Here is a 115343-nt window from a genome sequence, read left to right on the forward strand (position 1 = left end):
GATACCACAGGTTGAGCTTAAGCAGATCGCTCAATTGCAAAACTGCTAGTTCCCATATTTTCTCATAGATCTAGAGCTTCGAGACCGGCCTCGAGATAATCAGGCAAGAGCGGCAGGTCTAAGAGGTAGGTAGCTATCGGAGAATTGGCTCGTTCTCTGGCTTCCGTGAAGGCCAGGTCCAGGTCGCCTGTCTCGTAATCACCCCGTCCGATCCACGCGATTGCAACCAGTTCAGTCGCTTCGTCGATGTTGAGATCCTCGATGATTTCTTTCAGTTCGGTTGCGGATGAGTCGTCATTTTCTTCTTCCGCGAGGCCGTCGTGAAGATGCGCGTTGTCCAGCGTCTCCGGATCAAGGGTAACATCCCCTTCATGCCCGTCCTCATAAGTATCTGGCAGGCTTACGGAAACGGCACGCGCTTTTTGTACAATCATACGAACGGTATCTGCAGATAGTGCTAATTCTACGGCCATGGGTCATCCCCGTTTTTTGCTGTAGCAGAACGTTACTCCTGTTCCGAATTATTCTGCAAGTGGAACTTACAGAACAGCTGTCTCCGTTCTTTATGGGCTCCCTCGCAGTATGGAGGGAAGCTGCGTTATGGGGGGCTTAAGATATAGAAAAGAAAAGGGAATTGGTTAAATGAGGGTTAGTTAGCTGCTGAAAGTTACAGTAAGTAATTCTACAGAGCAGAACCTATCAGTTTTATATGGTTAAAAAAACAATATATACCGCTACGGTAGGGGTTGTTTGTGCGCTGCACCTAAGAGTAGAATTTGATTCAAGGGCAAAACTAATAGCAAATTCTCTTAAATTTCTAGGTGCTGGCGGACCTGAGTGCTCCGTGTTGGCAGGGTGTTATTTCGCTCTGTCAGCACGGCCTTATTTGCCTTCAATCAGATCGTTTTAAGCCTGCTGAATCCCTCACTTTTCGTGAAGGTCTTTCTGAGAAAACCACCCTCGTCTTTCGGGAGTATTCTTCATGCTTTGAACGCGTAAATTTTGGAGAGCACGAAGTTGAATGTCATAGACACAAGCGTTGCCAGGATCACTGCAAGATAAGCTGAGAAACCATCGAGGAACCCGACGAGCGCGCTGTAGGTGCCATAATTGATGACTGCACCCACGCTGTTGACTGCCACAAAGCGTAGATACTCCGAGAATGGGCTTCCAGCGGATTTAAAGGTGAAGATTCGATTCCAGAACCAATTGTTGGTCATGGCAACCCAGATGGACAGCACACGGGAAATGAACGGGTCGAGCCCAACCACCTGAATAAAGAAGGCGAGGGTCAGCAGGTCTACAATAAGACCGGAGCCGCCAACCATTCCAAACCGAATAAACTGATTGCGCATGAGCCGATAGTAGAGGGTTTTCATGGTTGTCGTGGTCTTGCCCAAAGGTTTCGCCCGCATTTTTTGCTGGTCAAAGAATGCTTGGGTGCTTAGCGGGAAAGGCAAAGGAAAACAAGAGACCCAGCGTCACATGCCACCTTGATAAACTTGGAGAGCAATATTTGAAAAATTCTGCAGCATCCTGCGAAATATTAGCAGGCAAAAAACAGTGTTTAAGCTTGCCAAGTAACGGGGAGAAGCCTAGGGTCCATCCGCTAAATTTTGCGTATTTCGCAGTGTTTCCATGGAGGGCAGTATGGGCTTTATCGCAGACGCACTTTCACGTGTAAAACCTTCTGCAACAATCGCAGTGACCAACAAGGCCCGTGAACTCAAGGCTGCTGGCCGTGATGTGATTGGACTTGGGGCTGGTGAACCTGATTTTGATACACCAGACAACATCAAAGAAGCTGCAATTGCAGCAATCAACGCTGGCAAGACAAAGTACACTGCCGTTGATGGCACGCCAGAGTTGAAGCAGGCAATCAGTGCCAAGTTTCTGCGTGACAATGGTTTGACCTATGAGGTCAACCAGATTACCGTTGGAACCGGCGGTAAGCAGGTGCTGTACAACGCATTGGTTGCGACGATCAATCCAGGCGACGAAGTTCTGATCCCAACACCTTACTGGGTTTCTTACCCGGATATGGTTCTGCTGGCTGGCGGCGAGCCTGTCACCATTGATGCGGACAAGAAGACCTTCAAGATTACCCCAGAAGCGCTGGAAGCTGCGATTACGCCTAAAACAAAATGGCTGATCTTCAACTCTCCATCCAACCCGTCAGGCGCTGGCTACACGCGCGTTGAGCTGAAAGCTCTGACTGACGTGTTGCTGAAACATCCGCATGTCTGGGTGATGTCTGACGACATGTACGAGCATCTCGTCTATGACGACTTTGAATTCACCACTCCTGCACAGGTCGAGCCTAAGCTTTATGAGCGTACGCTGACTGTGAATGGTGTGTCCAAAGCGTACTCCATGACAGGTTGGCGTATTGGGTATGCTGGTGGTCCGGTAGAGCTGATCAAAGCTATGGCGAAGATCCAGTCTCAGTCTACATCCAACCCATGCTCCATTTCTCAGGCAGCTGCCGTTGAAGCGCTGAATGGAACGCAGGACTTTATTCCAGTGAACAACAAGGTCTTCAAGGACCGTCGTGATCTGGTTATTTCCATGCTCAATCAGGCATCTGGCCTTGAGTGTCCTGTTCCAGAGGGTGCGTTTTACGTGTTCCCATCCTGTGCAGCGACAATCGGTAAGACGGCTCCATCTGGTAAGGTGATTGAAACCGATCTGGATTTTGCTGGTGAGCTTTTGGAAACTGAGGGTGTTGCAGTTGTTCCGGGGTCCGCATTTGGGCTTGGTCCAAACTTCCGGGTTTCCTATGCGACCTCCACTGAGGCTTTGACCGAAGCTTGTACTCGTATTCAGCGTTTCTGCGGAAACTTGAAGTGAGTTGATGAGTTTGTAAAACAAAAAAGGCGCTGCATATCGCAGCGCCTTTTTTGTTGGTGTTTCAGCGAGAGGCTTTTAGTCTGGCAAAAGCTCTTCCAGCAAATAGCTGGTGTTGAAGAATGTGCTGCGGTTTTCTTCAACCAATGTCTGTGCATCAGCGAAGGAGAAGCGAACACCAGCCATGACAGCTGCATCCTCAAGTCTTTCGGAGCGCAGGTCTGCAAACATGGTCAAGCCATTTGCTGCCTGACTGTCTGCACGGAATTCCATGCCCATTGCGTAGATGTGGTTTTCGCGCAGATAGCGATAACCCGCGTAAAAGCGTGCGTTTTCGCTTGCGTAATAAGACGCTGTAACGCCGCCCATGAGAGCGCCGTTGTCGTCAATCATTTGAACGCCGACTAAGCCATCCAAAGACAGATTGTCGAAGTGGAGCTGAGTTTCAGCGCCCAAGTAGCCTATGGATCCAGCGCTGCCGTTGATCTGGGAGGCAGATGCTACAACGCCGAAGTAGTTATAATCCTGACGACGGAAGCCCATGCGGCCTGTCGCGGAATAAAGCCCGTAATCTTTCGTGCCGCCTGCGGATACGTCAAATTGGGACGCAAAACCGGGGCCTTGACCAAATGCGACTGTTCCCGTCGCGATGCCAAGCAGTTTGCCTTCCAGCGCGCCAAATGCGGCTGTAATGCGGGTGTTGATTGGGGCTGCTTGCGTGACTGCTGGAAGAGTTGCAATGATAATTGCACCAGTTACGCCGAGCAAAGTTGTTTTCAAATGAGAGCGCATTGCTGATTCTCCGTACTCAGTTTCTGAGCGCAGAGTTTCGTGTTTTATTTAAAACATTGTTCCTAAACGTCCCATTATGGGTCAAATCGTTAAGCTTAACATCTATGGTTAATAAAGGGTTTCCGCTCTGCCAATATTTGCAAGCTTTGGCTGAGGAATCGTTTTTGTGTCTGTAACGTATTCGTTGTGTTGCGCTTTTAGAATAGAGCGCGTGAAGCCTTCATAAAAACTTAACGTTAATACGGAGAGTTGAAAGAGCCTCTGCTTACGGATTTAAGGGGCATTTCGGTGAATCCCGTCATCACGTATTCTAACAGATATCACTATATAAAAATCCTAATCTGACTAAGCGCTCTGTTCACCGTGATTTGAGCATCTCTTTGACAGATCTCATTGTTTATATTCCCATAGCTAAGATGACTTAATGGCTGCGCACTGGAGAATAATAATGAGAAAATGCCTCGCCTTAGCTGCTGTTGCTGTATTTGGTCTCAGCACCTCTGTCTATTCAGCGGATAAACCTGCGCCTCCACCACCTCCTGTTGAAACAGGGAAGGATCGTCCGGGTGTCGAAGTTGGCCTCCTGACTTGTAATCTGGTTGCCGGGACAAACTTTATTATTGGTTCCTCCCACGAATTGTCCTGCGTGTTTAAATCCCCAAGCGGTAAGCGCATTGAAGGGTACACGGGCAGGATCAACAATTACGGCATTGATATCGGTCCGGTGACCTCCGGCACTCTGGTATGGGGTGTTCTGGCTCCGAAGGCTAACCTTAAGCCGGGCGTTCTCGCTGGCAAATATGGGGGTGTTTCAGCCGGTGTCACACTTGGTGCCGGGGTACAGGCCAATGTTCTGCTGGGTGGGTTTAACCGCTCCATCGCGTTGCAGCCGTTGAGTCTGCAAGGACAGACCGGTGCGAACATTACAGCCGGCGTAACAGGTCTGCGTCTGGATAGACTGTAACCCACGAATTATCGGGGGTATTGGGAATTCTAACCTCTTGATACCCTTGAAACCTGCCGGTTTATATTGTGCGACGGACTGTCACGGTCCAGTCCGCCTTCGTTTTGGCACTTGCATATCACAGTGGTTCCGCGCGACCATACTTATCCGGATTCAAGTATTTATCCGGAAGGCGCGTGTGATTTTGCGCCGCCCGCGGCGCAAACGCCCGTGCCTGCTTCCCAACCCAAACAGGGAGTATGGATCATGGGAGACAAGCATGTTGGAGTTTCCGGAGGCAGGGTTAGCAGCCCTCGTTCGGTTGCCATTATTGGACCTTTTGCGAGTGGCAAGACCACACTGCTAGAGGCTCTACTTGCGCGAACGGGGGCTATAGGACGACAGGGAAGTGTAGACGCGAAAAGCTCGCTGGGAGACAGCGGCGATGAAGCGCGAGAACATGGCATGAGCGTGGAAACGAACATTGCCACCTGCACCTATAAGGGCGATCACTTTACATTCATTGACTGCCCAGGGTCTGTTGAATTTCTTCATGAAGGCAATAGCGTTCTAAACGGTGTGGATATTGCCGTTGTGGTTGCTGAGCCTGATGAAAAGAAAACAGCCGCTCTCCAACTCATCTTGAAAGCGCTGGAACAACGGGGCATTCCGCGCGTTCTCTTCCTCAACAAAATCGACAAAGCGACAGGCAGTGTGCGTGCAACGCTTCAGGCTTTGCAGCCTGCATCGAGTGTACCGCTGGTTCTGCGGCAAATTCCGATCTGGAAAGACGGTGTTACCTCAGGTTTCATTGATCTGGCGCTGGAACGAGCCTTTGTTTATCAGGATGGAGAAACCAGTAAGACCATTGAAATTCCTGATGATGAGCGCGCCCGTGAGGTAGAAGCGCGGTATGCCATGATGGAAATGCTCGCAGACCATGATGACGTTTTGATGGAGCAGCTGCTGGAAGATGAAGCTCCTGAGAATGACGTTGTCTTTGATGATCTGGTGCTGGAAATGCAGCGCGGTGAAATTTGCCCGGTCTTCATTGGCAGTGCGCACAAGGGCAACGGCATTCGCCGCCTTTTGAAGTGCCTGCGCCATGAAGCGCCAGATGTGGTTGAAACGCGAAAACGTCTTGGTCTTGATGAGAAGGATGCTGTTCTTCAGGTTCTCAAAACATTCCATACGTCTCATGGCGGCAAACTTTCAGTTGCGCGTTTGTTTGGTGGACAACTGAAGGAAGGTGCCATTCTGGTGGACGCCTCCGGTGATGAATATCGCCCTTCTGGCTTGTTCCACATGCAGGGTTTGCAACCGAAGAAAGTAACTGGTGCTAAGGCTGGTGATCTGGTGGCTCTGGGTAAACTGGATGAAATCGAAACCGGTGCCACATTGGGAGTTGGTGCAAAGCCGAAGACGTCTCTGTTCAATATCGAAAGCCCGGACCCCGTGTTTTCCAGAGGCATTCAGGTTGCTGAGCGTAAGGATGAGGTGAGGCTCTCGACAGCTCTTTCCAAACTCGTAGATGAAGATCCTTCCCTGACTGTGACGCACGTGCAGAGCACGGGTGAGACTATTTTGGAAGGGCAGGGCGAGATGCACCTTCGGGTTGCTCTTGAGAAGCTAACTGGCCGCTATGGGCTTGCTGTCAGCAGCTTCGAGCCTCGTATTCCTTATAAGGAAACCATTCGCGGAACGTCGGAATTGCGCGGACGTCATAAAAAACAAAGCGGTGGTCACGGTCAGTTCGGCGACGTGGTGCTGGCTATTCAGCCAATGCCGCGCGGTGAGGGACATGTTTTCCGTGACACGATCACCGGTGGTGTGGTGCCGAAGCAGTACATTCCATCTGTTGGTGACGGCGTAAAGGAGGCGCTGGAGAAAGGGCCGCTTGGATTCCCTGTTGTTGATGTAGCTGTGACGTTGAAAGATGGGTCTTACCATTCTGTCGACAGCTCTGATCAAGCTTTCCGTATGGCTGGCATTCTGGCTATGCGTGATGGATTGAAGGAGTGTAAGCCGGTTCTTCTAGAACCTGTCGATAAGGTGACGGTGGCCTGCCCATCCGATACGACAGCCCGCATTAACGCGATTGTTTCCAGTCGCCGCGGTCAGATCCTTGGATTTGACTCACGTGATGATTGGGATGGCTGGGATGAAGTTGAGGCCATGATACCGGAAAGCGAACTGAGTGATCTCATTGTTGAGCTTCGGTCTGCGACTGCTGGTGTTGCCACTTTCTCTCGGAAATTCGACCATCTGGCTGAACTGTCTGGCAAGGCGGCGGACAAGGTGATTGAAGGCGCGTCTATGACGCCAGCGTGATCAGCTTAGCGTTGACTGCATAAATTGCAGGAGCCCGGGATTTACGTCCTGGGCTTTTTGCTAGGCAGAGCAAATGTGATCACGCGCAATATCACGTGGGGTTTACTTGAAGTTTAAGGGGTTTCGCCGCTAAGTCGTAGGTCAATACTATTAGTTTATATCGAACCCCTAAATTGCCGGGAGTAGGCAGAATGAACATTATTCATAGGCCTGAGTGGATTATTCCTGAAAGGGAAGCAACCTCTGAGGAGGTTTTCTTTAACCGCCGCAGGTTTATGAAGGGCCTTGGAGCTGTTGGTCTTGGTCTGGCAGCAGGCGGTCCGGCAATGATGAACAGTGCCTTTGCGCAGGACAGCAAAGATCCAACATTGGGTCTTTATCCAGCCAAGCAAAACGCAGAGTTCACGCTGAAGCGCGCAATTACGCCTGAAAGCGTGACGTCCGTTTATAATAACTTCTATGAGTTTGGCTCCCACAAGCGCATTTCTGGTGCTGCTCAGGCTCTGAATATTCGTCCATGGGCGATCACCATTGATGGTATGGTCGACAACCCGCAGACCATCGACTTTGATGATCTGGTCCGCAAAATGCCGCTGCAGGAACGCCTGTACCGTCATCGCTGCGTAGAAGCATGGGCAATGGCTGTGCCGTGGACCGGGTTTCCGCTGTCTGAGCTGGTGAAGTATGCAGGTCCGCAGAGCGGCGCAAAGTATGTGCGCTTTGAGACCTTCCAGGATTCTGATGTGGCCAGTGGGCAGCGTCAGTTCTGGTATCCATGGCCTTACGTTGAAGGTGTGACTATGGATGAGGCAATGAACGAAATGGCGTTTATTGCGACAGGTATCTATGGCAAGCCGCTGCTGAAGCAGTATGGCGCGCCAATTCGTCTTGTATTGCCATGGAAATATGGCTTCAAGTCCATCAAGTCGATTGTGAAAATCACGTTGACTGACCAGCGCCCTGTTGGGTTCTGGGAAACAATCGGGCCGAGTGAATATGGCTTCTGGGCTAACGTGAACCCTGACGTGCCACATGCACGTTGGTCTCAGGCGAGCGAGCGTTTGCTGGGTACGGATGAGCGCGTTCCGACGCAGCTGTACAATGGTTATGAGAAACAGGTCGCGCATCTTTATAAAAATGTAAAAGGGCAAAACCTCTACAGATAAGCCTTGAAGCGGACTTAAAGGCGTTCTTTCCAGAAAACGCCTGGTGCTTTCTTGGAGTTGTAGGTTTGTGCAAGAGCAGACAGAAAGGATAACTTTCTGTTTGTTGTGGAAAAGCTAAAAACGGTCCGGCCTCGTCAATAAATGAAGAGGCGGGCCGTTTTTTATTTTGCCGGAATGTGGAGCGTGATTTGCGTACTCAAGTGCTCCGCTCTGTCAGCCTCGCCGATTGCATGCGAAATCTCGCCATAGGCTGCGAAAAGTGCGCAGGCAACGAGAGTGTAAACTGCTTTTTTCAGGTCATTCACATCCACTACCTCAGATATTTACCAATAGGTATGATTCGATAAGTAACGGATGAATGTGGGTTTGTAATTTCATTGATTAGAGTTGGTGAAATATCATTGTTTGAAGAATTACCAGTGATATTTATAGTTAATTTATGGAAAACCTGCGGGAACTACTGAATTCCTATGTCTGCCAATTCCCTGTTTTTGACGGGTTTTCTACCTGTTGCCATGCGAAATAGCCTGGTGAATCCGCCTGTCTCTGCGTGCTTTCCAAATAGTTGATTGTTTTATCTGCTCAAAAATTAGGCGACTATAGGTCAGATGTTGTGCAGCTCTGGTTTGCCGCTTTCTGGTTCTCAAAATGAACGCGTGTTTTTGTGAAAACTAGAGAGGCTCCGGCCTTGGATGTGCGGGCGGAGGGTATGTTTGTCTCCGGTATAGGTGTGCTTCATGCATTATCTCACCTGATTAAGCGTTAAGGCCGCTAGGGCCGTTGGGCTTTGGGCAAAAAAAAACCGGACCAAAGGTCCGGTTTAGAAGTGATGAATGATAAAGCACCTAATGGGTGTAATCACCTTCCAGAGGGGAACAGCTGATCATGTGTCGATGTCACTGGGAGGAGAGGTGTGACAACAACTGATCAACAGCACGTGTATATATGCAGTGCAGCACGGTTCTAGCAATAGTGAATTTTTGCATTGCAGCTATGCATTCTGAGGGGGTCTATATTCCCGCGGTGTTTTCCTGCAGGATCTGACAACTATCGGGTAGGTAACTCTACGGAAGATATTGTCATTTTGGGATAGTCGACTTGAAAAACTAGCCCCACAGCATGACTGAAGGGCCTTGTGTCTTTCAAAGTAATTCTAGTTTTTGCAGTGCAAAACAGAAGAGCGTTTTTCTGAGTTATCCGAGTAGTTAGGGAAGGCCTCATAAGCGACTGCTTGGTTGAAGATCGTTCAGCTCTAGTGCGTCCAGCGTTCAGCGTAGGAAACGAGAAAATCTCTGAAGGCCGTAACGCGGGCCGTATTCTTCAGCTCGGATGGATAAACGAAGTAAGTGTCAAAGCTTGGCAGCTCTTCCTGTGTGACAGACATTACCTGTTTGATACCTGCACTCGGTTCCACCATGTAGTCTGGCAGAATGGCGATGCCGACACCGGTTTGTACAGCTTTCTTGATGCCGGACAGGTTGTTCACCCTCAAAGAGACATCGCGCCTTTCGCCATTGGGCAGGCCAGCCGTCGCGAGCCAGTTCATGGCACGCAGGTAATTGGCCATGTTTTCGCCAATGGTGATGAGGCGGTGATGGTCTAAATCTTCAATAGTGCTCGGGCTTCCAAACCGCTCGATGTACTTCGGGGAGGCGTAAACGTGGAAGTGCACGGTGAAGAGCTTGCGCTGGATGAGGTCTGGCTGGGTGGGCTGGCGTAGACGGATCGCAACATCGGCCTCGCGCATACCTAGATCAAGCTCATCATCCTTACAGATGATTTCCAGCTGCATTTCCGGATAAAGGTCTACAAACTCGTTGACGCGCTGTGTGAGCCATGTGGAGCCCAGGCCGACGGTGGTGGTCACCCGCAATGTGCCACTTGGCTTTTCCTTGGAGTCAGTCAGGCGAGACTGAACAGTTTCAAGTTTTAGCAGAACTTCACGGGCTGTCCGGTACAGGAGCTCGCCCTGTTCCGTTGGTATCAGCCCGCGTGCATGCCTGTGGAACAGGGGAACACCCAGCTCAGCTTCCAGCGCACTTACCTGCCGGCTTACTGCCGACTGACTCATGTTGAGTGCTTCGCCTGCGTGGGTAAAGCTTCCTGCCTGTGCAGCTGCGTGAAAAATTCGCAGCTTGTCCCAATCTAAAGAACGCCCTGGCATTCGTCTTTCCCCCTGTTCTTACAGCTGTTTATTCAGCTGCTTCGCTTGTTGTTGCTACTGCGGCAAGGTAGCGCTCTGCTTCCAAAGCTGCCATGCAGCCCATTCCGGCAGCTGTTACAGCCTGACGGTAATGTTCGTCTGTCACGTCGCCCGCAGCGTAAACACCCGGGATAGAAGTCTGAGTTGAATCAGCCTCTGTCCAGATGTAACCGGAATCTTTCATTTTCACTTGATCTTTGACAAGATCAACTGCTGGAGCATGACCAATTGCAATGAATACACCATCAGTTGGGTATTCAGAGGTTTTGCCAGTCTTACGGTTCTTCAAACGGATGCCATTTACAACAGCTGGGCTTTCAGTGCCGAGAATTTCTTCGACCTGACTGTCCCAGATGACGTTGATCTTTTCGTTCTTGAACAGGCGGTCCTGAAGGATCTTTTCGGAACGAAGGGCATCGCGGCGGTGAACCAGCGTCACTTTGCTTGCGAGGTTGGCAAGGTAGAGGGCTTCTTCAACAGCGGTGTTGCCGCCGCCGATGACGAACACTTCTTTGCCACGGTAGAAGAAACCATCACATGTTGCACATGCGGAAACGCCGCCTGCCTGATACTTTTCCTCAGATGGAAGGCCTAGCCATTTTGCCTGTGCCCCAGTTGCAATCACGAGTGCATCGGCAGTGTAGAGAGTTCCGCTGTCACCTTTGAGCTCAAAAGGGTGCTTGGAGAGGTCAGCTTCCAGAATTGTGTCGTAAACAATCTTGGTACCGACGTTCTCTGCCTGCTTGCGCATCTCTTCCACGAGCCACGGGCCCTGAATTGGATCGGCGAAGCCTGGGTAGTTTTCCACGTCGGTTGTGATGGTCAGCTGACCGCCTGCCTGCACACCGGTGACCAAAAGTGGTTCCAGCATTGCGCGGGCACCATAAATAGCGGCGGTGTAACCTGCAGGACCGGACCCTACGATCAATAGTTTGGTGTGCTTAACAGTCATTTCCCTAGAACCTCAAATTTCGTGCGCAGTTGGATAGTCTCACCGCTTTGTTAGTGGGGGTTCTATCCGTTCGCTCGCTTTTGTTCAATCGCTTTGGATATGGCATCTGCAATATCCGGTGTAGCGTCTATGGGTTCGTAAGTAGGTGCTAATATGGCGCCGGGAAAGGGATGAAGTACTCCCAAGGCCTGCATTTTTGATAAAAAGTAGTCAAACTTTTTGTGAGTACCGGTTGGACGGAAGCCGTAAATGGGTTTTCCGGTCGCGGCAGCCTCTCCCACCATGTTGGTAGAGTCTGTTGTAACTACAACAATTTCAGCGTTGGCTAGGTACTGGATGATCGGGTTTTCGCCTTCCCCGTTCCAGAACATATGCTCATCTGACTTGCCAAGATCGTGAAGTGCAGTTGCAAGGTCGCGCGGGGTCCGACGAGAGCAGGTGATCATTAATGCGTGTGTTTGCGCTAAATCCTTCAAGCCGCCCAGAAGAGAGGTAATGTCGTCTGCTGTGAATTGATGATGCTGAGAATTACCGCCAATGAGCACTGCTGCTCTTGGCTTTGATAGGGCCGCGATCTCAGGAAATGGATTCTGTCTGGCAGCTTGCAGTTTCTGCGCGGAAAATCGATGCGGTGACGTAAGTGTTGTTACGATATTTTTGCCATTTATGGCGTCATGATCCGGTGCCCAAACAATATCTGCAAATTTACTGTTAATCTTTGGATCCTTTAGGAAAACTGTAAAGGTCTTGCCCTTGGAAAGCCACTTTAAGGCGCGTAAGTAGGGCACCGCTCTGCGGCCAGAGGCTATCGCGACAGCAGGATACGGGGGGGCAAGTGGGCTTTCTGGCTTGTGCGGTGAATCTTTAGGGTCTATTGGGCCCCAAGGCATCGCAAAAGTAAAAAACTTACGGGGGGCAACTACTCGTATTTCGTAGGGCATTCCCAAGGCTTCGGCTACGCCGATGCATTGCGCTACGTCTCCGATTTTGCCATCTGTTAAAACCCACAGGTTTTGTGACATTTTGATCCCCAGCTTTCGGGAAGTGTCTGCAAAATGCAAATTGTTGATATAGTCTGTCGCCAATGAGCAATAAACTAGCATTTTGCCTAACTTCATGTTTTAGGCAGTGTTGTAAGACAGGTTAACTGTTAATCCAATAGGACAAGCAAAGGAGACGAGCTTGAAAGCGCGTCTGGATTCGATCGACTGGCAAATTTTGAAGGAGTTGCAGGGGAATGGCCGCATCACCAATGTGGAGCTGGCCCGCCGCGTAGGGATTTCTGCACCTCCATGTTTGCGCAGGGTTCGAGCCCTCGAAGAAGCTGGACTCATTCGTGGATACCGTACTCTACTCGATGAAAAGCAGCTGGGCTATGAAGTAACCGCTTTTGTTATGGTTGGTTTACATAACCAGACAGAAGCCGATCTCGTTGCGTTTGAGGCTCAGGTTAAAGAGTGGCCATTGGTTCGTGAGAGCTACATGGTATCAGGTGAAGTTGATTTCATCATGCGTTGTACTGCTAAAGATCTGGAGTCCTTCCAAAACTTTATCATCCGCGATGTTACCTCCACAAATAATGTGGACCATGTACGCACAGCACTGACCATTCGTCGCATTAAAGATGAGCCGAATGTGCCGATTGATAAGCCTGAGTAATTCTAATACCTCTCAGCACATCACTGAATATGCAAACGGCCTTCGTACTGGAAGGCCGTTTTTGTTTGTGGGGTGTATTTTGCTGATATTAGCTCAACTTGATCAGTTCCACGCTCCGACGGTGATATTAACAGTACCAGAGCTGATGTTACTGCGCGTTTTGGACGGGACCTCCGGTCCATCGTAAGGACCAATTGGGTTCTCATCCATGCTGAAGCCGTAGACTGCGTTCCTCAGGAATATCGAAGGTTTGCCGGAGAGGCGGGAGTCGGTTCCGTCAACATCGCTGTAGTGCAGGAACTTAGAATAGGAGTGACAGATTTTCCCTGCCTTGTACCACTGGGTCCAGTCATTCCACTTTTCGGTACTGAACCCGGCGTTTAGACTGGTCGTTTCCGAGGCTTCTTGTACTCCATTTTGAGCGACACCACGGCACAGTGCTTCCCAAATGCAATCTTGAAGGAGGCCAGCATCATCTGCGGGGCCAGCTGGTGTTAAACCCGCCCCGAAGGATTGTTGGAAAACATACTGGCTGCTTTGAAGGCCGGATTCTGGTTTGAAGTATTGATAGGTTCCCTGCGGGCCGGACAGGCTGAAGCCAAGTGTCCCCGCATTTGTTGTGGGGTGCGTGAGCATCTTGCAAGAGCCTTCATACAGCCGAAGTGCTGCACTTGACCCCAAATTGATGCTCAACCTGTTTCCGAGTTTGAAGAACTCGGCGAGTGTTTCATCCCAATATGTCGATAGTGGATCGTTGGTTGTACCCTGATAATTGCCTGAGCTTGAAGCCAGCCAATCATTGGGATCACAGATCGCAAAGAATTGGTCGTCAATCACTGGTGGTTGGTAGCCGCCGGGGGTGAGAGGGGCAGAATAAAGGAGGTCTTTGAATGCAAGAACTCGGATGTCGCTCTTTGCTTCGTTCCTTATAAATTTCTCAAAGGCTTTTGCAATTTGGGCGCGGGATACATCGCTGCGCACTCCATATTCCTGTAGGGGTTCATCTTGAACTGTGAACCGTAGATTTAGTCCAAAGCCGCTTACCGCGGTGAGATTGAGCTGGGCATTCAACCCAAATTCGAACACGTCAAACGGGCCGGGTGAGGCGATGCTAGGTACGTTGGCAAAGGGGTATTGGGTAAACTGAATTGGATTGTTGTTTGTGGTTGTCAGGGCGTCAGGTTCTGCCGTTGACACAACAAATAGCAGCCGATCATCTCCGTTGGTGACATCGGATAAGATGACCTGACTTACATCAGAGAGTTTTTGGAAGGGGACTGATGAGGGCGGCGTTGTTGCGCTTGGTCTGGAGAATTGCTCTGCGTCCAATACTTTGAAGGCATCAAAGGAGCCGCCGTTGATCCACCCGGCAACCCAAACGCAAGCTGATTTTTCGGAAAGTCCAGTTTCATCGAAAAGTTTAAAAGTGATAGACATGAAAACCCTCTTGAGCAAACGCCTGTAAATCGATCTGAGATGGGGAGCCAATTTGCTTGTCAGCTTGTACAGTGACGTCAGTTCATTGATTTCGTGAGTGATGTTCTCAAGGGGCCTTTGAGGGTAAATTGCTTTTCGGTGGGATCAGACATGCAAAAGGCCTCCGCGTTGGAAGGCCTTTTCTGGTCATGCTGCTCGTTCTTTGGGGGCAGAGTTAGATATTGCGGATGCTGGAGAAGAATTGAGAGATCTCCCCGGACATTGCTTCGCTCTGCTGGTTTAGCTCATTTGCGGCTGTAGCTGCTGTTGCAACAGCCTGCTCTGATTGCTGTGCTGTTGCCAGAATGTTGGTGAGTTCGTCCGTGACACCCTTGGCATTTTGTGAGGCCGACTGAATGCTTGAGGAGATTTCGTTGGTTGCCAGCCCTTGCTGCTCGACCGCATCTGCGATGGTGGTTGCTGTTGAGCTGACTTCTTCGATCTTCAGTGAAATCGCGGAGATCTCCTCCACACACCGGCGGGTTTCGCTTTGAATTGCGCTGATCTTGGATGCAATCTCATCCGTTGCCTGACCGGTTTGGCTGGCAAGGTCCTTCACCTCACTTGCTACAACCGCAAAGCCGCGACCAGCTTCGCCAGCGCGGGCCGCCTCAATGGTGGCGTTGAGTGCAAGAAGGTTGGTCTGCTCAGCGATTGCGCTGATGAGTTCGGTTACAGCGCCAATTTCGTTGGTCGCTGTTTGCAGGCCAAGAACGGTGTTGTTCGTTTGCTCTGCGTCTTTGGATACAGAGCGGGCTGTTTCCGCTGAGCGGTTGACCTGTGTGCCAATCTCGGAAACATTTGCGGACATTTCTTCAACGGCAGCTGCTCCGGATTGCACGTCAGCGGCTGTATAGTCCGCAGACTGACTTGCTGCTTCGGCTGCCAGTTTACTTTGCTGGGAGGCTTTACGCAGGGTGAGAGCGGAGTTCTCAACACGAGAGCCAGCTTTATCGACATGCTCAATACGTTGGCCGATAAGTTGCTCGAATTGGTTGATTGCGCCTTCAAGTTGGGACGTGCGTTGGTCACGTTCTTCAGTGTGATGGCGATGATAGGCTGAGACGGCCTGACCCATGTCGAACAGGGCAGCTTTTTGCATTGCGATGAGGCTGCGTGTCAGACGACGGGTAGAGAAGCGCATTTTTCTGGAAAGGACTTTGGTGAGTTCCTCCAAAATAAAGGCATAACCACCGATATACCAATCTGGCTCTAGGTCGGTGTGTACGTGGGCCCGGCCAATTTTATCAACGCGAGAGATGTAGTCCTCGTCGAAACCGCTTAGGAAAAGAGCTTTCCAGTGGTTGGACTGTGCGGATTTTAAACCATTAATTTTGCCGGAAACCTTCTTCTTCAAGTCAGGATCACGCTCGATATGGGCATAAAAATCACTTAAAATAGCCGGTAGGTGGCCCTCAATAATAGGCCAAAGACCTGAAAGTGTTGAAATGGTCTGGCTGTCGATTTTAAAGAAATCGAGCTGGCTCGTGAGACCCTGTGAATTTTTAGTGGTCGTGGCAGCAAATGTCCCGTGTATCTGTCGAGATGTTTTGCAATTACAAATATTAATACTAGGTAGATTTAGTTAGATTCAATTTTTGATATACACTCAGGCGTCTGTGGATAATCCTGGGTTGTGATTGAATTTGAGTTTTGGAGGTTAGGATATGTGCGAGTTTCCCACGGGGATTCCGATATTCCTCAGTTTGCTCGTTAACTTATTGAGAATTCGACTATCTGATATGTATTTAGTGGATAAAACATGTAGCGCACATAAGAAATGCCGCTCACGGCGGCATTTCTTGATTTCGCATATTGTTTGACGCAGAGGCATTTCAAAGATTAGTGCAGTTTGCGAGAATCTTTACCTCGTCGGATTTGCATCCTTAGCGCCCCTGCTTGAAGGCGGATTAAACGAATTCCACCTTGGTGATTTCATATCCGCGTGCTCCGCCCGGAGCAGCAACTTCAACGCTGTCTCCTACGGATTTACCGATGAGTGCGCGTGCAATCGGAGAGGAAAGCGAAATACGGCCTTGTTTCACGTCAGCTTCGATGTCGCCAACGATCATGTATTTCTTTTCCGCCTCGGTATCTTCGTCTATGAGGGAAACAGTTGCACCAAACTTAACAGTATCGCCGCTCAGCTTGGTGAGGTCGATAATCTCTGCAAGACTCTGCAGTGCTTCGAGATGCTTAATGCGGCCTTCGTTCAGGCTCTGATGTTCCTTCGCCGCGTGGTATTCAGCGTTTTCGGAAAGATCGCCGTGAGCACGGGCTTCGGAAATTGCGGCAATAATGCGCGGGCGATTTTCGGTTGTACGAAGCTTAAGCTCTTTAACGAGCATCGTATAACCTGCCGGCGTCATAGGTACCTTTTCCATGGCTCGTACACCTTTCTAAGTATGTGGTGATGTGGCCCATCACAATAAAAAAACTGACCGGGCTGAGTAAACCTCAACCCGGACTTGTAGGTTATTTATTTGAAGTAAGATTGTAGTGATCTTACTTCAAGAGTTTTCGCGCGGAACGCTTCAATGCCTTGAGCTGCTGCTATGGCTCCCGCTACAGTGGTGTAGTAGGGAACCTTATTCATCAGCGCAGCCTGACGCAGTGACCGGCTATCGGAAAGTGCCTGAGCGCCTTCAGTTGTATTGAAGACGAGTTGAACTTCCCCGTTCTTGATAGCATCAACGATATGTGGCCGCCCTTCAAGCACCTTGTTGACCTTTGAACAAGGGATGCCTTGGTTTTCCAAATATCTTTGCGTGCCTTCGGAGGATATAATGGAAAACCCTGATGCCGCAAGTTTCCGTGCCGACTCAACGATCTTTGCCTTATCCGCATCTTTTAGTGAGATGAAGACAGTTCCGCCTGATGGAATGATCGTTCCGCCACCAAGTTGAGATTTTGCGAAAGCAAAGGAGAAGTCGGTGTCCAGACCCATCACTTCACCTGTGGAGCGCATCTCAGGCCCAAGGATTGTATCAACACCGGGGAAGCGTGCGAATGGAAAGACAGCTTCTTTCACTGCAACGTGGTCGAGCTTCTTCGGTTTGAGGTTGAAGCTTGCAAGCTTTTCGCCAGCCATGATCCGAGCTGCAATCTTCGCGATTGGTTCGCCGATGGTCTTTGCCACAAACGGAACGGTTCTGGATGCACGCGGGTTGACTTCCAGCACGTAGATCTCACCCTCTTTGATGGCGAACTGAACGTTCATCAAGCCAACCACATTGAGTGCGAGAGCAAGTTTGCGTCCTTGTTCTTCCAGCTCGGCGAGCATTTCATCACTCAAAGAATAAGCCGGCAGGGAACACGCGCTGTCGCCGGAGTGGATGCCAGCTTCTTCGATGTGCTCCATGATGGCACAGATGAAGACATCTTCACCATCACACAGAGCGTCAACGTCTACCTCAATTGCGCCTTCAAGGTAGCGGTCAAACAACAGTGGGTTGGTGCCGAGCAGGGTGTTGATCTGGCCTGTTTTATCGTTCGGGTATTTGGCGCGCACATCATGCGGAACCAGCTCTGGTAGTGTGCCGAGCAGGTAGTTGTTGAGTGCTTCATCATCGCGAATGATCTGCATGGCACGGCCACCCAGAACATAGGAGGGGCGAACAACAAGTGGCAGGCCCAGGTTGCTCGCAATCATACGGCCCTGTTCCACAGAGTAGGCGATGCCGTTTTCCGGCTGCTTCAGGTTGATCCTGTGTAGCAGGCGCTGGAAACGGTCGCGGTCTTCTGCAAGGTCGATCATGTCTGGAGACGTGCCCAGAATTGGAATGCCTGCGTCGACGAGTGACTGAGCTAGCTTCAAAGGAGTCTGGCCGCCGAACTGAACGATAACGCCTTTCAGTGTGCCCTTGGAGTTTTCAAGGTGAAGGATTTCCAGCACGTCTTCGGGAGTGAGTGATTCAAAGTAGAGACGATCAGATGTGTCGTAATCGGTCGAGACTGTTTCCGGGTTACAGTTGATCATGATGGATTCATAACCAGCATCTTTCAACGCGAACGCAGCATGACAGCAGCAGTAATCGAACTCGATGCCCTGACCAATCCGGTTTGGTCCGCCGCCCAGAATGACAACCTTCTCTTTATCGCTTGGGTTTGCTTCACAAGACGGCAAGCCCGGAGTTGGTGTCTCATAGGTGGAGTACATGTACGGGGTTGGAGATGCGAATTCAGCTGCACAGGTATCAATGCGCTTGTAGACCGGTTTCACATTCAGTTCTGCACGCAGAGCTGCAACTTTATCTGCTGTGGTCTGTGTGAGAACGGCAAGGCGGTTGTCTGAGAAGCCCATAGCTTTGACCATGCGCAAGGCCTGTGCATTGTCTGGCAGGCCGTGCTCGATGATCTTTTGTTCCATCTCCACGATTTCTTTGATCTGTTCGAGGAACCATGGATCAATCTTGCAGATGTCGTGGATTTCTTTTGCAGTTGTGCCGAGGCGCATGGCTTGGGCCACGTTCAGCAAACGATCCGGGGTAGGGACAGCAAGAGATTTGCGGATAGCGGTGTAGTCTTCGCCGTGACCGATGCCGTCGACCTCGATTGGATCAAGGCCTGTCAGTCCTGTTTCCAAGCCGCGCAAGGCTTTCTGCAAGCTTTCTTTGAAGGTCCGGCCAATGGCCATGACTTCACCAACAGACTTCATTGCTGTTGTCAAAGTTGGTTCTGCACCCGGGAATTTTTCAAATGCGAAGCGAGGGATCTTTGTGACGACATAGTCGATTGTTGGTTCAAACGATGCCGGGGTCGCGCCGCCGGTGATGTCGTTTTCCAACTCATCCAGTGTGTAGCCAACAGCTAGTTTTGCCGCGATTTTAGCAATCGGGAAACCTGTTGCTTTGGAGGCCAGAGCAGAGGAGCGGGATACGCGTGGGTTCATCTCAATAACGATGAGACGACCATCAGCCGGGTTTACAGCGAACTGAACGTTGGACCCGCCGGTTTCCACGCCGATCTCGCGCAGAACAGCAATCGAGGCGTTCCGCATGATCTGGTATTCTTTGTCCGTCAGCGTCAAAGCAGGGGCGACGGTGATGGAATCGCCAGTGTGAACGCCCATCGGGTCAATGTTTTCAATGGAACAGATGATGATGCAGTTATCCGCCGTATCGCGGACCACTTCCATCTCGTATTCTTTCCAGCCGAGCAAGCTTTCGTCGATGAGGACCTGGCCGTTTGGTGAGGCATCAATACCGGAGCGAACAATCTGTTCGAATTCTTCACGGTTATAAGCGACGCCGCCGCCTGTGCCGCCGAGGGTAAACGCTGGACGAATGATCGCTGGCAGGCCGATGGTATCAATCTGGCTCATGGCTATTGCGTAGCCCGCTCCACGATCATACCCGACGATGTTACCCTCATCGTTTAGGATTGGAGGAGAAGAGGCGATTGCTGCGCGTGGGTTTTCAAGGCCGATCTTGTCCATGGCCGCGCGGAATTTCTCGCGATCCTCAGCTTTGTCGATTACCTCAGCGCGGGCGCCAATCATCTCAACGTTGTATTTTTTCAGCACGCCCAGACGATCAAGCTCCAGCGCGCAGTTCAGCGCTGTCTGTCCGCCCATGGTTGGCAGCAGAGCGTCCGGCTTTTCCTTTGCGATGATCTTCTCAACGGCGTCTGCCGTGATGGGCTCGATGTAGGTTGCGTCAGCTAGATCCGGGTCCGTCATGATGGTTGCCGGATTAGAGTTCACCAAGATTATGCGGTAGCCCTCATCTCGCAGTGCCTTACAAGCCTGAGTACCGGAGTAATCGAACTCACAGGCTTGACCAATCACGATAGGTCCAGCCCCGATGATCATGATAGATTGGATGTCATTGCGTTTAGGCATGGTGACTCACATATGCTCGCGTTTAAGCACCAGCGCGCCCGAATGGTGCTCTGGTGGATCCTTCATAGGAGTATGTCGGCTGAGCGCGTGTTATATAAAAGGTTGGAGCGTTTATAAACCCCGACGAACGCCTATTTCCGAAATAATCCGTTTTTTTTCTCAAGACTTAGGGGGAGTTTCTTCAGCTAAAGTCGTAGTCATGACGGCTTCTTGCCCATTAAAGTCAGAAATTCCTTTGCTTAAGGCATAACAAGCAAGGCGCACAGACTTCGGAATTTCAACTGGTTTACCGTCTCGGTTGCCATTTTCATAATATTGAATCATCCGTTTTTTTAGGCCGAGGTGTTCTGCTGCCTCTTTTTGTTTGTAGCCGAGTGCTTTGCGCCATGCCCGAAACTGTGATGGTTTCATGATACTAACCCGATGATTCAGATAGGAAAATGTTATTCTACAGGCTGAAACTTAACAGTCTGCCTTGGCATTATTGCATATAACGGGGAAATAAAAACGCACTTGAGGCGTTGAATTCGTTGAAAAGTAGGCATGTGAGTTTCAAGCGCAGAAATTGCCATGTCGAAGCCAAAGGAAATGGAAGAATGTCGGTGTGCAACTTTCTAGGTTTAGATGAGGGGCTGTCTTGCGGCTTTCGCTTTATGTGGCAAATTGATGACGTTTCATTCAATTGGAACTGGTGGGACCAATTTTGTGTAGTTTGCATTGATTAGCGTTTCTATCTTATGCAGTTTGTCTCCAAAATGTGCCCGATTATAGATCCTGACGGTCGTTGATCGCTCTGTACGCGAGGTAAGTTTATAGTTTTGCTGCGCGAAAAATGAACAGCCTGTTCAAAAAATGTGCAACTTACTCACTTTGGCTGACCAATCGTTATTTTCTTGAGAAAGAATAGAGCAAAAGTAGTTCTAGAGATGCCGAGTAGTTAATCGTCAAATTTGACTTTACGTCTCACTCTTAGTCATGTTGGCATATTATTGATAATATGTAATTGATGGGGTTGTAGTATATTATCCTGCTTAACGCAGAATTATATTTGGAATTTGCATGAAAATTAGAGAATAGTTTTAGTTGTATCAAAAATATAGTCTCAATATTTTCATATATTACTTATTCCGTATAAATACTTATAATATTATTGCGGAGGTCACCTAGTGTATACGTTGGCCAGTCGAAGTAAAAATTGCAATAACGGGCTATATTTTGTCAGTCTCCTTGTGTAGATTATCAATTATCCAAGGTGAATTACCATAGAATTTATTGAGGATTTTGAAGGTGAGGGTACTCAAATCATGCGGCAAAATCGTTTTGCACCTATCCTTGGATAGTGTTCGGAGCATGCTGCTATGAGGCGGGTGCCTAAAGCTGCAAAATAACTAGTAGAGAATTGAAGGGGTACAAAAGTTATTTGGGGAATTCATGGACGCCCCGGGTGGGGAGCGGAAATGATGAGCTTTTGTAACTCTTCTAAGGTTTAACATACAAACCACCGGGCAAATGGAAATGAATAGTATTCCTAGTAGGCTTGATGTCGCTGCAGATATCGCTGGACCAATTCGTGAGGATGATGGGGACGGTCAACTGCTTGCGATTTCTGAGATGTCAGAGTTGTTTAGTGTAACTCTGCGTACACTTCGCTTTTATGAGGAGAAGGGGCTTCTTAACCCTGTACGCCGTGGTGCACGTCGCTTTTACAGAAGTCGTGACGTCAGCCGTATGCGGGTTATCTTGCAAGCGAAGAAAATCGGTCTCACACTCGCTGAGGTCCGTCGCATTATCAAACTCGTAGAGGGCACCAGCCCACGCGCTGATCAGCTGACAGAGCTGCAGGACATTTGTGGAGCGCAAGAACTGCTGCTTCATGAGCAAGAGCAGGCTTTGCAGGAGCAGATCGCAGAAGTGCGCGGTGTTTCTCAAGCACTCATCACGATGCTTGAAAAAGAAGCTGCATAAATCACAAGGTTTTGTGATGCTAAACCCGGCTCCATTGGTGCCGGGTTTTTTGTTGTCTTGGTGCAGAAAAAATTGGCGCTCAAACAAAAAGCGGAGCCTGAGGCCCCGCTTTGAATTTTTCGTCTCCGCCTTGTAGTTTACTTTGCGGCAGAGGCTTTGTGGTTCTCGATCATCTCGATAAAACGAGCGAAGAGGTAATGGCTGTCTTGCGGACCCGGTGAGGCTTCCGGGTGATGCTGTACCGAGAAAACCGGCGCATCTTTGACACGCAGGCCGCAGTTGGTGCCATCGAACAGGGATACGTGAGTTTCTTCCACGTTCTCTGGCAGGCTGCCTGCGTTTACGGAGAAGCCATGGTTCATGCTGGTGATCTCAACCTTGTTGGTTGTGTAGTCATGAACTGGATGGTTTGCGCCGTGGTGGCCCTGATGCATTTTCTGCGTCGTGCCGCCAAGAGCAAGCGCTAGCATCTGGTGGCCCAGACAAATACCAAAGACAGGTAGACCTGAAGCCACAAGTGCGCGGATTGTTGGAACCGCATACTCACCCGTTGCTGCTGGATCGCCCGGTCCGTTGGACAGGAAGACACCATCCGGTTTGTGAGAGAGGATTTCCTCAGCTGAGGTGGTTGCTGGAACAACAGTCACGCGGCAACCAGCTTCAGCCAGTAGACGCAGAATGTTGCGCTTCACACCGAAGTCCATTGCAACAACATGATAGGCTGGCTGTGTTTGCTCGCCAAAGCCCTCTTGCCATGCCCATGTGGTTTCGTTCCAGTCGTAAGTCTTGGCAGTGCTGAGGCCTTTCGCCAGATCCATACCTTCCAGATCAGGAAGGTTGGCTGCTTCTGCTTTTAGGGCATCCACATCGAAATTGCCGTCCGGATCATGCGCGATGATCGCATTTTGCATGCCTTTGTCGCGAATGAAGGCCGTGAGCGCACGGGTATCAACGCCGGACAGACCAACAATATTGCAGGCCTTGAGCCATTCATCGAAGTGATTTCCGGACCGATAGTTGGAGGGAGTGGTGATGTCAGTGCGTATAATTGCACCGCGTGCACCGGTCGTTCCTTCCATATCTACAGTTTCGATATCATCTAGGTTGGTACCGACGTTGCCAATATGCGGGAAGGTGAAAGTGATGATCTGTCCTGCATAGGATGGATCTGTGAGAATCTCTTCATACCCGGTCATAGCCGTATTGAAGCAGACTTCGCCTGACGCTTTTCCAAGGGCTCCAACGCCTCGTCCTTCGATGACAGTGCCATCGGCGAGAACGAGGAGGGCGGTAGGTTTTGGCGCAGACCACGCGTCTTGAGCTTTCATCACTTGCTTTCTTGATACGGTTGATGACAATATGCGTCCATCTGAAACGCGGCCTAAGGACTTGACTTTGGCGCGTCACAGTCGCATCAAGGCCGGGACCATAGGAGAACGGTTCTCTCTGGTCAATATCACTCGTGTAGAAATAATACTGCGAGAATTACGGGAAATTAGCCTAAATCATAAGGACGAGGTCTATTTGTTTGTCTTATAGAGCCTCTTTTTGAGTTTCCGCGTCAGGGTTCCTTTAGTATGTTGCGAGACAAGATATCCAATGCGCTGAAAGCAGCGCAGGAAGACAAAAGCAAAAGACGTGCAGCCACGTTACGCTTGATTTCAGCGGCCATCATGGACCGCGATATCGCAGCGCGTGAGCAAGGCCGTGATGGTTTGAGCGATGAAGAGCTCATGACCCTTTTGCAGACCATGCTTGGTCAACGTGAACAAGAGGGCGCTCATTGCGAAGCTTGTGGCAAAATAGAACTTGCTGCACAGGAACGCGATGAAGCGGATATGATCCGCGAATTCTTGCCATCCCAGCTCTCTGAATACGAAATGAAGCTTGTTTGTCAGACAGTTGTGGAATGTGTTGAAGCTCGAGGTCTGCGCGATATGGGGCGTTGCATGGCCGAGTTGAAAGTGCGTTATCCGGGTCAGATGGACTTTGCCAAAGCCAGCTGCCTGGTGAAACAGATGTTACGCGCTCCACAATAACAAGTGGATTCTGGAGTGCTTTATGACTGCCGTGTCTTGTGAGATGCGGCTTTTCTTTTTTCTTCTGTCAAACAGAAGCTGACATCCAATAATTGGCGGATTTGCTGGCTATTGTGGCCATCCGCCGCTAGAATCCCTCAGCTCGGCTGCTTTCAGGTCAACTTGGAATTTGGACTACCATGCGTTTCGATCAGCAATTTCTTGAGGACATCCGCAATCGCGTCTCTTTGTCAGACGTGGTGGGGCGGCGTGTAACCTGGGATCGGCGTAAATCGCAACCCGGAAAAGGTGACTTTTGGGCCTGCTGTCCCTTCCACTCAGAGAAGTCCCCGAGCTTCCACGTTGATGAGCGCCGGAACCGCTACAAGTGCTTTGGCTGTGGTGAAAGTGGAGATCATTTCAAGTTTCTAATGGAAACTGAGGGCCTAAGTTTTCCAGAGGCTGTTGAAGAATTAGCTAGTTCGGCGGGAATCAGCCTGCCTGCGCCGGATCCTCAGGCGGCATTTAAGGCTGCAAAACGGAACTCCCTGACGGATATCTGTGAGATGGCGGTGCGCTATTTCCAGCAGGTGCTCCAGTCTCCAGCGGGGCGATCTGCGCAGGAGTATGTGCAGCGTCGTGGCCTGAGCGCTGAAACATTGAGTGAGTTTCAGTTCGGGTTTGCGCCTCCGGGCCGTGATAACCTCAAGACAGCACTTCTGGCCAAGGATGTTACTGAGGCTGAGTTGGTTGAGGTTGGTCTGCTCATCAAGCCAGAGGACGGTCGGCCATCTTATGACCGGTTCCGCAATCGTCTGATGATCCCGATTCATGATGAGCGGGGCAGGGCAGTGGCGTTCGGTGGGCGTACGATGGACCCTGATGGGCAACCCAAGTACCTGAACTCACCTGAAACACCGATCTTCCACAAAGGAACCATGCTGTTTAACGTCCACCGTGCTCGTAAACCTGCGTTTGATGCAGGGCAGGCGATTGTGGTGGAAGGCTATATGGATGCCATCGCCCTTTCGCAGGTTGGTATCAAAGGGACGGTTGCGAGCCTTGGGACTGCCTTTACCGAAGACCAAATTTTGCGGTTGTGGAAGTTTTCCGATGAGCCCGTGATTTGTTTTGATGGGGATGTGGCCGGTATTTCTGCTGCACACCGTGCGGTGGACCGTATTTTGCCAGCGCTGACAAGTGGTAAATCCTTCCAGTTTGCGTTTTTGCCAGACGGGCAAGATCCAGATGATGTGATTAATGCAGGCGGCGTCTCTGCCATGTATGCCGAGATTGAGCGGGCGCTTCCTCTCTCGGAGGTTGTTTGGCAGCGCGAGACCAGTCAGGCCCGGATTGATACGCCGGAACGGAAAGCCGCGCTGGAAAAGGCCGTTGAAGATCTTGTGGGGACCATCAAAGATGAGCGCATTCAAAAGCGCTACCGGATGGATTTGCGCCTCAAGCTTTCGAACTTGTTTTATGAGGAAAGTCGCCGAAATCGTGGTCCAGCGCAAAAAGGCGGCGGCGGTGGCGGTTGGCGTAACAACAAACAGGGTGGTGATGAAGACAGAGCCTCGACCGCTCGCATGGAGGCGCCTGATACGCCTGCTTATGGGGTTGAGCGAAGTTTTTGCACCATGTGTCTGATGTTCCCGGAGCTGTTTGAACGCCACTTTGAGCGGATCTCGCAGCTGACATATTCCAATGAACTTCATTCCATGTTTATGACGGCTCTTGTTCGGATTGCTACTGACCTTGCTGAGGGGACTGTGACGCAGATCTATAATAAGCTGGATGAGCGTTTCTATAAAATCCTTCAGGAAGCGATTGTCAGTTCGAGGCCAGATGAAGACAGCAGCAAGGCAAGTACGTTGCAGCGCTGGGATACGTTGACCAACCGACTTCAGATCCTCAAGGAAGACCCTCCAGAAGATTTTGTCGAACATCTGTTCCTGAACTATGCGGATATGCTTGAGCTGCGGATGCTGGAGATGGAGCTTGAGCATGAAACGCGGGCTATGGAAGAAAATCTGACTGAAGAGAGCTGGAGCCGCTTTCAGGCTCTGAAGCAGGATTTAACTCGCCGTCGGGAAGACTGCTTGCGAGATGAGCAGGAGCTGGCGGAGCGTGGAACCAAGATGAAGCTTAACAAGGCTGCCATGCGCGGTTAAAGCAGGATGCCTTAAAATCGGTTGCGCCAAACAGCCTCCCTATCCCGTTTGGGGCGGTGTCTCTCTGGATTATTGGCAGACGCTTTTTGTCGGTCGGTATTGGTGCAATTTTATGGGAATGCGCGGATGCGTCGCGCCTTTCTCTCTTGACGTAGCGGATGATATTTCGGGGGTGGGTTGTGTGCGAGAGTGCTTGTTTTTCAAAGTTATCCAGAAAAATAAGTAATGAACTGTCCAAAATCCCCTAGAATCAGATTGACCGGGCCGAATCACACTTGCGAATCACAAAAGGCGAGCTACATACACTAGGTCAGACAGCCGATGTTAGCGCCCGTAGACCATAGATGTCTTTAATGCGGCGAAATCTTAATCGGATAATCAGCGCTGTCGACGCCTGGAATGTGCCGGATACGGCCTAAAACGGTAGGGATACCGGTGTGTAGTCCTGCCCGAATGAATTTGGGTTGTCATTTCCGTGAAAACATTTTGGTGCCAAGGTTAAGTCAGGTTTAAGGGACTTTGCGTTAAACCCCAAAGTCAAATGTGATTCAAATGCCGCCTGTGTGGTCTAAGCACAGGGGTGAGTGATGGCGTAACGCGATAGTTCGCTGGTGCACGACCAGCGACTTTGGAGCAGAATATGGCGACGAAGGCGACACAAGCTGAAGATACGCAGGAACCGGCAAGCGCAGAAGGACAAGATGGTCCTCTCTTGGATTTGTCGGTCGCCGCCGTCAAAAAAATGATCAAGACCGCCAAGAAGCGCGGTTACATCACTTATGACGAATTGAATGAAGTTCTTCCACCTGACCAGGTCAGCTCCGAGCAGATTGAAGACACCATGTCGCTTCTTTCTGAAATGGGCATCAACGTTGTTGAGGCGGAAGAATCGGAAGAAAATAAAGAGGAAGAAGAAGCACCCGCAGCCGTTGATGGCGGCGATTTGGTGGTTGCTTCCTCGACTGCTGTTACAAAAACAACCACGACGCGCGAACCTACAGACCGTACCGATGATCCGGTCCGTATGTATCTGCGCGAAATGGGGACTGTTGAGCTGTTGTCTCGCGAAGGCGAGATTGCCATTGCAAAGCGTATTGAGGCTGGCCGCGAAGCCATGATCTCTGGCCTTTGCGAAAGCCCTTTGACCTTCCAGGCGATTATCATCTGGGGTGAAGAGCTGGCTGAAGGCAAAGTTCTGCTGCGTGACATCATTGACCTTGATGCAACCTATGCCGGCCCTGACGGGAAAAATGGTCCATCCGATGATGACCTTTCTGAGCAGGAAACAGCTGGTGAGGGTGAAGTTCCTGAGGCTCAGCGCCTTAAGGAAAAAGAAGAAGCTCGCAAGCGCAAGGAAGAAGAAGCCCGCAAAGGCAATGGCGCGGCGGCTCCTGCTGCTGCTCCTGCCGCTCCGGGCGAGGCAGTTGCTGGCGCGCCGGGCGAAGCTCCTGCTGAGAACGCAGATGATGATGACGACGAATACGAGGTGAACGTTTCTCTTTCCGTTATGGAAGCAGAACTGAAGCCTGTTGTTGTTGAAATCTTTGACAAGATTGCAGAGGATTACAAGAAGCTGCGCAAGCTTCAGGATCAGCTCGTTGAAAACAAGCTGGCCAGCAAGACCCTCTCTCCGTCTCAGGAGCGCCGCTACAAAAAACTCAAAGACGACATCATTGTTGAAGTGAAGAGCCTGCACCTTAATACAAACCGTATTGAGACACTGGTTCAACAGCTTTACAGCATCAACAAAATGCTGATGGGTTACGAAGGTCGCCTACTGCGTCTTGCAGACAGCAACGGTGTGAACCGTGGTGACTTCATCAAGCATTATCAGGGTAGCGAGCTTGACCCGAACTGGATCCGCAAGGTGGCAAACCTTTCTGGCCGTGGCTGGAAGAAGTTTGTAACCAACGATGGCGACATGATCCGTGAACTGCGTCAGGAAATTCAGACACTCGCGAGCGAGACCGGTCTGGAAATTACTGAATTCCGTGGACTTGTTTCCATGGTGCAGAAGGGCGAGCGCGAAGCACGTATTGCTAAGAAGGAAATGGTGGAAGCGAACCTACGTCTCGTTATCTCCATTGCCAAGAAGTACACCAACCGTGGCCTGCAGTTCCTGGATCTTATTCAGGAAGGCAACATTGGCCTCATGAAGGCGGTAGACAAGTTCGAATACCGCCGTGGTTATAAATTCTCCACCTATGCGACCTGGTGGATTCGTCAGGCGATCACAAGGTCCATCGCGGATCAGGCACGTACCATCCGTATTCCGGTACACATGATCGAGACGATCAACAAGATCGTTAGGACCTCTCGTCAGATGCTTCACGAGATTGGCCGTGAGCCAACCCCGGAAGAGCTCTCTGAAAAGCTGCAGATGCCGCTGGAGAAGGTTCGTAAGGTACTGAAGATCGCTAAGGAGCCTATCTCCCTTGAAACACCGATTGGTGACGAGGAAGATTCGCATCTGGGTGACTTCATTGAGGATAAAAACGCCATCCTGCCGATTGATGCGGCTATTCAGGCGAACCTTCGTGAGACCACCACACGCGTTCTGGCATCGCTTACACCGCGTGAAGAGCGTGTTCTGCGTATGCGTTTCGGTATTGGCATGAACACCGATCACACCCTGGAAGAGGTTGGTCAGCAGTTCTCCGTTACTCGTGAGCGTATTCGTCAGATTGAAGCGAAAGCGCTGCGTAAGCTGAAGCACCCATCCAGATCCCGCAAGCTGCGGTCATTCCTGGACAGCTAAGCTGCTGCACTAATTTGAGAATTAAAAAGCCGGTCTCTGTAAGGAGGCTGGCTTTTTTGTGTTTTTGGCTTGCACCCTTCTATCGGCATCCCGCATCAAGCGTGGGAAGACGGTTGAGGGGCCCTGCTTCCTGTTCTGCTTCATATTGGAACAAACATCGAACACGGGTGCTGTGCGGGTGAGATGCCTCATAGGTCCCGGCTCAAAGGCCGGGATGACACCGTGTGTGTTGCATTACCTAGCCTCACCGGTGTCATCCCGGGCGAAGCAACGCGCAGACCCGGGACCCAGAGCCAAGAGTAACGGTACTGGTGCTCGTAGCCCTAGATCCCGCATCAAGTGCGGGAAGACGGCTGATAGGGGGAGCGATATGCATTGCCGCTCCCCCTATCAGCGGCATGTGGGGGGATGTGCCATGCATACTCCGCTGTCACCTGCCAGAGGGACTTGCTGGATGAGGGGGATAGCAACGACAAGCGGCAAGCTCCGCATTGTCTTCGTTGTCATACATGCATAGGTTGTGACTATTGTTTTAAACGATTTCGAAGTGCGCAGGGCAGGCAATGGTGGATGTAGTTGAGTTTGATCGGGTAGCGTTTGAAGGCTGGCTGGAAAAACAGTCAAATGATGTTGTTTCTCTCATCGGCATCAGGATGGCACTTCGAACGATGTTACGATTGCGGCCGGCAGAACTGGCGGAGAAGAATGCAGAGGCATTATTCTGGAAGTGCCATCAACTTATGATTTCGGCCCAACTGGTTCTTCTTGGGAAACTCAATCGAGAAGACCCTGCTTTTCAGAACGCTTATGATGAAATCTCAGGAGATGTATCTCTTCCTTTCGTTCACAAATTAGAGCACGCAGAATCTATTGGGTTGGCAGTAAGTTGCATCGAACATTCAGTTGAAGCTGTTGTTTCCGATGAGGTAACTGATATTTTTCGAGCAGTACAAAAAATACTTGAGTTACTGTTCCAATTTCCGGATGGGTCAGCTGTTTTTACAAATGCTCTAACTGCAGATTTTGAAGTTTTTTCGCAGGGTGACCATAGCTTAACTCAGCAAATTGATTTGCCACTTTTACCAGCTGGTAAGCTGGGGCGAGACGCTTTGGCAGTTGAGTTCGAATTGGATGCAATAGCCAGTCAAGGATCATCCTATGAACGGTGGAGTGCGTGGTACAAGCAAGTTTTGGAGGGCCAGAAAACTTCCTGGAAAGAGGAACAGAAACTCTGCGACATAGTTCGTGTTCAGTATGAAAAAGAGGGTAGGTTTGATGTTAAACAGGCATTCATTCAGGTTTACTTAAAAACGGCTACACTACTGGACGATGATAAACCAACCTCTATCGATCGCCTAAATCGTAAGTCCTTCACCTCCGTGCTTGCGTTGCATTGGGATAAGCTTTTTCGCAGGGAGCAGGTTGGTGATAATAGCAGTGAAGAACAGGGAGGGCAGTCCCAAGGCTATGCAACGCTTCTTCATGCTCCTTGGGGCAAAGGTAAAACTAGCTTATGGAATTTTCTGAAAGAAGATTTGAAGCGCGGAGAGCTTTCCTACGCGGTTGATGGGACGTTCGAAAAAACCCAGAAGTGGGTGACCGTTGAATTTAATGCTTGGGATCATGAGCATCGCGAAAAGCCGTGGTGGCCTTTTCTTCAGTGTGTCTATTCCGAACTTTCAGAAGGCTATTCGGCTCAATGGAAGATGCTGAAAGATCTTAATATTTGGGACATTTGGGTCGGCTGGAAGATAAGGTATCCATGGTTCCCAGTCCTGTTTGTTTTATTCTCTGGGATAGCCTTAGCGGGCTATTATTGGGCATTTTTTGAGTTGTCAGCACAGAATTTTGGTTCTTATTTGGGCAGCATTCAAGCATTGTTACTCTCTGCTGGAGCACTCTATTTACTCGGGCGCGGCATCGCTTTTGGAACGAAGAAGATCGCCGATTTTCATGATGACCTCTCCAATAGCCAGATGGCCCATTTGGGTGAACTCTTCCGGAGTATTACTCACCCGAGAGAACAACCCATCTGCATTTTTATTGATGATCTTGATCGCTGTAATGCTGAGTATGTGGTGCAGTTTTTGGAAGGTATTCAGACGCATTTTCGGGCATCCAATGTTTTCTATGTGGTGGCGGCGGACCGGAAATGGCTGCGTTCTGCGTTTGAGCAGCATTATTCGGGTTTCAAAGCTGATCTTTCCAATAAGGGAGAGCATCCGCTAGGGCTTTTGTTTTTGGAGAAGATTTTTCAGCTCTCGGTAGGCGTACCTGATGCGTCCGATGCGGCGCTTGATGCCTATTGGAAGCATTTGCTGGACGATAAGTCTGATGGAAAAATATCTGCAGAAAGTCGTGAAGGCACAGAACCCACTGAAACTGCCGCACATGGAAACTACAATGAGGAAGGTACTAGTTTCAACAAAAAGGGCACTGATGCGCTCTCCAATCAAAGAAGGCAAACTGCTGAAGTTGTCGAACAAGTCGCTTCGGGGCGTGCTGACAAGGAAGCTAAACATTTGCTCAGTCAGCTGAGTGCTGTGCTGCCAAACAACCCGCGTAGTTTGAAGCGAATGATTAATCTTTATTCCATCTATCTCGTCAGTCGCAGCATTGTTGGGGCCGATCAGCCCAGTTTGCCAGAACTAACAATGGCGCGATGGATCATTTTTGAGCAGCGTTTTTTGGAACTATCGGAAGCCTTGTTGGAGGAACCTGCACGCGTTGTGGAGTTGGTTGGTGAGAAAGCACCGCCGGAGGATGGTGAGACAGATATTATCAGGCGCTATAGTCGAGATGGAGAGGTCAAAAACGTTCTTGGCTACGGCAAAAACATTGAGGGTCAGGTTATTCTAAGCCACATCAATCTCCTGAAGAAGTTCGGCTGAACAGAAAGATGCCGCTGGTGGTTCTGTTAAAACTCCCGCTCAATCCGAGGGAAACCTGAAAGGGTATTTTGCTGGTTTTCTGCAATATTGGGTTCCAAACTTAACGGAGTGAACCGATGGAAACGGATGATATTCGCAGGGAGTTGGAGGGTATTAAGGCATCGATACGTCGTAAGCCGGGCCGTGGTTGGGTGATTGCAGCTTCCATCCTTTCCACTCTGCTGGTCCTAGTTCTAATCGCTGGGGTTATGATGTTTATGATGATGAACCATATGCGGAGTATGGATTGGCGCGGTTATGTTCCTGACCGGCTTTTAGATCAGCCCTTTAAGCAGCCTCCACCGCCGCCACCTCCGGGGCAACCTCTTCCGCGATGATGAGGGGCTTGAGCCGGTGCACCAGCACGTGCCTTTGCTTTATGGAGGTTCTCCTGGTCGCGGAGGACTTGCATTCGTAACACATGCTATTTCATCGTCGGCATTTTGAAGGCGGCAAGGGAGGCGATTGCTGCGATCCCTGCCATGATGAGGAAGATTATTGGGCCAGTGGTTGATGCTGCTTCCAATGTGATGAGCTCTTTTGCTCCCGGCACGGAAAAACCTGTAAGCCCGGCCAGCAATCCAGCTAAGGCTGCCCCAATGGCGATGCCTGCTGACTGGAGCGGGCCGATGAAGCCTGAGGCTCTGTCTCGTTCTTCGTTCGTTTCCGCGTAGATCATTGCTTTTTTCAGGAACTGGCTGCTTATGCCAAACCCAGCGCCGTTGAACACAGCTGACAGCAGAAAGACCCACATCGAATAATTGTAGAGTGACAGAGCACCCAGCATGGCGCCCGAAATGATGCAGAGCGAGCCGATGCGGATGAGCCACTTCTGGCTGTTCTTGTTTTGCTCACGGGCTACAATCCACGCGAGGGTCGTCCACGTAAACGCGGTGATAGCCATCGCATAAGAGGCCTGTGTGACGGTGAGGCCCCAAATCGTTTGCCCCATCGCTGTGCCATAGACCACGCGTGCGGCGCTGGAGATGGACTGCAAAAACATGACCCACATACCAAGACCCAATACGCCTTTGAGAGCGAAAGCCCCACGCGGAATGAACGGGTTTGTGGTGTGCCTGTCCCATCGCACTGCAATTGTCAGCAGGATTATTCCAGCAAACAAGCACAAGGTGATTGCGAGTGTGCTGCGTAGCTCTCCCACAACTGCGATGAGAAAAACAGCAACGGCCAGCAAGCCGAGGCGTGGGAAAGCGCTCATTTTGCTCGATGCGCTGGATGCACTCTCATTGGTTCGCTTGGTAGAGGGAATAACAGTGACGGCCAGCGCCAACAGCAACAGGGACAATGGAAGGTTTGCGTAAAACACAGCGCGCCATGACCAACTCTGAGTCAGGACACCGGCTGCCATAGGGCCAATTCCGGCAGATACCGCCCAGACGCCGGACAGAAGCGCAAAGACGGAGGAGACTGCGTTTTCCGGGTACAGATCTGAAATGAGGGTATAGCAGAGAGAGACGATCATGCCTTCGCCCAGACCCTGAAGCATTCGGCCAAGCAGCAGTTCCTCCAGGCTGTCGGCATTGCCCGCTACAAAAGAGCCTAAAAGGAAGGAGAGCGCTGCGATGATAAAAAGCGGGCGCGCACCAAACTTCGCCTTGAGAGAGCCGGTGACAGTACCCGCCAATATGGAACCGATCTGAAACAGGCTGAGAACCCAGAAGGCGCGTTGTTGGCCGCCGAGATCTCGAATGATTTCTGGCATGATGGCGGAGGAGAGGAACGAGTTCATACTTGCCGACCCAACACCCAATATCATGATGAGGGAGGCAAGCCAGCGACCGTCCATTGTTAAATTTTTGAGCGGCGATACTGCCGGAGAAGGTGTTGGTGTCGATAATGTCACGAGTATCACCTATTTAGAAATATATATCTTTCTTAATTTGTGGAATTTAATAAGTAAAGTATTATCTTATTAAATTACTCATTTGCGCGTATTCCATAAATTGGCCCCGCATAAATTAGCGGATTGTTCCTTTTGTTTCGAGAGCTTAGCCTTTGAGCATCACGAGGAGGTCCTTTTTTCAGTAAATGCTAATGCTGCTTGAATGGTGTTGTTTGACGTAAACAGGTTGGCGGACCTTTGCGTTTACGCATGCACCTTTGTTGAGCTGAAAATTGGGTAGGGTTAGAGAGGACCGTTGGAATATGTGCTAACGACGTTTTGCAGTGTTGCGTGTTTTACCAGCGGGTGTGGGGCTTACACTATGAAGCGGACTGGTGAATGCGTTTAGTACTTGCCTACGGGCATAAAAGAAAACCCCGCTCGGGGCGGGGTTTTGTAAGTTTGGTTGGAGGCTTGTGTTACTGCACCAGCTCATATGTTATTGTTACGGATGACGAGAGGGTTTCTTGACCTGCTGCGATTGGGGGGGCGCTATCCATTTTCGCAGATCTCTGCATCATCATTTCCGGGTATGGGCTTGGGTTGTAACCTGCCTCGGAAATACTCAAAACTTTGCCTAGGCTCACACCTGCAGCATTTGCGTAGATTTCGGCCTTTGCCCTTGCGTCTTTGACAGCGTCTTCGCGGGCTTCATCAATATATTTTTCTGGCTCAGACACACCAAACTGGACCTGGCCAACATCGTTGGAGCCGTTCTGCACAAGCATATCCAATGTTGCACCAATCTTTGTGATGTCTTGCAGGTTGATACGGAGCCCGTTTCGTACGCGATACCCAACAATCTGCGGTGCTCTGCGCTCACCATTCTTAACGCGTATGTTGTCGTAAACAGGTGAGATATTGAAGCCAGTGGTTTGGATGTTTTTCTTGGCGATACCTGCACTTTCAACATCGTCCAGAATACCGCGCATGGTGATGGAATTCTGCTGGAGTGCTGATTTGGCATCATCACCCTGTGTGATGACACTGGAAACAAGCGTAGCCATATCTGGTGCGACGTTGACAGACCCTGATCCTGAAATTGTGATTTTGCCAGCAAGTGCTTCTGCCTTGGCATTAACACCGCTTGAAACAACAAGAGCGGCGGCGACAAGTCCGGCAATGGCCAGAGCGCTCATGCTTGGAAGACGCAATTTCTTCTGTTCGGTCTGCATAAAATTCTCCATAGTCAAAGTTGTTTTGGCTGTCACTGGATCTGTGATTTAGCAGTTCTATACTGCCTCTTGTGATCAACCGAATATCCTAGTTTGCAATTTAGGGTTACAATTGCGGCGGCTCTCGGGCGTGATCGTGTCAATTCACGGATTTGATCTTAGCGATCCAAATTTATCGGCTCGCCGACGTTGCCATCTCCTGAAAGCAAGATCGCAATTGGGCGAGAAGAGGGGAACTGTGCGCAGATAATGATGGCGAGCACCACAAGCGGCACGCACAGTACCATTCCGATGACGCCCCATAATGCGCCCCAAAAACTCAAGGAGATCATAATAACCAAGGGTGAAATGTTTAGTTGTGTGCCCATCAAGCGCGGCTCTATTAGATTGCCGAGGACGAACTGGACAGCGCCGAGGCCAAGAGTGATTGCAATGAACGGGGAAAGGCTATCGAAATATACGAGGGAAAGCAGGCTGGGGAAGATGACTGCGATAAGAGACCCAATTGTGGGAATGTAATTGAGCAGGAAGGCAATGAACCCAAACAAAGCTGCGTACGGCAAACCAGCCCAGGTTGTAATGCCGTAGGTGAGCAGTCCGGTGAGAACACTCACGCCGGTTTTTATGCCCATGTAGTGACGCATGCGGCGCCCGATCTCTTCGCGAATGGCAAATGCGAGTTGTGCACGGTCTGAATCTTCAAAAAGAGCGGCCAGTTTCCTATCAAATGTCGCAGCTTCGAAAATCATAAAGAGCACATAGATGAAGACGAGGGAGCCGGACCCTGCCAAACTGGTGAGAACCGAGGCCCCCGTACTCAGGGCGGCACTTAGAGAGAAATTGGGTAGAATATCCGAGAGCTGAAGTGGTTTTTCCATATGCAGCTGTTCTGCAAATTTGAGGAGGATCTCATCCAGCCGTCCCTGATATGTCGGTGCATCGAACGCCAGCTGTTGCAGGTTGACTGACACGATGTTGAACAGAATGCCAATCACATAGAAGATAACAATAAGGGCCATGATGATGGTGAGCGGCTTTGGCAGGTACGTGCCGATAACCGGTAGATGGCGAAGGGCGGAGGACATTGAGTTGATGATGTACCAAAGCACCAATGCGATTATCAGGGGGATGATCAGCGAACGCCCTATAAAGAGTAACCAGCCAATGATGACAAGAAGAAAGAGTGAGGCGGTGAACTTGATAAGGGGCTGACGCATGGCGTACTCCAGAGAATCTGGCCGTTGAGAGCGGTGTATGTGCCCGCATCCTCGCTTAGTATCAGGTATTTATAAAGCTTTGTGATGCCAGCATCGTTGATATGGCGGGGAAAAGGCACATCTCCAAGTTTCAACAGGAACTGTGCAAAGCTTAGCTTTAATCAATTTACTAGTTACCACATGTTGGTGTAGAACCTGTCGTTGGTAAGGGCCTGTAGCTCAACTGGTTAGAGCCGTCCGCTCATAACGGATTGGTTGGGGGTTCAAGTCCCTCCGGGCCTACCACTTCTCTATATTTATATATAAGAAACAATTAGTTGCCCCGAAAGGGTCCCACGAAAAATAAGTGCGTGGGACACTTTACCATTCCATGCCACGCAGATTGTCCATAGCAGCGCGGGCGAGATTCCATCTCTCGACACCTTCTGTGTAGATTTCAGATGTCTTAGCTTCTGAATGTCCATGGATAGTCATGATCTGGTATTGGGTGCAGCCTTCTTGTGCTAGGAGGTGTCCTGTTGCTTTGCGGATACCATGCGAGCTACGGTTTGCTAATCCAGCTACATCGCACCACTTTTTGAAACGATTACGAAGGCTTTCTGGTGAAGCAAATGGTTGTCCGTGCTCTGTTAGAAGATAGGTTTTGCCTTGGATCTTGGCTGCTCTTGTCGCCTGCAGTAGTGGGGGGAGCATTGGGATCTCTACATATGCCGAGCCCTTCTTGCGTGGTTGCCAGCCTAATCCAAGGATTCCAGATCTTTCAAATTCAAGCTCTCTTCCAAGCCAGATTGCATCGGAGATGCGGCACGCTGTGAACATAAAAAGAGTTAAACAGAGGTGTGCTGTTGTGCCGGGTGGATGTACCTGCCTGTATTTCTTCAAGTCATCAATTGTCCAAGGTGTTGCGCCTTTGGAATTCCTATTTAGCTTGCCGACCCCTACTGCTGGGTTGGACGTGCAATGACCTACCGATCCTCCCCATGTAAACATCGAGCGTAAAGCTTTGGTCATGTTGTCTGCCGCGCCCGGTGTTGCTCTCATACCATCGCGGATTTGGACAACTGCCGTTTGAGGCATATTGAGATCGTAATCTCCATAGTCACTATGAAGGCGGCTTAAGAGGTTTTCGCGTTGTTTCAATGTGGCCTGAGAGTACACGCCTTCCTTAACGTCTTGTCCAAGATTTTCAAGATAGCAGTAAATTAGCCAGCTCACAGAGCCTTTTAGGGCGCGATCTTCTAATTTCATCTCTGGCTTTATTTCAATGCCGCGCCTTGCAGCAAGGTAGTTTTCTTGGAAAGATTGATCTCCTGGGGCTACGTGTAGGACAATTCTTTTTGTTTTTTGTCTCTCAACTCTGACGCGCCACCTAGTGTTCCCTGAGGGTAGAACCTCTCGTATTAGACCGGGGTATTTGATCTTCATGCTGATTGCCTTGGCCACGGTTTAGGTGCTCCATTTTGAGGGGAGGCTTTCCCGGCGTCAACTTTGGAGAAGACCAGCCTTGTTTCGGAGCCGGTTATGACGCACTCGTGTAATGTTAGGCCGCAAGCTTTTGCTGCCTTTATTACTCGGGTCATCTCAGCTTGTGTAATGCTTGGCTTGCGGGCCATAACATCTCTCCGGACTTAAGTCGAAATTGCGATTAGGAGCTTTTCAAGCAGGTTTGATGTGCGATCACGCAGGGCATCCGGCATGTGCTCATTGACCTGCTTTGCCAGGCCACTGGGGGCATTAACTGCTATGGCGCTGAGTACCTCTGCCAAAGCTTCGGGTTTGGAGGTTAAACTGATGCCGATGTGAATGGGGTTGACCTCTGTTTCCAATCTCATGGTGTGCTCCTGTTTCTTCCGTGAAGAGTGAAGGGCAGAGGAGCTGTTACGATCCAGAGGTGGTACATATTTGCTCCGTCAACGATCTCTTCCTTGGGTGGATAAACCTCTACAGCGGTGGCTTCTGGTCCGGCGAGTTCATCCTTGATGCGTTGCATTTCAGGCCAAGATGGGCGGATTCCTGAGAGGGACGTTATTGCAAGATGACGAACACCAGTTGCGAGGGTTCGGTCGAGTACGCTGAAGACGTTGTTTATGTGAGCCTGAGCAAAATCTGCTGCCCAGCTGCGGCCTATTGAGCCCTTTTGGAATTGGATAAGCTCCCACGCTCCCCACCTTCCAACCTTTCGATTGGTTCTCTCGTGCTTCAGGACTTGCTTTTGCTCATTTCTGGAAAGGCCGGATGCGAATAAGGCATTTGTCATTATGAAGCGTCCCTTACTGCACTGGATTGGTAAGCCAGCACAATTGCGGCGGCATCCCATGCAAGGTTGATTTGCTCAGTGTTTGAAAGGTCTTCAAAAGCTTGCTCAGGGCTTGAGCGAATGAGTTGCCAGTACACTCTTGCAGCGGGTTTTAGAGCCTTTGGATCTAGCTCTTCAATGTCCAGCGACCCTTTGCCATTACAGCGTTCGCAGGAGCTAATAGATAAACCCCAGTGGTCTGTTGTGCCGTATCCGTTACAGGAGATGCATTTCATTTTTTGCTCTCCTGCTGCAAAGAACGTCCATAGAGAACTGGCTGATTACCAAACAAGCAGATTTGCCACATCCTCATAAGGTTCACACAGCAGATCAGCGGCAAGAAGACTGGGTTATAGGGCATTGCTTACCTCACGTGGTCTGGTGCGGCATGATGTGGGTTGAGAGAGGTTATTTTCCCTGCAGTGATCCTTGATTGCGCCTCGAACACATGGTTCTGAGTATTGCGTGTGGATTGCAATTGTGGGCACGGACCAGCCAAGCTTGCCTGCCAGTTCATAAAAGAGCTGCTTGCGCGCTGATATTGCTGCCGGGATGTTGCAGTGTGTTCTGAAGATTGCATCGAGCGATGTATCGTTTTGCACCTTGACCTTAAGTACAATGTCTTGTGCTTCCAGCGGCATATCAAAAAACACAGGGCACATTGCTCTCTGCTTTTCCTCCTGTTTAGGAGCGGGGAAAGCAGAGGGCAGACCTTTGGACGCAGAATAGAGTGCAGCGACATAACGCGTGGAAACACCGTAAATCTGAGCGGTCCGGTTGAGGCTCATGCCGTGGCGAACACGTGCTAAAATGGCTTGGTCAGTGGCAATCATAGTCATGCTGCGACCTCATGAGAAATGAGTTCAGGAAGATTGGCTTCGACAATTGCTTTGGCGACTGGTGGGCAAACGCTGTTGCCACATTTTGCTGTCTGCTCTGTTTTCGGAAAAGGCTTGCCGTTGTAGTCAAAGCTGATGCGGTAATCCTCTGGAAAACCTTGCGCTCTATAGAGTTCTGCCGGTGTGAGCATGCGCATGCCAATGTCTGTTATGATGTAAGGCTCACCGCCGACATCAACGCACACCAATCCGTGGCGGTCTCTGGTGGTCACGGTCCCAAGCGGCGTATCAGCAACTTGTCCAATACTGGAGCCATAGTAAGAGGTCAGGAATGCCCTCACTTCACCTGCATGGTTTCCACCAGCGGTAAGTGTCGGCATTGGCTCTGTAACTGTTTGTCCATGCCTACAGGTACCGCGCATTTTAATCAGGTGGCTGGTGACGAGGGTTTGCTGTGTTGCCCTTGCTGTGATTGTAGAAAGTGGCGCATCCGCTGCCCGTCCCACGACATCAAAATTGTGCTGAGCTAAAAAGGCAGCAACAAGCGCGTGACGATTTTCTGTCGTCACGGTGTGCACAGGTTCATTCAATAGGTGCCCGCGAACTTCTCCCACTTTTTTTGGTCCGTAGTACTTGTGCAGATACGGTGCAACAAGTGCTCTGCACCCGCCTTTTTCAGTCTTAATCGTGCTGAATGGCTTCGTAAGTGGCTCAAGGCTCCCACTATGGCTCATATTGAGAATGAACGGCTCAGGCGTATCCATCACAAATTTTTTGATACCCGCAGCGATGCGGCTCATTGTGTTATCAACCAGTGGGCGTTTGCGCTCAAAAATTGAGGGACAAGGAAGAGACCAGTCAATGCAATCCGCTGCCGTTTTCCATGGCAGAAGCTCGCCGGCTAAAACAGCCTCACTCTTTGGATCCCCATGAGTTGCATCAGGCCAGCGAATAGCTTTGCGATCGCGCCGGGCGACCATAAACAGGCGTTTGCGGATGGTTGGAGCGCCGTAATCACAAGCCTTTAGTTCACGGAATTCCGTTTTGTAGCCAAGCTTACCAAGAGCAGCTTTCCATACATCAAAATCTTCCCATCCTTTAAATTCAGGCACATTTTCAAGGATGATGATGCGGGGTCGCTTAGACCCTAACTTCTGGCTAAAATTCACCACGGACCAGGCTAGCATCCGAACCGAACTGGAGGTTGGTTTCCCACCCCGCGCTCGTGAGAAATGCCTGCAATCTGGAGAAGCCCACAGCAAACCTACTGGGCGTCCATTCGTGTAGGCCATGAGATCAACTTCCCACACACTTTCCGGCAAATGGATGGTGTCCGGGTGGTTCTGTGCGTGCATTGCGAGGGCTTTCACACAATGGTTGATCGCTATATCTGGAGAATGCCTCAAAGCCATCTCAATACCTGTTGAGGCTCCGCCGCCGCCCGCAAAGGCGTCAATGATGAGCTCTTGCCCTCGTGTGGGGATCTGATCGAGCGGCATATTCATGTGATCGAATAGCGGTGCTTTGGGCACACTGATGGTTTGAACTGACATTGCAATACCCTGAGTTAGCGGCTGGAAGTTTGATCAAAAGAGGCGATCTGGGAGGTGACAAAACTTGAAGGAATGCTCTGCTGTTTGGCTTGGATTACCGCATCATCGAGAGCGGGTGCCAAATGGAGAAGGCCGATACCTAAAGCAACCAGAACCGCCAGTTTTATGCTCTCGCTAAAGAGGAACAGAGGCACGTTGCAGCGATCACTAAATACGTCGTTATCAATGCTATTCATGGGTCAGTTCCTCAGGGTAGAAACTCAAACTCAATGCGGTTTACGGACTGTGTAGGGTCAACACGGTAGTGCTGCATCAGCATGTGCACGAAGTTGTCGGGGCTCATGTCTGGGAAGCCTTCACGTGCGCAATCTTCTTGGGTGATTGCGTTCAAAGGCTCACCGCGTACACTCAGAATTTTGATCTGGCAGAGGAGCTTGATCTTCTCGCCTTTGCGCAGCCCCATGGTTTTTTCAACGGCGTTGACCACCTCTCCAGCTTTCAGGAAGTTCCAACCGAAGCGACGGGTTACCGTCTTGGTCTGCTCTCGCATTTGCTGGGTGGTCATGGAGAAGGACATGTTGCGTGGCATCATGCGCTCCTAAGTACGGCCCATTTTCTGCAGGAGCTTTGTGAGACCTACTTGCGCGTCATCAAGGGTCTCGCGCAGGGCGTAGATGCGGTTTGCAATGGGTGCGGCTTTATCGGGTGAGAGCTTGATCATTTCGCGCAAGTCATCGCGGGCAAAGCAGAGTTCTGAATGTGTTTCGGAGGAGATAACAAGAGCCTCCTCACCAATCGCCGTTGTAGATTTTACAACGCGAAGAGGGCAAAGCTTATGAGGTGTGGGAAATGAGATGATGTGGGCGCTAGGCATCGAGAAAACTCCAGTTGGAATATGCCCTTACAATATGGAGTATTATCCATATGTAAATTATAAACTGGAGTATCATCCATATGTCAAAATATGACATATGGATATTAAGGGGGGTGGGAAGTGCTGTTGTGAGCGATATTTATATGCAGCCTGCGAACTTGATATGTTAAATGGGCGCGATGGAATGTTGTTGCCGGGAGCGTCGGGCGAAGGTTTCGCTTGTGGCTGATGCTCTACTTGAAGGTATGCTTGAGGTTCGAAAACTAAGTGGCGCAAGTAGTTTTGGTGAGGTGGTTGTTCTGCTTGCAGTGGCTGCTGAATTGCGCTCCGATAATCTGCCTACGGTTGCTTCAGTGAGTGAGCTTACTTCCATATCCACTTTTACTGTGCAGCGAAGTTTGGATAAATTTGTGGCGGCAGGTTTGCTCGAAAGGGGGCTGACGCCTCGCGGGTATGTCTATGAGCTCACGGAGCTGGTGCTGGGAGGAGGGGGTGATGCAAGCGCTGATTGTGACTTAGATGCATGTATCAATCAGCTTGTGGAAAAAATGGGGATGGCAATAACAAAAATGGCAAAACTTTAAGGGCGTTTCTTCATTTTGGGGAGGTTTTACTCCTAATTTTCCTGACGTATTGGCGGTTTTCTTAGGATTTTCAGCACTGTGTGGTTGCTTTGGTGCTCAAATTGGGAAGGTGGTCAATTTGATTTGGAATTCAAATCATGTGAATTTACGCAAGGGTAATTTTAGGGGTGTCGCTATGTGTAGGTGTGATGATCTGGAATTCGCAAGGCTACTTCAAGGGCTAACAAGAGGTGAGAAGCAGGCTTTTTTGGAAGTGATTAAGTTGATTTCCAGAAAAGGTATTGAGCGCCCTAAGTCTTCGAAAAGCCTTTGAGTATTTTCAAGGCATATCTTTTTTCTTCTTCGTTAAGCTTAGAAAATTCATCAATCAGCTGCGTTGTTAACTCGTCGCTTGTGGGGCCGTAATAGAGCGAAGCAAGACTGACGCCTAAGTGCTCCGCTAAGTCTGAAAACGCCTCAATTGAAGGGGTGTTTAGCTTTAGAAGTTTAGTGACGTAATCTTCGCTCTTGCCGATGGATAGCGAAACTCGGCGGGCGTTTGTGCCGCGCTCTTTCATGATATTGTTAAGGTTTTCTCGCCAATTCTGCATGGGTGGAAATTAATCCATTAGTTTATAAGTGTCTACGGGATTATAATATGTTTACAAATAGGGAGTATACTCCTTATTTTAATCTCGCAATCTGACTTGCGAGGTACCATGGCGAACGAAGAACACACAAAACTTGGGGCTGAAATGTCTATTCCAAGCCGCTCGCAGGTTTTGGAATATTTTGAGGCGGCGTGCTTCGAACTTGGAATTTCCCGCACCGCGTTGGGGCAGGAGTCTGTTGGGTATTCCAAGCTTCATAAGAACCTCTCAGATGGTTGCGATATTCGGCTTTCTACACTCCGGGGACTGGTTAACTTCGTCAATGCACGTAAAACGCAGGCAAAATGCGTGATGCAAGGCCATTAGCGATTGGTACTCACGGCGTATTCTAAGAGTGCCAACTGATTGGCGGTATTCGGTCTGCTGCTCTGAATGCTTTTTATGTCTCTAAACCACCGCAAACACAATTGATGAACGGCCACGCCCTGCGGATGGAAAATCTGATCATGGCTATGATCTTATCGTTTGCTGGTTGAAGGATCTTTGGGCTGCAAGAGGGGGTTGGGTACACATGAGTAATTCCAGAACTGGCTACGGACGTAAGGTCTGGATCTGCCGCCAAACTAGAGAGCTCATCAAAGCATTTGGTGGGCAGGAATGTACCGCTGCCTATTTGGATCTCGGTTTGACTACCGTCAAAAAATGGCCGGATGTGAATGAAGCAGGCAACATCACCTTGATGAGTTTGGTAAAGCTTGAGGAAGAGCTGGTCTCCATAGGGAGCGATCCGGTGTTCACATTGGAACATCTGCGAGCCCTTGGCTACGTCGCCACCAAACTGGATGCGCCAACCAGCAAGGTCCCTGCAGCATGTGCCTTAGATATGGTGAGGGCGGCATGCGATGCGATAAAAGCCGCCACGGAAGCTGCCGCCGATTGGGAAATCACCCCAGCCGAACACAACCGCATAGTCGGCATGTTCGAAGTCGCTCAACGCGAATACGCCAAGTACCTCTCAGCCTATAAAGCGTCCATCTCGGACGGGGCAGGTGAGGGCTAGGGGATGTCAAGTGAACACCGATCCGTTGCAAAGTTCTTCCTTCTGGCATCTCGTTGGCGGCTGCTAGCTATGCCGAGCGCTGGCGCTTCCGGTACAGATTATTCCGCCACCTTTATGGTCATGCTGATCTCCGGTTTTTCGAATTTTGAACCGGCGAGTTTGGGCAGGTGTTTTAGATATTCTAGTAAACTAGAACCGATGTTAACTCTAAGTGAAAGCAGGGTGACATGGGCTATGAAGGACATGTCGCAAACTTCCTTTATGCAGCGGTATGTCTCTTCTTCATCTTTAGTTTTGATGAGAAAATTCGGGAGATTTTTTCTATTATTTGTAGATATCATAAAGTTCGCCATCTCGTTGTCGCTGAGGCGAACTAGTTGGTTGAATGCTGTAACCGCATCGTTTGCTTTCTTAGTGACGACCTCAATTGCATCGATCTCCTCACTAAGGCTAACTATCTTAGGAATGAGATGTTTTGTGCTCTCATCTGCTTCTGCAAATAAGTCTATAAGCTCTTTTGCTTTTTGTGCAGTTGGTCTTTCCTCGGTTTCCATCTCACTCATGCTGGCTGTTCCTTTCCTGCCAGTGTGCGCAGAGAGCTTTGCTATGTTGGCGCATCCGGCAAGGCTCTCTGCAACTTTTTGCGTTGCCAATTGCATCACGCAATCGGCTGAACGTCGATCTGCGGAATTGGTTGGGAGGGATGTTGCATGACCTCTCCTGAAACCATCCGTATTGGTGATTTGCCCTGTCAAATTCGGTTGGGTGATGTGCTTGAGCGTTTGCGCGAGGTGCCTGGTGACAGCGTTGAGTGCGTCGTGACCTCGCCACCTTACTGGGGCTTGAGGGATTACGGCGTTGAAGGGCAGTTGGGACTTGAGCCAACGCTTAAAGAGCATATCGATAAGATGGTTGAGGTGTTCGAGGAAGTTCGACGCGTACTGAAACCAGAAGGCACCTGCTGGATCAATTACGGCGACTGCTACGCCACCACTCCGGCAGGGCACAAAGCGAATGCTGATGGGCGGATCCGAAGCGGAAAAGATGACCGAACTTTCACGCAAAAACCTTTCTCGACAATTCAAGGCAGCTTGAAGCCGAAAGATCTCTGCATGGTGCCCAATCGACTGGCAATTGCGCTGCAAGATGCGGGCTGGTGGGTGCGCGGTGAGATCATCTGGGCAAAGCCTAATCCGATGCCTGAAAGCATTCGTGACAGGCCTGCAAGTGCTCATGAGAAAATCTGGCTCGTTACTAAATCGGCTCGCTATTTCTACGATGCCGAAGCGGTTCGACAGCCAGTATCTGGCGGAACTAAATCGAGAGGGATAAAGCGGCGCCCTCCGATAGAGGAAGCAGGCCAGGGCCATAAGAATTGGTGTTCTTATATGGGGGATGAAGTTGAGAAGAGGACGCATCGAAATCTTCGTAACTTTGAACCTGCTCCACTTGAAGTTTGGAATGTGGCAACGCGGCCATTTCCCGAGGCTCATTTTGCAACCTTCCCGCCAGAGTTGGCGCAGCGGTGTATTAAGGCGGGTTGCCCAAGAGGCGGCGTTGTCCTCGATCCGTTTGGCGGGGCTGGCACAACTGGCCTTGTCGCGCTGCGTCTTGGCAGACAGGCGATCCTGATTGAACTCAATCCAGACTACGCAGCGATAGCGCAGGAGCGCATCGCGCAAGATTGGATGGGGCCTGATGAACTGAAATCACAACAAGCAGCGACTGATTTGGATGCTGGTCCGCTGTTCTCCCGAACTGAGCCAACGGAGGTTTGTAATGCGTGAAGTCCAGACTCTCACAGACTGGCGGCGTGAGTTTTCGCGATGTCATCTGCCTTCCAGCACTAATCTGGTGTTGCACGCAATCAGTCTGTTTGCGGCGGGCGTTGGCGAAGTTTGCTCGCCTTCGGTTCGTGATCTTGCTGAGCACACCAGCCTGAGCATGCCGATTGTGACCAAGCATCTTAGAAATGCCGAGCGTTGTGGGTGGTTGGGAATTCGCAAGTATGGGCCCTTGGGAGAGAAGCTGAAGCGGAACGAGTACATGCCCAAGCTTCCAGAGATGGAAGTGGAGGGCTGGACATGAGCGAAGACCGAAAGGCCTGGAGTTGGCGGCAAGCCTTCTGCAAGTCTGATCTTCAGGGGCCGACAAGAGCCGTATTGCAAGCTATGAGCATGTTCATGAATGCGGTTGGCGAGAGTTGTTACCCTTCCATAGAGGACTTGGTGGAGTACAGCGGCTACAGCAAGAATGCAGTTTTGAAGCATATCGACATAGCAAAAGAGGCTGGTTGGATTGAGGTCTCACAGCATGGCTTTCGAGGGCAAAGATGGAAGCGCCAAGAGTATGTCGCGCGGTGGCCAGAGCGTGATTTAGTCGCTCCCAGCACATCTGAGCGTATGGTCAAAAATGCTGAGTTTGAGAAAAAAGGCGGTGCACCTCCTGCACCAGCTCCCTCAAAAAAGGTGGTGCACGAGGTGGATGAAGGTGGTGCACGTGGTGGACCTAAGGCGGTGCACGAGGTGGACCAAGATAAGAACAGTCCACTTAACAATCCAATCCAATACCAGTCCAGAGGAGAGAGTGCGCGCGTGAAGTTGAAAATGATAAAAATGACAATAGCGGCACTGTCACTCACGAAACGTGGGTTCGAAGGCTGAAAAGGGCTCATGCGACGTGGCCAACATTTGTGAGCGACAGTTCAGATACGGCTGAGAAAGCTTGGTTTGGATTAAACGGTGGTGATCGGGAAAAGGCTGGGGAATTGGTTGGTGCCTATGTCAAACACGCCAAATCCGAGGGGCGCAAGAAGTTCTGCGCATTTGCGGTTTATCTCTCAGAAAAGCGCTGGGAGAAGCTTCCAGAAGTGGGTGGGAGCAACGGCGGTTCTGTTGAGGTTGCCAAGGCTTACGGCAAGCTCTGGGGTGTTTATCGGTTTGCTGATCTGCTGCAACCAGCCTATGGGAAATTCTCCAAACCAACCCCGTTCATTGAGGGAATTCTGCGTGGCGGCGGCGAAGATGCGCGGCTGGAAAAGCTCCGGCGGTTGGCGCTGTATGGCTGGCCTCGGGTGGTGGATATGCACAATCAGGCCTCCCGCCGAGGTAGCGGCATTACCGTCAAAGGCAAACTTGGCACCACTTGCTGATGAGTTTGCAGCGGTGCGGGTTGGCAACGAGGTCTGGCAAGCCTGGAAGCGGCTTCACGAAGAACGCGGCTGGCCTTGGTTTGGACCTGATCGCGATCTGCCTGATTGGGCGTACATGCCCAAGCCGCTTGCCGGGGAATTCCCATCAACGCTTGAGGCTGTGAGCGCGGCATTGGCGAGCTTTGAGGTCGCACATGCTCGGCTTACGGGTGAGAGAACGACGAAACAGGAGGCGGCTGAATGAAGATGACTGCGCCCAATGCCGGGAATAAAGCTCTCGAGCAGGACTACATGCTGCTACGAGCCCTGATGACTAAATCATCGCTTGAATGGATTGTGGTGCAAACCAATCCAAACTGTGAGGATCGAGCACACGCAAGCATCACTGCCACGGGTGCGATTGCCTACTTGCCGAAGATACCTGCGATACGAAAAGTGAAGCGATCCGGCAAAGTTATTGACGTCAGTGGCCCAATGTTTCCGCGCTATCTGTTTGTTGGTTTAGACTGTAATGAGAGGGGGAGCTGTGATCAGGTGCGGTCCTGCGACGGTGTGGAAAAGATATTGGCATGCTCCCAAGAGCAGGCTCCCCACCGTGTACCTCTCGCTGAGATGCTTCGTATTCTGGAAACCGCCTGTGAAGCTCAGGTCGGTAAAAAGCCCACGACCGGTCAGCTCTTTAGCGTGGGAAGTGATATCCTCCTTGTGGCTGGAGTTGGGGCTACACTCAAGGGTGTAGTGAGCAAGCTTAGAGCGGGAGGACAAACGCTGAAGGTAGAGCTGAAAGCGTTTGGCCGAACCACAACGGCAATTGTGCCAGCTGATAAAGTGGAACTTCGTTAATCGTCAGTATCGATCCGCTTTACCTGACGAAGGCATGGCGTGCGCTGGCCCACGATATGAAGCAGCTTTACAGCTATCGTGTGAGACCAGCGGTGCTGATTTCTCCAAGCGGCAAGACAAGCTGATATCTGACCGCATCATTGAGTGCCGTGATAGCGGGGCAGGGACTGGAACCGGCGAATATCCAGTGCGTGTGCATCGGATGTCATAACCGGAAAACAACCCAAACGCGGGGTACCCGTAGCTGACACTCTGACCTGCTCAGTTACGGGGGGGTGGGTCAAAAGTCCGGGGGGCTCGAGCGTTTTACCGGACCCCAATTCACGGAGAGATTTTTTTTGTCCGCCTTTGAATTTGAGCTGTTAGGCGACCCAATACCTGAGGGTTTTGGAAGGCAAGGGCGACCACCTCACAGGTCGACTGACGAAAAACGTAGATTTATCATTCAGTTACTGAAATTCGAAGAAACCTAAAGTGAAATTCCTTCAGCTTTGAGTATCACTGACCCGACGCTGCGCAAGAATTATTTTCGTCAGCTGAAAATCAAGGATGACGCGCGGGCGCGGGTGGAAGCCAAGTGTCTAGGTAAGCTCAAGAGCCTGGTCGAGGCTGGGGCGATCAGATCGGACGGCTATGGCGGCGGGCGATTGCGCAGCGCGGGTCTAGTGTACCAGCAGTATCGCAAGTAGGTGCAGGCAAGAAGGCAGATCGCAAGCAGCAGGCTGGAGAATATGCGGGCAAGTTTGTCAGCCGTCTTCTTTGGGATTACTCAATTGGGGATGGACACATTTTGAGGTTCTGTCGCAAAATTGCGATTTGATGCCAATACACGGTAATCCTCTGAAGTTGATCGCGTTTGAAAGTAGAGATAGTGTTGCCTCATATTGAGGATTAATTTTATGAAGAAATCTCGTTCAGCGACGCGCAGAATGCATGTGCCGGGCGGTATAACTGGGTCGTTTGGTTGGGGTGGAGCGATCACAATTGCTTTGAAATAATCGACCAAGTTCAGGCACAAACAAACAATTGGCTCTGGACTGACAACAATGAGCGACCCAATATAGCCATCGGCGGTATTACACCCGCCGTTAAACTGAGACTGGCGCGATACTTTTTCCTGTCAAATTTATGAAGACGAACAAGCTTTCCAATTACATCCAATGACCTACCCGTGCAACAACGTTATCTACATGCAGGACCTTGTCACAAGCCCCGCAACATAGCGCGTTTGTCACCCATTCTCTGGCGGCATATCAACTTCCTGGACAGGTACGAAATCGCCTTGCTTGAAAATGTCGCAGAGGGCAGACCGACACTCTCTCAGAGATCCCACTTCCGAATAGATGTTTTGAAAAGATAAATTAGTCCCTATGATGGGATACCGTTCCGTTTCGCTCTACGCCACTAAAGGGAAGTATCGCGTCTGTAACGATGATAATCATTCAGAAATTGCATAATAGTTGCCATTTCCGTCTTTGAGAAATGCCCGATGTAGTCATCCATTTTATCGCAGTACATTTTGTCTACCGCTTTGTGGGCCTTGTTGATGTCGTGGCCCTTGGTGGTGACATAAATATCGAAGAAGCGCATATCCTCCGAGTTTTTGTGAACATCGATTAAACCGCTTTGCTCCAACCGCTTCATGGTGTGAGAAATAGCGCTTTTTGACTTGTAGAAAACCTCTGCAAGCTTGGTAACGGTAATTTTTGGGTGGTCACAAATGTATTCTAGAAGGTGGACTTCCTGAGACGTATATTTATCGTCTGTCTCATCGTAGGAGCGCGTCTTACGATCATAAACCAGTTCAATCGCCTGCATTTCTGCAAACATTCGCATGATGTCTTCATAATTATGCATCGTAAAATTCTCGAACTGTTTCGGTTTGATGACCTATGTACTAATAGGTTTGCAATATTTTCTAAATTGGCACGTTCCCCTATAAGCAACGAAAAAACCCGCGGCAACCATTAGGTTTGCCGCAGGCCAGTTTCGTTTGGTTTTCAGCGTTATCCAAGTGTGGAAACTGCTTTTTGGATAGATGCCATGCATCTGACAACAAAGGAGTTTGGACAGGCGAGGTTAAACCTCTGGAACCCGGTGCCTTCTGCGCCAAAAATAAACCCATCATCCAATGTCAGGTTTGCTTCCTTGATCATCAGAAGGCGAAGCGCGTCCTCGGTTAATCCGTATCCACGGAAATCCAACCAGGCCAGATAAGTGCCTTCACGCTCAACCATCTTCACTTTAGGCAGGTGCTCTTTTACGAACGCCTCCATGTAATTGAAGTTGTTGTCGATGTAAGCGTTGACCTCATCCAGCCACTCTTCTCCATCATTGTACGCTGCTTGCGTTGCTGCCATGGCAAAGGAATTTGGACCTTCAATGCCAAGCTGCATGTGAGTGAATTGCTTCCACTCCGTGCGCAGTGCTTCATCATGAATTATGATGTTGGAGATTTGTAAGCCTGCAAGGTTGAAGGACTTACTTGGCGCTGTACAGGTGATGATCTTATCTTTGTAAGACGGGTCAATCATCTCCAGAGGAGTGTGAACAATGCCCTTCTTCACCAGATCAAAGTGGATTTCATCAGAAATGATCCAGACATCGTTCTCTTTACAAAGAGCGATAACGCGGCTCAATTCTTCTTTGGTCCAAACCCGGCCCGTTGGGTTCTGTGGGCTGCAGAACATCAGGATCTTGTTGTTCGGGTCTTTGAGTTGCTGCTCCAGATCGACAAAGTCCATCTCGTAACTGCCATCAACATAAAGCAGACTGTTGTTGACCAGTTTACGCTTGTTCTCCTCGATAATACGGGTGAACGGGTAGTAAACCGGCCGTTGGATGATCACTCCTTCCCCTTCATTACAAAGAATGTTCACAAGGAAGTTGAGTGCTGGGATAATACCGGGAGAGTAGGCAAGCTTTTCTTGCTCAACATCCCAGTCAAAACGTCTTTTGAACCATCCAACGACACTCTCGCTATAGGCTTCGCTCGTTGCGTAATTGTAGCCGAAAATCTCCTTGTCAGCCCGATCCTTGATCGCCGTCACGATTGCCGGTGCGCAGGCAAAATCCATATCCGCAACCCACATGGAAAGTGTGTCTGGTTTTGCATCTGGAAAATTGCGCTCAATGTATTCCCATTTGATGGAGTCGGTGCCAGTACGGTCAACTATTCTATCGAGGTCATATGTCATTCTGCAGGCTCATTGCTAAGTGCTTCTTGTCCCAAGCTTTCAGCGGCTGCATCAAACTCATCATCGGTTTTTGGGCCAATATTCAGGTAACCAAAAACAACGGTGACGATGGCACAACCCCAGCATAGGAACGCGAATGGGATGTAGGAAAGAACTGAGGTTCCGGTGACGCCTGCCATGTAGATACCGGTGCTGCCCCAAGGGATCAGCGGGATGAAGATGGCGGAAGCGGATAGTGTGGAAACGGAGAGAGACACGCGCGGCAGGTTGAACTGCTTATATTTGTCTCTGAACAGTTCGGTTGGAACAATAACCGCGATGTATGATTCTGTGGTGGTGATCGCGGTTGTCAAAGTGGCCAGCACGGATGCTAGGACCAGAGAACCTTTTTTCTTAACGCCGCCGAACAGTGTTTCAACGATCACGTCGAGACAACCAACGGCAGTAAATGCGCCAATGAAGGTCATTGCAGCAAACATCAGCACGAACATCCAGCCCATGGAGTCCAAGCCGCCGCGATTAACCAGGCTTTTTACCTGTGGCGCGATTGCAGCAATGTCAGCACCTGGGATCATGTCCAGTTTGAAGCCATTGTAGCCAGCGTTGAAGCCATCAATCAGGTTGAAGCCGTTGAAGAAGTAGCCAAACAGAATTGCCAGAAAACCAGCGGCAAACATGGACGGAACAACTGGAAGGCGTTTCAGACTGCACCCAAGCAACAGCAGAAGCGGCAGGATGACAACTGGATTGGTGTTGAACAGACTCTCAATCTGAGTTGAGAACATCTGCGCTGTATCAGCTGTTGCAGTGCCTGTGCTGTACGACATGCCAAGGAAAATATAGGCAACGGTGGCGATCGCAGCTGTTGGGAACACGACAATAGCGGTGCCCTTCAGTGTGGAATAAACGCTGACACGGTTCACTGAGGATGCCAGATTACACATGTCGGACATGGGTGAGAAGATCTGCCCAAACATGGAACCGGAAACAACAGCGCCGGCCATAAGCGGCAAATGAACATCTAGAACCTGCCCCATGCCGATCATCACCACGCCAACCGTGCCCGCTGTGCCCCAGGAGGTGCCGATTGCGATGGCGGTGAGAGAACATGCAACAAAAGCGAATGCAACGATGTAGCTTGGGTCAACAACTTTCAGCAGGTAGTAAATTGTAACAGGAATGGTGCCCGAGAACATCCATGTTGCAATTACAAAGCCGATGCCCAAAACGATAATCAGAACGTCAATTATGTCCTTGATCTTATCGTTGATGCCGTCTTCAATATCTTTCCATGAATATCCGCAACGAAGGCCGATCAGTAACGTGTAAGCGGCAGATATGATCATCGCGATACCTATGGACATACCGTACCCGATAACGCCGCCAAGGATGGCAATGAGCAGCACTGCCAGACACGAGAATGCTTCCAGCACGCTCGGTTTTCTTGGGTTTCTTAAAGTGGTCATTTGGACTCTCCCTGTGCCCTATAGTAGTTTGATGCCTAAATTACCGATCCAAAAAGTGCGTATGGATACCCATTATTTTCCCGATTTTAATGAGAAGTAGTTTAGGCCTTTAACTATATGTAGTTTGATATTTTTCACAATATGCACTGCTACGTATCAAGCTTTTCGAGCTCAAAACGAAATTTTCTAAGGTTTTTGGGTAAGTGTCCGCTCAAGTTGCGGTTCCATCAAAAGTTGAACTCGTTCGTTTGGAGCCTTTTGCTGTCGCTCTTACAAGTGCTCTGTGTGAGCTTAACCCGCCGAGACCGTTGAAAACGGGTTTAGGTTTTCGGATGGATCGTCGGTTTTTAGGCCAGATTTTGACTTCCTCTGTAAGGCAGGTTGTCGTTTTTACTTTTGATGCTTTGAGAAAAGCGTTCTTGCGTCACGGCGTAAACAGATGACAACATCTCCCAAACAGAATGCACTCCATTCGGAAGGCGACCAATACTATCCTGAAAGGAGCTATCTAGTGTGACCGAAATCTTTTGGAATGAGTTAAGTCTGGCAGTGTTTGGTGCAAATACGGCCCCTCCTGTGATCCAATATACCGGACGGTTGCCTGGCCCTTTGCCGGTTACGGAGTTGCTGGCCGAAAGCGTCGGACTCGCCGGTGTTGCTTTAGCGTGCTTGCGCGGGCAATCATCGGAGGACGTCTTTGTGGATGGTCGCCTCACCGCGTTCTGGGGGCTGACATCCTGCGAACCAATCGATTGGACCCCGCAAGAACCTTGGGACCCGCTATCTTCCATCTTTAAAGGCAGAGACGGCTGGATTCGCCTCCATACCAACGCGCCCCACCACAAAGCAGTCGCCACGAGTCTCCTTGGCAATACTGTCACGCAAGAGGACGCAGCGGCGGAGATTGCCAATCGATCAGTTGTGCAGCTTGAAACCGATTTTATCGCAGCGGGTGGAGCCGCAGCGCGCCTGATCACATGGAATGACTGGCAAGCACACCCACAGGGGCGCGTCATCTCGCAAAGCCCTTTGGTGGAATGGTCTCAAGCTAAACCAGCGCGAGCGCCTACGAAATTGCAAGAGGCGGATTACAGTTCGGAGCGACCATTGTCTGGACTGAAGGTCCTTGATCTGACACGGGTCCTTGCAGGCCCTGTGGCCACACGCACTTTGGCTGGGTATGGTGCACAAGTTCTTCGTATTGATCCTGCCGACTGGGATGATCCGGGCCTTTTGCATGACACTACCATCGGCAAGCACTGTGCCGAGTTGGATCTGACGAGTTCTTCAGATCGGGCACTCTTTGTGGACTTGCTGCGTCAGGCAGACGTACTTGTGCACGGCTACCGTCCCGGCGCTTTGGAAGGGCTTGGCTTTGATGCCGCCAGTCTCGATCAGATTAACCCGGCGCACATCTGCATTAGCCTCAGCGCGTATGGCCGACAGGGCCCGTGGTCAGAACGTCGTGGCTTTGACAGTCTTGTTCAATTCAGCACAGGGATTGCGGACTTGTGCAGTGATGGCCATGGCCTACCGGGAAAACTGCCCGTACAAGCTCTGGACCATGCAGCAGGGTATGTAATAGCCGCTTGCGTTTTCGAAGCGCTCCGCGTCGCAAAATCCGGTCGAATTATATCAGCTCAAACATCGCTTGCGCGGATTGCATGGATGCTAAGTAGGACTGATCAAACCGATGGTGATGATGACCCTATTCCCCCCAAGGTCAAAGGCGATTTTGCGTCATCGATTGAAACGAGCGACTGGGGTAACCTGAAACGGTTGCGGCCACCTTTGACCGTTCGAGATGCACCGATGATCTGGGATACCCCCTCTGGTGAGCTGCGGCGCCATCCCGCATCATGGGATTAGAATGTGGCAGAGACGCGATTACAGACCTCAAAAATGTTGCCGTCGGCGGATGGAATCTTAGGGTATTCCAAACCTCAAACAACATGGTAATGCCCGCGTGAGACAAAACAATCAGCAGTAGCAAACCCGTTTTAGCTGGCGGCACCTGATAACGGAGCAAATGGCAGGTGTGGTCACTCAGCAACATGCCTGTAATCAGGACCGAAAGATGCAACAGTGCCCTTGGAACAACGGGCCAACGCACTAAATCGCTTTGCGATACTGGCGCTGTTTGTGAGCATTTCACTGGATATGAATTTATTGCACGGGGTTAGCATCGGGTGTGTGCTGTTGGTGCAGCAATTCTCATAATGAATATTGTCATCGCCGAAAGTGCCTTTGACACAATCGATAGAGCTCGTTCTCCTAGAATATGCAACGAATTGAGACCTTTTCGTTTCTCGGATTTCCATCCTTAGAACTGCTGCTGTTGGTCGAGGTGATCTTGCCTCAATTAACACAGAGGTTTTCCATGCCCCTCCAGAAACCAACGACCACGACCCCACTTCGCGCCCGTATGATTGCGGATATGAGTGCGCGCAATCTTGGCCCAGCATCCAAGACCAGTCACTTGCGCGCCTGCAAGCGCTTTGCGGCCTGGCTCGCCCGATCTCCGCAGACGGCAACTGCAGATGATGTGAGGCGGTTCCAACAGCACCTGATCGAGAGCGGCGTGAGCATCTGCACCCGCAATCAGACCATGTCAGGCGTCAAGTTTTTGTTCAAGGTGAGTTTGCGGCGACATGATCTGGTGGCAGAGATCTTCCACCTCAAAGAACCGGACCGGGTGCCGCTGGTGCTCAGCCAAAAGGAGGTCAAGCGCATTCTGGACCTGGCACCCAGTTTGAAAGCGCGTGTCATGTTATCCTTGGCCTATGGCTGCGGACTGCGCGCGGGCGAGATTGTTCGCTTGAGCGCTGGTGATATCGACAGCGCCCAGAACATCATCCGCATTGTCCAGGCGAAGGGACACAAGGATCGCAATGTTATGCTGCCTTCGGATATTTTAGGGTTGCTGCGTGAGTGGTGGAGGGAACGCCCAACCGGTCAGGATAACAATGTGCCTGTCCCTGAGCGTATTCTTTTCCCCGGCTATCGCGGCAAACCTCTCTCAACACGGCATTTATCGCGGCTGTTCCATGAGACAGCCAGACAAGCCGATATCACCAAACACGTGACGCTGCATACGTTGCGCCATTCCTTTGCAACCCATCTTCTGGAGCGCGGCGTCGACATCCGGGTGATCCAGGTGCTGCTTGGCCATGCTAAACTCACGACAACGGCGCGGTATGTACGGGTTGCCACGGGCATGATTGCGGCGGTGGCCAGCCCGCTGGATGACCTGAGCCGGTCCAGTCGGAAGAAAGGCCAGGCCAGGTCTTCGTAGAATACCATGCCCCGTCCATCTGTGGAGGTTGCGGATATCCTCCGTGATCACGGGGCTGCCTGGCGTGCGGCGAACGCGGGTCATGTCAGTCTGAGCCAATTGAAAGTGATGAGCGCGATTGAGTGCTGCCGTACAGCAGCGCTCGGCGGACATGTTGCCCATTGCACCGACTGCGGGCATGAGCACATCGCCTACAATTCGTGCCGCAACCGTCACTGTCCCAAATGTCAGTCCGGCGCCGCAAAAACATGGCTGGCTGCGCGGGAAGCTGAGCTGCTGCCTGTGCGATATTTCCACCTTGTCTTTACATTGCCAAAACCGATCACTGATCTTGCCTATCAGAACAAACGCAAGATCTACAATCTTTTGATGCGGGCCAGCGCGGACACGGTGATCAAAATAGCCGCCGATCCCAAGCACCTTGGCGCGCGGGTCGGGATCACCTCGGTGCTCCATACCTGGGGCTCGGCAATGACGCACCATCCTCACGTGCATATGATCGTTCCGGGAGGAGGGCTTTCGGCGGATGGAGAAAAGTGGATCGCCTGCCGCAAAAACTTCTTCCTGTCTGTCCGGGTTTTATCCCGTTTGTACCGGCGTCTTATTCTGCAAGGGCTGGTCAGGCTGCACAAAGCTGGAAAACTGCAATTCTTCGGTGATTATGCTGACCTCATCAAGCCGGACGCCTTCGAGGCCTTCCTCAAGCCGCTGCGCAAAATAGACTGGGTCGTCTACGCCAAGCAACCCTTTGCCGGACCAAAAGCTGTTCTGGCATATCTGTCGCGCTACACTCATAGGGTTGCGATTTCAAATAGCCGCTTGATCAGGGCCGATGAGCGCGGTGTCACGTTCCGCGTCAAGGATTACCGCGTGACTGGTCCCAGACGGCATAAGACCATGCTCCTGAAAACCGACGAGTTCATCCGCCGGTTCATGATCCATGTTCTGCCAAAAGGCCAACACCGCATCCGCCACTACGGCTTCTTTGGTAATGGAACCCGCGCCGCCAATATTGCCAGGATCAGGGTATTACTCAGGGCCAAAGCGCCAGATAACGCTCAAAGCGATCAGGAGACTGCTGGCAGTGCCGCCCAAGCCCCCCGCACGCTCGCATTCCCTTGTCCGGGCTGCGGCGGCCAGTTGATCATCAAGGACACTTTTGCCCCACAACACCAGCCCAGAGCGCCACCAACCACGTCGAGGGCCGCCCTATGACATCGCGAGCATCTTCATGGGGACCACTGTTCAGTCCTGCCTCAGCCTCACGCTACACTGGCATGCGGCCCAGCACACTTGTGCCAACCTATCGCATTGTGACGCAAAAACTGCCCGAACCTATGGGAAGCAATACATATCGCCGCCAACCTCGCAAATCACAGACCCAACCCGCGCATACAAACCCTGCAAACGCATTCCTCCGACCTGATCCAAAGCAACAGACGCATTCAAATACCCATAGACCCGACTGACTTGCCCAAAACAACCCCGCGATTTCCCGCTTTGGCGCTTCTCCGACGCCAGGCAGCGCCTCGCCTTGATTCAAAACGCACCCCGTGGCGTCCGAGAAACCTAAACATACGAGAAACCTAAACATAGCACTAAATCGCTTTGCGATACTGGCGCTGTTTGTGAGCATTTCACTGGATATGAATTTATTGCACGGGGTTAGCATCGGGTGTGTGCTGTTGGTGCAGCAATTCTCATAATGAATATTGTCATCGCCGAAAGTGCCTTTGACACAATCGATAGAGCTCGTTCTCCTAGAATATGCAACGAATTGAGACCTTTTCGTTTCTCGGATTTCCATCCTTAGAACTGCTGCTGTTGGTCGAGGTGATCTTGCCTCAATTAACACAGAGGTTTTCCATGCCCCTCCAGAAACCAACGACCACGACCCCACTTCGCGCCCGTATGATTGCGGATATGAGTGCGCGCAATCTTGGCCCAGCATCCAAGACCAGTCACTTGCGCGCCTGCAAGCGCTTTGCGGCCTGGCTCGCCCGATCTCCGCAGACGGCAACTGCAGATGATGTGAGGCGGTTCCAACAGCACCTGATCGAGAGCGGCGTGAGCATCTGCACCCGCAATCAGACCATGTCAGGCGTCAAGTTTTTGTTCAAGGTGAGTTTGCGGCGACATGATCTGGTGGCAGAGATCTTCCACCTCAAAGAACCGGACCGGGTGCCGCTGGTGCTCAGCCAAAAGGAGGTCAAGCGCATTCTGGACCTGGCACCCAGTTTGAAAGCGCGTGTCATGTTATCCTTGGCCTATGGCTGCGGACTGCGCGCGGGCGAGATTGTTCGCTTGAGCGCTGGTGATATCGACAGCGCCCAGAACATCATCCGCATTGTCCAGGCGAAGGGACACAAGGATCGCAATGTTATGCTGCCTTCGGATATTTTAGGGTTGCTGCGTGAGTGGTGGAGGGAACGCCCAACCGGTCAGGATAACAATGTGCCTGTCCCTGAGCGTATTCTTTTCCCCGGCTATCGCGGCAAACCTCTCTCAACACGGCATTTATCGCGGCTGTTCCATGAGACAGCCAGACAAGCCGATATCACCAAACACGTGACGCTGCATACGTTGCGCCATTCCTTTGCAACCCATCTTCTGGAGCGCGGCGTCGACATCCGGGTGATCCAGGTGCTGCTTGGCCATGCTAAACTCACGACAACGGCGCGGTATGTACGGGTTGCCACGGGCATGATTGCGGCGGTGGCCAGCCCGCTGGATGACCTGAGCCGGTCCAGTCGGAAGAAAGGCCAGGCCAGGTCTTCGTAGAATACCATGCCCCGTCCATCTGTGGAGGTTGCGGATATCCTCCGTGATCACGGGGCTGCCTGGCGTGCGGCGAACGCGGGTCATGTCAGTCTGAGCCAATTGAAAGTGATGAGCGCGATTGAGTGCTGCCGTACAGCAGCGCTCGGCGGACATGTTGCCCATTGCACCGACTGCGGGCATGAGCACATCGCCTACAATTCGTGCCGCAACCGTCACTGTCCCAAATGTCAGTCCGGCGCCGCAAAAACATGGCTGGCTGCGCGGGAAGCTGAGCTGCTGCCTGTGCGATATTTCCACCTTGTCTTTACATTGCCAAAACCGATCACTGATCTTGCCTATCAGAACAAACGCAAGATCTACAATCTTTTGATGCGGGCCAGCGCGGACACGGTGATCAAAATAGCCGCCGATCCCAAGCACCTTGGCGCGCGGGTCGGGATCACCTCGGTGCTCCATACCTGGGGCTCGGCAATGACGCACCATCCTCACGTGCATATGATCGTTCCGGGAGGAGGGCTTTCGGCGGATGGAGAAAAGTGGATCGCCTGCCGCAAAAACTTCTTCCTGTCTGTCCGGGTTTTATCCCGTTTGTACCGGCGTCTTATTCTGCAAGGGCTGGTCAGGCTGCACAAAGCTGGAAAACTGCAATTCTTCGGTGATTATGCTGACCTCATCAAGCCGGACGCCTTCGAGGCCTTCCTCAAGCCGCTGCGCAAAATAGACTGGGTCGTCTACGCCAAGCAACCCTTTGCCGGACCAAAAGCTGTTCTGGCATATCTGTCGCGCTACACTCATAGGGTTGCGATTTCAAATAGCCGCTTGATCAGGGCCGATGAGCGCGGTGTCACGTTCCGCGTCAAGGATTACCGCGTGACTGGTCCCAGACGGCATAAGACCATGCTCCTGAAAACCGACGAGTTCATCCGCCGGTTCATGATCCATGTTCTGCCAAAAGGCCAACACCGCATCCGCCACTACGGCTTCTTTGGTAATGGAACCCGCGCCGCCAATATTGCCAGGATCAGGGTATTACTCAGGGCCAAAGCGCCAGATAACGCTCAAAGCGATCAGGAGACTGCTGGCAGTGCCGCCCAAGCCCCCCGCACGCTCGCATTCCCTTGTCCGGGCTGCGGCGGCCAGTTGATCATCAAGGACACTTTTGCCCCACAACACCAGCCCAGAGCGCCACCAACCACGTCGAGGGCCGCCCTATGACATCGCGAGCATCTTCATGGGGACCACTGTTCAGTCCTGCCTCAGCCTCACGCTACACTGGCATGCGGCCCAGCACACTTGTGCCAACCTATCGCATTGTGACGCAAAAACTGCCCGAACCTATGGGAAGCAATACATATCGCCGCCAACCTCGCAAATCACAGACCCAACCCGCGCATACAAACCCTGCAAACGCATTCCTCCGACCTGATCCAAAGCAACAGACGCATTCAAATACCCATAGACCCGACTGACTTGCCCAAAACAACCCCGCGATTTCCCGCTTTGGCGCTTCTCCGACGCCAGGCAGCGCCTCGCCTTGATTCAAAACGCACCCCGTGGCGTCCGAGAAACCTAAACATACGAGAAACCTAAACATAACCGGACCTTCGGGCGTTTCCATCATGAGTTGAGACACGCTCACCCGAAGGCTTCTACAGTGGCTCTTATGGGCGATCTGGAATTACCCATGCTGATCATGAAAGTCCTTGATCCAGCGATTCAAGGTAGCACACCCCACACCCAAGTCAGCGGCAATCTCCGGCACTGACCGACCACTCACTTCGACCAGTCGCACCACCTCATGCTTAAACTCTCCCGTATTATGTGTTCGCAACATGAAGTCCTCCTGTTGTCAATATAACAGAAGTCCCTCCATTTTTCTCGGACCATTCCAATCCCATATTCGATTCAACCGATCTGTCCAGAAGGCTTCCACGACAAACAAGCCACTGAGTTGCTCAGAATTTGCACATGGGTTAGACGTCCTATCGTTTCTGTATGATGTCCGTTTTGTTCTATTATCGAAAATCAAGTATATCTATAAATTAATGCAACAAATACGAATCTCATATGACCATATTGAAGGGTGATTATGAGAATTAGTTTAAAGAACACATAATCAACTGACTTCAGGCAAGTATAGGGCAGGTGGATCGATACATTTGCGTTCCTGCTGTATCTTCCTGTTTTGTCTGTTCAGTTCTGAATGGAGATCCCAATAGCGGGATTCGTAGGTTAACTATGAGCTACAGCTTGCTTAACTCAGTGTTAGGTCCAGTTATGCGAGGACCATCGAGTTCTCATACAGCAGGACCATTTTTTATCGCAGATAGTATTCGGCAGCTCAGTCTTACTGACGGTGAGCGAATACTATCTGCACGTATCAACTTCGATCCTTCTGGATCCTATGCGCGTGTTTATAAAAATCAGGGTTCCGACCAAGGTATTGCGGCAGGACTGCTGGGTCGAGCAATGACACATCCAGCTTACGCTCATGCTCAGGATGATATTAGGAAGGATAGGCTGTTCGATCTCAGCTTTAATATCAAGCCTTTGCAAGCGGCAAGCCATCCCAATGATGCTGAGTTTGAACTGCAGATAAAGCAGCAAGATGACTCAGTCAGACATGAGAACTGGCGTTCTGTCTCAATTGGCGGCGGCATGTTCCAGCTTACATCCCTTAATGGAGCCGACTTACAGATCAGTGGTGCATTCTACACCACGCTGGTCGAGGTCAACAGTCAGCGGGTAGTTGAGCTAACACTTGCCCATATCAGACAAAATGATCTTCTTGCTGATTTTGGAGTTTGCTCGATTTTTTGCTCGAGTAACACTATCGAAGTTCAAGCTCAGAAGCCTCTTAGTCTTGATGTCACCGCGAACCTACAGCGATTAGATGATGTTGTTCGCGTAAGACAATGCAAACCAGCACAATACATCATCAAAGATGCAGCGCCGTTGTTTGAGAGCTGCAGCGATATTCTGAATGCAGCAAATCAGGCGCCTCTCTATGAGCTTGCAGAGCAATATGAGGCCAAGCAACTTGGTTTGACAAAAGCAGAAGTGCGCGAGCTTTTTCTGCGAAGATTGGAAACGATGTTCGCTTCCATAGATGAAGCGTTAGAGCAAAACATAAAGGGAATGAAGTTCCTTTCTCCCAAAGCGTCTCAGTTGATGGCATCTACCCACGCTTCTGCTATCGCAAGCCCAGTCTTGAACTGCGCTATTGCTGCGGCATTAGCTGCAATGGAGTCCGGTACTAGTCGAGGCATTGTAGTGGCAGCGCCAACTGCCGGTTCTGCTGGAATAGTCCCGGGTATTGCGTACGCTCTTCTGAAAAATGGTTTCACAAAAGATGACTGCGTCAATCTTTTGGAAGTAGCTGCTTTGGCGGGTGCAATTGTCGCACAGCAAGCCACATTCGCTGCAGAAGTTGCAGGCTGTAATGCAGAAACGGGCGTTTCGGCTGCGATGGCAGCAGTAGGTCTCGCCCATGTGATGGGCGCGACACCTCAACAGGCTTTTGATGCTGCATCGATTTGCATGATGAACACCATGGGCTTGGTGTGTGATCCCGTTAATGGTGAAGTGGAAATACCATGTCATGCCAGAAACATTGGTGGGGTTTCTCATGCCATCAGTTCGGTCACTGCTGTCCTTGGGGGCTTTGAAGCTGTCCTGCCGATGGATGAGCTCATTGGCTCTATGATGCAAGTGGCCAGCAAAACACATCCAGACATGCTCTGCACTGCCAGAGGTGGATGCGCAGTAACTGCAACTGCGCGGGAACTCCTGAAACAAAAAGCAAACAACTAACTCTTCGATAACTGGAGAAAATCCAATGCATTGGAATAGAAGTATTACCATGCTCGGCGTACATGCTGAGGGTGAGGTCGGTCGTGTCATTACGGGGGGAGTAATCAATATCCCGGGTGACACTATGTTGGACAAAATGCAGCACATCAACACTGTTGATGACAGCATTCGCCGCTTCGCGTTGCAGGAGCCTCGTGGCAGCGCACAGATGTCAGTAAACCTGCTTCTTCCACCCGTAAATCCGAAAGCCGATGTAGGCTTTATTGTCATGCAACCGGATGCTGCTCATGCCTTGTCAGGCTCGAACACAATGTGTGTGACTACCGCTGTTTTTGAAACTGGCATGCTGCCTATGAAGGATGGTGAAAACACACTAACAATTGATACGCCGGCAGGACTTATTCCAGTTGTTGCTCATTGCAAAGACCATAAAGTCGAAAAGGTTACAATCGACATCTGCCCAAGCTTCGTAGAGCACCTTGATCATCCGGTTCAGGTTGATGGTTTTGATGAAATCAAGGTCGATGTCGCTTTTGGTGGTTGCTATTTTGCTATGGTGGATGCTGAAAGCTTAGGTTTTGAGATCTCACCTGAGAATGCGCGGCTAATGGTCGATACTGCGCATACGATCAAGAAAGCCATTGATGACCAAGTGAGAGTGCAACATCCGGAAATTGAGCAGTTCAACCATATTGAATATGTCATGTTTACTGGGGTCCATCCGACAGAAACCGCTGTCTATAAGAATGGCACAATTATCTTCCCTGGTCGCGTCGATAGATCTCCTTGTGGTACCGGATCTTCAAGCCGAATGGCCTGTTTGCACGCGCGTGGTGCGTTAAAAATCGGTGATAAGGTTTTCATGGAATCGACAATTGGTGGTCGTTTCGAAGCGGAAATAGCTTCGACCTGTAAGGTTGGTGATAGGGATGCGATCATTCCACGATTGACCGGGCGCTGTTGGATTTATTCAATCGAGCATCATGGTGTCCACCCGACGGACCCTTTCCCTCTTGGCTACACGATGTCTGACACTTGGGGCCCAGATGTCAAAGCCCTGACACCACACAACTAAACTAACAGCACAACCTATGGGAGAATGGTCATGCAGTCGAAGTCAAGCTCACTGATGAAGGTTATTACTATTGCGGGAGCATTTACCGCCTACCAGATCGGCTCTGGTTTTGCCACGGGGCAGGAGATCCTTCAGTATTTCGTATCCTATGGATACTGGGGCATTTTAGGTGCAGCACTCACACTTATTCTATTTGCGTATGTGTCGATCAACTTCATGTCAGTCGGACGTCATCAGAAACTTTCTAAAGCAAATGATGTGTATCGGTACTATTGCGGCAAACATGTCGGTATGTTCTATGATTACTTCTCAACATTGTTCTGTTTCCTTACATTTTCGGTGATGGTTGCTGGGGCGGGAGCTGCCTTGAAACAGCATTTCGGATTACCAACGATCGTTGGTGGCTCGCTTATTGCTGTACTTGCTTTTGTCACAGTAATTATGGGGCTGAACCGCATCGTCGACATCATCGGCAAACTGGGGCCAGTCATTGCTGGAATTGCAATTCTACTTGGATTGGTATCCATCTTCAGCAATCTTGGTAATTTAACTCCAGCTGATGTTATACCGCTCATTGAAAGCAAGGTTGGCGAAGGTGTTGTCCTACAAGCTTCCAGCAACTGGTTCTTAGCTGCTTTGAACTACGTCGGCTTTTGCATGTTGCTACTCGGAGCATTCATGGCCGCAATTGGTTCTGAAACTTCAAGTGACGCTGAAGTTAAATATGGCGGTATTTTTGGTGCGATGTTGTTCTCTGGGGCAATTATAGTGGTTGCTCTGGGTTTGATGGGACAACTGAACAATGTTGCTGGCACACAAATTCCAATGCTTGTATTGGCTGCAGATGTAAGTCCAATGATCGCTAGTGCATTCTCATTCGTCATCATTGCAGGTATTTATACGACAACTGCACCGCTGCTTTGGAATGTGTCTGCCAGGATCACTCCAGAGGGAACTTCGAAATCCAAGATGGTGACAGCAGGTCTGACACTTATTGGTGGTGCTCTCGGTCTCTTCATACCTTTTGATCAACTTTTGAATGTTGTCTATGTAGTGAACGGGTATGTCGGTATTGTATTGCTTGGCTTTATGATCGTTAAACACTTGAGGTCTAGCGTTTTAGTTAAAGCAGAAGCCGTCAGCTGAGAATAATCCTGAAGTTCAGAAGGGGCCTGTGCCTAACGTAAGCGCAAGTCTCTTCTGACATCGCACAAGCGCATTGTTTGGAATTTGGATTAATCTGAGTATGGTGTGCTTCCCGATTTAGTCACGATGAAAAGTACGTGACTTGCTTTAAGAGTGAAGAAGATGAGACCTCAATCATTAAGCCGGAAAGCGGAGTGTAAGTTGAAAGTTGCCATGGTGCTTCTTCCCAATTTTACACTTCTTGCACTGAGCTGTCTGACTGAGGTCTTGCGTCATGCTGCAGACGATGGTGATGAAAGCAGGCAGGTCAACTGCTCGTGGGATCTGTTATCCGTCTCGACCAACCCAATCATGTCCAGTTCCGGAATAACGGTCACACCCAACAAAACGCTTGAATGCGATCTTACGGGCTATGATTACATCGTTATTATCGGAGGAAAGCTTCCCAAGGATTGCCTTTATCCTGATGCTTATATCCAGTTTATCAAAAGCTGCCGTCAGCAAGGCAATAAATTGATCGGTATGTGTACCGGTACGTTTGCTCTTGCGCGCGCGGGTATTTTGAAAAATGTGCGCACGGCACTGCATTGGTACCACTATCAGGAGTTCAGAAGCCACTTCCCATCATCAATCGCGGTTACAGACGAACTTTACATCGAAGATCGTAACATCATCACATGCGCAGGAGGGGCGGCTAGTTCAGATCTGGCCTTGTACTTGGTGGAAAAACACTTGGGTAAGGGGAAGGTCATCAAATGCTTGCGTCATTTGATCCTAATTTCTGCCAGAGAAGCTCGGCAGTCTCAAACACCTTTTGATCTGGACATCCCTCAGTTCAGCGATGTGAGACTACGCAAGGCTGTGTTCCTGATGGAGCAGAACCTCGAAGATACTCTTGAGATCACGCAACTTGCAAACACGTTGAGCCTCAGTCAACGACAACTCAACCGTTTGTTCTTAGAGCATACAGGCATGTCTCCGAGCGCCTATTACCGTAGCCTTCGTCTTCGTCATGCCCGATGGCTTCTCGATAATTCAGAGCAACCGTTAGACCATATTGCCCTTGGCTGTGGCTTCTCAGATCTGTCGCACCTCACGCGCTACTACAAAAAGCAATACAAGCAGACTCCCGGTTCAACCCGATCGCTCCGAAAAAAAGCTCAGGCTGAGTTGGAACCAGAACAGTCCGGAAGCTTGGCAGAGTTTATGCATGAATGATGAGCAGGGGGATTGATGAAGCCTGAGAAACTGCAGCTCTCCCCAACTTACTTTCGCTGCAAGATGATTGAGCCTTATCTAGAGTTGAAACTTAGCAATAAATGGACTTCCCAGAGGCAATGCGAATGGCAGGTAAGGTCACTCAGCAACACGCCTGTTTCCCTGGGCCAACTGCGGTCATTCGGATGTTTCCATCATAGGTTGAGTTTAGTTTATCTAAACCTACGCGAATGCCCTATGAGCTCATATTTATCTGGGCTCGGCATGGGGCAGATGTCAGAGGTGGCTAGAAACGGCAAGTCGCGACATTCAACAACGCAGGCCTTACCAGGCAATTTATAATTGGTGACTTATGCCTATAACCACATAGAGACCGCGCTCTGACTGTCCAAATATAGGGGCCACCTCTTGCCACGCTGGCGTAACAACGTCTGGGAGTTTTCTGTTGCTATCGCAATCGCTAAATAAAATTGAGTTTGAAATTAACATTACTGCTTAGTATTACTCATTGGTATTGCGAACACTATTTTCAATAGGTGACCTTTTAATGCTATCCATTCTTTTCTCCACGCGTACTGTAACTCTGCTTTCAGTGAGTGTGTTGCCATTAATTTTTGCTAGCATCGCATCTGCGCAGTCAGCTCAAAAAGAGTATGACAATAGCTATGACGGCCAGACTGTCACCAATAGTGACCCTATCACGACAGTCGCCGGCGATGATGCTGGCATTGTGATCAGTGGCGACGATATTACCCTGACTAACACAGCTGACGTGACAGCTACAGTCATCGGCCAAGAAGGAGTTCACGTCGAGGGAGACGGTAATAGCTTTAGCAACTCGGGTGTCATTAGAACGCTTTCGTCAGGCATTGAGGCCGCTGGGAGTACTATAGCCGTAAAAGATATTATTAACAGCGGTACAATCGAAGCAGAGCACTCCGGCATTTATGTCAGCAAAGAATTCGAAAATATCGTCAACAGCGGCACACTTGATGCCGGGAACTCTGGAATTCGGGCCTACGGTTCGTCTGGGAACATAACGAATAGTGGCACCATTAATGCCAATGGTGGCGACGGTATCAAGACAGGGTTCATTTTTGTTATTGGCCAGGTAGTCAATAGCGGCACAATAAACGCTACAGGCGATGGTATTTTTATTGATAAAGGCTCTGAAGATATTATCAATAGCGGCACCATAAACGCGAATGAGATTGGCATAAATATCAAGGGCAATGCTGGGGACATATTCAACAGCGGGTCCATTGACGCGGATGAGATTGGCATAAGTATCAAAGGCAGTGCTGGGGACATAACCAATCGCGGCACTATTACTGCTGGCGAATACGGCATTTACACCAATGGTGGTCCAAATATAGACCAGATCATTAACAGTGGTAATATATTCGCATCGAAGAGCGGTATATTCGCCCAGAGCGGTTCAAAAATAGATCGTATCGTCAATACCGGGGGAATTGATGTCTCCCAGTCCGGTATTGAAACCTCCAACGGCAGTACTATCGGAGAGATCTTAAACAGCGGTGCAATTAAAGCCCAGACCCATGGGATCTATGCTCATTCAGGCGGGAGCGTGGGAAATATCGTCAATACAGGAACGATCACCGCCGAAGATTCTGGCATATTCGTAACCAACGGCCCGAGCGTTACCGCAATAAATAACAGCGGGCGTATCGAGGCCGCCAGCAACGGAATTTTCCTCGATCAAGGTGCCGCTATAGATGAGGTAGTCAATAGCGGCACCTTGATCGGTGGTACCTCCGCCTTCCATTTAGGAATAGGTAGGAGTTTGACTAAGCTGTCCCTTCTAGAGGGCTCTAATATTCAGGGAGCGATCTTAATTGACGGGAAGTTGGATACTCTCCATATGGGGTCCGGTTGGGATGCTCTGATGACCATCACTGGCAATAATGCTGGATCGGGACTTGATGCTATAACTGTAACCGGAGATGGACAGACCCTTATTACACGCGATCTTGGTGGTGGCGCCTATCAAGTCATTTCTCTTGATGGGGCAAGCTCCAACGCCTTATCGAAAAATGCAGGCCGCATGACTGCCGATCTTACTCGTTCGGTTTCTCAGGATGTAGCAGACCGTTCGAGCATCACGCGAACCTGTGGGAGCCCCGGTATTGTTTGCCGCACGGGTGTGTGGAGCAGTAAAACAGTGGCGGCGCAGGATAGTACTTCCGATGAAGATTATGGTCACCTTTTAGCTATTGCGACTGTCGGTATTGATGGATCAATTGGCGACAGCGCAATAGGCGGTTTGTTGGCTGGCTATGCCAAGGGGTGGTCCAATCTTTATGATGGTAGTTGGGACAGCGAAAGCCAAGTTGCATATGTTGGCGGTTACTACTCCCGCATGTTTGGCTCCTTGTTTGCGGACCTGTCTCTGACGGGTGGTTACATGTGGCAGGATAACTCCCGTAGATTTATGGATAATACCGCAACAGGTGGTATTCGCGACTCTGCTGATCAAACTATTGGTACTGTGTTTGTTACCCCAGTATTGACACTTGGTTACTCCCAAGCCCTTAGCGAAACAACATCGCTCGCTCCAAGCCTCTCAGCCCGTTATACGTTCTCCTACCGTGAAGGGTACGAGGAAGAGGCTGTCTCGGAAATTTCGCACGAAGCTGAAGCAAGGCATCGCCTAGATCTGCGTGCGCAGTTGGCATTTTCGTGGTCGGGCCTTGAGCCAAATGATATTGGGGTTTGGAACACGCGATTGCGCGGTGGGCTCGATATTTCTGCTGAAGGTGGGGACGGTGCATCTAGTTCTGCATTCGGCCAGACCATGACCATTAATGAGGGTGATGAAGACCTCGGTATCCGCCCGTTTATTGGTTTGGATGTGGCCTACAATATTTCTGAGCGCTTTGACTTCAACTTAAGCACAGAAGTAGCCTACGCGAGTAATGAAACGCTTTCTGCCAACGCAAAGCTGAATACCAGTTGGAAGTTTTAAAGGTAGTCGGGTATCGCTTCATGCCGTTTGCCAAAGTAAACTATCAAGTAGTCGTCTCTTTTGTAAAATAAGAAGAGTTGCGATTGGATGGGGCGTGTACTTAGTAAACATGCCCCTGAACCACCAGGTAAACTTGCGGATTAACTACAGATAACGGCCTTCTAAGGATACACTCCATCTCTAGTTTTTGCTCGATAAAGTAAATAATTGTAGGTTTAAGTAGTTGTCACTACTAATTGTATTTACTTGAAAGTGCCCCTCTAAATGAGCGACTGGTAAACCCGTCCTGCTCGTTGCGCTAGCTTTCAGTTACTCTGGTATATCAATATAATACCAAGGCATGAGATCGTTCAATTGGATGATCTCATAGTCTGGCCCGTGTTATTATACGTAATTTGGAGAATCCTTAAGCCTTTCATGAGGTGGTCCTGGCAGCTAACAGCTAATTTTTTCGCTCAACAGAAAATTAGATGACACACACCTGTAGTTGAAAACTAGTTAAGGCTAGAGCTACTCAAAGACCGCTCGAATGGCCGGTATGGTCACACAGCAACATGCCTGTAATCAGGGCCAGCAGCTGATTTCCAAGAATTTCCATCTAGGATTGAGACAGTTCTTTTGGAAGTTACTGCAGGCGCTTTCCCGAGTACTTTTGGGTTGGACCTATGCGCTCATTGTACCTGGATGTGCCACGGGTTCGTTGAGCCCATTGCTGCCACTCGTGAGGTAGCTAGTGTTCGCAGGCGCAGCATGTTGCAAGGTGACCTTTGCTGTCATTGACCGCGTGGCATAGGCAACCCCAGTCAGAGCGCTCTTGCTATTCCTAGTTGTACGCGTTTCCAGCAGACCTGAGGTATGGAAGGCAACTCACTTTTGCATGGCCCATGTCCCCAAATCTGACGAAGTAAGCGTTCAAGTCACTGGAGTTGACGCCTGCTTTACGACCACCGATTAATTTCTAGATTACCCAGCGAGGACCTTCTGGGACAGCCCCTTTAAGTTCCCATCGATTATCTTGCCCATCATCATTTTCATCAGTGTCTGCCCCATAAGCCATCCAAGGAGCCCATATTTGACACGATAATCGAAGGTCCAAGTGACGCGAGTGCGCCCGCCGGTCGGTGTAGTCCGTATTTCAGAGCTCGCCTCATTCAAAGGCATTGCGGCCATGTCTGAGAGTTTGACAGTATATCCTTTAACCGGTTTCCACGCTGTGATCTCTTCGACGAGCGATGTGCCGTTTGCAAAATTGTTGCGGCGCTTTGATCCTAGCCCAATGTCACCAGTCGTCAGGGCGTCGACAGACGTGATCTGCGGCGCAAACTCATCAATGTGCATGTAGCGGCTGAGAACAGCCCAAACCGCGTCGGGGGCTGCATCAATAAGGAGGCTGCGTTCAAAGTGGATCATTCAAAAACTCCGTTCCATTTGCGCGATTACCGCGCCTAATTTCTGTTTTCTGAGCCTCTTTTAGAATTGTTCTGCTCTCACCGTTATGACAGTAGTGTGATAGGAGGATGCAAAAATGCGTCGCACTGAACGGCTTTTCCAGATTATCCAGATATTGCGGTCCACAAAGTCACCTATCACCGGACGGGAACTTGCACATGAATTGGAAATCTCTCTCAGTACGCTCTATCGTGACATGGCAGAGCTTAACGCCCAACGTATCCCAATCACCGGAGAAGCTGGAGTGGGCTACGTGCTTGACGGTGGTTACGATATGCCACCGTTGATGCTGACGGCGGATGAGCTGGAAGCTGCTGCTCTGGGGGCAGCTTGGGTGGCGTCCGAGGCGGATCCCTCATTGGCCCGCGCTGCGCGTGATCTGGTTGCTAAACTTTCTAGCGCTATTCCGAAAGAACTCCGTCCAGTCGTTTTGGATGCAAGCTCAAAGCCAATACAGACGCGTGTGATGGTGTTTGAGCGGTTCGACAGCGCATTGCTGCGATATGCCATCCGAGAGCGGTACAAATTGCAACTTATCTACACCGACCGTGACGGTAGCACGACCGACCGGATTGCCTGGCCGCTCCTAATCGCATTTCTGGATCGAACGCGATATCTCGTCGGATGGTGCGAGACGAAAAATGACTACCGGCATTTCAAAACCGAACGCGTGCAGGAGTTGAAAGTTCTTGGTGAGAAATATCCGGGCCGTCGCGCTACCTTGCTGAAAGGATGGGACGAAGCTACAGCGAGCTAACGGTGAATCTTGGTGACGGAGTGAATTGCGGCGTATCATAGCAAGTGATTGAGGCTTGCTTTTGACTCCAGAGGAGCTGATACGCCTATGACAGATGATAGTGTTATCCCGCTTGTGCAGCCAGGGGAATTTCAAGATGCACTTACGGAAGTTTTGCGTTCGGGTGCACAGCAACTTTTGCGAGCGGCCATTGAGAGTGAAGTCATGAGCGTGCTTTCGCTTTACTCGGACTTAAAATTACCAGATGGCCGTCAGCGGGTGGTTCGGCATGGGCATTTGCCAGAGCGACAGGTCCAGACTGGCGTTGGGCCAGTCACGGTCAGCAAACCTCGGATCCGGGATCGAGATGAGAATGCAGAAGAGAAAATTCATTACCATTCCAATCTGTTACCTAATTATCTGCGCCGTTCAACCAGTCTTGATGAATTGATCCCAGCGCTCTATTTGCGTGGGGTTTCTACCAATAATGTTCAGCAAGCTTTGAGTGCTTTGTTGGGTGTTGATGCCCCCAACCTTTCACCGGATGTCATCCGCGGCCTTGTCAAAAGCTGGCGATCTTTATGGGAAGAGTGGAAAACCAGAGACCTGTCAGCGCGCAACTACGTTTATATGTGGGCAGATGGCATCTATCTGAAAGCCCGGGGAGAACGGGAAAGTCGCTGTATTCTGGTGTTGATCGGGGCAACACCGGAAGGCAAGAAAGAGCTGATTGGCTTTGATGATGGCTACCGGGAAGATACTCAGAGCTGGCGGGAGCTACTGCTTGCTCTCAAAGCTCGCGGCTTGCAGATCGAACCGAAGTTGGCTGTCGGTGATGGTGCTCTGGGTTTCTGGGCGGCATTGCGGGAAGTCTTTAGCACAACAAAAGCTCAACGCTGCTGGGTCCACAAGACAATGAATGTCTTAAGCAAAATGCCTAAATCCTTGCAGGCCAAAGCAAAGAAAGATCTACAGGATATCTGGATGGCAGAGAACCGCGTAGATGCTGAGACGGCTTTTGATCTTTTCATAGAGAAATTTGAGGCCAAATACCCCAAAGCCACGCAATGCCTTGCCAAGGATAGGATCGAACTGTTGGCTTTTTATGACTTTCCTGCTGAGCATTGGGGGCATATCAGAACCACCAATCCAATTGAATCAACCTTTGCGACTGTGCGCCACAGAACAAGGCAGACCAAGAACTGCCTCTCCCGGGATACTGCAATGCCAATGGTCTTCATGCTGATCAAGGCAGCGGAGAAGCGCTGGCAGAAATTGAGAGGCAAAAATCAATTGCCTAAGATAATACAGGGTGTCATCTTCAAAAATGGCATCGAGAGTGATGCAAACCAAAATCACGCCGCCTGAAACCCATCACCAACTTTTGCGGTTAGCTCAGCTACAGCCAGACGTAATCAGAGCTGACATTAGGCGAGCAACAGCATTTAGACGTGATTGACCCAAGACGAGTAATCCAAAGGGTACCCACGAAAGCTTCTGTAGAATTTTCAAAGACAGTTTTTCCACCCCTGATGGAATCTCCTAAATGTTCAGTTCTGACCCTGATTACATGTATGTAGCAGTGTGACCAATGGGGACATTCGAGCGGTCTTTGAGTAGCTCTAGCCTTAACTAGTTTTCAACTTCAGGTGTTTGTCATCTAATTTTCTGTTGAGCGAAAAAATGAACTGTTTAACTGCCAGGACCACCTCATAAAAGGCTTAAGGATTCTCCAAGTTACGGATAGTAATACGAGCCAAATTATGAGATCATCCAATTAGACAACCTTATACCTTGGTATTGAATTGATATACCAGAGTAACTTAAAGCTTGTACAACGAGTAGGGTGGGTTTATCAGTCGCTTATTTAGAGGAATACTTTCAAGTAAATGCAATTAATAGTGACAGCTACTTAAACCTACAAGTATTTACTTATCGAGCAAAAACTAGAGATGGAGTGTATCCTTAGAAAGCCTTTATCTGTAGTTAACTCGCAAGTTTACCTGGTGGTTCAGGGGCATGTTTACTAAGTACACGCCCCATCCAATCTGAACTCTTCTTATTTAAAAAAGAGACGCCCGCTTGATATTTTACTTTGGCACACGGCATGAAGTGCTACCCGACTACCTTTAAAATTTCCAACTGGTATTCAGCTTTGCGTTGGCAGAAAGCGTTTCGTTGCTCGCGTAGGCCACTTCTGTGCTTAAGTTTAAGTCAAAGCGCTCAGAAATATTGTAGGCCACATCCAAACCAATAAACGGGCGGATACCGAGGTCATCATCACCTTCATCAATGGTCATGGTCTGGCCGAATGCAGAACTAGATGCACCGTCCCCACCTTCAGCAGAAATATCGAGACCACCGCGCAATCGCGTGTTCCAAACCCCAAAATCATTTGGCTCAAGGCCCGACCACGAAAATGCCAACTGCGCACGCAGATCTAGGCGATGCCTTGCTTCAGCTTCGTGCGAAATTTCCGAGACAGCCTCTTCCTCGTACCCATCACGGTAGGAGAACGTATAACGGGCTGAGAGGCTTGGAGCGAGCGATGTTGTTTCGCTAAGGGCTTGGGAGTAACCAAGTGTCAATACTGGGGTAACAAACACAGTACCAATGGTTTGATCAGCAGAGTCGCGAATACCACCTGTTGCGGTATTATCCATAAATCTACGGGGGTTATCCTGCCACATGTAACCACCCGCCAGAGACAGGTCCGCAAACAAGGAGCCAAACATGCGGGAGTAGTAGCCGCCAACATATGCAATTTGGCTTTCGCTGTCCCAACTACCATCATAAAGATTGGACCACCCCTTGGCAAGGGACGACAGACCTTGGGGTGGATCAGCTCCGCCAGGTGTGGCCTTCACCTATGCGCCAAGTAGGGCGGGCAAACACGCAGTTGAGATACTTCAAGGCTTTGGCGGCGTTCTGCAAGTCGACGGCTATACAGGATATAATCGAGTAAAAGATCAGCGCGACAACGCCCCCATTGAGTTGGCCTATTGCTGGGCACATGCACGGCGCAAGCTGTTCGAGCTGACAGTCAACAATATTGCCCCCATTGCTGAAGAGGGCATCAAGCAGATCAAAGCCTTCTACCGGATTGAAGCTCAAATCAAGGGAATGACTGCTGAGAAACGCCAAAGCATCCGACAAGAGAAAACACTTCCGCGCATGAAGGTTTTTGAACAGTGGCTGACCTACAACCGAGCACAAGTCTCAGTAAAATCCCCAACGGGATCGGCCCTAAAATATATCGCCAAATACTGGGACGGTTTAAATCTATTCCTCAGTGATGGCCGCGTCGAGATCGACAACAACACGGTGGAACGTTGCATGCGTCCCATTGCGTTGAACCGTAAAAACGCGCTCTTCGCGGGCCATGATGCTGGCGCACAAAACTGGGCTATGCTTGCGTCAATTATCGAGACCTGTAAGTTGAACAAAGTCGAACCACACGCCTATTTGACCGGCGTACTCACAGCCATTGCACAAGGCCATAAGCAGATAGACATCAAACAGTTACTGCCATGGAATTTTGGCAAGTGAAGCACCGCTTACGCTGTTTTCATGGTTGTCCGTTGTTCATTATTTGAAGTTCTGTGCTGTACTTCACACGGCTCATTCCAAAACGTGTCTTGTATTTGAGTATATTGGGTTCTCTCGTAAAAACATCTCGAACAAAAAGTTCGTAGGCTTTCATATCGAGCACATTAATCACCAGTAGATAGTCACTATCTCCTGAGACCATATAGCATTGCAGAACTTCGTGGCGCTCTGAAACGCGCTGTTCAAAAAGCCGAAGTAAGTCATCGCGTTGCTTTTCCAGCTCCACATCAACAAATGCGATTAGCCCTTGCCCAACCAGATCAGGATTCAGCAGAGCAACTGTCTTCTCTATCACACCAACGTCTTGCAATCGGCGGACACGCTTCAAACATGGGGGCGGTGACAAACCGACTGCATCAGCCAGCGCACGATTCGAAATATCTCCACGTTGCTGCAATACACTCAAAATTCGACGATCCGTTTCATCTAGAGAATTATTCAAGGCACACCTTTTCACTAGTTTCTTAATTTGAGGAATTTTGTGGCATTTTTGGAAACTTTTGGCAAGAAAATAGAAATTTGGCATTTGGATAAGAGTGTTATGACTGCGCTGAGGAAATACCGGATTACCAACAAGGACCCCCAAATGCCTAACAACATAACAATTGATAAAACGGCACTACTTTCCCGTCTCCGCTCATTGGGTGACATCGGCCGGAATGCCGATGGTGCACTTACTCGCCTTGCCGCTTCAGACGCTGACAAACAGGGCCGAAACCAACTCGTCGCTTGGTTCGAGGACGCGGGACTTGAGGTCTGCGTGGATCGAATCGGCAACATCTTCGGCATTTGGAAGATCGAAAGTGAAATCGCACCACTGATGATGGGAAGCCATATCGACAGTGTGATTAATGCCGGAATCTTTGACGGCTGCTATGGGGTTTTGTCTGCCCTATCCGTGATTGAGGCAATGAAATCAGGGGGTGTTAAGCCTGACCGCCCCTTAATGGTGGCAGTTTTTACCAACGAGGAAGGAGTGCGTTACACACCAGACATGATGGGGTCGCTTGTCTATGCGGGAGGCTTGGATGCGGATGAGGCCCTGACTACTGTAGGCATTGACGGTACGATATTGGGTGAGGAATTGTCCCGAATTGGATATGCCGGTGAGATGGAACCAGGGGATATAGTACCTTCAGCCTTTATTGAGGTGCATGTGGAGCAGGGCCCTGTACTAGAAGTCGAAGGCAAATTGATGGGAGCGGTGGCAAACCTCCAGGGTATTTTCTGGCAGAAGGTAACGATCAGAGGGGTGGCCAATCACGCAGGCACCACTCCAACACGCCTACGCACTGACGCCGGACTAGCCGCAGCTAAGGTCATCACCTACCTGCGTGGGCTTGTGGATAATTCTGATAGCGTGGCGACTGTCGGCACCATCGAATTCGGCCCCAATGTAATCAATGTTATACCTGATTTCGCTAAGTTTACGGTTGATCTGCGCGATCCGGACCTAGCGGTCTGGGAAACACGCCAGGCTGCGCTGGTCAATTTTCTTGCTGAATTGGAAAAATCAGATGGCGTCACCATTGAAACCGAGCAGTTGGCCCGTTTCGAACCGGTTGTCTTTGACGAAAACATCGTTCAGATGATTGAAGAGGCTGCTGCTGAACAACAGTTCTCGTGTCGCCGAATGACCTCCGGAGCAGGCCATGATGCGCAAATGATGGCTCGCATTTGCCCAACCGCAATGATTTTTGTCCCAAGTCGCGACGGCATCAGCCACAACCCGTTAGAGCATACAGAAGACGAGGCTCTGGTTGCGGGTACGAAAGTACTACTCGATACGGCCACTAGGATCGTAACTGGCTCATAGCGCCGGACTTACAGTCATCATTATTAGCCGCTGTACGGAGAGTGCTGATAATCCGAACTCGGCAAAAAGAGGCCGCTCGTCTTGATCGCAGCGAATACACACTTTGTCCCGAAGTAGTATCTTGCCAACGCCTAAGCGAGCGGCTCATTCCTATCTCAATGTCTGTTTGACGCGAAAATAATTAAAAATAGCAAGAACGCCTTAGCTGGAGGTGCCGGGGTTAGGGTGAATGGCAGGTATGGTCATACTGCAACATGCTACGCCTGCGAATACTAACGACCTCTTTAATGGCAGCATCTACTTGCCGCATCTCAAGGTTCTCGCGATATACTCAAACGCCGTAATCGATCATGTTAATGGCAAACGGCTCTAGCGTTTCCCTTTCTTCGAACCGCGCTTCCTGCTGTTTGCACGTTTACAGCATTCCGATTGTCGCAATTCAACCGATCTGTAAGGTGCAGCTACTCACGAGGCGATTAAGGCGTTGACTGTAAGCTTTTCTCTGAGTGCTTCGTAAGCGGCCGGTGAAAGTTGTAAAATAGCTCCCACTGGTCGAGTTTTGCCTCCAGATCAACGTCCCCCTTGTAGCTGAGAAGTTTGCTGAATGTGTTGTAGCGATTAGTTGAGCCCACCAGACATTCAGGTCATTCGCTGCTGTGCAAAAATCTAGGTCAACAGCAGGTCATTGCTAACGCGTAGGGCCGAGGTTGTGTGAAAACCCGGGCTGAAGAATTTTCAGTAGGATGTGGTTCTATCAAACGACCAAGAGCCAAACATCTATCTCTTGAGTACGAGAAAATTACCCGATCCTAGAAAACCATTCTAACGGCTCTCCGAGATTTCGCGTTTTCACACAGCCTCGGCCACAAGCTGCCATACGAGCATTACCATGGAGGGTTGCAATTTCTCTAGACCCTCCATGCCAATAAGCGTGAGACATTCCACTGGCCAAAGTTTGCACTTGATGGCGTAGGAGAACGAACCCATGGTTATGCCTTCACAGACACCGCTTTCTCTCAATCAATGAACGTGGTCAAATCTCTCACCACAAAATTACCCAGATTTAAGAAACGCTGCTATGGATCTATTTTCAACGTAACAGTGAATGGACAGAAGCATTTTCATACGCTGGTGAGGTTAACCGAGTTTCTAATTTTAAGGGCCAACATCTGATGATTAGAGTAACTCTTGATAAGACCGAACTCTCAGAAGCCACGTGTAAAACTTTAAAGCAGCTTGTTGATACAATTCGATCTGAAACACCAGGCCAAATCCAAAGTCGTTATATTTCATGCATCAACCTCCATCGCGGAGAGATGCTGAATGAAATTAAAGAGACATTTTGGGCAACGAAAAGACCAATGGTTGTGCAAGGCCTTCCTGAATTTTCTGATATTGAGGATACAAAAATACTCCTCTTGCTACTAGGCGAGAGCATAGGAAAGTGTGCTGCTTACTCCGAATACAACCAGAGTTACATTACCGATATACGCCCCACGAAACAGTCTGCAGAGGCAAGTAGCGGTACTGAGTTGCTTTCAATGCACAATGATCTTGCATTTGCAACAGATGGCTGCCGTCCTGCAGCGTTGGTACTTGTTCCTCACATCGCCGACAACACAGTACCCAAAACGCTGATAGCGACGACAGAAGCCATTGTTTCTGCTCTGCCCCAAGACGTTATTGATATATTGGAGCAAAGAATTTTTGAGATCAGATCCGGTGCAAAGCTACTTTGGCCATGCGAGCAGATCCGACGTATAAGCATAATCGACTATGATGCTTATGGGGTACAGCGCCTTCGCCTCAATTTTAATAACGTCAGCCCAATCCCCACACTTAACCCTGAAGAAGCAAACCTCGCACGTCACGCGTTAGATCAAGCTGCCCAAGAAGCTCTTCTGATCGGGCGGATGGAAGGGCATCAAATTTTGAAAGGAGAGGCGCTTCTAATACCCAATGATTACTGTCTTCATGGGAGAGATATTTATTCTGGTGATTGTATGGATCGACTTTTATTGAGATCATATATTATGACTGAGGAGATGGTTAAGTTAAACCATGGAAACACGATGGTTTCTCTCCGACTTTAGAAACAATATACATATCTGTCATCATCTATACTGAGAATACTTCCTTCTATCGGATGTTTGTCAGTATGGAGCATATCTGGCATGGACAATATATTGATAATTGGAGGGGGGCATGTCGGCGTAACTTTGGCAGTTGATTTGGAGCTGCGCAAGCAGGAAACTGGCTGTTCGCCTCACCTCATTCTAGTAAGAGATGAAGAGCACCTGTTGAATGGCTCTTCCGGAAAGGCGGACATTGACTTTGAAGACGTCATATCCGGTCAAATACAACACTGTAGCTTTCCAAAAGAGCATGTTCATAAATTGGACAGCGATTTAAGTAATGTACTCCCAAACACTAGGGCCATAATTATAACGGTGCCTGATATTCCAAGTCTCAGATTTCGTATGATTGAGTGGGTAAAATCTCACGCGCTACCCGCTGAGGCTTACGTTGTGTTTGTGAGGGGAGGACAAGGAGGACTTATTGCAACGATCAATGCTTGGCGCGAGGATCCTGATTTCCAAAAATTTAGCTTAGCTCTCGTCGAAGACAGTTTTTACGGTACGCGCTTCATAGATAATAAAGTCTCCTTCAAAAGAAAACAGCTCACAAATGTAAGTGTAATTGGACCAAGGCCAGATGATATAACGAATAATTTGGCGCAGCTTTTTCGTGGGCCATCAATACCAGAGGGATTTCACAAATTTTCTCTGGTTCGGCCTTTAGATTTACAGTTCGATCCTCTTGGATATATCATTCACCTGGCTGTAGTATTAGATAAAATGAACCTCCAACTAACAAGCCAGGGCATTCAATACAGCCATTATTGTGATGGAGTGCATCAAGGTAACGCTGATACTATAGAAAATCTTGATCTCGAAAGAGTTCAAATGGCAAAGTGTTATAATGCATCAACACGGTCATTCTCCAATATCTTAACTGAACAATATAACTTGCCGAAGCAACCGACCTTCTTGGAAATGATGAAAAGCACAAAGGGTATCTATCGGTCTTTATCGCCCAAGTCGATTGAAGGTCTCAAGGTCTGCCGTCTTATTCATGAGGACGTTCCAGCCATGTTGGTGATGGAGTGGTTAGGTCGCATAAGCGGTGAGCAGTTCACACACATCAAAAGGCATGTCGTTAATGTTCGAGAACAACTCCAAAACCTCGGCATAAAGTTCCAACCGCATCAACACTATGTGGAGGATTTTGAAAGGCGGAAAATGGGGCGGAGTGAGGTCATCAATCTGCTTACCAACCCTGTATGACTTTACCTCAAATGTGAGCACCTTTACCGAACTCGCAGGATATACTTGCAAGGCTACGAATAGATATATGTTGCTTTCCATCACAGCGCATCATGCGAAATAGTTGTGGCAGAGACTGTACTTTTTCTTTCCCGCTCTGCGAGGGGTTTCAGGGGGGGGGGTGGCACTTCTCCAATGGATAAGCCTCGATACAATTTGTCTTCTGACTTTGGGTGGCAATGTGAAAATCGGAAGATTTACCTTTGGTGTTTTTTTGATTTTGGCCTGCAATTTTCTTTTTGCAGCTAAAGAAATTTTTGCCAAGGCCGCTTACCGGGAAGGAAGTTCTCCCGAATATTTCATCATCATCTTTGTATTGGTACTGATCCCCTTTGCGGCCATTATTGTAATCGGCCACTATATAAAGCGAGGTCGGCTTCATTACAGGCGAAAAACAATCCTGTTGAGCGTACTTGCCGGCTTCTTGTGTTATGACTTAGCGATGACGCTAGATTTTTTTGGTCTAACAGTGGTCCCGGTCTCAATTGAGCGGTCGCTATTTAGTGTTTATCCCATTTTCATCTATCTTGGTGGATTACTAATTCATCCCCATTCGCAAATTCCCCGCCATGTTTTTTGGGTTGTCTTCTCCTCAATTTACGCCGGAGTACTGCTATTATTCTTTGATGGATATAGTTCCCTAACCGACGATAAAGCCTTTCACTCATATCTGTTTGGGTCATCCGAAATACTCTTAAGCGCGGCAACATGCGCCGCCTTCTTCCTAATCAGCGAGAAAGTAATTGAGCTCACTGACCCCTGGTTTGTTGCTGGTATTGCAATGCTCAGTGGAAGTAGCTTGGCGGCTACACATATTGTTATTGCTCAGCCTGATATTATTTTCTCATCTCACTCCCCCAAGCTGTTTGCTTTGGCAGCGGCTGCAGCTTTTTGTACTTTACTTTCCGGCTATTGGATTTGCATTGGTATTCGTGCAATTGGAGCTGTCTACAGTGGACTTATTTCAGCTGCCAGTCCGGTATTTTTGGTTTTGATCGCCTCCCCACTTTTAAATGAGGAGGTGTCACTCACGCAAAAAAGCGGCATATTTCTCATAGGAGTAGGCATAGGATTTCTGATTTGGTTCCGGAGGAACACGGACAATGCAAAGTGAAATCTGTTTGGTTGAGAAATTCCGACGTTTTTGGGCGCTGTTGCATGAATCCGCTTCTGCCGTATATTTCGTCCAGTGAGGACGAGAGCAGGCTTGGGAAATTCGGGCAGGTTGTATAAGTGATCCTATGGCCGCATAACTGTGTATCTCTTTGCCATTCCTTATCTCCTTCATAGCAAATATTGCTCGAAAGAGACTGGAACGTAACCGTGACAAGACCAGTTTGTCTGTGTCTACAAGAATGGCGCTTGTATCCTCCAGTGCCAGAGAGCCGGTGATGGACACGGCAAGTGTGGATTTTCCTGTACCGCCTTTGCTTTGTAAAATTCCTAGGACATGAGCCATTTCGATGAAACTCCTAGTGTCTGACAATGAAAGACTGTTGTTTAACGTCGGTAGCGATACAACTGAATGCAGGCGATAGGCAGTAGACGGCTGTTAAGTGGTGTATGCGAGCCTACATGTTGGTTGCTGGCGTAGTTCATGTGCATCGAACCCGCGAATAATCGCAGACCTAATGTTGTCGGTTCCGAGTAATGTGATGTCGTTCTCTTTTCATTACGTACTGGAAACGTAAGCGGGCACATTTTTCGTTGGTTATTAGCTGCTAACCTTCGATAATGGGCGTGAGGTTTTGGTCAGACAAAATGGCGTGTTTTAACCTATGAGCACGTCACATATTTTTCGCGATTGCGTGGGACACTTTCATTCTAACCCATTGAAATTCAACGCGGCACTTTGCACTCTGCATGGGTTACCTTCTTATTGTTTTTGCTTGACTTCCAATGGCTATGATAGCCCCTCCGGGCCTACCACCTTCCCCTTTTAATTAATGCTATAAGCTTAGCTCAACAGCGCTTGGTTGCTCTCTGCGCGTGAAGTTTTTATGTATTCCATCGTCATTTATGTATTCTCAGTGGCTTTATTGGATGTGGTATTTACGCCAGCATGAAATCATAGGTGATAAATCATCCCATTGATCTATTGAGTGAAAAGACGTCAAAGTAATTACTTGGTTCTTACCATGGTAAAAGAAACTAATACCTTGATATGTCGCGAGATGACACAATAGTCATCGATGAATATACCAATCCTACATCGACAAAACAGACACTTTCTTTTTCACAAAATAATCGTGAAGTCTTCGTCAGGTTAGGGGTTGCTATGAGACTTAAATTTGCCCTCGGGCTCACGTTGGGGTGTGCCCTCAGTGTTGGCTCTGCTTATTCACAACAATTAGTTTATCAGCCAGTTAATCCGAGTTTTGGCGGATACGCCAACAACACTACGCATCTTTTCGCAACTGCAAATGCGCAGAAAACGGCAACGATCAGCGGGAACAAAGGGTACGGCACTGGCTCAGGGGATGGCACAGACGGTTCTGGCAATAGTCTGGCTGACTTGTTCGTTCGGCAACTGCAAAACCGTCTGATTTATTCTCTGGCAGATCAAGTCTCCAAGGCCATTTTTGGCGAAGACCCGAAAGATAGCGGCACAGTCAGCTTTGGTGATCAGAAAGTAACATTTGTACGCGGAGATGGCTCAATTCAGTTGCAGATCATCGACGAGAGTACAGGTGCGGTTACCGATATTACGGTTCCTATCCTGCAAACAGCCACTCCCATAAATTAGGTTATTGTTATGATTAAGAAAACACTTGTTGTTGCAATGGCTTTGTCGTTGTCTGCATGTGGGCCGATTTCGCGAATGGCGTTCAGTCCAGGCCCGCAACTTGCCACTATTACCGAGCAAGCCAGTAAACTGAAAATGCTGCCTCCGCCTAAACAGCCTATTTACGCTGCCGTTTATAGTTATCAAGATTTGACGGGGCAGTATAAGCCTTCTGACAAGGTACAGACCCTGTCCCGGTCCGTAACTCAAGGTGCTGACACCCTATTGGTTCGCGCTCTTCAGGATGCAGGTGATCGCAGTTGGTTCCGCGTTGTTGAGCGTGGCAATCTGGATGCGCTGCTTAAAGAGCGCCAGATCGTAACGCAAATTCGTAAGATCTACCTGGGTGAAGACAAAGTAGATCCCAAAGTCCTGCCGCCACTGCTTTACGCAGGTGTCATTTTTGAAGGCGGCATTGTCGGGTACGATAGCAATACCCGCACCGGAGGCATAGGTGCCCGGTATTTGGGTATCGGCGGCAACGCAGATTATCGTCAGGATGATGTAACCGTTTCCTTGCGTGCAGTCAGTACCCGTACCGGGGAAGTTATGGCCAACGTGATGGTCCAAAAATCCATTGTATCCGTTGGCATAAAAGGCGGTGCGTTTCGTTACATTGCGCTTGATGAAATCTTAGAAGCAGAAGCGGGCATCACTAAAAACGAACCGGTTACATTGGCTGTTCAAAAAGCGATTGAGAAGGCCGTTTATTCCATCGTCATGGAAGGTGCGCGTGTTGGAGCCTGGGGGTTTGAGAACCCGGCACAAGCCAATGCTTTGTATAAAGAATACACATCCGAGAAGGCACAGGTCACGCAGCGTGTAAAGAGCAAAAGAGCTCGTCCCCCATCGAATACCGGTGCGTACCGGGGCAATGTTCCACTGGCACGTGCAAACCTGTGGGCGAATAAGAAATCTTAGGATGTCGCGAAACGCCTAGCAGTTCTAGAACTGCATTCATCAAATTTTCTTGCCAAAAAAAATCTTATAACTCATTGAAAATCATAATCTATAAGATTTAGGGGCAAGAAAAATAAGTTACCGCATTGTCGGTAAATAAGGGTGTGGGACCTCGCAAAAACTCACACACCCTCACGTCGCAACGGAGCAAAGCAGGTTGGTTACAATCTCCTTTGCTCACCCGATCTATTATATGTGAAGGCTCATAATTATGAAGAATATTCTTATCATGTCATGTTCAGTTCTGGCCCTAACTGCCGCAACTGCACATGCCGGGAATTTCAATCAATCAGAGTTGCAGCAGATTAGTCCACTTTCTGGTTCTGGTAACAATGCTGTCATTAGCCAGAGTGGTGATTTGAACATTGCTGGTTCTGACGGTGCTTTAGGGGCTAACTACAGCGGCAAACTTCGCCAAAACGGTGACATGAACGACATCAATGTCGATCAAGACGGTCATGAGATGGTCCGCGATGTGCGCCAGGTTGGTAACTTCAGTAAATTGGATGTGAACCAGACAGGTAACTATGCACCTGCTTCAACAACACCTAGCGGGTTTGTTCCTAACCACCGTGTTTGGAACGTGAAGCAGAAGTCTGCTGCCAGCTCTACTGGTGTTGCCAGCGGTGATGCCAACGATCTCGATATTGATCAGATTGGTGAGCAAAATGTTGTGGCTTCTGTTTACCAGAACAACACAATGACTGCGCATAGTTCTGCAACCAAAAACGTTGCTGTAATTCGACAGGATGGAAAATGGAACGGTGCTAATCGCGGTTCCGTGCCTCCAGGCCCAGCCGCCCCACACGGAGCTCGTCTGGTTCAGGATGGGCATAGCAACGACACGAACGTGAACCAGGCGGGTGAACGCAATAACTTCCGCCTAGTATCCAAAGGTAATAGCAATATTATCGATCTGGATCAGACCGGAAACGAGAACTACACTCGGTCAACGTTGAAAGGTGATGCCAACGTAGCGACTTATATTCAAAGCGGTGATTCCAACGATATTCTCTCCACTTTGAATTCTGGTTCCAACTTCCAGCTCAAAATGGGCCAGTGGGGTAACTCTAACTCTGTTGACTTCGCTGGTGCAGGTTCCAACGGTAACATCTATATGGAGCAGCGCGGCGCAACCAACTCCGTCACTGCTAACTCAAGCGGTGTTGACCAGCATATTGCTATCAAGCAAGAAGGTGATGGTAACTCTGTTGATATTGCAGGCTTAAATGGTCCAGCAATCAACAAGTTCTACGTTCTGCAAGATACCAATGACAACACTGTTACAGTTGGTACTGTTGATGGGAGTTACAACCGCTTGGAATTCATCCAAACGGGTGCTCACAACAACACTGTCGATTGGGGTGATGTGAATGGCAGCAACAACAAATTGTTCTTCACTCAAGATGGTGAAGGCAACTTGATTGAAGGACGTGTTGGCAAAATCTCCGCTGGTAAAACGGGTAATTCCAATCGTATGCAGATTTCTCAGCTTGGAAATCTCAACACAACCTACGCAAATGTTGATGGCAACAACAACACCATTCAGGTTCAGCAGGGTGGTGACTCCAACATGGTTGACGTGAGCCAGAACGGTAATGGCAACTCCGCTAATGTGATGCAAGGGGCTGCTCCGCTTCCAGCAATTCACACTGGTGCGGCTCCATTTAGCCAATCCTTCTAATCAACTTCCCCCGGCTTACGAGCCGGGGTTTTTTGCCATTCAAGTTCTAGATGTTTTTCTTGCAGAAATTAGATGTGTTTGTGGCGCAATGAAGCACCTGTTGGTTGGCTTCGGAGCGTTTAATGCATTTGAGAATATTGGGTTGTCTTGTGGTGTTGGTGGTTTCTGTTGCTGATGGGCAAGCTTATGAGAGCACCCTGCCTCAAGTCAGGGGTGTTGAAGGAACGCTTTCTGGCGCATCCCATGTTCATCAGTTTGTTGTCATGGGTCAGTTTGCTGGAGGGCGGATAGAACAAGTGCCTGAAGAAGCGGGTAACCTAATTTCACTCTCTAAGCTTTCTGCGGCAACGCGGGTCTTGCAGACACCGATTTCTCCTCAGGATCTTACCGTCAGGTATGGATCACCAATCAAAGGTGAGGGCCTGATTATCGGGAATGGAGCGGACGTTCTTTATGTGGCACCTGGTAGTGGGTCTGGCTTTGGGTACATACCCTATAGCTATGGAAACTGATTGAACGAGGGTGTTGTACAACGGCGCTCATATGTGAGCTTGATTGCTGTTTTGTTCGGCGTTGTAGGTCACGATTTAATGGGGACCGAGAGGTTCTGTGGGGGATTTTATGTTTAAGGTATTGAGTTGGTTGCCCGTACTGCTTGGTTTGCTTGTTGGGTCAAGCGCATTTGCTGATAGCAATGAGGCCTATATTCGTCAGATAGGCAATCTACACAACGTGAGTGTCAACCAATCCGGCAACAACAGTGATGTTCGGGTGATCCAACAAGGTGATTTTGTTGGTGCTGGGCTGGGACAGAATGTTTTTAAGGTTGCTTGGAATGTTCCCTTTCTTAAAAACAGTAAGACATATCTGGATGGTGTAGACACTCTTGCCGCTGATGCGATCTTAGGGGCAAATACGTTTCCAGGCACAACAGCTTCTCAAGGTAATACTGGTGATATTATTGTTACTGGAGACAATTCGGCCGCGAACCTTTTTCAAACGGGTAACAACAACTCTGCTGTCTTGAAGGTGTCGGGTAACAATGCCAAAGGCACGATTTGGCAGCGGGGCAATGATAATCAGGCCGGTCTTGCTGTTGTCGGTAATGGAACGAAAGTTCTTTATACGCAAAACGGGAACGGGCTAAAAACCGCAAGCCTCGCACCCGGAAACCCTGATGTCAGCGGGAATATGCTGACAGTCTATGCTCCCGGGCGGACTGTGTCTGTTCATCAGCAATAGGGCAGGTTGGCTGATTTAGCTGTACTGAGCGTTTTCCCGCTCCGCCATTGAAAGTGCACCACGTAACGCATCGTTTTTGGCGGGTATGATGATCTTCTTCAGGTCTGGGGGTAGGAAGGCATCATAGGCATGGCTTAAGCCGCCAAGCAGAGCAATGGGCAGTCTGCCTTCTTCACTCAAGAGGCGGAGAGCCGAGGCAACGTAGGTTGTGCCTTCCTCGACAATATCGAGTGCCAGCCGACTCTGCTGTTTGGCGTAAATGAGAATGATAGGCATGAATTCGCCAAAATCTCTTGGTTTTGCAGTGCGTGCAAATTCTGAAAGCTTGCGCGGATCATCCTCAAACTGGCGTAGGATATGTTCGGTCAATGGGCAAAGAGAGCGCAGACCGTCATGGGCGAGTAGAGCTTCTTCCAAAGCACGTTCTCCCATACGTGCACCGCTGCCCTGATCTCCGCAATGGAAGCCCCAACCGCCGAGATACAGGTGTTGATTATCCTTGCGGGCCATGAAGTTGGAGCCCGTACCCAAAATACCGATGACGCCGTCATCTGTGCCATGGGCTCCTTCCAATGCGATTAACGTGTCTGAAACCACCTGAACGGCAGCGAAGGGCAGGTTTTGGGCAACGCCGTCTGGGTCGTTATGAGCGTTTGCGCCTGCAAGACCGAGGACTGCAAAACTTTGGTGGAGGGCGTCTAATGTTAGTCCGGCATCTTCACAGGCGAGTTTTGAGGCATGAAGGATGGAACTAAGGCTGGCAGTTGGGTCGCTGTAGATGTTCGCTGGGCCTGCTTTGCCACGGCCAAGCAAGCGTCCATCTGCTGTTGCAATTGCAGCTCTACACGTGGAGCCGCCGCCATCTACGCCAAGAATATAATCCATCAACCTTTGCCTCTCCTTGCCCGGTATATGAGCAGTGTATGGCAGGAGGTGTTTAATGCATGGTTGAGGATTGGGAAAATACCCATGCCTGCTGTTGTTTGACTGCGAATTACGGAAGCGGTGCTGTTGTAGATCATCTGGCTTGGGCATTTTTGACGATAAGGGTGTCAGGCAAATCATATGGTTTTGGATGCTGCATGTTCGCCTGACACATTTGTGGGGTCTGATTGTTCGTCAGCAAGCTTGTTTCTGGTTCACGCGCCGGGAGAGCTCTTCCGCGTTTTCTTTGCGCTCAGAATATCGATCCGTGAGATACTCTGCATGGCCGCGGGTGAGGTGGGTGAATTTCATCAATTCTTCCATCACATCCACAATACGATCATACATGGAGGAGGGCTTCATGCGGCCGTCTGCGTTGAACTCCAAAAATGCCTTGGGAACGGAGGATTGGTTGGGAATGGTGATCATCCGCATCCAGCGGCCCAGTACACGCATCTGGTTGAGGGCGTTGAAGCTTTGTGAACCACCGCATACCTGCATGAGTGCCAGTGTTTTGCCTTGGGTTGGGCGGACGGCACCCACAGACAGCGGCACCCAGTCAATCATGGATTTCATGATGCCAGTCATTGACCCGTGGCGTTCCGGTGAGCACCAAACCTGACCTTCGGACCACATCATCAACTCGCGCAGTTCCTGAACTTTGGGGTGGTCAGGTTCTGCATCATCTGGCAAGGGTAGGCCGCTGGGGGTGAAGATGCGGGTTTGTGCACCGAGTTGCTCTAAAATGCGCTGGGCTTCCAGCACTGCAAGGCGGCTGAAGGAGCGTTTACGCAGGGAGCCGTAGAGCAGCAGGATACGTGGAGCGTGGTCCGGGGCATCCTTGCTTTGCAGCTGGGAGGATTTTATGGGGTGGAAGCTCTCTGTTTCCAGCTCTGGCAGATCAGTCAAATCAAACTCAGTATCAGTCACGCGCTTACCCTTTGGCTGGGATGACGGTCTCGCCGTCTTCTTTGGTAAAGGCACCGATTTGGTCTTCATCCAGAATTTCCAAGAGAATATCTGATGGTCGGCACAGGCGGGTGCCTTTGTCGGAGACCACAATTGGTCGGTTCATGAGGATTGGGTGTTCGAGCATGAAGTCTATGAGGTGTGCATCGGTCCATTTATCATCATCTAGACCCAACTCCTCGTAGGGTGTGCCTTTCTTGCGGAGCACCTCACGTGCGTTTAAGCCGCTGTCTTTAATCAATTTTTCCAGCGTTTCGCGGGAGGGTGGCGTTTTGAGGTACTCAATCACCTCTGGCTCAGTCCCGGCTTGTTTCAGCATGGCCAGCGTGTTGCGCGAGGTGCCGCATTTGGGGTTGTGGTAGATGATCGGTTGCATGTGGGTCACTCTGATGGGGTCGGTCAACGACAGGAAAAAAGGTTGAGGTCCTGACAGAGAGTTGGATCGCCGTTGCAGCAATCCTTTGTCAGAAAACGAAGCAGGCCACGCATGGTTTGCGGGGCAATGGCATAGCGCACCACACGCCCTTCGCGCTGGGCGGTGAGTAGACCGGCGCGTTCCAGCGTGGAGAGATGGAAGGACATTCGTGTGGGGGCGATGGCGAGATCCTTCGCGATCTGACCGGAGGGCAGGCCAGCTGGCATCGCGGTCAGGATCAGACGAAAGGCGGCGAGCCTGTCTTTGTGGGCCAATGCGGAGAGGGCCGCAACGGCGGCGTCCTGTTGCATATCAGCAGGGAAGTCTCCTAGTGAATTATCAGCCATGAGAAAATACTACAAATATCCTTGTAGTATTGCAATGAAAATTTTGATACTGGACGATTGGGAAAGAGAAGGGAGGCCTTAATGTCGCATTAGAGGAGCGCCTCCCTCCTTTCGTGCTGGTGCTAATTTGTATAAGAACCAGCAGTTTGCCTGCTCTGATTAGGGGCGGTCAGAGAGGTGGAACAGGACGATTTCCGCGCCTTTTCCGTTGTTCAGGAGCAATGTGCCGTGACCTTCTGCCTCGATCGCATCGCCGTCTTGCAGGGTCTCGCCATTGATCTGCACTTCGCCTCGGGCAACGTGGACGTATACAGCGCGGTGGTCGCTCAACTCAAAGCTGATCTGGTCTGAGCCATCCAGTTTGCCGGAATAAACATCGGCAGATGCTTCTGTGCGGATGGAGCCGTTGCGGCCATCATGCGAGAGGAACAGCTGCAGATTGCCATCCCGAGCTGTGTCATCCAGATCCAGCATTTCATAGCGCGGTGTGGTGTTTTTGCGGGCTGGAATCAGCCAGATTTGCAGCAGGTGGGACGGGTCTTCCTCGGATGGGTTGAACTCCGAATGCTGCACGCCGCTGCCGGTGCTCATAAACTGAATGCCGCCTTTGCGCACGGTGCTGCCGTTGCCCATGGTGTCTTTGTGTTCCAGCGCGCCTTCCAGCATGTAAGAGAATATCTCGAAGTTCTCATGCGGGTGCATGGGGAAGCCGCTGTCGCCTGCGATCCAGTCATCGTTGATCACGCGCAGGTTGTGGAAGTGCATGTTATTGCGATCAAAATAACTGGCGAAGCTGAAGGAGTGGGAGGATTTTAACCAGCCTGCATTGGCATGACCGCGTTCGCTGCCGGGGCGGACCTTCACTTTTAAATCGGATGCTGTGTTCAACATGGGGTGCTCCAAAATTCTTAAGGGATTTAAGCTTGTTGTCTTGAGCTTAAAGATATTCCCATTGTTGAGCTGAACAAGTTGCGCATTGGTGATTTGATTGTTCACCATATGTGAACGTCTGAATTCGAAACGCCTTCGCGGAAGCTGCCGAAAGGAGGCGAGAAATTTACGAAAATTTCGTCAGGTGAGGATGCGCTACAGATTCCTGTGCGCTACTTGTGGCTAAGCCCTCAAATCTGTGGGTATACGCCGCGCTATAAAGACTTCTGTGTAAACCCTGTGCCTAATTTGCGGATTGGTTAATGAGAGATTTCTGAGTCATGATGCGACGGTCTTCCAAGGGCCGTGTGTTGAGTCTTGGAATGTGGAACAGGTAGTATGGCGTTAAAAATCCTGCATACAGCGGACTGGCATATTGGCCAGAGCCTAAATGGCTGGTCGCGAACTTTTGAACATCAACAATTCTTCAAAGAGCTTGAAGAGTTGATTGTTGTGCATGAGGTGGACGCGCTTGTTGTTGCAGGAGATGTGTTTGACAACCAGAACCCCTCTGCCGAAGCTGCGCAGATGCTTTATGAGGCTCTGGCTCGGTTTCATGAAAAACGGCCTCATCTTGTAACCGTACTCACTGCTGGCAACCATGACCCTGCCGGGCGCGTGGAAGCTCCGGGTGTGCTGCTGCAAAAGATTGGCGTGCAGGCTGTTGGTATGGTGCGTCGGTTGGATGGTGCGTTGGACCTGTCCCATCATCTTGTTCCCCTCAAAACCAGCGATGGTGAGATCAAAGCTTATGCGTTGGCTCTGCCGTTTCCTCGGCCAACGGATCTTCCGGGTTTGAGCTTCTCCTCCAAGGAAGAAGGGTCCCCAGTTGTGCGCGCCGTTGCCCAGCTTTATGAGACTGCGGTTTCTCAAGCACGAGCGGAAATTGGTGAGTTGCCGTTGATCGCGACAGGGCATTTGCATGTTGCAGGCGGTTTGGAATCTGAAGGGGCGGAGCGGCGTATTCTCATTGGCGGTGAACACGCAATGCCTTGGGAGCAGTTTCCCGATGACCTTGCTTATGTGGCGCTCGGGCATTTGCATAAACCGCAGAAGGTGGGCAAGGAGAGTATTCGTTATTCGGGCTCGCCGTTTCCGCTTTCTGTCACTGAGCAGCACTATAAACATGGTGTGAACCTGCTTAGTTTTTCTGATGCGGGTGTGCTTTCTATTGAGCGGGTTGGCCTTAACCGGCATGTACCGTTCCATCGCTTAAAAGGGGATGGTGGGTTGCTGTTGGAAGAGCTGGTGCCCGCGCTGGATGCGTTGGGACTGGACGCCGACTTACCTGTTGAGCGGCAGCCGTTTGTGCATGTGGATTTGAAGCCGCAGGTTTCTGCCAGTGGGCTTAAGGCTGAGGTGGACCAGATCCTTGCGGAGTATCCGGTGCGTAGTGCTGGTGTTTCTGTTTTGCGGCCCCCACGCGAGCAAATCATAAGTGCAGAGGCTGAGAGCCTCATTCGTCTTTCTGAAGTAAAACCAGATGAGTTGTTTAAGTCCGCTTTTGAGCGGGTGCACGGCATTGAGCCGGATGCCAAACATCTGGACTATTTTTATCGCGCTATCGCAGAAGCAGAGGTTGAGTAATGCGTATTCTAGCGATGCGTGGTGAAAACCTCGCCAGTCTTGCTGCCCCATTTGAGGTGGACCTTCAACAAGAGCCGCTTAACGGCGCAGGCCTGTTTGCAATTACCGGAGAAACCGGAGCGGGCAAGTCCACGCTCCTGGATGGGTTGTGCCTGGCTTTGTTTGGGCAATGTCCGCGTTTGAGCGCAGCTGGTAGCAGCGACAGCGTGCCGGATGTTGCCGGAGCGGAGCTGAAAGAAACCAACCCGCGCACGGTGTTAACTCGCGGTGCGGCTTCTGGTTTTGCGGAGGCAGATTTCGTTGGTGCTGATGGCGAGGCTTACCGCGCGCGCTGGACTGTGCGCCGTGCTCGTAACAAAGCTTCTGGGAAGTTGCAAAATGTGGAGCGGTCTCTTGTTCGCATTCGCGACAATGCAGCCATTGAAAGCGGTATCAAGCTGGTTGACGCAGCTGTTGAAGCGCGCCTCGGTCTGACTTACGAGCAGTTTAAGCGGACTGTGCTGCTGGCGCAGGGTGATTTTGATGCGTTTTTGAAAGCCAACGACAATGAACGTGCCGCTTTGCTTGAGAAAGTGACGGGCACGCAGAAGTATCGCGATATCTCGCGGCAAATTTTCCAACGTTCTTCGGAAGCGAAAGATGTTGTTGCCAAGCTGGTAGAGAAATCCGAGGTCGCCGGTCTTTTGGAAGAAGACGAGCGCACTGCGTTGCAAACGCAGCAGGCAGGGATGGATGAACAATCCAAATCCCTCCAGCGTGATATGGATGCCATTGCCACGTCTTTGCAACATTTGCAAAAAATGGATGATACGAAGAAACGATTGGACACGGCTCAGGATCAGTTTGTTGTGCTGAAGGCGCGCGCTGAAGCGGCTCAGACCAAGCGTGATTTGAAGGCACAGTTTGAGCGTATCAAAGCGCTGGAACCGGTGAACCAGCGTGTTGTGGAAGCGCGAGTGGAGGTTGCGAAGTCCTCTTCTGCCGCGCAAAACAGTCAGGTTCTGCTGGAAGTTGTGAAGACTGGCCTTACCGCGAAACAGGAGCAAGCGAGCCAAGCTTCTGTGGTCTTCAATGAGCTGGAAGCAGAGCTTGCCAAGTTCATGCCGGACTGGAGTGCAGCAGACCAGCTGGATACCAAACTGGGTGAGTTGGAAACGGAAGGCAAACGCCTGCGTGACCGCTCTGAAGTTACAATTACAGAAGCCAAGCAAGCTGCTGATACGCTCACCGCGCATGATAAAGCACTGGACGAGCAGAAAGCTTTGCAATCGAGCGTCAAAGAGCAGATGGCGCGGCTCAGTGCGACCAAGGTTTTGAAGGATCGCCGCGACAGTCTGTTTGCTGATCTGGATGAATTTGACCGGGTTCAGGTTGCGCTTTCCCAAGATGCTGAGCGACTGGTTGAAACCCGCAAACGGAAAACGGAACTCTCGCAGATCCAGAGCAAACTGTCCTCTCAGCTGGAACAGTTTGTGAGCGAGCTAGCAGGTTGTGAGCAAGATCTTGCTGTGAAAAAGGGCAAACTTGTTGCTCTTGGTGCTGAGGCCGCGCGTAAGGACATGGAGCGGCTTTCGGCCTTCCGTCAACGTGCTGAAAAGCTGCAGGAAAACTCACGTCTCTTTTTGCGGGCTAAGCGGGATAAGGACGCAGAGCAAGCGGCTTGGAAAAAGCTGGAAAGGCAAATGGCTAGTTTGCAGCAAACCAGAGATAAATCTGTTGCAGAGCTAAAATTTCGAGATGTTGCGCTGGAGAAAGCCAGAGGCCTTTCTACCATTGCGGAAGCGGCACAAGGTGACCACGCGAAATCGCTGCGGGCGGAATTGGTTGACGATGAACCCTGCCCAGTTTGCGGGTCTGACCAACACCCTATAGATACACAGGAGGGCCGGGCTGCGTTGGATACGCTGTTCGGCAGCGTGTTTCTACAGCGCAAAGAAGCGGAAGAAGCTCGCGCAGCTGCGCAGCGAAACCTAGATACAGTCAATCGTGATTTGGCGACCTGCGAGGCTTCACTGAAGACTGCCTCTGTTCAGGGCACAAAGTATGAGCAGGAAGCGGCGCAGCTCTACTCCGGCATTGAGATTGCATGGTCTGCGTTGGATGCTCCGTTTCAAATTGAGCTCGCTCTCGCTGCGGTGTTGGGTGAGCCAGATGTGTTGAACGCTGTGTTGGCGCAAGTGGATGCCAAGGCTGGTTCTCTGCGTGATGTTCTCTCATCTGAAGACGTGCTGCGTAAGGATTTGGAGCAGGTGGATGCCAAGCTTCGTGACCTTCGGGATGCGCACCAGAAAGCAACACAGGACCAGCAGCAAAAAACTGAAGCTGTTTCAACTAATCGCGTCGAACTCTCGAAGGTTGAAACCCGTCACACCAGCAATGAGGACGTTCGGTTGCGTCTTGAGCAGCGGCTGGGCGAAACACTGCTGGCTGGTGGTTTGGTATACGGGTCCCTCGGTGGCGAGTTGTCGAGTCTGAAGGCAACTTTGCAAGAGCGTATTGCCATATGGGAACAACTGGAACAGCAAGAGGGAATAACTTCCGCCGCGCTGCAATCTCTTGAAAAAGAGACTGGTGGTCTCACTGAAAAGCGGGATGCTCTGGTGAAAACTTCCGGAGTATTTCAGGCTGATTTGGACGCGCTGCGCGCGACGCATCAGGACCGGATTGCGGAGCGGAAATTGTTGCTGGGCGGCGTACCAACTGCGGAACATCGCGAAGCCTTCCAAAATAAACATAGCAACGCAAAAGAACGCATAACCAACGCAACCAACGCACAAAACCTTGCAAGAGAAGAATGGGGGCGTCTGGAGGCTGGATTAATAGGGGCTAAGGCTGCTGAAGAGAAAGCGAAGGTTGCTCTAACCCACTGCATGGACAATTTGATTTCGGAGCTCGCCATCCTTGGGTTGACGCTGGATGCCTATCAGGGCTTGCATGAGCGCAGCCTTGCAGAGTGGGATGGACTGGTTGCCGTGCTAAAAGAGCTGGATGATGCGTATGCCGCCGCGCAAACTGCTGTTCTCACATGGGAAAAAGAGCTGACTTCGGTTCAGGCACTGGAGTTGCCGAAAGAGCCACGAGATACGTTATCCTCTCAGTTGGAAGGATTGAGGCTTGCGCTCTCTGAGCTTCAGGTGAGCAAAGGGGTGAGTGCCGAAAAACTGCGCGTGGATGAGGAAGCTCGCAAAAAAGCTCAACAGATCATGGGCTTATTGCTGGAAGCGAAAGAGACTGCGAACACTTGGGGCGCCATATCCGAGGCTATTGGCTCTGCTGATGGCTCCAAATTCCAGAAGGTGGCGCAGGGAGTTACTCTCGATCTTCTGGTCGAGCTGGCAAACAAACAGTTGCAGCAGCTCAAACCTCGTTATCAACTCAAACGCGCTGATTCGGGCTTGGGACTCTTCGTGATTGACCGCGATATGGGCGATGCCCCACGCTCTACACGCTCGCTAAGTGGCGGAGAACGCTTCCTTATTTCGCTCAGCCTTGCCCTTGCTCTGTCTGGTTTGGAAGGCCGTCAGTCGTTTGTTGATACGCTGTTTATTGACGAAGGCTTCGGTTCATTAGACGCAGAAAGCCTTGACCTTGCCATTGATGCACTGGAGATGTTGCAGGGGCAGGGGAGAAAAGTTGGTGTCATTAGCCATGTTGAAGCGCTGAAAGATCGGATACCTGTTCAAATTCAAGTTCTTAGGCAGGGATCAGGACGCAGCCGTATTGCCATCAATGCACCAGCAGGATGGTAATAGGTCCTGCTGGCTTCCCCATTATTGCTAGGATGTCGACCAGTTAATCACCTGCGTCGACAAGGTTTTTGTCCTTTGAAGCCGCCTGTTCTTCTGATTCCTTAAGCTTGCGAGCTGCCATCTGCAAAGCTGCAATGTATTGATCTAGTGCCTGAATTTCCAAATTAGCTTTGCTGACTTGCATCGCCATTTCTCCATCCATCTCTGCCGGACGCCCAATCAGGAAGCCTTGAACTTCGTCACAGGATTCATTACGGAGCAACTCCAATTCAGGTTCAGTTTCAACACCTTCTGCAATAACCTCCATTCCCAGCGCCTGACCAAGATCGATGACGGCGCGGATGATCGCCGCCAGCTCCGGTGTTTTGGTAACACCGCTGACGAAACTGCGATCAATCTTCAAACGATCAAATGGGAAGCGACGCAGATAGCTTAGGGAAGAGTACCCCGTACCGAAATCATCAAGGGCAATCGTGATGCCTAACTCCTTGAGATGTCTAAGGGTATTGAGTGCGCGGCGGTCATCGTGGATGAGCACGGTCTCTGTGACTTCAAGCTCCAATCGCGCAGGCGACAGGCCACTTTCCTCCGCAACGGGGATGAAATCATCGGGGCCAATTTGGCCTTTTGTTGGGTGATTCCAACGCAGTAAAGCTTCAAAGCCAACGATGGAACGTGTGTCCGAGCGGGCTTGCGGTTGGAAGTAAAGTTGCAGTTCTTCGTTCTCCAACGCGCTCCGAAGGTCGGCTTCCATGGTTCGACGCAGCAGGATTGCCTCTTCCATCCTTTCTTCAAAAAAGCAGAATGTGTTGCGGCCAGCTTCCTTTGCTTCATAGAGCGCGATGTCCGCTTTGGACATAAGCTCGTCAGGACCGGACCCATGATCTGGGATGAGCGCGATGCCAATGCTTGCACTGGTGCGGACAGTGATGTTGTTACCAACATGGATTGGTTTGGCAAGAACCTCCAGGATCTTGTTGGTCAGTAGACCAATCTCCGCAGTCGTTTTGAGACCGACTTGAATGATTGCGAACTCATCGCCTCCCAGACGAGCCACAGTATCATGGTGCGTCACACATGCGTTGAGGCGGCGGCCGACGGTCTGGATGAGTTTATCACCCACTGGATGGCCGTATAGGTCATTGATATCCTTGAACCTATCAAGGTCTAGAAGCATCACCGCAGTCAATTTATTATCGCTGCTTAGTTGTGTTTCGATGGCATTTTGGAAGCGTTCACGGAAGAATGTGCGGTTCGGCAAACCTGTTAGCATATCGTGTTGAGCTAAGTGCAAGATGCGTGCTTCATCTTCTTTTTGCTTCCGCATGTCGCGGACAGCGGATACACGGAGCTTCTCCTCCGCAACATCCATGAGGCGGCCACGGACTTCGATGGGGATCCGTTCTCCGGACTTACTAACCAAAATGATTTCGCCCGGAGTCGGCGCGTTAGATGCAATGTTGATCCGCGCCAACTCACGGTAATCTGACGCAACGTGAGAAAGCAAGCTGGTTCCACGCATCTCTTCTGCGGCGTAACCAAGGAGCTCGTATAGAACATGGTTACACTCAACGATGATGCCATCAGTCGAGATTGCAAGGCCTTCAAATGCGCCTTCTGCAAATGTTGCCAGTTTGTTGAGTTCTTGCTGTTGTTTATTGGAGGTGGAGTTGATTTTGCGCCGCTTTTCGTCATGTTGCAACTTGTCTAGAAACGAGTTGAACAAAGAAGCTAATCGTTCTTGAGGGTCGTCGTCGCGAAGAGGAAGGCGCTCATCCAGCTTGGCGTCATGCCAGACCAACTTACTGATCAGGTTTTCTAACTGATTGGTGGTGTTGACGGTTTGGGGCAAGTTGAGATTGATGGTTCGAAAAAGGCCGGTGTATTTGATGATGGCGAAAACGATGTATCCCGTCATTGCCGCCCAAATGATTGTGAGAGATGCTCCGCTTAACCGGAGGACGAGGTGCTCTGCATTGTAATTGGAGAGGATGTGACCGGCTGGCAGCGCGCTTGTGAAGCCTAAGATTCCAATAATTGAGCCAATGCCAAGACTGCTATACAAAATAATGACGCTATGGGTTTTTGAGGAGTTGTAGATGAAGCGTGCCACTACGACAGACAGAGTAGCACTGGTAAGTGTGAGAACGACTGTCCCTTCTACCGTCAGATGCTGTGCATTGCCGAGTACCGCCGATAAGCCACCTATCATGCTCAATAAAATGGTTGGATACATGATGCGGCGTGATGAGAGAAATGTCAGAAAAACTCCAAGCAGAATGGAGATAGTGATGGCGATCAAGATGTTGAAGATCGCGTTGTTAAGCTCGCCTGAGTAAACACTTGTGGTGCCAACGGAAAATCCAACCCCGCCAATCGCCATCAAAGCAACGCCGGCTTTGATTTGCAGTATATTGTAGCTTTGGGTATTGCGCAGAATGTACTCTGGAAGAGCAGGGGTATTCTTTATGCCTGAGATCAAAATACCGACAAAAGCGAGGACTGTTGCCAACAGAGTTACCGCTGTGCCGCCACCAAATTCGGCAAATCCAACCAAAATTGCTGTGTCTTGATATGTAAGGAGTGTTTCCAGCCCCTGCGCACTGTTTTGGAAGATTGGATAGATGATGCCACCAATGGTGCCCGCCAATAATATAGTCGCTCGTTTGCAAAGGCGATGAGACAGTGGAAGGTAGGTCAACACCGCCACCATTGCTGCTACAACCGCGTGGTGTGCGACTGAATATCCGGTTGTCTCCGATGAGAGCTTAATCTCGGTTGACCATGACAGCAAGCCAGCGAGAATGGGTTCAAAGTGGAGCTGTGTTCCAAATAACAAATATGCACTTGATGTGGTGAAGACCAGCAAGAATGCTCTGTTTAGGAAGTGGGAAGCTCGACCTCGCTCTTGTATGAATAAACTGGAATAGACAACCAGAACGCCCAGAATTCCCAAGCAAAACAGGCCGGTGGACAGAAACGACCACAAAGTTTGTTGCTGAGAGAGAAGCTGGGATTGATTGATGGTTTCGTGCAATAGGGTACTGGCTGGAGCGGCAGAAGAGGCTGCAAAAGCCGCATTGAAAAAAGCTGACATGAGACTGATAAAGCTACCTGAAATGAATAGGGGCAAGAAATGAAACTCGGTGAATTGAATGGGCACTTGGCCACTCCAATACACTTGGGAATAATTGACCGCAATTGTTTCGCATCTCTTAATGAATTTAGAAAAAGGAGTAAGTTATTATTTTTTGATGTATATTTAGGATATTTTGTAGCGTTATTTGAAGTTATCTAAATAATAATTTGAATATTTTATGAATCATCTTGTTTGAAATGTATGTGTTTATTTATATATTGATTTTTAGTAAGTATCTAACCGTATTTATCTAAATTTAGATAGATAATTTACCACGGGTATCAACGGTGTTTCTATCCTTATTTCACAAAGCTAATCGATTAATTTTTTATGCGTTTTTGAGTTGCATTGTGTCTCTTCATATACGCGAGAAACGGCACTAAGGTGATCTCAGGTTATGCAGTGGTCCAGCTTGTTCTTCTATTCCGCCCTTACAGTTCTGCAACCAACTGGTGGTGAGCGTGACAATATTTTGCCGAGCTGGCAAACAAGTCCTACCCGGCATGGCATTATTGAGGCAGTGCAACGAATGAGCCGGCAGAGTAGCCCGGACTATGTAATGTTGGAGGACCGTGTTGCTATCTTCGTTGGAGATGGTGTGCTTTGGGGGATGAGACTGGGGGCGCTGATTTTGCGGTTAATTTCCCAGGGACCGAAGGGACCTTTGAAGACCTTGCAGCCTACTCAAAACAGGTGCGGTCTCACCTCATTGCGGAAGGCCCTCTTTCTGTTGGTCCTAGATATCGTGAATACGCGTATTTGCCTTTGAAGGAGCTGATTGGCTACTTGAGAGCACAGAAATTCCAGATATGGATTATCAGTAGTGGCGATCACGAGGTGGATCGCGCGATGGCAAAGCTGGGTTTTGATGTTCCACGTGATCGCGTCATTGCCCTTTCTGAGCTGGAGATGAAGAAAGCCACCACAGCCCTAAAACACGTTATCTGGGAACGTATTGGCAGGGTGCCTCGTATATTCGTGGGGAGAGCTAAGAACGATAGTGCGCTATTCAACCTTGCCGACAAAGGCCTGAGCACGTTGACAGTTCAAATGAGCGTGCCCGCTAAAGCCTTAAACCAGCCAGTGCTTTCAACCTACGATTTAAAGAGTGATTTGATGAATACCTGGGACTTCGTTCTTTCCCCAAAAACGCATTGGCAAAGGACTTATGCATGGCAGCCGGTTGATCCTGTAGGTTTAACTAAGAATTAATCGCAAAAACTCAGACATTCGTATGATTTATTTAGTTACGTCTTTCCTTCTTTCTAGTTTAATCGATTTAAAAATAACTCTATTGTGTGCTTCTAATTTATTTCAGCAGTTCAGATAGGTAAATTTATTAAATTTGATGAATATCAATGAAGTAATGGGGCGCTCTGATATCTCTGTGTTCAGCTTCGGCTGACACTCGGATGGGGGAGTGTCAACTATCTTAAGGCGTGTACCAACGGGTGCACGCCTCTTTTTTTGCCCAAAATTTTGTTTGGTCTTGCGCTATCTTCAATTTTTGCTTCAGATCTAAATTGCGCCTCGGTTACCGCAAGTGTGTAGCTCTTGGAATTGAAGGTTGTAGTCTGCGTATTTTTCCTTGATATTCGCGGCGTTGGGTTCCGCAGGAGCAAAGCTCCATGGACGAAAAGGGAATGCGGTAGGGATGACCAAATAATGGGCCCGAACCGCAGCTGCCCCCGCAACTGTTACGTGGTGTGTTTTTCATAAAAGCCACTGGAGGAACCCTCTGGGAAGGCGAAATACGCAATAAGCCACAAGCCAGGAAACCTGCCCGACATGACATAAACTCTGCCCTTATGGGCACTATCGCACGGTGGGTGCGGCGAGGAGCATATAATATGCATATTGAACCGGGTTACGTTTCCGCAGCTAAGGTTGCTGCTGCCAATGTGGGCGTTGTTAGCCTCTTTCTCTGGGGGTGCAAACAGCAACTTTCCGAGTTTTTCCAAAAGCCGTTGATGCCAGTTAAAACTCTGCTGGCTGCAGGGTTCTTCTCTCTGTTTATGCAGAGCTTTCATATGAGCGTAGGGCCATCTGAATTGCACTTTGTTGGTGCTATGGCGATGTATCTGACACTTGGCTTTACACCAGTCTTACTTGGATTTGCTGTCGGGCTTTTGTTTCAAGCGATGGTGTTTGATCCGCAGGACCTTTACCACCTCGGCATCAACAGTTTGTCTTTGATGTTGCCGTTGGTTTCCGTTCATTACCTGTCTGGTCGCAAGCTGTTTGCTGAAAAGCTTGCTCAGCGCGTTACCTTTGCTCAGATCCTCAAACTGGATGCCATTTACTACACGGGTGTCACCGGCATGGTCGGCTTCTGGCTGATGATTGGCGAAGTGGCAACACCCTTTACGGCATGGGGTCAGTTTGCACTGTCTTACCTTGCCATTGTTGCACTGGAACCATTTGTAACGTTTGGCGTTGTGAAGGGACTTAAGGCAGTTGAAGACAATGCGATTGTTCAAAAGCTGACTGTGGTTCCGCAGCTGAAATTTGCGTGAATCTGTTCAGCTTAAGAGCTGTTTTTGATCACTAAGACTTTAAAGAGGTGGCTGCGCAGAGCAGTCGCCTTTTTTGCTTAGGCAGACGCTTCGGCTAATGTCGGGATGAATATCCCAAGTCACCAACAAAAAATGGCGGTTTTTAGCGCTGCTGAAGTGTTATGGATTGCCCCTTGGCGCAGCTTCTATTATGAGTGCTCCTCAGAGATTTCTTAGTTTACTCAGATCAGGAGATGCAGGCACCTCATGGCGCGCCAGTTCATCTATCATATGCACGGGGTCTCCAAGGCCTACGGTACAAAAAAAGTCCTCGATAATATCCACCTGTCGTTCTACCCAGATGCGAAAATCGGTATTCTGGGACCTAACGGTGCAGGTAAGTCTACTCTTTTGAAGATCATGGCTGGTCTGGATACAGAGTACAGCGGTGAAGCTTGGGCCGCAGAGGGTGCCAAAATTGGCTACCTGTCGCAGGAGCCGCAGCTGAACGAGGACAAAACCGTTCTTGAAAACGTCATGGAAGGCGTTGCGCACAAACAGGCTATTCTTGATCGCTACAATGAGCTGATGATGAACTACTCTGATGAGACTGCCGATGAAGGCGCTCAGCTGCAGGACGTCATTGATGCGAAGGATCTGTGGAATCTGGAAAGCCAGGTTGAGATGGCAATGGAAGCGCTTCGCTGTCCTCCATCTGACGCAGCTGTCGCTAACCTTTCCGGTGGTGAACGTCGCCGTATTGCGCTGTGTCAGCTGCTCTTGTCAGAGCCTGACCTGATGCTGCTTGATGAACCTACCAACCACCTTGACGCTGAAACCGTGCATTGGCTGGAACGCCATTTGCGTGAGTTCAAGGGTTCAGTCTTGATCATCACCCATGATCGCTACTTCCTTGACAATGTGACTGGCTGGATTCTGGAGCTCGACCGTGGTCAGGGCATCCCTTACGAAGGCAACTACTCCACTTACCTGGGTCAGAAGACCAAGCGTATGGCGCAGGAAGGCCGTGAAAACATGGCCCGTTCCCGCGCGATCAAGCGCGAGCAGGAATGGATGGGCATGTCACCGAAGGGCCGTCAGAGCAAATCAAAAGCTCGTATCAATGCCTATGACGCTCTGTTGACTGCGCAGGACGAGCGTATGCCGTCCATCGAACAGATTCTGATCCCGGTTGGTGAGCGTCTTGGTAACAACGTCATTGATGTTCAAGGTGTGTCCAAAGGCTTTGGTGATCGCCTGTTGATTGACGATCTGTCATTCAAACTGCCACGCGGTGGTATTGTTGGCATTATTGGACCCAACGGTGCTGGTAAAACGACACTCTTCAAGATGCTGACTGGTCAGGAAAAGCCAGACAGCGGTGATGTGGTTGTAAGTGACCGCGTTCATCTTGGTTATGTGGATCAGTCTCGCGATAAGTTGGCAGACGATAAGACCGTTTGGGAAGAAATTTCAGACGGCGCCGAAGTGCTCTATCTGGATAAGAAAGAGATCAACTCACGCGCTTATTGTTCGTCCTTCAACTTCAAAGGCCCAGGCCAACAGGCCAAAGTGGGCAACCTTTCCGGTGGTCAGCGTAACCGCGTTCACCTGGCTAAGGTTTTGAAGACTGGTGCAAACGTTCTACTGCTCGATGAGCCGACCAACGATCTTGACACCGAAACCCTTGCTGCTTTGGAAGATGCGTTGGAGAGCTACGCCGGTTGTGCCGTGGTTATCTCGCATGATCGTATGTTCCTTGACCGTCTTGCGACACACATGCTGGCCTTTGAAGGCGATAGCCATGTTGAGTGGTTTGAAGGTAACTTTGAAGACTATGAGAAAGACAAGGTTCGTCGCCTGGGCGCACACGCTGCTGACCCAAGCCGGATCAAGTACAAGCCGCTTACTCGATAAGTGTGGTTTGACTTAAAGAATTAAGGCCCGCACATGCGGGCCTTTTTTATCAGTCCTACAAGGACAACAGCTCAAAGACTGGCTCTCTTTTCAAGGCCTCGGTTTGAGCAACTCCTCCGTCACGGGTGCTGCGCTCCTCATTGCGATAGCTCGCAAAATCCCAGTGGTGTGGAGAGACATCAGAATCTGGCCGTTTGCCAGGTTCAAAACCTTCCAAAGAGAGCTTGTGTTCGATTGCTTCAATGAAGGATTTGTCGGTTTTTATATCTTGGGCGGTGTACTGAGAATCTCCTGCAGTTGGGCGGAGGTAAAGGGTAAATTGCGCACCTTGCTGAACACGGGAGCCTTCTGACACGCGGGTCATATCAGTCACTTTCCATTTATCGACCGGAGAATCCTCGGAAAAGAGAAGCGAATTTATTGCGTCATAAGCCTTGGGTACCTGACTTGGCTGTATGCTGAGGTGGATTTTATCACCGGCGTATTTGCCTTGTGCTTTGGTATCTACGCGTTTTGAGTGGATGAAGCTGTCCTGATTTTCGATGTTGGAGGTCTGCCATCCGTTGTTTTCTGCACCCCAACCGCTGCCCTTAGCAGATTCAAATGTTGGTGCATTAAATGCAGGACGAAATACAGGTGCAGGCAGATCTTTGATTTGCTGAGAGATCGCATCTTGTTTGCCTGCTAAACCGCCTGGCTGGTTGGCTTGCGGATTTGCAGCAGCTTGCTGACGAGGCTGGTTGAGCAGTGAAGGGGCAACCGGCATTTTGAGTGACAGGCCGCTGGGAAATTTGGGCACTAGATTTTCTCCAAATAACAATTGTGAAGGCTGCGCGATAAGCAGACGCGTGTTGTTAGGGGGCTTATGTTTTGCAGCCCTTGCGAGAAGGCTACAAAACATGCAACGCGCATGGCGTGCCGGCTGGCACTGATCACAATGTTTTTAGTTTCGAATTAGCCTTGGTGGTGATTTGCGGAAAAACCTGTCTGGTTTGCTAAACTGGACACATCAAATTTAAGACATCGCATTGTTAGCGCAAAACTGCATGGCCCTCACCTTTGAGAGGGGCAGGAATGCCCCTCTATTTTAGCGGGATATAGCTCGTTAATTGCCCGTATCGTTTCCTAGTGCCTGTGCCATAACCGCTGCCCAGCCGTCTGTACCCTGGCTGGAGCCGTAGGACGTGGGATACTGCCAGCCCATTACGCCGGCGAAGTCTGGGTTTTTTCGGAGGAGTGGAGTGACCAGGTAACGTTCAACCTCACCTGATGTTAGGTAACCGGTTCCCGCGTTTTCTTGTGTTGTTGGTTTTCCCAAAATGAGTTTAGAAAAGGGAACACCGGTCGATGCTATCCCCAAGATACTCGAGGGAAAGGTTGTTTCGGTGACTGGGATCAGGCCAGCAACTTTGGCTGTTTCCTGCTCTGCATTGTCGCCAACGTACCAAGGATTGTTGTAGTACTGGATGTTGTAGAGATCGATTGCATCCCCTGCGTTTTTAGCAACGTCAACGTAGATCTGTGTGAAAGAACCCGGAGCGCCGCCATAAAAATAAGGGGCTTGTGGTGCGTGGGTTACAAAATTCTGACCGGCAGGGAGTTGTTTTTTGAGAGCTTTGGATAGATCGACGAGGAATGTAGGGGCATTGTATCCGGTGTAATTTGTATCCTCCCAGTCGATGTCCACACCGTCAAGGTTTTGAGCTTTGACCATTGTTGCAATTTGTTGGGCTGTCCCATCTACATCATTTGCGAGTGCTGCCCAAGCGGTAGTCGTAAAGACCTCACCTCCAATGGAAACAAGGACACGTTTGCCTGCTTTTTTGAGATCGCTGATCAAATTGGGAGCGTTGAACATGGCCTGAAGTTCGACACTTGGTGTGAGCTTTCCGCTGGCATCAACAATGATAAAACAAAGGATCACAGTTGTGTAGTCACTTTGAGCCATCTGTGCGATTAGATTTGCGTCGGTGCTGAGAGCATAGCCAACTATTTCTTTATTCGGCATCTTTCGTCCTTTTCTTTTCACAACCGAAGTGATTGCAACTGATTGACGAAATTGCAGAAGTGGTGTGATCTTGATGGTGTGGTGTAGTTAATGAATCACGAATTTCCTGTTAGATTTCTGATCTGGCCTCAGGAAGGGGTGCCGAGCTTTGCGTATCACGCATACCTGACATTTACGCTACATACGTAGATGTGCCGATGTGACGCATACGTGGCGGTGTTAAATTGACGTAAGTCAAGCCAGTGTTTACCCCATAAAAATAACGGGCACCCCAATGAGCGATATCACTCTGTCTTCTGCGGCATCTGCGCAGGATGAAGATCCCCTTTTCTTCAAACTACTGTTTCTTGTGCCGGTATTAGGCTGGATGTTTAAAGATGCAATCTATGGAAATAGCGAAGCGAAATACTATTTCTGCGCCAATATATTTGTTGGCTGGGGTCTGGCCATTGCCCTCTTCGGATACCCTGCGATTATTATCCCTGCGCTTTCTCTCGTTTTTCTAGCCTTTGTCTGGATCATTGGTGTTTGTCGATAAAATGCTTTGGTCTTGTTCGCCGCTTTGTTGCGAAGTGGCGAGCAGCTCTTCTGCCGTTATTCGTCCGCCCCAATCTGCAATAACGGTTTCCATGTCAGCCGCGACACAATAACGAGCGGCATCTCTGTCCAATCCGGTATCTAAAAGCTGGTCGTAGTCGGTATATTGGTGGCGGACATAGCTCGTCACAGCCAAAAACACTGCAATATGTCCGGGAAGTTTTCTCAGGTGTGGTTGGTTCGCTTTTCTACGAATTTCCAATGCATCAGAATACGGCACAAAGGGAACCTGAGCTTGCAAAGCTTGTGTTACGCCTTGCTGTCGCTTTGTCTTTCCCACTTTTGATCTCTTTAATCTGCCTCAGTAATGGTAGTTTATCATAGAATGAGGAAGGACGGGTAAGTCCTGCTTTACCGGATTAGATGGGATGTGAGCAGATTGAGTGATATTTGTTTCTGGTGACAGGCTTAGAACATGCTCCCGGTAGATGTCCGAAAAACGTTGCATAGGGGCGTGGTAATCTCCCTGAACCAACTCAACTTTCAGTTCTTGCATTATGGCTTCAGCTTTCTCAGTTTTAATTTCCGAGAGGATGATCTTGATATTTAATGCGTGCGCAAATTCTGCTGCCGCGGTGAGCAGGCGCGCTGTCTTGGTGTCTTCAAACAACTTCTCAACCGACCCTGCATGAACTTTGATGTAGGTGATGTTGAGTTTTTGAAAGTGCTCAATCTTCAATCCACTCGATTCAAAATGGTTGACGCAGATTTTAATGCCGCGCTTCGTTAAGGCGTTGAGTTGGGTGATGAGAATGCGGGCGTTCGCACGCAATAACACTTGAGAGGGGATTTCGAGTACAAATTTTTTGGGATCGACATCACTGTCCTGCAATAGATAAATAAGGTCGTCGCAGAACCCCTCCTTTAAAAGTGAGGGGATTGGGATACGGAATATGAAGCTGCATTCACTCATTGGGGTGCGTTGACAGGTTTTCATGGTGTTTATGATTGCTGCAATTGCGGTGTCGCCCAAAATGTTGCTGAAGCTGGCATTATCAAAAATGCGCTGTAAATCGTTCCCACGCGCTATTTCGAGGATCTGCGGAGGCCAATCTGGCACTGCTTCCAGAAGGGTCAAATGCTTGCCTTCCTGTGAGAGTATGGGCCTGAATTTCGTGCCAACACGCTTTTGCAGGAATGCTTGTTTTGCGGTGTGTTGGAGAGCCATCTGACGTTCAAGACGGGTGCGCATGGCCTTACTAAAGAGGCTAACTCGATTTCGGCCACGTTTTTTTGCGTGATATAGAGCTGTATCGGCGCTTTCCAGAAGCTCTTTCACGTTTGTTGCATGACGAGGGTAGACTGCAGCGCCGATGCTGACTTTGGGTCTTATCTCACAGTGGTCGAAATAAACAGGGCAACTGAGAGCAGCCGGTAACTCTTCCAAGAGCGCACGTATCTGGCTGCAGGTCGCTCCTTCAACAAGGAGAGCAAACTCATCTCCGCCTATGCGAACTGCTGAGATCGTGTCTGTTTCCAATTGCTTGAGGCGGTCAGATATAGCGACAAGGGCGGCATCTCCCGCTGCATGGCCATGAGCATCATTGATGACTTTAAGGTGGTCCAGATCCACGTAAAAGAGACCGACCCGTTGGTCAGGATGATTTATGCTCTCAATTGCGTTGGTGATCGAGCGTTCGAAGCTGTCTCTGTTTCGCAGGCCCGTGAGCGGATCTATGTTGCAAACCGTGAAGACTTCTTTGGCCTTCCCAGTCTTGTGCGCATTCAATTGGGGTTCACGGCCCTCAAGTATGGGTTGAGATTGGGCCGTCTCTTTATGTGAAAGGATGCGGAGCAAGCCGGGAGCTAGTATCTTTGCGAGGCCCTTAAAGTTCTTTAGCTTTTGAGGAAGATTGATTGGTGGATCCATCAGCGTGGTTCCACTCTCTGACATGGAGTTTGATGGCCAGCTGTAGGGACCGTTGTTTTCAATTACATCAGCCTGGCAAAGAGCACCAACAATGGCAATAATCTGCTTGTTTCTGATAAGCGGCATGATGGCGGCAAACTGAATGGATGCAGGGTCTTTTTGAGCAGAGCTGTAGGTGTGTGGTTTCTTTTGTTTGAGCGGAACAATCAAGACTTCTTCTTTTGAAGGAGGGGTCTCAATCAACTCTTGCAAAAGTTCAGCCAGTTGATTGCGATGACACTCTATGGGCTGAGATAAATAGAATGACTCTGGCAGCATTTCTGTGCCGACCTCCGTCAGAATAAATGTCGGCAGTTCGAAAAGGCGCTCATATACGCGCAGGATTGATGCAGCAAAATGCGGTGGCGGATTTTCAGAATGATCGTGGCTGGCTTTATGGAGTGCATGATCCATGCTGAATTTTGTATTGCCCGCTTTCGACATTATTCCCACCATTATTGCTCGATTATTACTTACTCCTTAATTGATAGTTATTATATGCGAGTAGGCAAAAGGAAACGGTGCTGTTCTCTGATAATTGAGGGGGTGTTATGAGGAATACTAGAAAAATACTAGATAATATTTAGGAAAACGGGGATAAAATAGTGGAGATTCTTATCAATATATGAAAAGTGAAATTTGTTATTTGCAGGTTACATATATTTCTGAGCGAATTGTCTGCGTAACTCCCTATTTATGACAAGCATTATTATCTTATGGGTAAGAATTCGGTGTTTCACCCTGTTCGTAGACCTCAACTTTGCTCTGGAATTTGTAGGAGATTTTATTTGAAAAGCGGAAACTTTTCATATGATTCCCGTTGTGTTATGTGTTTCTCATGAGTGACCGCACCAAAGATCGATTGTTGTATGCGCTGAAATCGCGCGGGCCCAACACAGCTGCGACCCTAGCCAAACACCTTGGGGTTACCGCTGTTGCTGTTCGTCAGCATCTTGATGTTCTTTTGGAAGCAAGCCTCGTTGAGTTTGAAGACCTTAGGGGTACGGTTGGTCGTCCAAGGCGCACCTGGCGGATTTCAGAGACAGGCAACAGCAAGTTTCCGGACAATCATAGTGGTGTGCTTGTTGATCTTCTGGGCAACATTAAAGACCTATATGGCGAAGAAGGCCTACAGCGATTGATTGATGCGAGAGCCGATCAATCCAGACAGTCCTATCTCGCCGTAATGAAACCTGCAAAAAGCCTTTCGGAAAAACTCAAATGCCTTGCTGAACAACGCAGCGAAGAAGGGTATATGGCAGAGGTCTTGGAAGATGGGGCAGAGAGTTTTCTTTTTGCTGAAAACCACTGTTCCATTTGTGCCGCTGCGGTGACCTGCCAGCACTTTTGTAAGGCAGAACTTAACTTGTTTCAGGAAGTGCTGGGTGATGACGTTCAAGTTGAACGTTTGGAGCATATCCTCAATGGTGACCGTCGTTGTCTCTACAAAGTTTCTCAATGTAAATAATAGTGCGGCATGAATGTAATCGATTTAAACCAGCACTGAAAGCAACATAGCAAGTTCCACTCGGCTGCCGACGTTGAGCTTCGCATAGATGTTTTTGCGGTGCGTTCTTAATGTATTTGTCGTGATGTCCATATCAGCGGCAATTTGAGGCTCAGTCTTGGTGCCGGACAGCTGCTCAAGCACCACTGTTTCTTTGTCCGTTAAGCGGAAGAGAGTGGTGGCCTTCTGGATATTGATCTGCAGTTGAAATTCCATATCGGTGATGAAAAGGAAAAACAGATCCTCAGTATCTGTATCGATCAGTCGAATATCGATGTGAATTGGACGAAGGAACGCGTCATCTCTGCGGATGATAAGTTCCTGTTTGACATCCAGATCAATTGTTGCTGTTGCTAAACTCTGTGCGTTCTGGAAATCTCGGTGATGACTGAGATCTGTAAATTCCAGTTTGCCTGCGTTGATTTTTATTTGAGGCGTACGTGCAAACAACTTTTCTGCAAAGGCATTGCAGCGCAGAATGGTACTGTCTGCCTGAATAAGTGCAGCCCCTTTGTGTAGCCGATCCAAGCACTCAGCTAAAAGCTTGTTACAGGTTTCGTCTAGTGATCGGCTGACGACATCATTCAAAGCAAATTTATCCTGAATTTATATTTGGTAAATACATCGAGTCTGGCTCAATGATAATTTCTGACACTATTATAGGAATTCTAACAATGTAAGAGTCGTTCCTATAATTTGCAGATAGTAGTTTAGTGAAAAATCGATAATACGTATGCACTGATAAATCAATTTATGTGTTTATTCACAGCATCAGGATGAATTAAGTGCTTTCATTAATTGGTAACCGCCTGCAAACACCTAGAGAGGGCTATGTAATCGTCTCTTTTAGGTGAGTTTTTACGCCATGCTAGACCTATCCTTCGGGAAGGCTGAGGTTCTGAAAACCTTAAAAGGCTAATGCGTTCGTCATTTATCTCAGTATCAGCGCATATTTCCGGCAGGACGGTAATCCCGTAGTCAGCTGCTACCATATGAAGGACTGTTGCAATACTTGTGGCACCAACATTAGCTGATTGATTTTGGCCTATTGCATTGCAAAAACTGAGTGTTTGGTCGCGAAGACAGTGGCCTTCTTCCAGTAGCAAGAGGTTTTCGCCAGTTAAGTCCTGCGGCTTCACTCGTTTGCGTTCATCTACATGGCGAGCGCTGGACACAGCCATCAAAAAGCGATCCTCGAAGATTAGCAATTCTTCCAGTTCAGATTCTTCCAAGGGCAAAGCAGCAAGAACAACGTCCAGATGCCCCTGCTTTAGCTCTTCGATTAAGTTCCTCGTCATAGTTTCGCGTAATATCAGATGTAGTTTCGGGTACTGAGAAGTCAGGGCTGGCAGAAGCTTTGGGAGAATATAAGGTGCAAGAGATGGGATCACGCCAAGCCGAATTGTTCCACTGAGTGGAGAGGCTGCGTGTTCCGCGTAGTCCTTTATGTCTTGTAGTTCTCTTAGAATTTGACGGGCTCGATGAGCTATCTCTTCACCTTCTGGTGTCAAATAGATTGAGCGAGCGTTGCGTTCAATGAGAGCTATGCCAAGCTCTTTCTCCAAGTCTCGTATTTGCATGGAAAGAGCTGGTTGAGAAATACACACTTCATCAGCGGCATTGCCAAAATGGCGGTGTTTCTGGAGCGCGACAAAGTATCGAAGTTGTTTGAAACTGGTCATATCGATAAGAATAACTTATCGGTAGCAGAAATCAATCTGATTGGCGCTTATGGGCAAACAGGCCTACGTTTCTTATCGAAAGTTCAACAGCCTCATTCATTAAATGAAGGCTTTACCCAGATCTAGGGAGTAGAAAAATGTGCGCTGATAAAACATTGACGACGACAGGTGGTGCTCCGGTTAGCGATAATCAGAACTCCATGTCAGCAGGCCCTCGCGGCCCATTGCTCATGCAAGATTACCAGTTGATGGAAAAACTTGCGCACCAGAACCGTGAAAGAATTCCTGAGCGTACCGTTCACGCTAAGGGGTGGGGTGCGCATGGCACGCTGACCGTGACCAACGATATTTCCAAGTATACTCGTGCTAAGTTATTTTCCGAGGTCGGTAAACAGACGCCTTGCGTGGCTCGGTTCTCAACAGTTGCTGGCGAGCTTGGTGCAGCTGATGCGGAGCGTGATGTTCGTGGGTTCTCCTTCAAGTTTTACAGCGAGGAAGGCAACTGGGACATGGTTGGCAACAACACGCCTGTGTTCTTCGTTCGCGATCCGCTTAAATTCCCAGACTTCATTCACACTCAGAAACGGCATCCTCGAACACATATGCGCTCGCCAACTGCCATGTGGGATTTCTGGTCGCTCTCTCCGGAGAGTCTGCATCAGGTGACAATCCTCATGTCAGACCGCGGCTTGCCGACTGATGTTCGCCACATCAATGGATATGGATCTCACACGTTCTCATTCGTGAACAAGGATGGTGAGCGGTTCTGGGTTAAGTTCCACTTCAAAACAATGCAGGGTCACAAACACTGGACGAACAGTGAAGCTGAGAAGGTTGTTGGGAAGACCCGCGAAAGTACGCAGGAAGACCTTTACGGTTCCATCGAGCGAGGCGAGTTTCCGAAATGGAAGTTTTACGTTCAGGTGATGCCGGAAATGGAAGCGGAGAATACACCGTACAATCCATTCGATTTGACAAAAGTTTGGCCACATAAAGACTACCCACTTATTGAGGTAGGGACTGTGGAGCTAAACCGGAATCCGGAGAACTATTTTGCTGAGATCGAACAGCTAGCTCTTTCACCAAGCAATGTAATCCCTGGGATCAGCTTCTCACCAGACAAAATGCTTCAAGCGCGTATCTTCTCTTATGCAGATGCTCACCGGTACAGATTGGGTACGCATTACGAAGCGTTGCCAGTGAATAGACCTAAGTGCCCAGTGACCAATTATCACAAGGATGGTCCGATGCGGTTTGAGCCGAATAACTCAAATCCGGACGCTTATTATGAGCCAAATTCTTTCCATGGACCGAAAGAGGACAAATCATTTTCAGAGCCTCCTCTCCGGATTTTTGGGGATGGCGACAAGTATGATCACCGGGAAGGTAATGATGATTACAAACAGCCTGGAGATCTCTTCCGCCTGATGAATGAAGCGGAGCAGGGCCGACTCATGGACAATATGGCAGCTGCTATGCAGGGTGTTCCAGAGGAAATCATTAAGAGACAGGCCATGCATTGTTATCGCGCAGACCCGAAATATGGGGAAGGTGTTGCAAAAAGAATGGGGGTTTCAGTAAGTGAAGTAGAGACCCTCGCGACAGCATGAATACAAGCGTCATACATTAGCTGAATAAGCGCCGCCAGTAACTTACTGGTGGCGCTTATGTTTTTATTAAAATTTCAATTACCGGAGAAAAGTTAATCAAACCCTCGGATATTAAGGCTCCAAATAAGATGTGCCATGCATGTTTTTTTGCTGGAATTAACTAAAATTAGATCAAATCGAGTTATTTTTTATTAGGATCTGTTCCATAGATATTTAATTAGTTGCGTATCCCATTGGTGTTTTAAATGTCATCTGACTTGGCTTCTCATATCGTTGACTTCCAGTCTCTTGCTCTTGAGAATAATATTGAGCGACGTTCAGAGCTCGCGCGTCATGTGGCTCTGCTGTTCTCTAGAACATGGGAGCGGTGCTCCGATGATCAGATTGATATTTACGATAATGTTATGCTTCGGCTCTCTGAAGTGGTTGAACGTCAAGCACTCAGTTATATGGCAGATCGCTTGTCTGAAGTGCGGCGTGCCCCGGAACAGACAGTTCGCAGACTTGCATTCGATGAAATTGATGTGGCGGAACCGTTGCTGCGTCGATCCAATGTTTTGAAGGAGCAAGATCTCCTCAGCATTGCGCGTGGTAAGACTGACGATCACCGTCTTGCGATTGCCAAGCGGGAAGTGATTTCCGAGAGTATTAGTGATGTGCTGGTGAACCTTGGTAACACTCAGGTCAAGCAGACTGTTGCGGCCAATGAAGGCGCAGTGCTTGGTCAGCGCAGCGTCAACTCGCTTATGGGTGAGGCGCGCGGTGATGAGGTTCTTCAGCTTGCTCTTGGGCAACGTGCTGATCTTGCTGACGCTCATATTGAAGCGCTTATTAATTTTGCAAGTGAACAGGTTCGCAAGCAGCTGATTAAAGAAGGTGCTGACGATGTTGCTGGTAAGCTGCCAAAGGCGGCTCGTATTGCTGCTGGCAAGCTTTCTAACGAGTTCTGGCTCGGTCGTTATGACTTTGAGACAGGTCGTGGCCGTGTGATGGAACTGGTGCGCCAAGGTAAGCTTAGTGAAAACAGCTTACGCGGTTTTGCCGAGGAAGATCGTTTTGCTGAAGCTGTTGCTGCATTTGCGTTGCTTGCTGGTATTGGTCATTCTGAAGCACAGCACTGGACTGTTCGCAACGATACCGAGCCCTTCCTTGTTGTTTGCCGGGCTTCAGGCTTCGGGATGATGACTGTTCAGGCGCTGTTAAAAATTGGTCCTTGGCGGTACCGGCTGTCTAACTCTCAACGACAAATAGCCTTACGTGCCTATCAAGCGCTGGATCAGCAAGAGGCATATAAACAGTTCGTTACTTGGAAAGAGCAATGGATGGCTTAAAGTCCGTTCCAAATATCCTATGAATTCAAGGGTCGCATTGTCGGCCCTTTTATTTTGTCAATTTAGTCCAAAAGTCGAGTAGTTCTACCGGGGTAACCTTAGGTGAAACTCGTGTTTACTCCTGTCACATCGGATTTGAACCAAAGCAGGGTAGATGCAAATAAGAAAACCCAAACGTGTTTCTCTTGATAGCTCCAAGGCAGACCGGGTTCTGAATTTTCTTATTTCGGTTCTGGCATTGCTTGTTTTTGCGGGCATGGGGCTTCTCTTGCACATCAGCATTGTTGCTGCACAGCCTGAGGCGGTTGAGCGCCCGATTACTGCTGTACCTATGACTGAGACACAAGAACTGGCGATGCAGGGGAGCGCTGGATTCAGGGCTTATAAGAGGGGGTGAGCTCTTCTCGTTAGAGAACACAGCTCCGCCAGTTAATGTTGAATTTTAGTCACTCTAATTTCAAGGAAAACTCAGAAAAACTATTCCTCTTTCAGCGGGAGAAGAGGAACCGTCGCCTTGTTATTCGATTATTTTACGTATAAAGATATCTTTATATCATATTATTCGATCTGCTGACGGCGGGACTGAGCTTGATAACGACTGTAAAACATCAAAGTGGAGGGAAGTTGCCTGTTGAGGATCTGGTGGGCTGTCTTCGTGCCTGTGGGGAAGCAACGCGCATTCGCTTGCTGGCTCTGTTGGTACTCGGGGAGCTGACTGTCAAAGATCTCACGACAATTCTCGGACAGAGCCAACCTCGTATTTCTCGGCACCTGAAACTGCTGTGCGAAGCTGGTGTGATCAAACGGTATCCGGAAGGGGCTTGGGTCTACTATCGCCTGAATGAAAGTGGGCCGGCTGAGCTTGCGCGCCGGATTGTTGCGCAAAGCCGTGATGATGACCCTACACTGACTGCCGATCATGAACGCTTGGCTGGGTTGAGACGTGCGAAAGCGGAGGAGGCGGCGGCTTTTTTTGCGGCGCGTGCCAACAACTGGGATAAGGAGCGTAGTCTCCATGTTCCCGAGATCGCGGTTGAAGAAGCCATGCGTGGGATCGTTGGCTATAAGGCCTTTGATACACTGCTGGATCTTGGAACTGGCACAGGTCGGTTGCTTGAGTTGTTCAATGACCAATACGCAAGAGGCATCGGCATAGATACCAGCCAGAACATGCTTTCGGTTGCGCGAGCTAATCTTGATAAGGCTGGTTTGCAGAAGGCGCAGGTTCGCCAAGGTGATATTTATGCGCTGCCAATCCGTCCTGATACGGCAGACCTGACGGTGGTTCATCAGGTGCTGCATTATCTGGAAGAGCCTTTCCGGGCAATTTCAGAGGCAGCTCGCACATTACGTCCTGGTGGGCGTCTCCTTCTTGTGGACTTTGCTCCACATGAACTCGAGTTTTTGCGAGAGAAGCACGCGCATCGGCGTTTGGGTTTCTCTCA

General features: G+C 49.8%; 98 protein-coding genes, 1 tRNA gene, 2 pseudogenes and 1 riboswitch (1 of these 102 cut by a window edge). Of the genes and pseudogenes, 56 read left to right on the plus strand and 45 right to left on the minus strand.

The window, feature by feature from the left end:
- Positions 1-62: 62 nt before the first annotated feature.
- Together BLS62_RS23400 and BLS62_RS23405 are read right to left on the minus strand one after the other, a co-directional pair.
- A complete protein-coding gene (locus BLS62_RS23400) occupies positions 63-473 on the minus strand; it encodes a DUF3775 domain-containing protein (protein WP_093186958.1) in 411 nt (136 codons plus the stop codon).
- 507 nt (positions 474-980) lie between these two features.
- Complete coding sequence (locus tag BLS62_RS23405; protein WP_208991056.1) at positions 981-1400, minus strand: GtrA family protein; 420 nt, start codon at positions 1398-1400, stop codon at positions 981-983.
- A 250-nt stretch (positions 1401-1650) separates the two neighbouring features.
- On the opposite strand from BLS62_RS23405, the gene BLS62_RS23410 reads away from it, so the two are divergent.
- The gene (locus BLS62_RS23410) at positions 1651-2850 is read left to right on the plus strand and encodes a pyridoxal phosphate-dependent aminotransferase (protein ID WP_093186961.1); all 1200 of its coding nucleotides are present in this window, start codon (positions 1651-1653) and stop codon (positions 2848-2850) included.
- A 75-nt stretch (positions 2851-2925) separates the two neighbouring features.
- Here the strand turns inward: BLS62_RS23410 and BLS62_RS23415 are convergent, their stop codons facing one another.
- Positions 2926-3639, minus strand: coding sequence for a hypothetical protein (locus BLS62_RS23415; protein WP_093186963.1), 714 nt, complete (start codon positions 3637-3639; stop codon positions 2926-2928).
- A gap of 448 nt (positions 3640-4087) precedes the next feature.
- Here BLS62_RS23415 and BLS62_RS23420 point away from each other — a divergent pair, with 448 nt between their 5' ends.
- The 3 genes from BLS62_RS23420 (at position 4088) to msrP (ending at position 8079) form a co-directional block, all read left to right on the plus strand.
- Positions 4088-4603: a DUF992 domain-containing protein gene (locus BLS62_RS23420; protein WP_093186965.1), complete on the plus strand. Its 516-nt coding sequence runs from the start codon at positions 4088-4090 to the stop codon at positions 4601-4603.
- Between the two features lie 246 nt (positions 4604-4849).
- Positions 4850-6913: an elongation factor G gene (locus BLS62_RS23425; RefSeq protein WP_093186968.1), complete on the plus strand. Its 2064-nt coding sequence runs from the start codon at positions 4850-4852 to the stop codon at positions 6911-6913.
- Between the two features lie 191 nt (positions 6914-7104).
- Entirely contained in the window at positions 7105-8079 is a 975-nt protein-coding gene (gene msrP, locus BLS62_RS23430) for a protein-methionine-sulfoxide reductase catalytic subunit MsrP (protein WP_093186971.1), read from the plus strand.
- Between the two features lie 1252 nt (positions 8080-9331).
- Here msrP and BLS62_RS23435 read toward each other — a convergent pair.
- The 3 genes from BLS62_RS23435 to BLS62_RS23445 all read right to left on the minus strand — a co-directional run bounded on the left by BLS62_RS23435 (position 9332) and on the right by BLS62_RS23445 (position 12256).
- Positions 9332-10243, minus strand: a complete 912-nt coding sequence (locus tag BLS62_RS23435; protein ID WP_093186973.1) for a LysR family transcriptional regulator — start codon at positions 10241-10243, stop codon at positions 9332-9334.
- 28 nt (positions 10244-10271) lie between these two features.
- The gene (gene trxB / locus BLS62_RS23440; protein WP_093186977.1) at positions 10272-11234 is read right to left on the minus strand and encodes a thioredoxin-disulfide reductase; all 963 of its coding nucleotides are present in this window, start codon (positions 11232-11234) and stop codon (positions 10272-10274) included.
- Positions 11235-11296: 62 nt separating this feature from the next.
- Positions 11297-12256: a mitochondrial fission ELM1 family protein gene (locus BLS62_RS23445; RefSeq protein WP_093189493.1), complete on the minus strand. Its 960-nt coding sequence runs from the start codon at positions 12254-12256 to the stop codon at positions 11297-11299.
- Positions 12257-12416: 160 nt separating this feature from the next.
- Here BLS62_RS23445 and BLS62_RS23450 point away from each other — a divergent pair, with 160 nt between their 5' ends.
- Positions 12417-12893 (plus strand): Lrp/AsnC family transcriptional regulator, encoded by a 477-nt coding sequence (locus tag BLS62_RS23450; protein WP_093186980.1) that lies wholly within the window; start codon positions 12417-12419, stop codon positions 12891-12893.
- A 102-nt stretch (positions 12894-12995) separates the two neighbouring features.
- Here the strand turns inward: BLS62_RS23450 and BLS62_RS23455 are convergent, their stop codons facing one another.
- The 5 genes from BLS62_RS23455 to BLS62_RS23475 form a co-directional block, all read right to left on the minus strand.
- Positions 12996-14330: a hypothetical protein gene (locus BLS62_RS23455; protein WP_093186982.1), complete on the minus strand. Its 1335-nt coding sequence runs from the start codon at positions 14328-14330 to the stop codon at positions 12996-12998.
- A 214-nt stretch (positions 14331-14544) separates the two neighbouring features.
- A complete protein-coding gene (locus tag BLS62_RS23460) occupies positions 14545-15939 on the minus strand; it encodes a methyl-accepting chemotaxis protein (protein ID WP_348271873.1) in 1395 nt (464 codons plus the stop codon).
- Between the two features lie 340 nt (positions 15940-16279).
- Positions 16280-16753 (minus strand): transcription elongation factor GreA, encoded by a 474-nt coding sequence (gene greA, locus BLS62_RS23465; protein WP_093186986.1) that lies wholly within the window; start codon positions 16751-16753, stop codon positions 16280-16282.
- Between the two features lie 95 nt (positions 16754-16848).
- The gene (gene carB, locus BLS62_RS23470) at positions 16849-20211 is read right to left on the minus strand and encodes a carbamoyl-phosphate synthase large subunit (protein ID WP_093186988.1); all 3363 of its coding nucleotides are present in this window, start codon (positions 20209-20211) and stop codon (positions 16849-16851) included.
- 159 nt (positions 20212-20370) lie between these two features.
- Positions 20371-20622 (minus strand): helix-turn-helix domain-containing protein, encoded by a 252-nt coding sequence (locus tag BLS62_RS23475; RefSeq protein ID WP_093186991.1) that lies wholly within the window; start codon positions 20620-20622, stop codon positions 20371-20373.
- A gap of 1104 nt (positions 20623-21726) precedes the next feature.
- Here BLS62_RS23475 and BLS62_RS23480 point away from each other — a divergent pair.
- Positions 21727-22176, plus strand: coding sequence for a MerR family transcriptional regulator (locus BLS62_RS23480; protein ID WP_208991058.1), 450 nt, complete (start codon positions 21727-21729; stop codon positions 22174-22176).
- Between the two features lie 137 nt (positions 22177-22313).
- Here BLS62_RS23480 and carA read toward each other — a convergent pair whose 3' ends face one another.
- Positions 22314-23504, minus strand: coding sequence for a glutamine-hydrolyzing carbamoyl-phosphate synthase small subunit (gene carA, locus BLS62_RS23485; protein WP_093186996.1), 1191 nt, complete (start codon positions 23502-23504; stop codon positions 22314-22316).
- A gap of 249 nt (positions 23505-23753) precedes the next feature.
- Between carA and BLS62_RS23490 the strand changes: the two genes are divergently transcribed.
- From BLS62_RS23490 to BLS62_RS23510, 5 genes are all read left to right on the plus strand, one after another.
- Positions 23754-24215: a GatB/YqeY domain-containing protein gene (locus BLS62_RS23490; protein ID WP_093186999.1), complete on the plus strand. Its 462-nt coding sequence runs from the start codon at positions 23754-23756 to the stop codon at positions 24213-24215.
- Positions 24216-24394: 179 nt separating this feature from the next.
- Positions 24395-26365 carry a DNA primase gene (gene dnaG, locus BLS62_RS23495; protein WP_093187001.1) on the plus strand — a complete coding sequence of 657 codons (1971 nt, stop codon included), beginning with the start codon at positions 24395-24397 and terminating at the stop codon, positions 26363-26365.
- A gap of 640 nt (positions 26366-27005) precedes the next feature.
- Entirely contained in the window at positions 27006-29123 is a 2118-nt protein-coding gene (gene rpoD, locus BLS62_RS23500) for an RNA polymerase sigma factor RpoD (protein ID WP_093187003.1), read from the plus strand.
- Positions 29124-29686: 563 nt separating this feature from the next.
- Positions 29687-32014 (plus strand): KAP family P-loop NTPase fold protein, encoded by a 2328-nt coding sequence (locus BLS62_RS23505; protein WP_093187006.1) that lies wholly within the window; start codon positions 29687-29689, stop codon positions 32012-32014.
- A gap of 116 nt (positions 32015-32130) precedes the next feature.
- Positions 32131-32391 carry a hypothetical protein gene (locus BLS62_RS23510; protein WP_093187009.1) on the plus strand — a complete coding sequence of 87 codons (261 nt, stop codon included), beginning with the start codon at positions 32131-32133 and terminating at the stop codon, positions 32389-32391.
- Positions 32392-32477: 86 nt separating this feature from the next.
- Here BLS62_RS23510 and BLS62_RS23515 read toward each other — a convergent pair whose 3' ends face one another.
- From BLS62_RS23515 to BLS62_RS23525, 3 genes are all read right to left on the minus strand, one after another.
- Complete coding sequence (locus tag BLS62_RS23515; RefSeq protein ID WP_208991059.1) at positions 32478-33917, minus strand: MFS transporter; 1440 nt, start codon at positions 33915-33917, stop codon at positions 32478-32480.
- A 458-nt stretch (positions 33918-34375) separates the two neighbouring features.
- Positions 34376-35131, minus strand: coding sequence for an SIMPL domain-containing protein (locus tag BLS62_RS23520; protein WP_093187015.1), 756 nt, complete (start codon positions 35129-35131; stop codon positions 34376-34378).
- A gap of 158 nt (positions 35132-35289) precedes the next feature.
- The gene (locus tag BLS62_RS23525) at positions 35290-36348 is read right to left on the minus strand and encodes an AI-2E family transporter (RefSeq protein ID WP_093187018.1); all 1059 of its coding nucleotides are present in this window, start codon (positions 36346-36348) and stop codon (positions 35290-35292) included.
- Between the two features lie 208 nt (positions 36349-36556).
- On the opposite strand from BLS62_RS23525, the gene BLS62_RS23530 reads away from it, so the two are divergent.
- Positions 36557-36633: transfer RNA gene (locus BLS62_RS23530), tRNA-Ile, on the plus strand.
- Between the two features lie 75 nt (positions 36634-36708).
- On the opposite strand, the gene BLS62_RS23535 is transcribed toward BLS62_RS23530, so the two are convergent.
- The 9 genes from BLS62_RS23535 to BLS62_RS23575 all read right to left on the minus strand — a co-directional run bounded on the left by BLS62_RS23535 (position 36709) and on the right by BLS62_RS23575 (position 41910).
- Positions 36709-37791 carry a tyrosine-type recombinase/integrase gene (locus tag BLS62_RS23535; protein ID WP_208991060.1) on the minus strand — a complete coding sequence of 361 codons (1083 nt, stop codon included), beginning with the start codon at positions 37789-37791 and terminating at the stop codon, positions 36709-36711.
- A 185-nt stretch (positions 37792-37976) separates the two neighbouring features.
- Complete coding sequence (locus BLS62_RS23540; RefSeq protein ID WP_093181786.1) at positions 37977-38180, minus strand: hypothetical protein; 204 nt, start codon at positions 38178-38180, stop codon at positions 37977-37979.
- Positions 38177-38605 (minus strand): DUF7694 domain-containing protein, encoded by a 429-nt coding sequence (locus tag BLS62_RS23545; protein ID WP_093187020.1) that lies wholly within the window; start codon positions 38603-38605, stop codon positions 38177-38179. The genes BLS62_RS23540 and BLS62_RS23545 overlap by 4 nt, the downstream gene beginning before the upstream one ends.
- Entirely contained in the window at positions 38605-38880 is a 276-nt protein-coding gene (locus BLS62_RS23550; RefSeq protein WP_093187022.1) for a hypothetical protein, read from the minus strand. Before BLS62_RS23550 ends, BLS62_RS23545 begins: the two co-directional genes overlap by 1 nt.
- A gap of 114 nt (positions 38881-38994) precedes the next feature.
- Positions 38995-39483, minus strand: a complete 489-nt coding sequence (locus tag BLS62_RS23555) for a hypothetical protein (RefSeq protein ID WP_093187024.1) — start codon at positions 39481-39483, stop codon at positions 38995-38997.
- Positions 39480-41036 carry a DNA cytosine methyltransferase gene (locus BLS62_RS23560; protein WP_244283610.1) on the minus strand — a complete coding sequence of 519 codons (1557 nt, stop codon included), beginning with the start codon at positions 41034-41036 and terminating at the stop codon, positions 39480-39482. The genes BLS62_RS23555 and BLS62_RS23560 overlap by 4 nt, the downstream gene beginning before the upstream one ends.
- Positions 41037-41050: 14 nt before the next feature.
- Positions 41051-41272: a hypothetical protein gene (locus BLS62_RS23565; protein WP_093181780.1), complete on the minus strand. Its 222-nt coding sequence runs from the start codon at positions 41270-41272 to the stop codon at positions 41051-41053.
- Between the two features lie 11 nt (positions 41273-41283).
- Positions 41284-41625 carry an ASCH domain-containing protein gene (locus BLS62_RS23570; protein ID WP_093189502.1) on the minus strand — a complete coding sequence of 114 codons (342 nt, stop codon included), beginning with the start codon at positions 41623-41625 and terminating at the stop codon, positions 41284-41286.
- Positions 41626-41634: 9 nt separating this feature from the next.
- Entirely contained in the window at positions 41635-41910 is a 276-nt protein-coding gene (locus BLS62_RS23575) for a hypothetical protein (RefSeq protein ID WP_093181777.1), read from the minus strand.
- Between the two features lie 245 nt (positions 41911-42155).
- On the opposite strand from BLS62_RS23575, the gene BLS62_RS23580 reads away from it, so the two are divergent.
- On the plus strand, positions 42156-42494 hold the full coding sequence (locus tag BLS62_RS23580; protein WP_143521563.1) for a helix-turn-helix domain-containing protein: 339 nt from the start codon (positions 42156-42158) through the stop codon (positions 42492-42494).
- A 290-nt stretch (positions 42495-42784) separates the two neighbouring features.
- On the opposite strand, the gene BLS62_RS23585 is transcribed toward BLS62_RS23580, so the two are convergent.
- Positions 42785-43084, minus strand: a complete 300-nt coding sequence (locus BLS62_RS23585; protein ID WP_159436542.1) for a hypothetical protein — start codon at positions 43082-43084, stop codon at positions 42785-42787.
- Positions 43085-43192: 108 nt separating this feature from the next.
- Between BLS62_RS23585 and BLS62_RS23590 the strand changes: the two genes are divergently transcribed.
- Positions 43193-43450: a hypothetical protein gene (locus BLS62_RS23590; RefSeq protein ID WP_093181770.1), complete on the plus strand. Its 258-nt coding sequence runs from the start codon at positions 43193-43195 to the stop codon at positions 43448-43450.
- Between the two features lie 205 nt (positions 43451-43655).
- Positions 43656-44144 carry a hypothetical protein gene (locus tag BLS62_RS23595; RefSeq protein ID WP_093181767.1) on the plus strand — a complete coding sequence of 163 codons (489 nt, stop codon included), beginning with the start codon at positions 43656-43658 and terminating at the stop codon, positions 44142-44144.
- Between the two features lie 98 nt (positions 44145-44242).
- Here the strand turns inward: BLS62_RS23595 and BLS62_RS23600 are convergent, their stop codons facing one another.
- Positions 44243-44797, minus strand: a complete 555-nt coding sequence (locus BLS62_RS23600) for a hypothetical protein (protein ID WP_143521562.1) — start codon at positions 44795-44797, stop codon at positions 44243-44245.
- Positions 44798-44854: 57 nt separating this feature from the next.
- Here BLS62_RS23600 and BLS62_RS23605 point away from each other — a divergent pair, with 57 nt between their 5' ends.
- The 7 genes from BLS62_RS23605 to BLS62_RS23635 all read left to right on the plus strand — a co-directional run bounded on the left by BLS62_RS23605 (position 44855) and on the right by BLS62_RS23635 (position 48827).
- Positions 44855-45931: a DNA-methyltransferase gene (locus BLS62_RS23605; protein ID WP_093181761.1), complete on the plus strand. Its 1077-nt coding sequence runs from the start codon at positions 44855-44857 to the stop codon at positions 45929-45931.
- The gene (locus BLS62_RS23610) at positions 45924-46232 is read left to right on the plus strand and encodes a helix-turn-helix domain-containing protein (RefSeq protein ID WP_093181758.1); all 309 of its coding nucleotides are present in this window, start codon (positions 45924-45926) and stop codon (positions 46230-46232) included. Before BLS62_RS23605 ends, BLS62_RS23610 begins: the two co-directional genes overlap by 8 nt.
- Positions 46229-46807: a helix-turn-helix domain-containing protein gene (locus tag BLS62_RS23615; RefSeq protein ID WP_093181755.1), complete on the plus strand. Its 579-nt coding sequence runs from the start codon at positions 46229-46231 to the stop codon at positions 46805-46807. Before BLS62_RS23610 ends, BLS62_RS23615 begins: the two co-directional genes overlap by 4 nt.
- 29 nt (positions 46808-46836) lie before the next feature.
- Positions 46837-47295 carry a hypothetical protein gene (locus BLS62_RS23620; RefSeq protein WP_093181752.1) on the plus strand — a complete coding sequence of 153 codons (459 nt, stop codon included), beginning with the start codon at positions 46837-46839 and terminating at the stop codon, positions 47293-47295.
- On the plus strand, positions 47279-47539 hold the full coding sequence (locus BLS62_RS23625) for a hypothetical protein (protein ID WP_093181749.1): 261 nt from the start codon (positions 47279-47281) through the stop codon (positions 47537-47539). Before BLS62_RS23620 ends, BLS62_RS23625 begins: the two co-directional genes overlap by 17 nt.
- Positions 47536-48138, plus strand: a complete 603-nt coding sequence (locus BLS62_RS23630) for a transcription termination/antitermination protein NusG (RefSeq protein WP_093181746.1) — start codon at positions 47536-47538, stop codon at positions 48136-48138. The genes BLS62_RS23625 and BLS62_RS23630 overlap by 4 nt, the downstream gene beginning before the upstream one ends.
- A gap of 491 nt (positions 48139-48629) precedes the next feature.
- Positions 48630-48827 carry a hypothetical protein gene (locus BLS62_RS23635; protein WP_093187026.1) on the plus strand — a complete coding sequence of 66 codons (198 nt, stop codon included), beginning with the start codon at positions 48630-48632 and terminating at the stop codon, positions 48825-48827.
- Positions 48828-49542: 715 nt separating this feature from the next.
- Here BLS62_RS23635 and BLS62_RS23640 read toward each other — a convergent pair.
- From BLS62_RS23640 to BLS62_RS23650, 3 genes are all read right to left on the minus strand, one after another.
- Entirely contained in the window at positions 49543-49995 is a 453-nt protein-coding gene (locus BLS62_RS23640) for a MarR family winged helix-turn-helix transcriptional regulator (RefSeq protein WP_093187028.1), read from the minus strand.
- 149 nt (positions 49996-50144) lie between these two features.
- Entirely contained in the window at positions 50145-51335 is a 1191-nt protein-coding gene (locus tag BLS62_RS23645; protein ID WP_093187031.1) for a MalY/PatB family protein, read from the minus strand.
- Complete coding sequence (locus tag BLS62_RS23650; RefSeq protein WP_093187034.1) at positions 51332-52801, minus strand: Na+/H+ antiporter NhaC family protein; 1470 nt, start codon at positions 52799-52801, stop codon at positions 51332-51334. Before BLS62_RS23650 ends, BLS62_RS23645 begins: the two co-directional genes overlap by 4 nt.
- A gap of 513 nt (positions 52802-53314) precedes the next feature.
- Between BLS62_RS23650 and BLS62_RS23655 the strand changes: the two genes are divergently transcribed.
- The 5 genes from BLS62_RS23655 to BLS62_RS23675 all read left to right on the plus strand — a co-directional run bounded on the left by BLS62_RS23655 (position 53315) and on the right by BLS62_RS23675 (position 60092).
- Positions 53315-54670, plus strand: a complete 1356-nt coding sequence (locus BLS62_RS23655; RefSeq protein WP_093187037.1) for a CoA transferase — start codon at positions 53315-53317, stop codon at positions 54668-54670.
- A gap of 511 nt (positions 54671-55181) precedes the next feature.
- Positions 55182-56096 (plus strand): tyrosine-type recombinase/integrase, encoded by a 915-nt coding sequence (locus BLS62_RS23660; protein WP_093181120.1) that lies wholly within the window; start codon positions 55182-55184, stop codon positions 56094-56096.
- 6 nt (positions 56097-56102) lie between these two features.
- The gene (locus tag BLS62_RS23665; protein ID WP_093181124.1) at positions 56103-57311 is read left to right on the plus strand and encodes an IS91 family transposase; all 1209 of its coding nucleotides are present in this window, start codon (positions 56103-56105) and stop codon (positions 57309-57311) included.
- Between the two features lie 651 nt (positions 57312-57962).
- Complete coding sequence (locus BLS62_RS23670) at positions 57963-58877, plus strand: tyrosine-type recombinase/integrase (RefSeq protein ID WP_093181120.1); 915 nt, start codon at positions 57963-57965, stop codon at positions 58875-58877.
- A 6-nt stretch (positions 58878-58883) separates the two neighbouring features.
- Positions 58884-60092, plus strand: a complete 1209-nt coding sequence (locus BLS62_RS23675; RefSeq protein WP_093181124.1) for an IS91 family transposase — start codon at positions 58884-58886, stop codon at positions 60090-60092.
- A 490-nt stretch (positions 60093-60582) separates the two neighbouring features.
- Here the strand turns inward: BLS62_RS23675 and BLS62_RS23680 are convergent.
- Positions 60583-60711 (minus strand): annotated as a pseudogene (locus BLS62_RS23680) (IS3 family transposase); the annotation flags it as partial.
- A gap of 443 nt (positions 60712-61154) precedes the next feature.
- Between BLS62_RS23680 and BLS62_RS23685 the strand changes: the two are divergent.
- From BLS62_RS23685 to BLS62_RS23705, 5 genes are all read left to right on the plus strand, one after another.
- Positions 61155-62690, plus strand: a complete 1536-nt coding sequence (locus BLS62_RS23685) for an L-serine ammonia-lyase, iron-sulfur-dependent, subunit alpha (protein WP_159436564.1) — start codon at positions 61155-61157, stop codon at positions 62688-62690.
- Positions 62691-62715: 25 nt separating this feature from the next.
- The gene (locus tag BLS62_RS23690; RefSeq protein WP_208991061.1) at positions 62716-63765 is read left to right on the plus strand and encodes a proline racemase family protein; all 1050 of its coding nucleotides are present in this window, start codon (positions 62716-62718) and stop codon (positions 63763-63765) included.
- A gap of 30 nt (positions 63766-63795) precedes the next feature.
- The gene (locus BLS62_RS23695) at positions 63796-64911 is read left to right on the plus strand and encodes a YkvI family membrane protein (protein WP_208991062.1); all 1116 of its coding nucleotides are present in this window, start codon (positions 63796-63798) and stop codon (positions 64909-64911) included.
- Positions 64912-65073: 162 nt separating this feature from the next.
- Complete coding sequence (locus BLS62_RS23700; RefSeq protein ID WP_093187047.1) at positions 65074-66129, plus strand: GlxA family transcriptional regulator; 1056 nt, start codon at positions 65074-65076, stop codon at positions 66127-66129.
- A gap of 547 nt (positions 66130-66676) precedes the next feature.
- Positions 66677-69115 carry an autotransporter domain-containing protein gene (locus BLS62_RS23705; protein ID WP_093187050.1) on the plus strand — a complete coding sequence of 813 codons (2439 nt, stop codon included), beginning with the start codon at positions 66677-66679 and terminating at the stop codon, positions 69113-69115.
- Positions 69116-70078: 963 nt separating this feature from the next.
- Here BLS62_RS23705 and BLS62_RS23710 read toward each other — a convergent pair.
- Entirely contained in the window at positions 70079-70525 is a 447-nt protein-coding gene (locus BLS62_RS23710; protein WP_208991063.1) for an SRPBCC family protein, read from the minus strand.
- Positions 70526-70640: 115 nt separating this feature from the next.
- Between BLS62_RS23710 and BLS62_RS23715 the strand changes: the two genes are divergently transcribed.
- The gene (locus BLS62_RS23715; protein ID WP_093187053.1) at positions 70641-71321 is read left to right on the plus strand and encodes a helix-turn-helix transcriptional regulator; all 681 of its coding nucleotides are present in this window, start codon (positions 70641-70643) and stop codon (positions 71319-71321) included.
- Positions 71322-71408: 87 nt separating this feature from the next.
- Positions 71409-72668 (plus strand): IS256 family transposase, encoded by a 1260-nt coding sequence (locus tag BLS62_RS23720; RefSeq protein WP_093176470.1) that lies wholly within the window; start codon positions 71409-71411, stop codon positions 72666-72668.
- Between the two features lie 761 nt (positions 72669-73429).
- Here BLS62_RS23720 and BLS62_RS23725 read toward each other — a convergent pair.
- Positions 73430-74167, minus strand: a complete 738-nt coding sequence (locus BLS62_RS23725; RefSeq protein WP_143521592.1) for an autotransporter domain-containing protein — start codon at positions 74165-74167, stop codon at positions 73430-73432.
- Here BLS62_RS23725 and BLS62_RS23730 point away from each other — a divergent pair.
- Positions 74112-74849, plus strand: a pseudogene (locus tag BLS62_RS23730) (IS66 family transposase); the annotation flags it as partial. The gene BLS62_RS23725 and the pseudogene BLS62_RS23730 overlap by 56 nt on opposite strands.
- A 19-nt stretch (positions 74850-74868) precedes the next feature.
- On the opposite strand, the gene BLS62_RS23735 reads toward BLS62_RS23730, so the two are convergent.
- Positions 74869-75351, minus strand: coding sequence for an Lrp/AsnC family transcriptional regulator (locus BLS62_RS23735; RefSeq protein WP_200798565.1), 483 nt, complete (start codon positions 75349-75351; stop codon positions 74869-74871).
- A gap of 144 nt (positions 75352-75495) precedes the next feature.
- Here BLS62_RS23735 and BLS62_RS23740 point away from each other — a divergent pair, with 144 nt between their 5' ends.
- The 9 genes from BLS62_RS23740 (at position 75496) to BLS62_RS23780 (ending at position 86782) form a co-directional block, all read left to right on the plus strand.
- Complete coding sequence (locus BLS62_RS23740; RefSeq protein WP_093187064.1) at positions 75496-76725, plus strand: Zn-dependent hydrolase; 1230 nt, start codon at positions 75496-75498, stop codon at positions 76723-76725.
- Between the two features lie 1172 nt (positions 76726-77897).
- Positions 77898-78818 (plus strand): TauD/TfdA family dioxygenase, encoded by a 921-nt coding sequence (locus BLS62_RS23745; protein WP_093187067.1) that lies wholly within the window; start codon positions 77898-77900, stop codon positions 78816-78818.
- An 81-nt stretch (positions 78819-78899) separates the two neighbouring features.
- Complete coding sequence (locus BLS62_RS23750; RefSeq protein WP_093187070.1) at positions 78900-80072, plus strand: NAD/NADP octopine/nopaline dehydrogenase family protein; 1173 nt, start codon at positions 78900-78902, stop codon at positions 80070-80072.
- 160 nt (positions 80073-80232) lie between these two features.
- The gene (locus BLS62_RS23755; RefSeq protein ID WP_093187073.1) at positions 80233-81225 is read left to right on the plus strand and encodes a DMT family transporter; all 993 of its coding nucleotides are present in this window, start codon (positions 80233-80235) and stop codon (positions 81223-81225) included.
- A gap of 1164 nt (positions 81226-82389) precedes the next feature.
- On the plus strand, positions 82390-82857 hold the full coding sequence (locus tag BLS62_RS23760) for a curli assembly protein CsgF (RefSeq protein ID WP_093187076.1): 468 nt from the start codon (positions 82390-82392) through the stop codon (positions 82855-82857).
- Positions 82858-82866: 9 nt separating this feature from the next.
- The gene (locus tag BLS62_RS23765) at positions 82867-83817 is read left to right on the plus strand and encodes a CsgG/HfaB family protein (RefSeq protein ID WP_093187079.1); all 951 of its coding nucleotides are present in this window, start codon (positions 82867-82869) and stop codon (positions 83815-83817) included.
- 250 nt (positions 83818-84067) lie between these two features.
- The gene (locus tag BLS62_RS23770; RefSeq protein ID WP_093187082.1) at positions 84068-85540 is read left to right on the plus strand and encodes a hypothetical protein; all 1473 of its coding nucleotides are present in this window, start codon (positions 84068-84070) and stop codon (positions 85538-85540) included.
- Between the two features lie 122 nt (positions 85541-85662).
- The gene (locus BLS62_RS23775) at positions 85663-86052 is read left to right on the plus strand and encodes a hypothetical protein (protein WP_143521593.1); all 390 of its coding nucleotides are present in this window, start codon (positions 85663-85665) and stop codon (positions 86050-86052) included.
- 109 nt (positions 86053-86161) lie between these two features.
- Positions 86162-86782 (plus strand): restriction endonuclease subunit S domain-containing protein, encoded by a 621-nt coding sequence (locus tag BLS62_RS23780; RefSeq protein WP_093187087.1) that lies wholly within the window; start codon positions 86162-86164, stop codon positions 86780-86782.
- A 15-nt stretch (positions 86783-86797) separates the two neighbouring features.
- On the opposite strand, the gene BLS62_RS23785 is transcribed toward BLS62_RS23780, so the two are convergent.
- The 5 genes from BLS62_RS23785 to BLS62_RS23805 all read right to left on the minus strand — a co-directional run bounded on the left by BLS62_RS23785 (position 86798) and on the right by BLS62_RS23805 (position 90328).
- Complete coding sequence (locus BLS62_RS23785; protein ID WP_093187090.1) at positions 86798-87667, minus strand: glucosamine kinase nucleotide-binding domain-containing protein; 870 nt, start codon at positions 87665-87667, stop codon at positions 86798-86800.
- 234 nt (positions 87668-87901) lie between these two features.
- Positions 87902-88636, minus strand: coding sequence for an arsenical resistance protein ArsH (gene arsH, locus BLS62_RS23790; protein ID WP_093187093.1), 735 nt, complete (start codon positions 88634-88636; stop codon positions 87902-87904).
- A gap of 4 nt (positions 88637-88640) precedes the next feature.
- Positions 88641-89051, minus strand: coding sequence for an arsenate reductase (glutaredoxin) (arsC, locus tag BLS62_RS23795; protein ID WP_093187096.1), 411 nt, complete (start codon positions 89049-89051; stop codon positions 88641-88643).
- A 23-nt stretch (positions 89052-89074) separates the two neighbouring features.
- Positions 89075-89401, minus strand: a complete 327-nt coding sequence (locus BLS62_RS23800; RefSeq protein ID WP_093189505.1) for an ArsR/SmtB family transcription factor — start codon at positions 89399-89401, stop codon at positions 89075-89077.
- A 195-nt stretch (positions 89402-89596) separates the two neighbouring features.
- Positions 89597-90328: a pirin family protein gene (locus tag BLS62_RS23805; protein WP_093189508.1), complete on the minus strand. Its 732-nt coding sequence runs from the start codon at positions 90326-90328 to the stop codon at positions 89597-89599.
- A gap of 378 nt (positions 90329-90706) precedes the next feature.
- On the opposite strand from BLS62_RS23805, the gene sbcD reads away from it, so the two are divergent.
- A complete protein-coding gene (sbcD, locus tag BLS62_RS23810; RefSeq protein ID WP_093187099.1) occupies positions 90707-91954 on the plus strand; it encodes an exonuclease subunit SbcD in 1248 nt (415 codons plus the stop codon).
- The gene (locus BLS62_RS23815) at positions 91954-95703 is read left to right on the plus strand and encodes an AAA family ATPase (protein WP_093187102.1); all 3750 of its coding nucleotides are present in this window, start codon (positions 91954-91956) and stop codon (positions 95701-95703) included. The genes sbcD and BLS62_RS23815 overlap by 1 nt, the downstream gene beginning before the upstream one ends.
- 43 nt (positions 95704-95746) lie before the next feature.
- Here the strand turns inward: BLS62_RS23815 and BLS62_RS23820 are convergent, their stop codons facing one another.
- Positions 95747-98800, minus strand: coding sequence for a putative bifunctional diguanylate cyclase/phosphodiesterase (locus BLS62_RS23820; RefSeq protein ID WP_093187107.1), 3054 nt, complete (start codon positions 98798-98800; stop codon positions 95747-95749).
- Between the two features lie 645 nt (positions 98801-99445).
- Between BLS62_RS23820 and BLS62_RS23825 the strand changes: the two genes are divergently transcribed.
- From BLS62_RS23825 to ettA, 3 genes are all read left to right on the plus strand, one after another.
- Positions 99446-100054: an HAD family hydrolase gene (locus tag BLS62_RS23825; protein WP_093187110.1), complete on the plus strand. Its 609-nt coding sequence runs from the start codon at positions 99446-99448 to the stop codon at positions 100052-100054.
- A 376-nt stretch (positions 100055-100430) separates the two neighbouring features.
- Positions 100431-100644: riboswitch (cobalamin riboswitch) on the plus strand.
- A 48-nt stretch (positions 100645-100692) separates the two neighbouring features.
- Positions 100693-101358 (plus strand): energy-coupling factor ABC transporter permease, encoded by a 666-nt coding sequence (locus tag BLS62_RS23830; RefSeq protein WP_093187113.1) that lies wholly within the window; start codon positions 100693-100695, stop codon positions 101356-101358.
- Between the two features lie 246 nt (positions 101359-101604).
- Entirely contained in the window at positions 101605-103254 is a 1650-nt protein-coding gene (gene ettA, locus BLS62_RS23835; protein ID WP_093187116.1) for an energy-dependent translational throttle protein EttA, read from the plus strand.
- 55 nt (positions 103255-103309) lie between these two features.
- Here the strand turns inward: ettA and BLS62_RS23840 are convergent, their stop codons facing one another.
- Complete coding sequence (locus BLS62_RS23840; RefSeq protein ID WP_159436567.1) at positions 103310-104053, minus strand: type III secretion system effector phosphothreonine lyase; 744 nt, start codon at positions 104051-104053, stop codon at positions 103310-103312.
- A gap of 306 nt (positions 104054-104359) precedes the next feature.
- Positions 104360-105262: a glycosyl hydrolase family 18 protein gene (locus BLS62_RS23845; RefSeq protein ID WP_093187121.1), complete on the minus strand. Its 903-nt coding sequence runs from the start codon at positions 105260-105262 to the stop codon at positions 104360-104362.
- Between the two features lie 274 nt (positions 105263-105536).
- On the opposite strand from BLS62_RS23845, the gene BLS62_RS23850 reads away from it, so the two are divergent.
- A complete protein-coding gene (locus tag BLS62_RS23850) occupies positions 105537-105800 on the plus strand; it encodes a hypothetical protein (RefSeq protein WP_093187123.1) in 264 nt (87 codons plus the stop codon).
- Here BLS62_RS23850 and BLS62_RS23855 read toward each other — a convergent pair.
- Positions 105765-106139 (minus strand): DUF2293 domain-containing protein, encoded by a 375-nt coding sequence (locus BLS62_RS23855; protein WP_093187125.1) that lies wholly within the window; start codon positions 106137-106139, stop codon positions 105765-105767. The two genes, BLS62_RS23850 and BLS62_RS23855, sit on opposite strands and share 36 nt — an antisense overlap.
- Positions 106140-106160: 21 nt before the next feature.
- Complete coding sequence (locus BLS62_RS23860) at positions 106161-108212, minus strand: bifunctional diguanylate cyclase/phosphodiesterase (protein ID WP_208991064.1); 2052 nt, start codon at positions 108210-108212, stop codon at positions 106161-106163.
- Between the two features lie 394 nt (positions 108213-108606).
- On the opposite strand from BLS62_RS23860, the gene BLS62_RS23865 reads away from it, so the two are divergent.
- Positions 108607-109236, plus strand: coding sequence for a helix-turn-helix transcriptional regulator (locus BLS62_RS23865; protein ID WP_093189513.1), 630 nt, complete (start codon positions 108607-108609; stop codon positions 109234-109236).
- A 24-nt stretch (positions 109237-109260) separates the two neighbouring features.
- Here the strand turns inward: BLS62_RS23865 and BLS62_RS23870 are convergent, their stop codons facing one another.
- Positions 109261-109863 (minus strand): helix-turn-helix transcriptional regulator, encoded by a 603-nt coding sequence (locus tag BLS62_RS23870; RefSeq protein ID WP_093187127.1) that lies wholly within the window; start codon positions 109861-109863, stop codon positions 109261-109263.
- A 206-nt stretch (positions 109864-110069) separates the two neighbouring features.
- Positions 110070-110957 carry a LysR substrate-binding domain-containing protein gene (locus BLS62_RS23875; RefSeq protein ID WP_093187128.1) on the minus strand — a complete coding sequence of 296 codons (888 nt, stop codon included), beginning with the start codon at positions 110955-110957 and terminating at the stop codon, positions 110070-110072.
- Between BLS62_RS23875 and BLS62_RS31400 the strand changes: the two genes are divergently transcribed.
- From BLS62_RS31400 to BLS62_RS23895, 5 genes are all read left to right on the plus strand, one after another.
- Positions 110868-111083, plus strand: a complete 216-nt coding sequence (locus BLS62_RS31400; RefSeq protein ID WP_200798626.1) for a hypothetical protein — start codon at positions 110868-110870, stop codon at positions 111081-111083. The two genes, BLS62_RS23875 and BLS62_RS31400, sit on opposite strands and share 90 nt — an antisense overlap.
- A gap of 11 nt (positions 111084-111094) precedes the next feature.
- Positions 111095-112567 carry a catalase gene (locus BLS62_RS23880; protein WP_093187130.1) on the plus strand — a complete coding sequence of 491 codons (1473 nt, stop codon included), beginning with the start codon at positions 111095-111097 and terminating at the stop codon, positions 112565-112567.
- 245 nt (positions 112568-112812) lie between these two features.
- A complete protein-coding gene (locus tag BLS62_RS23885; protein ID WP_093187132.1) occupies positions 112813-113898 on the plus strand; it encodes a DUF2336 domain-containing protein in 1086 nt (361 codons plus the stop codon).
- Between the two features lie 154 nt (positions 113899-114052).
- Positions 114053-114295: a hypothetical protein gene (locus tag BLS62_RS23890; protein ID WP_093187134.1), complete on the plus strand. Its 243-nt coding sequence runs from the start codon at positions 114053-114055 to the stop codon at positions 114293-114295.
- Between the two features lie 245 nt (positions 114296-114540).
- On the plus strand, positions 114541-115343 hold the 5' portion of the coding sequence (locus BLS62_RS23895) for an ArsR/SmtB family transcription factor (RefSeq protein ID WP_093189516.1). Its footprint extends 172 nt past the window's final position; only the first 803 of its 975 coding nucleotides appear in the window; it begins with the start codon at positions 114541-114543; its stop codon lies off the right edge, out of view.

The organism is Pseudovibrio sp. Tun.PSC04-5.I4 (genome assembly GCF_900104145.1).
GTDB lineage: Bacteria > Pseudomonadota > Alphaproteobacteria > Rhizobiales > Stappiaceae > Pseudovibrio.

Excerpts from the sequence above, each read along its gene's own strand:
- BLS62_RS23400 (WP_093186958.1), bottom strand. The coding sequence starts at position 473 with ATGGCCGTAGAATTAGCACTATCTGCAGATACCGTTCGTATGATTGTA.
- BLS62_RS23410 (WP_093186961.1), top strand. The coding sequence starts at position 1,651 with ATGGGCTTTATCGCAGACGCACTTTCACGTGTAAAACCTTCTGCAACA.
- BLS62_RS23415 (WP_093186963.1), bottom strand. The coding sequence starts at position 3,639 with ATGCGCTCTCATTTGAAAACAACTTTGCTCGGCGTAACTGGTGCAATT.
- BLS62_RS23420 (WP_093186965.1), top strand. The coding sequence starts at position 4,088 with ATGAGAAAATGCCTCGCCTTAGCTGCTGTTGCTGTATTTGGTCTCAGC.
- BLS62_RS23425 (WP_093186968.1), top strand. The coding sequence starts at position 4,850 with ATGGGAGACAAGCATGTTGGAGTTTCCGGAGGCAGGGTTAGCAGCCCT.
- msrP (WP_093186971.1), top strand. The coding sequence starts at position 7,105 with ATGAACATTATTCATAGGCCTGAGTGGATTATTCCTGAAAGGGAAGCA.
- BLS62_RS23435 (WP_093186973.1), bottom strand. The coding sequence starts at position 10,243 with ATGCCAGGGCGTTCTTTAGATTGGGACAAGCTGCGAATTTTTCACGCA.
- trxB (WP_093186977.1), bottom strand. The coding sequence starts at position 11,234 with ATGACTGTTAAGCACACCAAACTATTGATCGTAGGGTCCGGTCCTGCA.
- BLS62_RS23445 (WP_093189493.1), bottom strand. The coding sequence starts at position 12,256 with ATGTCACAAAACCTGTGGGTTTTAACAGATGGCAAAATCGGAGACGTA.
- BLS62_RS23455 (WP_093186982.1), bottom strand. The coding sequence starts at position 14,330 with ATGTCTATCACTTTTAAACTTTTCGATGAAACTGGACTTTCCGAAAAA.
- greA (WP_093186986.1), bottom strand. The coding sequence starts at position 16,753 with ATGGAAAAGGTACCTATGACGCCGGCAGGTTATACGATGCTCGTTAAA.
- carB (WP_093186988.1), bottom strand. The coding sequence starts at position 20,211 with ATGCCTAAACGCAATGACATCCAATCTATCATGATCATCGGGGCTGGA.
- BLS62_RS23475 (WP_093186991.1), bottom strand. The coding sequence starts at position 20,622 with ATGAAACCATCACAGTTTCGGGCATGGCGCAAAGCACTCGGCTACAAA.
- BLS62_RS23480 (WP_208991058.1), top strand. The coding sequence starts at position 21,727 with ATGAATAGTATTCCTAGTAGGCTTGATGTCGCTGCAGATATCGCTGGA.
- carA (WP_093186996.1), bottom strand. The coding sequence starts at position 23,504 with ATGAAAGCTCAAGACGCGTGGTCTGCGCCAAAACCTACCGCCCTCCTC.
- BLS62_RS23490 (WP_093186999.1), top strand. The coding sequence starts at position 23,754 with ATGTTGCGAGACAAGATATCCAATGCGCTGAAAGCAGCGCAGGAAGAC.
- dnaG (WP_093187001.1), top strand. The coding sequence starts at position 24,395 with ATGCGTTTCGATCAGCAATTTCTTGAGGACATCCGCAATCGCGTCTCT.
- rpoD (WP_093187003.1), top strand. The coding sequence starts at position 27,006 with ATGGCGACGAAGGCGACACAAGCTGAAGATACGCAGGAACCGGCAAGC.
- BLS62_RS23505 (WP_093187006.1), top strand. The coding sequence starts at position 29,687 with ATGGTGGATGTAGTTGAGTTTGATCGGGTAGCGTTTGAAGGCTGGCTG.
- BLS62_RS23510 (WP_093187009.1), top strand. The coding sequence starts at position 32,131 with ATGGAAACGGATGATATTCGCAGGGAGTTGGAGGGTATTAAGGCATCG.
- BLS62_RS23520 (WP_093187015.1), bottom strand. The coding sequence starts at position 35,131 with ATGCAGACCGAACAGAAGAAATTGCGTCTTCCAAGCATGAGCGCTCTG.
- BLS62_RS23525 (WP_093187018.1), bottom strand. The coding sequence starts at position 36,348 with ATGCGTCAGCCCCTTATCAAGTTCACCGCCTCACTCTTTCTTCTTGTC.
- BLS62_RS23540 (WP_093181786.1), bottom strand. The coding sequence starts at position 38,180 with ATGAGATTGGAAACAGAGGTCAACCCCATTCACATCGGCATCAGTTTA.
- BLS62_RS23545 (WP_093187020.1), bottom strand. The coding sequence starts at position 38,605 with ATGACAAATGCCTTATTCGCATCCGGCCTTTCCAGAAATGAGCAAAAG.
- BLS62_RS23550 (WP_093187022.1), bottom strand. The coding sequence starts at position 38,880 with ATGAAATGCATCTCCTGTAACGGATACGGCACAACAGACCACTGGGGT.
- BLS62_RS23555 (WP_093187024.1), bottom strand. The coding sequence starts at position 39,483 with ATGACTATGATTGCCACTGACCAAGCCATTTTAGCACGTGTTCGCCAC.
- BLS62_RS23560 (WP_244283610.1), bottom strand. The coding sequence starts at position 41,036 with ATGTCAGTTCAAACCATCAGTGTGCCCAAAGCACCGCTATTCGATCAC.
- BLS62_RS23565 (WP_093181780.1), bottom strand. The coding sequence starts at position 41,272 with ATGAATAGCATTGATAACGACGTATTTAGTGATCGCTGCAACGTGCCT.
- BLS62_RS23570 (WP_093189502.1), bottom strand. The coding sequence starts at position 41,625 with ATGCCACGCAACATGTCCTTCTCCATGACCACCCAGCAAATGCGAGAG.
- BLS62_RS23575 (WP_093181777.1), bottom strand. The coding sequence starts at position 41,910 with ATGCCTAGCGCCCACATCATCTCATTTCCCACACCTCATAAGCTTTGC.
- BLS62_RS23580 (WP_143521563.1), top strand. The coding sequence starts at position 42,156 with ATGCTTGAGGTTCGAAAACTAAGTGGCGCAAGTAGTTTTGGTGAGGTG.
- BLS62_RS23585 (WP_159436542.1), bottom strand. The coding sequence starts at position 43,084 with ATGCAGAATTGGCGAGAAAACCTTAACAATATCATGAAAGAGCGCGGC.
- BLS62_RS23590 (WP_093181770.1), top strand. The coding sequence starts at position 43,193 with ATGGCGAACGAAGAACACACAAAACTTGGGGCTGAAATGTCTATTCCA.
- BLS62_RS23595 (WP_093181767.1), top strand. The coding sequence starts at position 43,656 with ATGAGTAATTCCAGAACTGGCTACGGACGTAAGGTCTGGATCTGCCGC.
- BLS62_RS23605 (WP_093181761.1), top strand. The coding sequence starts at position 44,855 with ATGACCTCTCCTGAAACCATCCGTATTGGTGATTTGCCCTGTCAAATT.
- BLS62_RS23610 (WP_093181758.1), top strand. The coding sequence starts at position 45,924 with ATGCGTGAAGTCCAGACTCTCACAGACTGGCGGCGTGAGTTTTCGCGA.
- BLS62_RS23615 (WP_093181755.1), top strand. The coding sequence starts at position 46,229 with ATGAGCGAAGACCGAAAGGCCTGGAGTTGGCGGCAAGCCTTCTGCAAG.
- BLS62_RS23630 (WP_093181746.1), top strand. The coding sequence starts at position 47,536 with ATGAAGATGACTGCGCCCAATGCCGGGAATAAAGCTCTCGAGCAGGAC.
- BLS62_RS23640 (WP_093187028.1), bottom strand. The coding sequence starts at position 49,995 with ATGCATAATTATGAAGACATCATGCGAATGTTTGCAGAAATGCAGGCG.
- BLS62_RS23645 (WP_093187031.1), bottom strand. The coding sequence starts at position 51,335 with ATGACATATGACCTCGATAGAATAGTTGACCGTACTGGCACCGACTCC.
- BLS62_RS23650 (WP_093187034.1), bottom strand. The coding sequence starts at position 52,801 with ATGACCACTTTAAGAAACCCAAGAAAACCGAGCGTGCTGGAAGCATTC.
- BLS62_RS23660 (WP_093181120.1), top strand. The coding sequence starts at position 55,182 with ATGCCCCTCCAGAAACCAACGACCACGACCCCACTTCGCGCCCGTATG.
- BLS62_RS23665 (WP_093181124.1), top strand. The coding sequence starts at position 56,103 with ATGCCCCGTCCATCTGTGGAGGTTGCGGATATCCTCCGTGATCACGGG.
- BLS62_RS23670 (WP_093181120.1), top strand. The coding sequence starts at position 57,963 with ATGCCCCTCCAGAAACCAACGACCACGACCCCACTTCGCGCCCGTATG.
- BLS62_RS23675 (WP_093181124.1), top strand. The coding sequence starts at position 58,884 with ATGCCCCGTCCATCTGTGGAGGTTGCGGATATCCTCCGTGATCACGGG.
- BLS62_RS23685 (WP_159436564.1), top strand. The coding sequence starts at position 61,155 with ATGCGAGGACCATCGAGTTCTCATACAGCAGGACCATTTTTTATCGCA.
- BLS62_RS23690 (WP_208991061.1), top strand. The coding sequence starts at position 62,716 with ATGCATTGGAATAGAAGTATTACCATGCTCGGCGTACATGCTGAGGGT.
- BLS62_RS23695 (WP_208991062.1), top strand. The coding sequence starts at position 63,796 with ATGCAGTCGAAGTCAAGCTCACTGATGAAGGTTATTACTATTGCGGGA.
- BLS62_RS23700 (WP_093187047.1), top strand. The coding sequence starts at position 65,074 with ATGAGACCTCAATCATTAAGCCGGAAAGCGGAGTGTAAGTTGAAAGTT.
- BLS62_RS23705 (WP_093187050.1), top strand. The coding sequence starts at position 66,677 with ATGCTATCCATTCTTTTCTCCACGCGTACTGTAACTCTGCTTTCAGTG.
- BLS62_RS23710 (WP_208991063.1), bottom strand. The coding sequence starts at position 70,525 with ATGATCCACTTTGAACGCAGCCTCCTTATTGATGCAGCCCCCGACGCG.
- BLS62_RS23715 (WP_093187053.1), top strand. The coding sequence starts at position 70,641 with ATGCGTCGCACTGAACGGCTTTTCCAGATTATCCAGATATTGCGGTCC.
- BLS62_RS23720 (WP_093176470.1), top strand. The coding sequence starts at position 71,409 with ATGACAGATGATAGTGTTATCCCGCTTGTGCAGCCAGGGGAATTTCAA.
- BLS62_RS23740 (WP_093187064.1), top strand. The coding sequence starts at position 75,496 with ATGCCTAACAACATAACAATTGATAAAACGGCACTACTTTCCCGTCTC.
- BLS62_RS23745 (WP_093187067.1), top strand. The coding sequence starts at position 77,898 with ATGATTAGAGTAACTCTTGATAAGACCGAACTCTCAGAAGCCACGTGT.
- BLS62_RS23750 (WP_093187070.1), top strand. The coding sequence starts at position 78,900 with ATGGACAATATATTGATAATTGGAGGGGGGCATGTCGGCGTAACTTTG.
- BLS62_RS23760 (WP_093187076.1), top strand. The coding sequence starts at position 82,390 with ATGAGACTTAAATTTGCCCTCGGGCTCACGTTGGGGTGTGCCCTCAGT.
- BLS62_RS23765 (WP_093187079.1), top strand. The coding sequence starts at position 82,867 with ATGATTAAGAAAACACTTGTTGTTGCAATGGCTTTGTCGTTGTCTGCA.
- BLS62_RS23770 (WP_093187082.1), top strand. The coding sequence starts at position 84,068 with ATGAAGAATATTCTTATCATGTCATGTTCAGTTCTGGCCCTAACTGCC.
- BLS62_RS23775 (WP_143521593.1), top strand. The coding sequence starts at position 85,663 with ATGCATTTGAGAATATTGGGTTGTCTTGTGGTGTTGGTGGTTTCTGTT.
- BLS62_RS23780 (WP_093187087.1), top strand. The coding sequence starts at position 86,162 with ATGTTTAAGGTATTGAGTTGGTTGCCCGTACTGCTTGGTTTGCTTGTT.
- BLS62_RS23785 (WP_093187090.1), bottom strand. The coding sequence starts at position 87,667 with ATGGATTATATTCTTGGCGTAGATGGCGGCGGCTCCACGTGTAGAGCT.
- arsC (WP_093187096.1), bottom strand. The coding sequence starts at position 89,051 with ATGCAACCGATCATCTACCACAACCCCAAATGCGGCACCTCGCGCAAC.
- BLS62_RS23800 (WP_093189505.1), bottom strand. The coding sequence starts at position 89,401 with ATGCAACAGGACGCCGCCGTTGCGGCCCTCTCCGCATTGGCCCACAAA.
- BLS62_RS23805 (WP_093189508.1), bottom strand. The coding sequence starts at position 90,328 with ATGTTGAACACAGCATCCGATTTAAAAGTGAAGGTCCGCCCCGGCAGC.
- sbcD (WP_093187099.1), top strand. The coding sequence starts at position 90,707 with ATGGCGTTAAAAATCCTGCATACAGCGGACTGGCATATTGGCCAGAGC.
- BLS62_RS23815 (WP_093187102.1), top strand. The coding sequence starts at position 91,954 with ATGCGTATTCTAGCGATGCGTGGTGAAAACCTCGCCAGTCTTGCTGCC.
- BLS62_RS23820 (WP_093187107.1), bottom strand. The coding sequence starts at position 98,800 with ATGTCAGCTTTTTTCAATGCGGCTTTTGCAGCCTCTTCTGCCGCTCCA.
- BLS62_RS23830 (WP_093187113.1), top strand. The coding sequence starts at position 100,693 with ATGCATATTGAACCGGGTTACGTTTCCGCAGCTAAGGTTGCTGCTGCC.
- ettA (WP_093187116.1), top strand. The coding sequence starts at position 101,605 with ATGGCGCGCCAGTTCATCTATCATATGCACGGGGTCTCCAAGGCCTAC.
- BLS62_RS23845 (WP_093187121.1), bottom strand. The coding sequence starts at position 105,262 with ATGCCGAATAAAGAAATAGTTGGCTATGCTCTCAGCACCGACGCAAAT.
- BLS62_RS23850 (WP_093187123.1), top strand. The coding sequence starts at position 105,537 with ATGAGCGATATCACTCTGTCTTCTGCGGCATCTGCGCAGGATGAAGAT.
- BLS62_RS23860 (WP_208991064.1), bottom strand. The coding sequence starts at position 108,212 with ATGTCGAAAGCGGGCAATACAAAATTCAGCATGGATCATGCACTCCAT.
- BLS62_RS23865 (WP_093189513.1), top strand. The coding sequence starts at position 108,607 with ATGAGTGACCGCACCAAAGATCGATTGTTGTATGCGCTGAAATCGCGC.
- BLS62_RS23875 (WP_093187128.1), bottom strand. The coding sequence starts at position 110,957 with ATGACCAGTTTCAAACAACTTCGATACTTTGTCGCGCTCCAGAAACAC.
- BLS62_RS23880 (WP_093187130.1), top strand. The coding sequence starts at position 111,095 with ATGTGCGCTGATAAAACATTGACGACGACAGGTGGTGCTCCGGTTAGC.
- BLS62_RS23885 (WP_093187132.1), top strand. The coding sequence starts at position 112,813 with ATGTCATCTGACTTGGCTTCTCATATCGTTGACTTCCAGTCTCTTGCT.
- BLS62_RS23890 (WP_093187134.1), top strand. The coding sequence starts at position 114,053 with ATGCAAATAAGAAAACCCAAACGTGTTTCTCTTGATAGCTCCAAGGCA.